This window comes from Pseudomonas sp. TE3910 (assembly GCF_056279025.1).
In genome coordinates this window covers 4,390,633-4,505,975 of sequence record NZ_JBWBQN010000001.1, presented here as the reverse complement: position 1 = coordinate 4,505,975, position 115,343 = coordinate 4,390,633, and the positions used below count along the sequence as shown (strand labels likewise).

Below are 115,343 nucleotides of genomic sequence, written 5' to 3'. Positions count from 1 at the left end.
GGAAGGTACAGATCGGCTGGTTCAGGCCGTTGAGGGTGGTGCCGACATGCACCAGCCCCTCGTGGACCTCCAACGCGCGAACATCGCGGTTGTTGAACATCGCGTCAGCGCGGATCTTGATGTAGTCGGCACCGGCCGCCGCGTCGGCGACGATACCGTCCGACTCGAATACACGGATGGTCTCTTCCGCCTCACCGAACACCTTGTTCAAGCGATGCTGGAGTATCTCCACCGCCTGCTTGGCGGTAAGGTTCTTCGGCTCGTCCTTCAGGTCACCCAGGCAATCGATATTGTTCAGGTAGTCGGAGAGCATCAGGCCCAGATCGGACAGGGTCGGGTCACCGGCATGAAAGGCATCGGATGCGGCGCCGTAGAGCTCCTGGGAGATCAGCCCGAAATCCTCGGTGCCGCGCGCCTCGAGCATGCGCACCACCATGCGGTACTCCTTGCACATGCGTCGCATGATCTGCCCGACCGGGTTGAACTGGCCAAGCTGGCGCGTAATATCACGCTCGATGTTCTGAAACTCAAGCTTCACCGCACTGGAGTCAAAGGACAGTGGTCGACCTTGATAGTACTCACGGTCCACCTTCGGCAACTCTTTGCCCTTGGCCTTGAGGAACCCCTGGCGGATGCTATCGTCCCACTTCACCGCATCGAGCACGCGGATCGGCGTCTGTGCCTGAACAATGCGATCAGACAGGCCGCGTATCGTCTGCTGGTACTCGTCCACACCACACTCCTTGCTTCGAATCGGTTATTTGCCTGCGCGCTGGAACCGCGCGACTTCGATGAACAGATCGGAGTTGGCAGGGTCATCCAGATAGGCGAAAACCTGTTGTGCAGGGCTGTCGATCAAGACACCCTCACCATTATCTTCCGGCACTTCATAGCGTTGACCGCTGAGTGCCTTCTGCTCCAACGCCTGGTTGATCCGTTCAACATCAAGGTTGTAGAGCACTAACTCGTTGTTACCGATCACGTCAAAACCGGCAATCAGGAAGTTCCCGCCGAGCTTTTTCGGCACGCCAGCCGAGAAATACCAGCGGTTACCGTGACGCGAGACCGTGAAGGTGTATTCCTGGCGTGGCTTGCCCTTGGCCGTGGCCACTGCCTTGTAGGCATTGCCCCCCGTGCGACTGATCAGCAGTTTCAAGGGTTCGCCCCAGGCATCCTTGCTGCTCCAGCTACCGAGCAACGCCTTGGGCGCCGGCTGATTCGCCGGAATGGGTTCATTGAAGGTCACCAGACAACCGCCAAGCAGTAAAAACGACAAGGCCAACAGCACACGCCAGGCTTTCATCAGGTTCTCCTTGAAATGGATCGTGCCTTAGACCGCAGCCAATACCAGATGCAGGTATCGCGTAAGAATAGCGAGCATCTGCGCTTCGGCGTGCGGTCGCTCAGCATCGAGCAGGCCCTGATATTCCATCTGCTCGATTATCGCCGTCAACACCAAGGCGTCCTGCTGAGGTTCACGAGAGCCCACGACCTGAAGCATCTGGCCCGCGCCGCGTAGCAAAATCTGCTCGTGCGACTTGACCAGTTCGGCCAATTTCGGACACAGCAGCGCCTCCTGGCGAAAGGCCTGCTCGGCCATCAGGAAGTTGCGGCGGTTATGCAGTTGGCGTTGCACATACTCGCTCATCATCTTCGCCACTTCGTCGGCCAGCCGCGCCCGAGATTGTGGACTGCCGTCGCCCTGAGACAACAACTGACGCAGCACCACTTCGGTGTGCTCCCAGAGCTTGGCCATGTACGCAGCGCTGCGCTCCACGTACTGGGCAAAGCTGTCGATCAGCAGGTCTTCGATATCCTTGAAGTAGTAGGTGGTGGCCGACAAGGGCACCCCTGCCTCGGCGGCTACCGCACGGTGCCGCACACCCCGCACACCATCACGGACAACGATGCGCATCGCCGCGTCGAGAATCTCCTGACGACGCTGCTCACTGCCACGACGGCTCGCCTTGCGCCCCTGGTACTGAACACTTTCCGCCACCGCTGTGGCCACGCCAGCAGCACCTTGTTGAGCCATTGCAGGAGTCACTACAGGTCTACCTCTATGAATTGCTGTCGATTCGATCAACTTATTGCGGGCAAGAAAAAGCCGCCCCGGAAGGCGGCTTGTTCAGTACGCTCAGGCCTGTGGGCGCATGTGCGGGAACAGGATCACGTCACGGATCGACGGCGAGTCAGTCAGCAGCATGACCAGGCGGTCGATACCAATGCCTTCACCGGCGGTAGGCGGCATGCCGTACTCCAGGGCACGTACGAAGTCGGCATCGTAGTGCATGGCTTCGTCGTCACCGGCATCCTTGTCGGCCACCTGCGCCATGAAGCGTTCGGCCTGGTCTTCGGCATCGTTGAGCTCGGAGTAGGCGTTGGCGATTTCACGGCCACCGATGAACAGCTCGAAACGGTCGGTGACGTTCGGGTTCTTGTTGTTGCGACGTGCCAATGGCGACACTTCGAACGGGTATTCGGTGATGAAGGTCGGCTGCTCGAGTTTATGCTCGACCAGTTCTTCGAAAATCATGGTCTGCAGCTTGCCCAGGCCCTCGAAACCTTTGACGTCGGCACCGGCCTTCTTGGCCAGGGCGCGCGCCTTGTCGATGTCCTGCAGGTCGTCAGCGGTGATTTCCGGGTTGTACTTGAGGATCGAATCGAACACAGAGATACGCTGGAACGGCTCGCCGAAATGGAACACCTTGCCCTGATACGGCACATCAGTGCTGCCCAGAACCAGTTGCGCCAGTTCGCGGAACAGTTCTTCGGTGAGGTCCATGTTGTCTTCGTAATCGGCGTACGCCTGGTAGAACTCCAGCATGGTGAACTCAGGGTTGTGACGCGTCGACACACCTTCGTTACGGAAGTTGCGGTTGATCTCGAACACACGCTCGAAACCACCGACCACCAGGCGCTTGAGGTACAGCTCCGGGGCAATACGCAGGAACATTGGCAGGTCCAGCGCGTTGTGGTGGGTTTCAAACGGCTTGGCCGCGGCACCGCCAGGGATGGTCTGCAGCATCGGCGTTTCGACTTCAAGGAAGTCGCGCTTGGCCAGGAAACTGCGGATGTGGCTGATGACCTGCGAACGAACGCGGAACGTCTGGCGGGTGTCTTCGTTGACGATCAGGTCAACGTAGCGCTGACGGTAGCGGGTTTCGGTATCGGTCAGGCCGTGGTGCTTGTCTGGCAGCGGGCGCAGCGACTTGGTCAGCAGGCGCACGTTGGTCATTTCCACGTACAGGTCGCCCTTGCCGGAACGCGCCAGGGTGCCTTCAGCGGCGATGATGTCGCCCAGATCCCAGGTCTTGACCGCAGCCAGGGTTTCTTCCGGCAAGGTCTTGCGGTTGACGTAGACCTGGATACGACCGGTCATGTCCTGAATCACCATGAACGAACCACGGTTGAGCATGATACGGCCGGCAACCTTGACCGGGATCGCTGCAGCTTCCAGCTCTTCCTTGGTCTTGTCGACATACTGTTTCTGCAGGTCGTTGCAGTAGCTGTCACGGCGGAAGTCGTTGGGGAAGGCCTGACCCTGTTCGCGCACAGCGGCAAGTTTTTCCTTGCGCAGGGCGATCAGGTTGTTTTCTTCCTGTTGCAGGTCTTGCGGATCGAGTTGTAGGTCGCTCATGTCTTCACATTTTCCATCACGGGTTCGTTGCCCTCGCCCGTCGGGCGAGGGACTTGTGGCAGGTCTCGGAGGGGTTATAGCCCCTGCTTGAGACTGGCCTCCAGGTATTCGTCGAGATCGCCGTCGAGCACCTTGTCGCAGTCGCTGCGTTCGATGCCGGTACGCAGGTCCTTGATCCGCGATGCATCAAGCACGTAGGAACGGATCTGATGCCCCCAGCCAATATCGGACTTGCTGTCTTCAAGGGCCTGGGAGGCGGCGTTACGCTTCTGCATTTCCTGCTCGTACAACTTGGCCCGCAGCATTTTCATGGCGGTGTCCTTGTTGGCGTGCTGGGAGCGTTCGTTCTGGCAGCTGACCACGGTGTTGGTCGGGACGTGGGTAATCCGCACCGCCGAGTCGGTGGTGTTAACGTGCTGACCACCGGCACCGGACGAACGATAGGTATCGATTCGCAGGTCGGACGGGTTGATATCGATTTCGACCTTGTCATCGATCTCGGGCGAGACGAACACCGCCGAGAACGAGGTATGACGGCGGTTGCCGGAGTCGAACGGGCTCTTGCGCACCAGGCGGTGAACACCGATCTCGGTGCGCAACCAGCCGAAGGCATACTCACCCTTGATATGCAGGGTGGCGCCCTTGATACCGGCCACTTCGCCTTCGGACAGCTCCATGATCGTGGTATCGAAGCCGCGCTTGTCGGCCCAGCGCAAGTACATGCGCAGCAGAATGTTGGCCCAATCCTGAGCCTCGGTACCGCCGGAACCGGCCTGGATGTCCAGGTAGGCGTTGTTCATGTCCATCTCGCCGCTGAACATGCGACGGAATTCGAGCTTCTCGAGCGCGACGCGCAGGCGGTCGAGTTCACTGACGACGTCCTCGACAGCGGCCTCGTCGTCTTCTTCAACGGCCATGTCCAGCAGGTCACGGCAATCGGCCAGGCCACCGGACATTTCGTCCAGGGTCTCGACGATCTGCGCCAGCATGGCGCGCTCACGGCCCAGTTCCTGGGCGTATTCGGGCTTGTTCCAGACGTTCGGGTCTTCAAGCTCGCGGTTGACTTCGATCAGGCGCTCATGCTTTTGATCGTAGTCAAAGATACCCCCGAATAGTCTCGGAGCGCTCGGTCAGGTCCTTGATGGTGTTCAGGATCGGGTTGATTTCCATGGGCGGGCAGCTCTCGTGCGTAATCTGTCAAAAGCCGGAGAGTATAACGCACTCAAATGCCTGCGGCAGCCCGCCCGACGGCCTGCCGCAAGAAAACTCGCCTCAGGCCACCCCGACCTGGTTGCGCCCGCCATTCTTGGCCAGGTACAAGCCTTTGTCCGCCGCCGAAATCAGCTGCCGGCAATGGCTACCAACCGCTGGGATGTGCGTCGCCAGGCCAATACTGACCGTCAGGCTTGAGCCGGCCTCTGGCAGGGTGTGCGCAATCTGCAGCGCTTCCACGGTCTGGCGCAATTTCTCGGCTACCAGGCGGGCGCCGCCCGGAGAGGTGTTGGGCAGCACCAGCGCGAACTCCTCACCGCCATAGCGCGCTGGCAAGTCGCTGGGCCGGCTGCAGGAACTGCGAATGGCCTCGGCGACCTTGCGCAAGGCCTCATCGCCGGCCAAGTGACCAAAGGTATCGTTGAACGCCTTGAAGTAGTCGACATCAATCATCAACAGCGACAATTGTGTCTGCTCGCGGATTGAACGGCGCCATTCCAGCTCAAGGTACTCGTCGAAGTGGCGGCGATTGGACAACCCGGTCAAGCCATCGGAGTGCATCAACCGCTGCAGCACCAGGTTGGTGTCGAGCAACTGTTGCTGGCTGACCCGCAAGGCCCGGTAGGCCTCGTCACGCTGCAGCAGGGTCAGGTACGAGCGCGAGTGGTAACGAATTCGCGCCACCAACTCGATGTTGTCCGGCAACTTGACCAGGTAATCGTTGGCACCGGCAGCAAACGCGGCGCTCTTGACCAGAGGGTCTTCCTTGGTGGAAAGGACGATGATCGGAATGTCCTGGGTGGCCGGATTGCTGCGGTATTCACGTACCAGCGTCAGGCCATCAAGACCGGGCATGATCAAATCCTGGAGGATCACGGTCGGCTTGATACGGATCGCCTGGGCCACTGCCTGATGAGGGTCGGCACAGAAATGAAAATCGATGTTCTCTTCCTGGGCCAGGCCGCGTCGCACCGCTTCACCGATCATGGCCTGATCATCTACCAGCAGAACCATCGCTGAATTCTCATTGGTGCTCGGAAAGCCACTGATCGGTAAATCATTCATGCGCTGTCACCTGGCCTCTGCCGGCCAAACGGCCCGCTTCAATAGATATTGTCATTTTGAAAAAATTTCCAGCAGTCGGGGGGCAATGCGTTCCAGCGAACGAACCTCCACCGCTGCATCAATGGCCGCAGCAGCCTTGGGCATACCGTAAACGGCGCTACTTTGCTGATCCTGGGCGATCGTCAGAAACCCCTGCTGGCGCATCAACTTCAACCCCTGGGCACCATCACGGCCCATACCGGTAAGCAACACACCGACCGCATCACCACGCCAGAACCGTGCCACGCTCTCGAAAAACACATCGATCGAGGGACGATAGATTTCATTCACCGGTTCAGCGGTATAACCAAGGGTGCCATTGCTCAATAACCGAATGTGGTGATTGGTTCCCGCCAGCAACACCTGGCCGGGCTGCGGCGGCTCGCCCTCAAGTGCCAGGCGTACGTTCAAGCCAGAAGCACTCGCCAGCCAGTCGGCCATGCCGGCGGCAAACACCTGATCGACGTGCTGGACCAGAACGATCGCGGCGGAAAAGTTGCGCGGCAGGCCCTTTAGCAACACTTCGAGTGCGGCCGGACCACCCGCCGAAGAGCCAATGGCAACCAGCCTCTGACGCTGCGCCGCATCCCGCAAGTGTGTGTTCAACGGCTGCAGCGCGGCATTGCGCTGGCCGATCAACCAACTGATGTTGAGGATCTTGCGCAACAGCGGGGCCGCGCCCTCTCTGGGGTCACCGCCGCCCAAGGCGGGCGTATCGACCACATCCAGGGCGCCATGCCCCATGGCCTCAAAGACCCGGTGCACATTCTGTTTACGGTCGACCGTGACGATGACGATGGCGCAGGGTGTTTCGGCCATAATCCGCCGGGTAGCCTCAACACCATCCATCACCGGCATGATCAGGTCCATCAGGATCAGGTCCGGGAGCAACTCGGTGCAACGCTGCACCGCCTCGGCACCGTTGCTCGCGACCCAGACCACCTGGTGCGCGGGCTCAAACGCCAAGGCTCGGCGCAAGGCCTCAACCGCCAAGGGCATATCGTTGACAATGGCGACTCTCATCCCTGTGCTCCCCCGATCAGTTCCACCACGGCATCGATCAAGGCATCATCGTGAAAACTGGCCTTCGCCAAATAGTAGTCGGCACCGGCATCAAGTCCACGTCGGCGATCCTCTTCACGGTCCTTATAGGAGACCACCATCACCGGCAGCGACTGCAATCGATTGTCACGACGCAGCAGGGTAACCAGTTCGATACCGTCCATGCGCGGCATGTCGATATCGGTGATGAGCAAATCAAAGTCTTCGCTGCGCAGGGCATTCCAGCCATCCATGCCATCAACCGCTACCGCGACGTCATAACCGCAATTGCTCAGCAGCTTGCGCTGCAGCTCACGCACGGTCAGCGAGTCATCGACCACCAGAATGCGCTTGCGTACGCTGTTGCTGGCAACGCCCCGACCACGCTCAATGCGCTCCAGGCTACCGGTACTGAGCAGCTTTTCAACCGAGCGCAGCAAGTCCTCCACATCAATGATCAGGACCACCGAACCGTCATCCAGCAACGCACCGGCAGAAATATCCTGGACCTTGCCCAAACGGGCGTCGAGCGGCATCACCACCAGCACCCGCTCACCGATCAGGCGCTCGACCGCAACCCCATAGAGTGTCTCGCGCTCACGGATCACCACCACCTTGATGCCTTGCCCATCAGAGGCGCTAGTCGGCCTGTTCAATAGCTGGCTAGCCGCGACCAGGCCGATATGCCGGCCTTCATGCCAGAAGTGCTGACGCCCGTCGATCTGCACGACCGCCTCAGCCGGCAACTCCAGCGTGCGTTCAATATGGGCCAGCGGGAAGGCATAGGCCTCTCCCCCCACCTCAACGACCAGGCTGCGCACCACTGACAAAGTCAGTGGAACTTCAAGGTGGAAACAGCTGCCCTGACCACTGACCTGGGTCAACTCGATTGACCCACGCAGTTGGCGGACCATGTGCTGCACAGCGTCAAGCCCAACACCACGGCCGGAGACTTCAGTCACGGTATCGCGCAAACTGAAACCGGGCAGGAACAGGAAGGTGAGCAGTTCGGACTCACTCATCTGCGCCACGGTTTCCGCAGGGGACAACTGGCGCTCGACAATGGCGTGACGTAAGTGCTCCAGATCAACCCCGGCACCGTCATCGCGCAGTTCCAACACCAACAATCCCGCCTGATGCGAGGCGCGAAGACGAATTCGTCCCTCCAGGGGCTTACCCGCCAATAGCCGCTGCTCAGGCGTTTCAATGCCGTGATCAACGGCGTTGCGCAACAGGTGCGTCAAAGGCGCTTCGAGCCGCTCAAGCACATCGCGGTCGACCTGCGTTTTTTCGCCTTCGATTTCCAGCCGCACCTGCTTGTTCAGCGAGCGACCGAGGTCGCGCACCATGCGGCTCTGTCCCGTCAGGACATCGGCGAAGGGACGCATCCGGCAGGCCAGCGCGGTATCGTAAAGCAGTTGCGCGCGCTGGCTGGCCTGCCAGCCAAACTCGTCAAGGTCGGCGGCCTGTTGCAGAAGGATCTGTTGCGTTTCACCCAACAGACGCTGTGCCAACGCCAGCGCTTCCTGCACTTCAGCGCTCTGACCGCTTGCTTCCAATTGATGCTTCAGGCCATCAAGGGCTCGAATGCTCTGGTTCTGCATGCGCTTGAGCCGCTGCAAGGTGGCCAGGTAAGGCTTGAGCCGCTGCGTCTCGACCAACGACTTGCTCGAGAGGTCCAGCAGGCTGTTCAAACGCTCGGCGGTCACCCGCAACACGCGCTCCGAGCCCTCACTGCTGCGCTTGCCACGGCGCCCGCTGACCGGCACGGCAACAACGGGCTCGTCTGGCGGCGCCAATGGCGCAGGCTCGGGCATCGACAGGTGCTCGGGCGCGCTGGACAGGAGTGCCGGCGGGCTGACAACTGGGGCGCTGGGGATGGGCGGCTCGGGAACGACCGCAGCAGTCGCCGCCGGATCCAGCAGCACCGCCATCTGCACCAGAAACGCCTGGATCGCCGCATCAATCGAAACATCGCCAGGGGTGGCGATGCGCATCAACAGGTCCGTGCCCTGCAGCAGGGCGTCGATATGTTCCGGGCGCAGAAACAACCGCCCCTCCTGCGCACCAACCAGGCAATCTTCCATGACGTGGGCAACGCTGACCCCGGCGTCAACCCCGACAATGCGCGCTGCGCCCTTGAGCGAGTGCGCCGCACGCATACAGGCTTCCAGTTGATCCGCCTGCCGCGGATTGCGCTCCAAGGCCAACAACCCGGCGCTCAGCACCTGGGTCTGCGCTTCGGCCTCAAGGCTGAACAGTTCGAGCAACGACGCATCACGCATTTGCTCTGGGGTCATGACAGGCTCCGGCTCACGGCAGACAGCAATTGTTTTTCATCCAGCACCCGCACCGTGCGCCCACGCCATTGCAAAACAGCCTCGGTAAAGCGCTCTTCGGGCGGGCTGTCCTGAGTCAGCCGGGACAGCTCAAGGGCATGAATGCCCTCTACTTCATCAACTGGTGCCACGACAGAGCCACCTTCGGCGGCCAGAATCAACATCCGTGGTACCACACGCGACACCGTCGAGGTTGACGCGCCCCCCTCAAGCCCAAGCAGGTACCCCAACGACAGGCATGGCACCAGCGCCCCCCGCACATTGGCAACCCCCTGCAGTACCCGGGAACGCTGATGCGGCAAGGAGTGCACCGATTGCAGCGGCGCGACTTCCACCAGGCAGCGCGACGCCAAGGCCAGCCACTCATCGCCTAATCGAAACAACAGCAAGGACCGTGTAGGGCCAATGTTCTGGACACTCTCCGCTTGCTGATGCGCATCCTGAGACAGGGCATAACGGTCAAGCAAAAGGGTTGCCGCAGCCGCATAAACAGCGCAGTTACGACAATGAACATGCTCGACCAACAACGCGCACTGCTTGTCGCCGTGAACACCGATGCGATTCCAGCAGTCGTCGATACTCGGCTGGTCGCTGGCAATCACACTCCATGCCTTGTGCTCGTTCATCGTTCAGACTCCCGTTCCAAGCGTCCCGCTCGCTCCTGCAATCGACGCGCACCGACCAGGTCACCCTGAGAGGCCAACAAGGCGGCCAGATGAACCAGCGCCTCAGGGTGCTGCGGCTCCAGATACAGGGCCTTGCGGTAGTACCGCACAGCGTCAGCACTGTCACCGGCTGTATCGGCAAGCAGCCCCAGCCAATAGAACACCTGGGCGCAAGGCTCATGCTCGCGCAAGTAACGCTCGCACACGGCACGTGCTTGCGCACTGCTGCCGCTATTGGCCAACTGGGCAATCTGTGCCAGCAATTGCACAGCGGTCTCAGTGCTGGCCTGTGGCTGTGGTTGCGGCTTGAGCTGAGGCGCGGTAAATGGCCGTCGCGCAGGTTCCAGCACCGGGCGGGGTACAACCACTGGTGCCGGTTTCAATACCGGCACAGGCTTGCTGACCGGCAGCTCCGCCGGCAGTTCCACCGGCGTCTGACGGACATAGGCAAATGATTGGGGAATACCCAAGGGACGCATACCCAGGCGCGCCAGCAGGCTGCCCTCGGCCGGGCCAATGAACAAGACCCCTTCTTCGTGGGTCAGGCCCTTCAGCACTTCAAAGACCCGTTGCTGAGTGGGCACGTCAAAATAGATCAGCAAATTGCGACAGAAGACGAAATCGTACGTCCCTTCACGCGTGCGCAGCATCGGGTCCAGGACATTACCAACCTGCAAGTTGACCTGTTGCTGCACGCGTTCATCCAGTCGATGCCCCTCGGCACACTCACTGAAATGCGTCTGGCGAAAGTGCTGCTGCTGACCACGAAACGAGTTTCGGCCATACACAGCCTGTTTCGCACGGGCTATAGAGCCGCCACTGATGTCGATACCATCCACACGAAACGCTTGAGCAGGGACGCCAGCATCCAGCAAGGCCATGGCAATCGAGTAGGGCTCTTCGCCGGTCGAACACGGCAGGCTGAGAATACGCAATGGCCTGCTACCCGCGATCACGGCCAGTCGCTTGAGGGCCAGGCTGGCCAACGCCGCGAACGACTCCGGGTAACGAAAGAACCAGGTTTCAGGGACAATGACCGCCTCGATCAGCGCCTGCTGCTCTTGGCTCGACTGCTGCATTTGCAGCCAATAGTCGTCCAGATCACGTGCCGAAACCGCAGCGCAGCGCTGATGCAAGGCGCGCTCGACCATTGGCTCACCCACCGAGGCGACATCCAGGCCAATACGTTCCTGAAGAAAGCGAAAGAAACGTTGCTGGCTGCTCATGTCTGCTGCTCCTGGCCCGCATCGGCTAAGGCCGGAAACAGCAACTGGCGCACCTCATCGCTCAACAGCGCCTGAACCCCAATCCACTGCAGCAGGCCTTGCGCATCTTCGCGCACCGGCCCCAGGTAAGGCGCCTGGCTGTTATCCAGGCCATAGGGGCGAAATTCATCAGGATCACAGCGCAAGGTGTTGCTGGCCTGCTCCAGAATCAGCCCCAGCAACAAATCTGGTCGTTCGGGATCGACACGGTAATGCACCAGTACCAGTCGGGTACTGGTACGCACAGGTGCCGGTTGGCCAAAGCTCAACGCGCCAACATCAATCACCGGCACCAGAGCGCCCCGGTGGGCCAGCACCCCGGCCACCCAATGTGGCGCCTGGGCAATAGGCTTGAGTGGCAAACGTGGCAACACCTCAACCACTTCATGGGTGTCGAGGGCAAAACGCTGATCACCAATGCGAAACAACAGGAAGAGTCTGCCCTTGTTGGTCGCATCCGCGCTGCCGTGTGCCGGGAGGTCGTTCATCGGCGTGTCAGACTTTGAACCGTGAAACGCCGCCACGCAGGCCACTCGCGACCTGGCTCAGCTCGTCGATGGCAAAGCTGGCCTGACGCAGCGACTCCACTGTCTGGCTGCTGGCATCGCCCAACTGAACCAACGCATGATTGATCTGCTCGGCGCCTGTGGCCTGGGCCTGCATGCCTTCATTGACCATCAATACACGCGGTGCAAGGGCTTGAACCTGCTGAATGATCTGGGAGAGCTGCTCGCCGACCTGCTGCACCTCAAACATGCCGCGGCGGACTTCCTCGGAGAACTTGTCCATGCCCATGACCCCTGCCGAAACCGCCGACTGAATCTCCCGCACCATCTGCTCGATATCGTAGGTCGCCACGGCGGTCTGATCGGCCAGACGGCGCACTTCCGTAGCCACCACCGAAAAGCCGCGACCATACTCGCCCGCCTTCTCAGCCTCAATCGCTGCATTGAGCGACAGCAGGTTGGTCTGGTCGGCCACCTTGACGATGGTCACGACCACCTGGTTGATATTGCCGGCCTTCTCATTGAGGATCGACAGTTTGTTGTTCACCAGGTCCGCAGCCCCCATGACCTGAAGCATGGTCTCTTCCATGCGTGCCAGGCCCTGCTGCCCGGAACCGGCCAGGATGGAGGCCTGATCGGCAGCGCTGGTCACCTCGGTCATGGTGCGCACCAGGTCGCGCGAGGTGGCGGCGATTTCCCGCGACGTAGCACCAATTTCAGTGGTCGTCGCTGCAGTTTCAGTCGCCGTAGCTTGCTGCTGCTTGGAGGTGGCGGCAATTTCAGTCACCGAGGTGGTCACCTGCACCGAAGAACGCTGGGCCTGGGATACCAGATTGGTCAACTCGACCATCATGTCGTTGAAACCGGTTTCCACTGCACCGAACTCATCCTTGCGGTGCAGGTCCAGACGCACACTGAGGTCACCACTGCGCAGCCCATCCAAAGCGCGAACAATCAGTTGCATAGGCGTACTGATCGCACGCATCAGCACCAGACCGCAGACGGTGGCTGCCACAATCGCCATCAACAACGAAATGATCATGCTGACCTTGGCGGTAGACACGGCGCTGACGATCGACGACGTCGCATCTTCGGCCATATGACGGCTACGCTCGATCACTGCAGTCAGGTTTTTACGGCCATTCATCCAGGCAGGCGTCAGCTCCTGCTCCAACAGACGCCGTGCCTCTGGGTAGTTTTTGCCGCGATAGGCATCAAGCACTTTGTCGAGGGTAGCCCGGTACGCTTGTTCAAGGCGCGCGAATTCCTCGAAATTGTTTTTTTCCTCAGCGTCCTCAATGGTTGCCTGGTAGCTGGCCATGTGTTGCTTCACGCGCTCGTCGAAGCTTTTGTAGAGCGCCATGTCAGCACTGGTGATTTCACGGTTGTCACTCAACCCAACCAACTGCTGGGTGGTCACGTAGCTATCGACCCAGGCGCCACGAATCATCGAACTGTAGTAGACACCCGGGATGCTGTTGGCACGCACATCCTCCTCACCGGACTCGATCGTCACCAGCCGTGAGTAGGCAGCAACCACCATCAGCGACATGATGGCGATGATCACGGCGAAGCTCGCCAGGATCCGTTGGCGCAATGTCCAATTATTCACAGTCAGCCCTCAAGTGTTCTACGCGAGCGGAAAAATGGGCGGATTATAGCCCGCCACTCGTCGCTTTTGCGGCTGACATAGCGCATTGAACTGGCTGAAAGTCATAAATAGTGGCAATCAGCCCATACTTTTTGACCTCAGGCCTCGCGAACCTGTGCCTCCAGTGCCTGCTTCAATGCCGGGTCGAGCCCCAGTTGCCTGGCCAGTTCATCGAGGTAGGCGCGCTCCATGAAATGCTCTTCATCCACCAGCATGACACTGGCGATGTACATTTCAGCGGCCATTTCCGGCGTACTGGCTGCACGGGCAACATCCGCCGGATCCAGGGGTTTGTTCAGCTCGGCATGCAACCAGTGGCGTAATGCCTGATCCGGCGTCAGTTTGACGAACTCACCTTCGATCAGTGCACGTTCGCGCTCATCGACATGCCCATCGGCCTTGGCTGCCGCCACTAGCGCCTTGAGGATCGCCTGGCTGTGCTGTTCGACCTGTGCAGGAGGCAAGCGATCAAGGGTCTGCGGTTCGCCCTTCGGTGCCGAGGCCTGACTGGCCTGCCAGTTGCCATACGCCTTGTAGGCCAGCACACCCAGGGCGGCCAAACCGCCATAGGTCAAAGCCTTGCCACCATACTTGCGCGCCTTCTTGTTACCCAGCAACAAACCCATGGCTCCGGCAGCCAGCGCGCCGCCTCCGGCGCCCGAGAGCAAGCTGCCAAGCCCGCCGCTCTTGGTTGCCTTTGCGGCAGTCACATTGCCAGCCTGGTTCTGCAACAGGTCCTTGCCGGATTTGAGTAGTTGGTCGAGCAAGCCACGGGTATCCATTCACAACCTCCAAGAGAGGGACGAAAAACTGCCGTCCAGATTAAGCCGATCAGCTTTCTTGCATACCGGTGTATTTGCTTCTGGATGTTGCACCCGAGGCAAAACACGCCTATTGATAAAAACGATATAGACTCACAAATCCCATAAAAACTCATAAAAGCCAACGCCATGATGACCTTGCGCCAGATCCGCCATTTCATCGCCGTCGCTGAGACCGGATCCATTTCCGCCGCCGCTCAAACCGCGTTCATTTCCCAATCAACCCTGACCCTGGCGATCCAGCAATTGGAGCAGGACATCGGCGTCAGCCTGTTCAGTCGGCACGCCAAGGGAATGACCCTGACCCATCAGGGCCATCAGTTCCTGCGTCAGGCCCACCTGATCCTCGCCACGGTCGACAATGCCAAGCGCAGCCTGCAGCAGAGTACCGATCAGGTTGCCGGACAGCTGACCATTGGCGTAACCAGCCTGGTCGCCGGTTACTACCTGGCCGACCTGCTGACGCGCTTCCAGCGGGCCTACCCGAATGTCGATATCCGCGTGACCGAGGATGAACGCCCCTACATCGAGCACCTATTGGTCAACGGTGAAATTGATGTCGGGGTACTGATCCTGTCCAACCTTGAAGACCGCCTGGCCCTGCAGACTGAAGTCCTTACCCACTCCCCCCACAGGCTCTGGCTGCCCGCGCGTCACCCTCTGCTCGAACACGACAGCATCAGCCTGGCCGACGTTGCCCGCGAACCGCTGATCCAGCTCAACGTCGATGAAATGGAGCGTAATGCCCAGCGCATCTGGGCGGGTGCCGGCCTGCAGGCCAACATCAGCCTTCGCACCGCCTCCACCGAAGCGGTGCGCAGCCTGGTCGCGGCCGGCCTGGGGGTTTCGATACAACCGGACATGACCTACCGCCCCTGGTCGCTGGAGGGCGACATTATCGAGGCCCGCCCCCTGGCAGACCTCAACCAGACCCTCGACGTCGGTCTGGCCTGGCGCCGAGGCACGGCAAGGCCGGCCTTGGTCGACCCCTTTCTCACCGTGGCCCGCGAACAACCCTCCGGGCGCAAGCCATCTATTTAATCGAACGCAGCCTTCAGTATTTAGAATTTGTAGACCTAGCTCATGGCCACTAGTCTCTCTGTGACGAGCACGCAAGGCCCCAGGCTTCCCGACGAAGCACTTGGCACCGACAGAACAAAAGAGAACTCGCACTATGGCTGGCACGCCCCCACTGCTCACCCATCTGCTGATTGACGGCGAACAGGTGGCCGGTCACGGTCGGGCCGAAGCAATCATCAATCCTGCGACCGGCGAGGTGCTGACCCAGGTTGCCGACGCCAGCACCGAGCAGGTCGAGCAGGCCATTCAGGCGGCTCAACGCGCATTTGCTGGCTGGGCCCGCACAACGCCACAGCAACGTTCCAGCGCCCTGCTCTCGATTGCCGATGCCATCGAAGCGCAGGCAGACCTGCTGGCGCGCCTTGACGCCTTGAACTGCGGAAAACCCCTGCATCTGGCACGCCAGGACGACCTGACGGCCGCCATCGACGTGTTCCGGTTCTTCGCCGGGGCCGTGCGCTGCCAGACCGGTCAACTGGCCGGTGAGTACCTGCCCGGCTACACCAGCATGGTGCGCCGTGATCCACTCGGTGTGGTCGCCTCGATTGCGCCATGGAACTACCCGATCATGATGGCCGCCTGGAAGATCGCGCCTGCGCTGGCCGCCGGCAACACCGTGGTGTTCAAACCTTCCGAGCACACACCACTGTCGATCCTGGCACTGGCCCCGGCGCTGGCAGAACGCCTGCCACGCGGGGTACTGAATATTGTCTGTGGCGGTGGCGAAGGGGTTGGCAGCCACTTGGTCAGCCACCCGGCGGTACGCATGGTGTCGTTGACCGGCGATATCGTCACCGGCCAGAAAATCCTCCAGAGCGCGGCCAAAACCCTGAAGCGCACGCACCTGGAACTGGGCGGCAAGGCACCGGTGATCGTCTGCAACGATGCCGACCTCAAGGCCGTCGTCGAGGCTGTACGCACCTACGGTTACTACAACGCCGGCCAGGACTGTACCGCGGCCTGTCGCATCTATGCTCAAGCCGGTATCCATGATCGGTTGGTCAGCGAGCTCGGCAGCGCCGTTTCCAGCGTACGCTTTGCCGGCAAGCGCGATGCCGACAACGAGATCGGCCCACTGATCAGTATCCGCCAGCGGGACCGGGTCGCAAGCTTCGTCGAGCGCGCCCTGAGCCAGCCCCACATTGAGCGCATCACTGGGGCTGCAGTGCATTCCGGGCCAGGTTTCTATTACCAGCCGACCCTGCTGGCCGGCTGCAAACAGACCGACGAAATTGTCCAGCGTGAGGTATTCGGCCCAGTGGTGACCGTAACCCGCTTCGACGAACTGTCCCAGGCCGTGGACTGGGCCAACGACTCCGAATACGGCCTGGCCTCATCGGTATGGACGCAGAACCTGGATAAGGCCCTGCAGGTTGCGGCTCGGCTGCAGTATGGCTGCACCTGGATCAACAGCCATTTCATGCTGGTCAGCGAAATGCCTCACGGCGGGCTCAAGCGCTCCGGGTACGGCAAGGACCTGTCCAGCGACTCGCTGCAGGACTACAGCGTGGTCCGGCACATCATGGCCCGCCAGGGCGAACCATGGGGTTAGACCCGCAGAACCGCACTACGCTTATAAGAAGTAGATCAGATAACGCCTTCACTACTGCCCCGACCATAATTTAAAGAAGAGGGATAACCATGTTCGTGAACAAGACTGCAGTGCTCAGTTCCTTGACTACCGCGCTGCTGGCCAGTGCCAGCCTGCAAGCGGCCGAACCACTCAAGGCTGTTGGTGCGGGTGAAGGCCAACTGGATATCGTCGCTTGGCCCGGCTACATCGAACGCGGCGAAAGTGACAAGAACTACGACTGGGTAACCGGTTTCGAGAAAGAGACCGGGTGCAAGGTCAGCGTGAAAACCGCCGCGACCTCCGACGAGATGGTCAGCCTGATGGCCAAAGGCGGTTACGACCTGGTCACCGCATCGGGCGATGCCTCCCTGCGCCTGATCGTTGGCAAACGCGTACAGCCTATCAATACCGCACTGATCCCCAACTGGAAGAACCTCGATCCGCGCCTGAAAGATGGCGCATGGTATGTGGTCAACAAGCAAGTCTATGGCACCCCGTACCAATGGGGCCCGAACGTGCTGATGTACAACACCAATGTGTTCAAGCAGGCCCCGACCAGTTGGAGCGTGGTGTTCGAGCCACAGAACCTGCCAGACGGCAAACCCAACAAGGGCCGGGTCCAGGCCTACGACGGCCCCATCTACATTGCCGACGCGGCGCTCTACCTGAAATCGGCCAAACCGGAACTGGGTATTCAGAACCCCTATGAACTCACCGAAACCCAGTACAAGGCCGTGCTTGACCTGCTGCGTCAGCAGCAACCGCTGATTCACCGCTATTGGCATGACGCAACCGTCCAGATGAGCGATGTGAAAAACGAAGGTGTGGTTGCCTCCAGCTCGTGGGGCTACATGGTCAACGGCCTGAAAGCCGAGAAACAGCCTGTGTCCTCGACCATTCCCAAGGAAGGCGCCACGGGCTGGGCGGACACCACCATGCTGCATGCCGAAGCCAAGCACCCCAACTGCGCGTACAAGTGGATGGACTGGTCATTGCAACCGAAGGTCCAGGGCGATGTAGCGGCCTGGTTCGGCTCGCTGCCCGCCGTCCCTGCAGCCTGCAAGGCCAGTGAACTGCTGGGCGTAGAAGGCTGTGCAACCAACGGTTTCGACCAGTTCGACAAGATCGCCTTCTGGAAGACCCCACAGGCCGAAGGTGGCAAGTTCGTGCCTTACAGCCGCTGGACTCAAGACTACATCGCGATCATGGGCGGTCGCTGACAGCTTCAAGTGCCGACCTTGCCGGTGCAGTAATAACCCTGCACCGGCAAGGTCAAAGCCTTGAGAGACACCTTACATCGATTTCAGCAGTCCAGGCTTTGGGCGCGCTGCGCGCCCTTACGCCTATCCGGAGCACCGCACCATGACGCTTGCAGTCCAGTTCACCCACGTTTCCCGTCTGTTCGGCGAAGTGAAGGCCGTAGACCGGGTTTCCATTGATATTCAGGACGGCGAGTTCTTCTCCATGCTGGGCCCGTCCGGCTCAGGCAAGACGACCTGCTTGCGACTGATCGCCGGTTTCGAACAACCCAGTGCCGGCTCGATTCGCATACACGGCGTGGAGGCTGCCGGCCTGCCGCCCTATCAGCGTGACGTCAACACGGTGTTTCAGGACTATGCCCTGTTCCCGCACATGAACGTTCTCGATAACGTCGCCTACGGCCTGAAGGTCAAAGGCGTCTCAAAAAACGAACGCCACGCCGCCGCCGAAGAAGCCTTGGCCATGGTCGCGCTGGGGGGCTACGGCGCGCGCAAACCGGCGCAACTGTCCGGTGGTCAACGCCAGCGTGTGGCCCTGGCCCGCGCCCTGGTCAACCGGCCGCGCGTACTGTTGCTCGACGAACCCTTGGGCGCCCTCGACCTGAAGCTGCGCGAGCAGATGCAGAGTGAGCTGAAGAAGCTCCAGCGTCAGTTAGGCATTACCTTCATCTTCGTCACCCACGATCAGACCGAAGCACTGTCGATGTCTGATCGCGTAGCCGTATTCAACCGAGGGCGCATCGAACAGGTCGATACCCCGCGCAATCTTTACATGCAGCCGGCCACCACGTTCGTCGCCGAGTTCGTCGGCACCTCCAACGTGGTCCGTGGCGAGCTGGCCCAACAGCTCAATGGCAGCAACCTGCCGTTCTCCATTCGCCCGGAACATATCCGCTTCGGCGAAGGCCCCTTGGCCAGCCATGAGGTGCAGGTCAGCGGGCTGCTTCATGACATTCAGTATCAGGGCAGCGCCACCCGCTACGAACTGACGCTGGACAGCGGCCAGACCCTGGCGGTAAGCCAGGCCAATAACCAGTGGCAAGCCCAGTCGCCGGTCTTTCAGCCTGGCCAACGCCTGACCGCGCGCTGGGCCCGCGAGGCCATGACCGCCCTGCAGGAAACCGCGTTGCACGAGGGCCAGTAAGATGAGCCTGACCCTGGATAAACAGGCGCCCGCACAACACGAGCCTGCGCTGCGACGCTTCTCCAACCTGCTCTACCGACGGCCGAACCTGTACCTGGCCTTGCTGCTGGTGCCGCCACTGATCTGGTTCGGAGCGATTTACCTGGGTTCACTGCTGACGTTGCTCTGGCAAGGGTTCTACACCTTCGACGACTTCACCATGGCGGTCACCCCCGAGCTGACCCTGGCGAACTTCACCGCCCTGTTCAACCCGTCAAACTTCGACATCATCCTGCGCACCCTGGGTATGGCCGTCGCGGTCTCCTTGGCCAGTGCAGTGGTGGCATTCCCGATTGCCTACTACATGGCGCGCTATACCAGTGGCAAGACCAAGGCCTTTTTCTACATTGCCGTGATGATGCCCATGTGGGCCAGCTACATCGTCAAGGCCTATGCCTGGACCCTGCTGCTGGCCAAGGGCGGGGTTGCCCAGTGGTTCATTCAGCAACTGAATCTGGAGCCGGTACTGCATGTCATCCTCGGTATTCCGGGCGTTGGCGGCAGCACCCTGTCGACCTCGCACCTGGGCCGTTTTCTGGTGTTTGTCTACATCTGGCTACCGTTCATGATCCTGCCGATCCAGGCATCGCTGGAACGCCTGCCGCCCTCATTGCTGCAAGCCTCGGCGGAACTTGGGCGCCAAACCCCGGCAAACCTTCATGCAGGTCATCCTGCCGCTGTCGATACCGGGCATTGCCGCCGGTTCGATCTTCACCTTCTCGCTGACCCTGGGCGATTTCATCGTGCCGCAACTGGTCGGCCCGCCCGGCTACTTCATTGGCAGCATGGTGTATGCCCAGCAAGGCGCTATCGGCAACATGCCGATGGCCGCAGCCTTTACCCTGGTGCCAATCGTGCTGATTGCCATCTACTTGTCCATCGTCAAACGACTGGGGGCCTTCGATGCACTCTGAAAAAGCGTCCCTGGGCCTGCGCCTGGCCGCCTGGGGCGGGCTAGTGTTCCTGCACTTCCCGATCCTGATCATCTTCCTCTACGCCTTCAACACTGAAGACGCCGCCTTCAGTTTTCCACCTAAGGGCTTCACCCTGAAGTGGATCAGCGTGGCGTTCTCGCGCCCCGACGTGCTGGAGTCGATCAAGCTCTCGTTGCAGGTCGCCTGCATGGCCACCCTGATTGCCCTGGTACTGGGAACCCTGGCCTCGGCGGCCCTGTACCGGCGCAGTTTCTTTGGCAAGGAAAGCATCTCGCTGATGCTGATCCTGCCGATTGCCCTGCCTGGCATCATCACCGGTATAGCCCTGCTCTCCGCGTTCAAGCGCCTGGGCATCGAACCGGGCATTTTCACCATCGTGGTTGGCCACGCCACCTTCTGCGTGGTGATCGTCTACAACAACGTCATCGCTCGCCTGCGCCGAACCTCGCAAAGCCTGATCGAGGCGTCCATGGACCTGGGTGCCGATGGCTGGCAGACCTTCCGCTTCATCGTTCTGCCCAACCTGGGTTCAGCCCTGTTGGCTGGCGGGATGCTGGCCTTTGCCCTGTCGTTCGATGAAATCATCGTCACCACCTTTACCGCCGGCCATGAGCGCACCCTGCCGATCTGGCTGCTCAATCAGCTCAGCCGGCCACGCGATGTACCTGTCACTAACGTCGTTGCAATGCTGGTGATGCTGGTGACCATGCTGCCGATCCTTGGCGCCTACTACCTGACCCGCGGCGGCGAAAGCGTTGCCGGCAGCGGCAAATAACTCCTGGAGGACTCGAACATGCAAACCAAACTGCTGATCAACGGCCAACTGGTTGCCGGCGAAGGTAGCGCCTACCCAGTGATCAACCCGGCACAGGGCAGCGTGCTGGTAGAAATCAATGAAGCCAGCGAAGCGCAGGTCGACAGCGCCGTCCGCGCGGCAGACCTGGCCTTTGAAAGCTGGTCGCAGACGACGCCGAAAGACCGCTCACACCTGTTGCTGCAACTGGCCGATGCCATCGAAGCGCATGGTGGCGAGCTGGCAAAACTGGAGTCGGACAACTGCGGCAAACCGTACCACGCGGCCCTGAATGACGAGATCCCGGCCATTGCTGATGTGTTCCGCTTCTTCGCCGGTGCCAGCCGTTGCCTGAGCGGCTCGGCGGCGGGCGAGTATTTGCCGGGGCATACCTCGATGATCCGTCGCGACCCGATCGGTGTTGTTGCCTCCATCGCTCCGTGGAACTACCCGCTGATGATGGTCGCCTGGAAGATCGCCCCCGCGCTGGCCGCCGGCAATACCGTGGTGCTCAAGCCCTCGGAGCAGACCCCTCTGACGGCCCTGCGCCTGGCCGAACTGGCCGCCCCGATCTTTCCGGCAGGGGTCCTCAACATCCTGTTTGGCCGTGGCCCGAGTGTCGGCACGCCGCTGGTGACTCACCCGAAAGTGCGCATGGTCTCGCTGACCGGCTCCATTGCCACCGGCGCCAACATCATTTCCAGCACGTCCGACAGCGTGAAACGCATGCACATGGAACTGGGCGGCAAGGCACCGGTCATCATCTTTGACGACGCTGACATCGATGCCGCCGTCGAAGGCATCCGCACGTTCGGCTTCTACAACGCAGGCCAGGACTGCACTGCCGCCTGCCGCATCTACGCCCAGAGCGGTATCTATGAACGTTTTGTCGAGAAACTCGGCAAGGCGGTGTCCACCATCAAGTACGGCAAGCAAGGCGACCCCAGTACCGAACTCGGCCCATTGATCACCGCCCAGCACCGTGAACGCGTTGCCGGCTTCGTCGAGCGCGCGATTGCCCAGCCACATATCCGTCTGATCACGGGCGGCAAATCAGTGCCTGGCCATGGTTTCTTCTTCGAGCCAACCGTACTGGCCGACGCCCAGCAGGACGATGAAATCGTCCGCCGTGAAGTGTTTGGCCCAGTGGTTTCCGTGACCCGGTTCGAGGATGAAACACAAGTAGTGGCCTGGGCCAACGACTCCGACTACGGCCTGGCCTCCTCACTCTGGACCGCCGACGTGGGCCGTGCACACCGTATCTCGGCACGCCTTCAGTACGGCTGCACCTGGGTGAACACCCACTTCATGCTGGTCAGTGAAATGCCGCACGGCGGGCAAAAGCTGTCCGGGTACGGCAAGGACATGTCGATGTACGGGCTAGAGGACTACACCTGCATTCGCCATGTGATGTTCAAGCACTGATCGCCCAATCGCAGGCAAGCCCAAATGGCAGCAGCGGGCTTGCCTGCGATGTTTTCCAGAGCATCGACGATGAAGGCTCGCCTTCAATCGCGCAAATCTGACTCGTGAATCGGCTGCTCGCGGCTGGTGGCGCGCTGGTATTGAGCAGGCCAGACCGCCTTGTTGCCGCCCAGGTCATCATCGGCATGCAGCGGCCAATAAGGATCGCGCAGCAGCTCTCGGGCCAGCAGGATAATGTCGGCCTGACCGGTGCGCAGGATATGTTCGGCCTGAGCCGGCTCGGTGATCATGCCCACTGTGCCTGTAGCGATTTCCGACTCCTTGCGTACCCGCTCGGCGAATCGGGTCTGGTAGCCTGGCCCGATCGGGATTTCGGCATGTACGGAGGTCCCGCCGGAGGACACATCAATCAAATCGACCCCCAGGGCTTTCAAGCGTCTGGCCAATTCGACGGTTTCATCCGGGTTCCAGCCATCCTCGACCCAATCAGTGGCCGACACCCTTACGAATACGGGCAGATCACGGGGCCAGACCTCACGGACAGCTTCGGTGACCTGCAGCGTCAAGCGAATTCGGTTTTCAAAGCTGCTGCCGTACTCATCACGGCGCTGATTGCTCAAGGGCGACAGGAACTGGTGCAGTAGATAACCATGGGCGGCATGCACCTCGACCACTTTGAAGCCGGCCGTCAACGCACGCTTGGCCGCACTGACGAAGGCCTGAATCACCTCGTGAATCTGCGCCACGCTCAATTCACTGGGGGCGGTGTGCTCAGGGTCGAAGGCAATTTTCGACGGCCCCACCGGTACCCAGCCACCGTCTTCGGGTTTGACGCTGCCACGCTTGCCAAGCCAGGGCCGATGGGTACTGGCCTTACGTCCGGCATGCGCCAGCTGAATGCCGGGTACCGCGCCTTGGGCCGTTATGAACCGGGTAATACGTTGCAATGGGCCGATCTGTGCATCGTTCCACAGGCCAAGGTCCTGAGCGGTGATCCGGCCTTCGGCGGTGATCGCAGTCGCTTCAGTAAAGACCAACCCGGCACCGCCGACCGCGCGGCTCCCCAGATGTACAAGATGCCAGTCATTGGCCAGCCCATCCGCGGCCGAATACTGGCACATGGGTGATACGGCGATTCGGTTGGGCAGGGTCAGTTGGCGCAGGGTGTAGGGCTCAAGCAGCAAGCTCATGGGGCACCTCTCAAATTAAGTGGTAAGGCTCCAGAGGCATTGATCGGCCGACCACAGAATCTTCCCCGCAGGCTCTTCGACCCGATCAACCCTTTTTAGAGCCTAGACCACTTTGCTCCCTGCAATCAGCGCGGCTCCATATGGACGATCATCAATTGCACGGTTTCCTGCCCTCGGAACTCGTTGAGGTCGAGTTTGTAGGCCAGTTCCACCCAACGCACGGTAGGGTTGGGCCAGATATCCCGATCAATGCCAAAGGCAATACCGTCGAGCTTGACCGAGCCACACTCACTCTTGAGCACCACTTTCAGGTGGCGCTCCCCCACCACCCGCTGCTCGACCAGTTGAAACACCCCGTGAAACAGCGGTTCAGGGAAGTGTTGCCCCCATGGGCCGGCATGACGCAACGCCCGCGCCAGCTCCAGGTGAAACTCCTCCGCCGAAAGGCTGCCGTCGGACAACAACCGACCGGTCAGGTCGTCTTCACGCAATTGCCGACGCACTTCCTCATCAAAGGCCTGAGCGAACGCCGGAAAGTGTTCTGCCGGTAATGACAGACCGGCCGCCATCGCGTGGCCGCCGAACTTGCTGATCAACTGTGGATGACGAGCAGCTACCGCGTCCAGTGCATCGCGGATATGGAACCCCGGCACCGAGCGGGCCGAGCCCTTGAGCATGCCCTCCCCGGCATCGGCAAAGGCGATGGTCGGGCGGTGGTAACGCTCCTTCAGTCGCGAGGCGAGAATACCGATGACGCCTTGGTGCCAGTCGGGCTCGAACAGGCACAGGCCGAACGGCATCGACTCCAGTGGCAAGTCCTTGAGCTGGGCCAGCGCCTCACGCTGCATGCCCTGCTCGATGGATTTGCGGTCCTGGTTCAACTCGTCGAGTTGGGTCGCCATTTCCTGCGCCTGGCCCGCATCCTCGCTGAGCAGGCATTCAATGCCCAGGCTCATGTCATCCAGACGCCCGGCCGCATTGAGCCGTGGCCCGAGAATGAACCCAAGGTCAGTCGAGGTAATACGCCGATGGTCACGTCGGGCCACTTCCAGAATGGCCTTGAGCCCAGGCCGGGCCCGCCCGGCGCGGATGCGCTCCAGGCCCTGATGCACCAGAATGCGGTTGTTCGCATCCAGCGGCACAACGTCAGCGACGCTGCCCAGGGCCACCAGATCAAGCAGTTCGCCGATGTTCGGCTGCGGCCGGTTGGCGTAATGCCCGAGGCTGCGCAGCCGCGCCCGCAGCGCCATCAGCACATAGAAGATCACCCCCACCCCGGCCAATGCCTTGCTCGGGAAGGTGCAGCCCGGCTGGTTCGGGTTGACGATGGCATCCGCTGCCGGCAGTTCGTTGCCGGGCAAATGGTGATCGGTCACCAGTACCTTGAGCCCGGCGGCCTTGGCTGCCGCCACGCCCTCGACACTGGAGATGCCGTTGTCCACGGTAATCAGCAACTGAGGCTGACGCTCCAGGGCTACTGCAACGATTTCCGGGGTCAGGCCGTAACCGAACTCGAAACGGTTGGGCACCAGGTAATCGACGTGGGCAGCCCCCAGCAAACGCAAACCGAGTATGCCCACCGTGCTGGCGGTCGCGCCGTCGGCATCGAAGTCACCGACAATCAGAATACGCTGGCGCTGCTCCAGGGCCTCGACCAGCAGGTCGACCGCCGCATCAATGCCCTTCATCTGCTGGTAAGGCAACAGGCGCGCCAGGCTTTTATCCAGCTCGGCCTCGGACTGCACGCCACGCGCAGCGTACAAACGGGTCAACAGGGGTGGCAGATCGCCAAGGAAAGGCAACGTGGTCGGCAAGGGCCGCGGTTCGATACGCATGGGGCTACAAGGGCTTCTCTGGCATTCGGGAAAACGAAGGGTGGGCTCAGACGCGCTCGCCGAGCAGCCACTCCAACTGAACTTCATGCTGACCGCGATCATCGGTGACGAAAATGGTCCCTTCACTGATCATCACGTCCCACTTGATTGCACGAGGCATGTCCGTGGCCAGCGTCTCCAACACGTCCTGGGGCACCGCTGCGATGTTGACGTTCTTCAGACCCTTGACCGCATCGACGACCTTGGTTTGCCAGACACGCAAGCTGCCATAGGCCAACAGGCTGGTGCGCTCTGTGCGTCGCGAGCACCAGGTCAGGCGATCGGCATCTGGCTGACCAACTTCAATCCAGTGCAGGACGCGATCATCCAGGCTCTTTTCCCAGAGTGCCGGCTCGTCGACGTCCGACAAGCCTCGGCCGAACGCCAACTGCTCGTTGTACCAGAAGGCATAAGCCAGCAGGCGTACGGCCATGCGCTCTTCGGTTTCCGAAGGATGGCGGGCGATGGTCTGCTTGACGCTTTCATACACACCGCGATCGAGGTCAGTAAGATTCAGTTCAAACTTGTAGGTAGTGGACGGCTGGGCCATGAACGGGCTTCTTGCGAAAAAAGAAAGTCGCCCAGTCTAACCGATCTCGACACCCAGTCCCTTACAAACCTGCGCCAGAGCAGTATCTGTCGTCGCACAGCTGTGATAAAAACAGTGCTCTGCCCAGTTGCAACGGATGCCTAATGTCTACGCCCAGCAAACCACTCGCCGGCTTGAAAGTCATCGAACTTGGCACCCTGATCGCTGGCCCCTTTGCCTCGCGTATCTGCGCCGAGTTCGGCGCCGAGGTGATCAAGGTCGAGTCCCCGGATGGCGGCGACCCGTTACGCAAATGGCGCAAGCTGTATGAAGGAACTTCGCTGTGGTGGTTCGTGCAGGCACGCAACAAGAAGTCGCTGACACTGAACCTGAAACACCCCGAAGGCCTGGGCATCCTCAAGCAGTTGCTCAGCGACGCAGACATCCTGATCGAGAACTTCCGCCCCGGCGTACTGGAAAAGCTCGGGCTGGGCTGGGACACCCTGCATGCACTAAACCCGAAACTGGTCATGGTGCGGCTTTCCGGCTTCGGTCAGACCGGCCCGATGAAAGACCAACCCGGCTTCGGTGCCGTCGGCGAGTCCATGGGCGGGCTGCGCTACATCACCGGTTTCGAGGACCGCCCGCCTGTACGCACCGGCATCTCCATCGGCGACTCCATCGCCGCCTTGTGGGGTGTGATTGGCGCACTGATGGCCCTGCGTCATCGCGAAGTCAATGGCGGCCAGGGCCAAGTGGTCGACGTTGCGCTGTATGAAGCCATCTTTGCCATGATGGAAAGCATGGTCCCGGAGTTCGACGTGTTCGGTTTCATTCGTGAACGCACCGGCAACATCATGCCCGGCATCACACCGTCATCGATCCATACCAGTGCCGACGGCAAGCACGTGCAGATCGGCGCCAATGGCGATGCGATCTTCAAGCGCTTCATGCACGCGATTGGGCGCGACGACCTGGCCGACGATCCGGCACTGGCCAGCAACGATGGCCGCGACCTGCGCCGTGACGAACTCTATGGGGTGATCGACCGCTGGGCCCAGAGCCTGCCACTGGACGCCCTGATGCAGACGCTGAACGACGCACAAGTGCCTGCCAGCCGCATCTACTCTGCCGAAGACATGTTCAGCGACCCTCAATTCCTCGCTCGCGAGATGTTCCTCCAGGCCAGGCTGCCCGATGGCAAGCCCTTCAAGATGCCTGGCATCGTGCCCAAACTGTCCGAAACGCCCGGCTCAAGCGATTGGGTGGGGCCCGAGCTGGGCGCCCATACCGATGCCCTGCTGAAGGACCTGGGCTATGACCCACAGGCGGTCGCCCGCCTGCGCGAGCAGGGCGCGGTCTGAACAGGGCGCGCAAACGGAGCATGCTCGGCGCTGTGCTGGGCATATTGCTCGGCATTGCCCTGCCGACTTCCGCCTCGGCCAAGGAAACGCTGACTTGGCTGCTGCGCGACCTTCCGCCACTGACAATCTTTGAAGGCCCGCAGAAAGGCCAGGGTGTGGTCGACCTGTTACTCAAAGAGCTGATCGCCAATATGCCCGAATACGATCACAGTATCGTCAGGGTGAACCGCGCACGTGCCCTGCAAATGCTGCAAGCGCCGAGCTTCACCTGCGATCCGACGTTGATCTGGACACCTGAACGCGACCGCTATGTGACTTATTCAATCCCGAACCTCGGCGCATTGAGTAACGGCCTGGTGGTGCGCAAACAGGACGCCTCGCTGATCACGCCGTTTCTCAAGGATGGCAAGGTCGACCTGGAAGCGCTGCTTGCCAGTCGCTTGCTCAAACTCGGCATCGTCGCCGAACGCAGCTACGGCCCGGTCATCGATGACATGTTGAAAGCCGCGCCTCAGGAGACCCTGAGCCGACACTATGGCAACGATGCCGTGACCAACCTGCTGCAGATGCAGCATCTAGGGCGCCTGCACCTGTTACTGGGCTACCTGCCGGAAATCCGCTACCTGAGCAAAGAGCAGCAACTGAACGCGGACCACCTGACGGTATACCCGCTCAAAGGCCTCCCACGCTATCAGTTCACCCACGTCGGCTGTTCAGATACCCCGCAAGGTAACGAGGCCATCAAGCACATTGATCAGTTGCTGCAGTCACTGCGTCAGGACCTGATGCCAACAGCCTACGCCCGCTGGCTGGATCCGGAGCTGCGCGACAGCTACCTGAATGACGCCCGGCACTTTTTCGATCAGCGGGCAGCAGACGCTGCGGCGCAGACGCCTTGAGTCGACATGAGCGACTGGGGCCGTGCGCTGGCACATGAATACCCTTCACGGTAGCGACGCAACTGCTGGTCCAGCGCCGGCACCGTAACAGGCCATGGCAGGCCACCCAACACCCATACCCCTTGCGCGCGCGCCCTGCTGCAGAGGCTGTTGGGTGACGTAGGATCTACCTCACCGACAACGAGCAGCGCCCTGACGCCCGAGTGATCGAGCAGGTACGCCAGCAATGCCTCACTCGCCTGCTCAGACATGGCGTCATCACAGATCAACAGGTCGACCTGCTTGCAACGCGTCAGTACGTCCATGGCTGATGCCAGGGTGTCAGCGGTGAGCACGTTGAACACCCCATTGGCGTTGAGCATTTGATGCAATGCCATCAGCTGAAAGGGCTGCTCTTGAAGCACCAGTACATTAAGGGTTTGCATGGCGGTTTTCCTGTTGCAGGCGTGATCGGTCGAACACGCGGGTACACTCTAGAAAACCCCTCACAGACATCCCATAGGACAATTCCGAAACACTGCCGGGATAAGTCCACAATCAACTCACCATAAACGCGAGCGAAAAAAAACCCGTCAAATGACGGGTTTTTCTCTTCTCGGATCAGCCGATTACAGCGGCTTGCCGCGATTGCCATGCTGGCTGACGAAAGCTTGTACAGCCTTCAGGTCATTCGCCAACACCGTGCATTTCTCTTCACGGCTGAACAGATCGGCCAGGTGAGCCGGCAGCTCAAGTGCCTTGCCAACACCCGCCTTCTCGACCGCTTCCGGGAACTTGACCGGGTGCGCTGTGCCCAGCACCACCATCGGAGTGTCCAGGCTACGACGGCACTCACGAGCGGCTTTGACGCCGATAGCGGTGTGCGGGTCGAGCACTTCACCGGTCTGGGCAAAGACGTCAGCGATGGTCTCGCAGGTTTGCGCGTCGTCGACCGCCAACGAGTCGAACAGCTTGCGTGCTTCGGTCCAGCGATCCTGCTCGACGCTGAAACCGCCGCCCTGCTTGAAGTTGTCCATCAACTCAGCGATGGCCGCACCGTTACGCCCATGCAGGTCGAACAGCAGACGCTCGAAGTTCGACGAGACCATGATGTCCATCGACGGCGACAGGGTCGCGTGCAGGGTTTCCTTGACGTACTGATTACCGCTCATGAAGCGGTGCAGGATGTCGTTGCGGTTGGTCGCGACGATCAGTTGGCTGATCGGCAGGCCCATGTTACGTGCCAGGTAGCCAGCGAAGATGTCACCGAAGTTACCGGTTGGCACCGAGAAGGCAACCGAACGCGCCGGGCCACCCAACTGCAGGGCAGCGTGGAAGTAGTAGACGATCTGGGCCATGATCCGCGCCCAGTTGATCGAGTTCACTGCCACCAGGCGCGTGCCCTTGAGGAAGCCCTGGTCAGCGAAGCTGGCCTTGACCATTTCCTGGCAGTCATCGAAGTTACCTTCGATGGCGATGTTGTGGATGTTCTCACCGAAGATGGTTGTCATCTGGCGGCGCTGAACCTCGGAAACACGCTGGTGCGGGTGCAGGATGAAGATATCGACGTTGTCGCAACGACGGCAACCCTCGATAGCGGCCGAGCCGGTGTCGCCGCTGGTAGCGCCGATAATCACCACGCGCTCGCCGCGCTTGACCAGAACGTGGTCAAGCAGGCGACCCAGCAGTTGCAGGGCGAAATCCTTGAATGCCAGGGTCGGGCCGTGGAAGAGTTCAAGCACCCACTCGTTGCTGTTCAGCTGACGCAGCGGAGCAACGGCTGCGTGGGCGAACTCACCGTAGGTTTCTTCGAGAATCTTCTTGAAATCGGCATCGGCAATGCTGCCGGTGACGAACGGGCGCATCACTCGGAATGCCAGTTCGTGGTACGGCAGACCAGCCCAGGAAGCGATCTCTTCCTGGGTGAAGCGTGGCAGGTTCTCAGGCACGTACAGGCCGCCATCGCTGGCGAGACCTGCCAGCAACACGTCTTCAAAATTCAGGGCCGGTGCCTGGCCGCGGGTACTGATGTAACGCATGACCTATTCCTCTAACGCAAAGACTGCTCAGTTCAGTTGTTCGACGCGAATACGCACCACGTTGCCCACGACATCCTGCAGGGCTTCCAGCGCGGTGATGGCGTCGTTCATACGCTGCTCGAGCACTCGGTGAGTCAGCAGGATCATCGGTACCAGGCCGTCGTGTTCCTCGACTTCCTTCTGCATGATCGATTCGATATTGATACCGCGCTCCGAAAGGATGCTCGCCACCTGGGCCAGCACGCCCGGATGATCCTTGGCCTGAATACGCAAGTAGTAAGCACTTTCGCAGGCTTCGATCGGCAGAATCGGGTGAGCAGACAGCGAGTCTGGCTGGAACGCCAGGTGCGGCACGCGGTTTTCCGGGTCCGAGGTCATGGCACGAACCACGTCCACCAGGTCGGCAATAACCGAAGAGGCGGTCGGTTCCATGCCGGCACCCGCGCCGTAGAACAAGGTCGAACCCGCCGCATCGCCATTGACCATCACAGCGTTCATCACGCCGTTGACATTGGCGATCAGGCGGTCCGACGGAATCAGGGTCGGATGGACGCGCAGCTCGATACCATTGGCAGTGCTGCGGGCCACGCCCAGGTGCTTGATGCGATAGCCCAGTGCCTCGGCGTAGTTGACGTCAGCCGTGGTCAACTTGGTGATGCCTTCGGTATAGGCCTTGTCGAACTGCAGCGGAATACCAAAGGCGATGGACGCCAGAATGGTCAACTTGTGCGCCGCGTCGATACCTTCGACGTCGAAGGTCGGATCGGCTTCGGCGTAGCCCAATGCCTGGGCTTCGGCCAGCACATCAGGGAATGCACGGCCTTTCTCGCGCATTTCGGTGAGGATGAAGTTGCCGGTGCCGTTGATGATCCCGGCAACCCAGTTGATGCGGTTGGCCGAGAGGCCTTCGCGAATCGCCTTGATCACCGGAATGCCGCCTGCAACGGCAGCTTCGAAGGCGACGATAACGCCCTTCTCGCGGGCCTTGGCGAAAATTTCGTTGCCATGCACTGCGATCAGCGCCTTGTTCGCGGTGACCACGTGCTTGCCATTCTCGATGGCCTTGAGCACCAGGTCGCGGGCGATGGTGTAACCGCCGATCAACTCGATGACGATATCAATCTCAGGGTTGCTCGCGACCTCGAACACGTCAGCGGTAATGGGGGTACCGGTAATCTGGCAATTCGGGTTTTGCGAACGCATGGCAATTTGTGCCACTTCGATTCCACGCCCGGCGCGGCGGGCAATCTCCTCGGCGTTACGCTGAAGTACATTGAAGGTACCGCCACCGACGGTCCCCAACCCACAGATGCCTACTTTGACCGGTTTCACTGTGAACTCCCCATTAAACGACCGGCATGAGGCCGGTCGTGAAAACAGCCACGACCTCAGGTCGCGGCTCGCGATTGAATTACTTGTCGGCCAACGCCAGCTTGGCCACTTGCGCAGCTGGTTGGTAACCTGGAATCACCTGACCGTTCTCCAGCACGATGGCTGGTGTGCCGTTGACGCCGATCGACTGACCCAGCTGGAACTGCTTGCTGACCGGGTTGGCACACTTGGCCGCCTTGATTTCCTTGCCGTCGATCATCTTGTCCAGTGCACCCTTGCGGTCGCTGGAACACCAGACCGCCTGCAACTGCTCATCGCCCGGTGAGCCAAGGCCCTGACGCGGGAAGGCGACATAACGCACTTCAATGCCGCGCTTGTTCAGCTCAGGCACTTCAGCGTGCAACTTGTGGCAGTACGGGCAGGTGGTGTCGGTAAAAACGGTAATGTGCGACTTGGCTTGGCCAACCGCAGGATAAACCACCATTTCTCCGGCTGGAATGCCGTTGATGGTCTTGGCGATTGCCTGGCGCTCGGCTTTCTCGGTCAGATTGACCGGCTTGCCATCCTGGATCTGAAACAGGTAGCCCTGCATGACAAACTGGCCATCGGCACTGGCATAAAGCACACGGCCGCCCTTGAGCTTGACCTCATACAGGCCATTGAGCGGGCTGGCCGCAACGCTCTCCACTGGCACATCCAGCTCAAGCGACTGCAGGGTCTTGCGAATGGTCTGCTCGGCCTCATCGGCAGCCGCGGCAAAGGTACTGACCAACGCCAGTGCGGCGGCGGCAAAAATCTGGGTCACGCGCATGGGAACTCCTGAAGGCGGACAAGGGCTCTGGACAGCCAGACCGTGCTGGAAACACGCGGGGCCATCGCCTGAAAAGCTAAACCGTCCAAGCCTACCACAGAAGCCGCGCCACTCCGACTGTGTACGACATATGCCCTCAACCCCGCGGGTGATGCTGTGCATGCAGTTCCTGCAAGCGTGCCCTGGCCACGTGGGTATAGATTTGCGTGGTCGACAGGTCGCTGTGCCCCAACAGCATCTGCACTACGCGCAGGTCTGCGCCGTGATTGAGCAAATGGGTGGCAAACGCATGGCGCAAGGTATGCGGTGACAATGCCTTGTCGATCCCGGCGACCAGCGCCTGGTGCTTGATCCGATGCCAGAACGTCTGACGAGTCATCTGCTCGCCGCGCTGACTCGGAAACAGCACATCGCTAGGACGTTCACCCAGCAGCTCATTGCGGCCGTTACGCAAAAACCGCTCGACCCACACCACCGCCTCCTCCCCCATCGGCACCAGGCGCTCCTTGCTGCCCTTGCCCATCACCCGCAATACCCCTTGGCGCAGGTTGACCTGGTCAAGGGTCAGGCTGACCAGCTCGGTCACCCGCAAACCACAGGCATACAGCACTTCGAGCATGGCACGGTCACGCTGGCCAATAGGCTGGCTGAGGTCGGGGGCCTTCAGCAGGGCTTCGACATCAGCTTCCGATAGCGACTTGGGCAACGGCCTGCCCAACTGTGGCATCTCCACCAACAATGTAGGGTCGGTAGCAATCAGCTTCTCCCGCAATAGGTAACGGTAGAAGCCACGCAAGCCCGATAGAAACCGCGCTGTCGAACGCGGCTTGTAAGCCTGATCGAGGCGCCAGGCCAAATGATCGAGAATCAACTCTCGGCCAGCATCAGGCAACGCAATGCCTTTTTCCTGAAGCCAGCCGTTAAACAAGGCCAGGTCGCTTCGATAGGACTCACGGGTATTGTCGGCCAGGCCCTTTTCCAACCACAGGGCATCGAGGAACTGGTCAATCAGCGGGTGTTCTAGAGCGGGCATGTGAACTCAATGGCAGGCAAACGAAACAACGTAATGCCGTTAGTCTTCCATAACACTGCCAGCCTGGGAAACCCGAATAAACAAACGCTGCACGCGTCAGCCTGCACCCCCAGGCTTCAGCTAGAACCCTGGCAGTACTGGAACCGGGCGTTTCTCCTCGTCTATCGCAACAAAGCTGAACAGGCCATGGATAGCCTTTTCACGCCCATCGCAGATCATGCTCTCGACAAAGACTTCAACTTCAACCTTGAGGCTGGTGTTACCCACCTTGACCACACGCCCCACCAACTCAACAATCGAACCCGCCGCGATCGGGTGCTTGAAATCGATACGGTCAGTGGAGACGGTAACCAGCGGCAACCGGCAAAAACGCGTGGCCGCGATGAACGACACTTCATCCATCCAGGCCAGCGCGGTGCCACCGAACAAGGTGTTGTGGTGGTTGGTGGTCGACGGGAATACCGCCTTGGTTACACGGGTCACCGACAATTCGGTACGACGCTCGATTTCCTGCTCTCTACTACTCATCAACATCACATCTTGGAAAAATTTCGGGCAACAAAAAAGCAGCCCGAAGGCTGCTTTTTTCGCATGGCGGCCGCAGCCGCCGGTCAAACTGGACTTAAGCCAGTTTTTCCTTGATGCGAGCGGCTTTACCGGACAGGTCGCGCAGGTAGTACAGCTTGGCTTTACGCACGTCACCACGACGTTTCACGGCCAGGCTGTCGATTTGCGGGCTGTAGGTCTGGAAAGTACGCTCAACGCCAACACCGTTGGAGATCTTGCGAACAGTGAAAGCACTGTTCAGACCACGGTTACGCTTGGCGATAACAACGCCTTCGAAAGCCTGCAGACGAGCGCGATCACCTTCCTTCACTTTCACCTGAACGACGATGGTGTCGCCCGGGGCAAAGGTCGGGATCTCTTTGGTCATCTGCTCAGCTTCGATCTGCTGAATGATTTTGTTGGTCATGCTGTGCTCCTAAGGTAAATCGTCGGATCTACCATCGATACGTTAACTATCGTCCCGCCCGCGGAGATACTCCTCGAGCAGCTTCTTCTCTTCTCCAGAAAGTGAGCGACTTTCCAGAAGATCGGCGCGTCGTTCATAGGTCCGCCCAAGGGACTGCTGTAAACGCCATCGCCGGATGTGTGCATGGTTGCCACTTAGCAACACGTCGGGAACACGCTGATCCGCATACACCTCCGGACGGGTGTAATGCGGGCAATCAAGCAGACCATCGGTGAAGGAGTCTTCCTCCGCCGAGTCCGCATGCCCTAAAGCTCCGGGCAGCAGCCGCGTAACCGCATCGATCAGTACCATCGCCGGCAGCTCGCCGCCAGACAGGACATAGTCACCAATCGACCACTCTTCATCGACATGAGCTTCAATAAAACGCTCGTCAATGCCTTCATAACGACCGGCAATCAGAATCAACGATTCAGACTTGGCCAGGTCTTTAACCGCCGACTGAGTCAGCCTACGGCCTTGTGGCGACAGGTAAATAACCTTCGCCGCCCCCCCGGTTGCCTGCCTGGCATTCACCAAGGCATCTTCCAGAGGCTTGATCTTCATTACCATCCCCGGACCACCGCCAAACGGCCGATCATCCACCGTATGGTGACGATCTGTGGTGTAGTCCCGCGGGTTCCAGCAGGTCAGTTGCAACAACCCCTGTTTCACCGCGCGGCTGGTAATGCCGTACTCACTGATGGCCGAGAACATCTCGGGGAACAACGTGATGACTTCTACGCGCAGGCTCGCCATTGCTTAGAAATCCGCGTCCCAATCCACCCTCATTTCACCTGCACCCAGGTCGATAGCCAGCACGCATTGCTCTGTATAGGGCAACAACCGCTCGCGATCATCCAGGCTGCCAGCACAGGGCTTGACCACCATTACATCGTTCGCGCCGGTCTCCAACAGGTGATCGATCTTCCCGAACAGTTGCCCGAGTTGGTCGATGACTTTCAGACCCACCAGCTGGTACCAGTAGTACTCGCCGTTGGTCAGGTTGGGCAAAAGGCTACGTGAGATGCAAATCTCATAACCGCTCAGAAGACGCGCTTCATCACGATCATCGAGCCCCTTGAGCTTCGCGACCAGGTCCTTTTGAGTGGAACGGCCACTGACCAGCTCTACCTGTTTTACCGAACCGTCACGACGAAGCGTCCAGTCACGGTACGACAACAGGTTTTCAATCGGATCGGTAAAGGAATAAACCTTCACCTCGCCGCGAACGCCGTGAACCGAAAAAATCTTGCCAACAACGATCAGGTCATCAGCACTTTCTGGCGTCGCGTTCATACTGCTCAGGCAGCAGCCTTAGCAGCGTCCTTCAGCAGCTGAGCAACACGCTCAGACGGCTGTGCACCTTGGCTCAGCCAGTAGGTGGCGCGCTCTTGGTTCACGGACAGACGAACTTCACCACCGGCAGCAACCGGGTTGAAGAAGCCAATACGCTCAACGAAACGACCGTCGCGCGCATTGCGGCTGTTGGTCACGGTGAGGTGGTAGAACGGGCGCTTTTTGGAGCCGCCACGGGCAAGACGGATGGTTACCATGTGAACATCATTCCTGTAGTCGGTGCTGCAAATCTGTAATGCACAGCGGGCACGGGTGCCCGAAAGGCCGCATATTCTCAAGGAATATACGGACTTTTGCAAATGCCTTTTTCCGGCGACCCCAGGGGCGCCTTGCAGATTTGCCAGTTGTGCCGCTGCTGACAGCGGCGTTTGTATCCGCCAATGGCGGAACCCAGTGCATCGGTACAGGCCCAACAGGCCCGACCGACGCCTTGAATTTGAGGTTACAGCTTCGGCATGCCGCCGCCTGGCATCATGCCGCCCAGGCCACGCATCATTTTCGCCATACCGCCTTTGGCGGAGAACTTCTTCATCATTTTCTGCATTTGCTTGTGCTGCTTGATCAAGCGACCGATGTCCTGCACCTGGGTACCGGAACCGATGGCGATGCGGCGCTTGCGCGAACCGCTGATCATCTCGGGGTCACGGCGCTCGGCCGGGGTCATCGAGTTGATGATCGCTTCCATCTGCTTGAACTGCTTCTCGGCCGCGCCCTGGGCACTGCCCATCTGCGCCAGGTTGACCCCACCGATGCTTGGCAGCTTGTCCATCAGGCCGCCGAGGCCGCCCATGTTCTTCATTTGCTGAAGCTGGTCACGGAAGTCTTCGAGGTCGAAGCCCTTGCCCTTCTTCAGCTTCTTGGCCAGCTTGTCGGCCTTTTCCTTGTCGAGGGTCTGCTCGGCCTGCTCGATCAGGCTGAGCACGTCACCCATACCCAGGATTCGCGAGGCGATACGGTCTGGGTGGAAGGGCTCGAGGGCTTCGGTCTTCTCGCCCATACCGATGAATTTGATCGGCTTGCCGGTAATCGCACGCACCGACAGTGCAGCACCACCACGGGCATCGCCGTCGACCTTGGTCAGCACCACACCGGTCAGGGGCAGCGCATCACCGAAGGCCTTGGCCGTGTTCGCCGCATCCTGACCGGTCATGGCATCAACCACGAACAGGGTCTCGATCGGCTTGACCGCGGCGTGCAGCTGCTTGATCTCGGCCATCATCTCGGCGTCGACGTGCAGGCGACCGGCGGTATCGACGATCACCACGTCGATGAACTTCAGCTTGGCTTCGCGAATTGCCGCTTCAGCGATAGCTACCGGCTTCTGGCTGATATCCGACGGAAAGAACGTCACGCCGATATCGTTGGCCAGGGTTTCCAGCTGCTTGATTGCCGCAGGACGGTAGACGTCGGCAGACACCACCATCACGGTCTTTTTCTTGCGCTCTTTAAGGAAGCGCGCCAGCTTGCCGGCGGTGGTGGTTTTACCCGCACCCTGCAAGCCGGCCATCAGGACTACGGCAGGTGGAGCGGCATTGAGCGCCAGGTCTTCGTTGGCCGCACCCATCAGGCCTTCAAGCTCGGCCTGGACGATCTTCACGAACGCCTGGCCTGGTGTCAGGCTGCGCGACACTTCAGTGCCGACCGCACGCTCCTTGACCTTGTTGACGAAATCCTTGACCACCGGCAGGGCGACGTCGGCCTCGAGCAACGCCATGCGCACTTCACGCAGGGTGTCTTTGATGTTGTCTTCGGTCAGTTTGGCTTTGCCGGTGACATGGCGCAGCGTCTGTGACAGACGGTCGGTCAAGTTTTCAAACATGGGGATCCTTTCAGGCTCTGTTGAACCGAGGTTTATCAGCTGCCTCTGGCGCGCTCGGCCAGCCTAGGGCGAAGGCAGGCCGACGATTATAACGAAGACTGAGCACTAAGCACACCAGGCCGTCGGCTTGCAGTCTTCCTTGGTGCACGCGTTCTATGCCAAACTCAGTTTCTTTCGGGCTTGCCTAACAGGACTTATGCTCCCCTTGTCACCCAGTCTGCTACCCAATCTGATCGCCGCCTGCCTCTACGCCGCCGCGACCCTCTATCACGGTACACGCCTCGCACAGGGCACCAAGGCCAACAAACGCCTGCTCAGCCTGCTAGGCTGCTTTGCCGTTGCCGCACAAGGCACCGCACTGTACTGCCAACTGCTGACGCCGCTGGGCTTGAGCCTGGACTTTTTCAGTGCCGCCAGCCTGATCGCGACGGCGGTGATCACCTTGACGCTGGTCGCCTGCCTGCGCATCCCGGTGGAAAACCTGCTGGTATTACTGTTCCCACTCGGGCTGGTCACCGCCTTGAGTGCGCAGTTCGCACCTGCCGGCACGCCGCCGCTGATCAATGAAGAACCAGGCATCCTTGCGCATATCCTGCTGTCGATCCTGGCCTACGGCATGTTCACCATCGCCGTATTCCAGGCACTGCTGCTACTGCTGCAGGACCACCAGCTCAAGCACAAGCACCCTTCTGGCCTGATCAAGAACTTCCCACCCCTCCAAACCATGGAAAGCCTGCTGTTTGGCTTTCTCTGGGCCGGCTGGGGGCTGCTGTCGCTCTCGCTGATCTCCGGCTGGCTGTTCGTCGAGAACCTCTTTGCCCAACACCTGGTGCATAAAACGCTACTGGCCTGCCTGGCCTGGATCGTGTTCAGCGTGCTGCTCTGGGGACGCAACCGCCTTGGCTGGCGCGGGCACAAGGCGATCCGCTGGACCCTGGCCGGTTTCTGCCTGCTGATGCTGGCCTATTTCGGCAGCAAGCTGGTACGCGAATTCATCCTGCATATCTGACAGGCCGCCACCTATGGACAACCTGCCACTAGGCCCTCTGCTCGGCGCACTGGCGCTGGCACTGATATGGTCGGCACTCTTCGCCACAGTGGACGCGGCCCGACAGCAGATGCTGCAGCGGCGCAACGGTCAGCAAGGCGAGCGACCCCTCCTGGAATTGCCCTTGTCCGCCCTGATCCTCTGCGCCAGCCTCGGCAAACTGCTGGTGTTTGCCCTGGCCGTGCAGCTTGGCCTGCGCTGCATGGGCGATACCGGCTTCTGGGCAGGCGCCGCAGCCGCAGCCGCAGCCCTGCTGGTGTTCGCCGAGTACATGCCTCGCCGGCTGGCGCGACGCTGCCCAGAGGCAATCGTTGGCCTCGGCAACAGCCTGCTCAAGTACCCACTGCACGCCATTCAACCACTGGCCTGCCTGTTCGATGGTATTGCCCGCCTGCTGATACGCCCCTTTGCCCTGAAGGCCAATACGGTCAGCCAGCACGACAACAGCGAGCAGGATACGCACAGCGAGCAGGACGCCGCACTGGACCACAGCCACCACAAAGCCCCGCTGCTCCATAGCCTGCAGACCCTGGACAAGGTGACGGTCAACGACATCCTGGTGCCGCGCAACGACGTGGACGGCATTAACCTGGATGATCCGATCGAAACCATCATCGAACAGCTGATCATCAGCCGCCACACGCGCCTGCCGGTGTTCCACAGCGACATCAACCAGGTCGAAGCAGTACTCAACACCCGGCAGATCAGCCACCTGCTCCCCAAGGGCGAACTGACCAAGGAAATCTTGCTGGCAACCTGCTACGAACCGTACTTCGTCCCCGAAAGCACGCCCCTGCAGTTGCAGTTGCTGAATTTCCACAAACAGCAGCGCCGCCTCGGCGTGGTGGTCGACGAATATGGTGAAGTGCTGGGCATCGTCACCCTGGAGGACATCCTCGAAGAGATCGTCGGCGAGTTTGAGGATGAACACAGCCTGGACAACCCGCATATCCATCCGCAGGCCGACGGCCGTTTTGTCATCGAAGGCGCTGCTTCGTTGCGCGAACTGAACCGCTGCCTCGGCTGGCACCTGCCCAGCGATGGGCCCAAAACGCTCAACGGGCTGGTTACCGAGGCCCTGGAAAGCATCCCCGAAAGCGCTGTATGCCTGAAAATAGGCCGATATCGCATGGAAATCCTCGAAACCGAGGACAATTGCGCCAGTCGCGTGCTGGTCTGGACAGTAACCCGTTAGCTATACTCGATGCACGCTTACCCAGCCCAGCCGTAACGCCCGCTACCCGCATCCGGCGAATCTCGGCCAGTCAGCCTGACTGAACATTGCGCGCTTTACCGGCAGCGGCTCAAACCCCGACCCACTGCTCGCGCCCGCCCCCATCCCCAGAGGGCGCATGTTCATTGGCACCTCAATAACGCATAACTAAAACAGCTTCGACGCCTGCGAGTACTCGCCTTGCATTGCGCACACTCGCCGGCCCATGGAGCACTTGACTGTCAGGGATCATTGAATGACAACCACCCACACCTACGACGGCACAACCGCAGCCGCCCCAGGCAACTCGCCCGCACGCGTCGCGACCGCGAGCTTTATCGGCACCGCCATCGAGTTCTACGATTTTTACGTCTATGCCACCGCCGCTGCATTGGTCATCGGCCCGGTATTCTTTCCCCAGACCTCCAGCACCGCGCAGATGCTTTCGGCCTTCCTGACGTTTGGTATCGCGTTTCTGGCACGCCCCCTGGGTTCGGCGCTGTTCGGCCACTTCGGTGACCGCATCGGGCGCAAGTCGACCCTGGTCGCCTCGTTACTGCTGATGGGCGTCTGCACCACACTGATCGGCGTACTGCCCGGCTACGACAGCATCGGAGCCTGGGCACCGGTCCTGCTCTGCGTGCTGCGCTTCGGCCAAGGCCTTGGCCTGGGCGGGGAATGGGGCGGGGCGGCATTGCTGGCCACCGAGAATGCGCCAAAGGGCAAACGCGCCTGGTTTGGCATGTTCCCTCAACTAGGACCATCGATAGGCTTCCTGGCGGCCAATGGCCTGTTCCTGACCCTGGCCTTGCTGCTGACCGATGAACAATTCCGTAGCTGGGGCTGGCGCATTCCGTTCCTGCTCAGCGCCGCACTGGTCATTGTCGGCCTCTACGTGCGCCTGCAACTGGAAGAAACCCCGGTATTCGCCAAGGCAGTCGCTCGCCACGAACGCGTCAAAATGCCCGTCATAGAGCTGTTCTCCCAGTATTGGGCGCCCATGCTGCTGGGTGCTGCGGCCATGGTGGTGTGCTATGCCCTGTTCTACATTTCCACCGTATTCTCACTGAGCTATGGCGTATCGACGCTTGGCTATAGCCGCGAGAGCTTCCTGGGCATGCTGTGCTTCGCCGTGCTGTTCATGGCCCTGGCCACGCCACTGTCGGCCTGGCTCAGCGACCGTTACGGCCGCAAGCCTGTGCTGATTGGCGGTGGCATTCTGGCCATCCTGTCGGGTTTCACCATGGAGCCCTTGCTGACTCAGGGTTCGACCACTGGTGTAGCCCTGTTCCTGGCTATCGAGCTGTTTCTGATGGGCGTGACATTTGCGCCGATGGGCGCGCTGCTACCAGAGCTGTTCCCGACCCATGTGCGCTACACCGGGGCTTCGGCAGCCTATAACCTAGGTGGCATCGTCGGCGCATCGGCAGCACCGTTCTTTGCCCAGAAACTGGTGAGCATGGGGGGCTTGAGCTGGGTGGGAGGCTATGTTTCGGCGGCGGCTCTGCTGAGCCTGATTGCCGTGCTGTGCCTGAAAGAAACGCGACATTCGGAGCTTTAAGCGCTGCACTGCAGCTCATCGCTAGCAAGCCTGCCTCCAGCAGGAGTCAGGCTTGCTAGCGAGGGTGCTTAAACCTTACAACTCAACCTTGACCGCTTGCGAAGCGCGGGTCGCCTTGGCCCGGGCGGCCTCGATCGACTCGTCACGCGCCAGACACACACCCATGCGGCGCTGACCATTCACCTCCGGTTTGCCAAACAGACGCAGCGCGGTATCCGGCTCGCTCAGCGCGGCGCCCAGATTGGCAAATGCGGTCTGCTGCGACTGCCCCTCAACCAGAATGACCGCCGACGCCGACGGGCCAAACTGACGAATCAACGGGATTGGCAGGCCAAGAATGGCACGCGCATGCAGGGCGAACTGCGACAGGTCCTGGGAAATCAGGGTAACCAGACCGGTATCATGCGGGCGCGGCGATACTTCGCTGAACCACACTTGATCGCCTTTGACGAACAGCTCGACACCGAACAGGCCACGCCCGCCCAGGGCCTCAGTGACGGCCTTGGCTACGCGCTCAGACTCAGCCAGCGCCACCGGGCTCATTGCCTGCGGCTGCCAGGACTCTTGATAATCGCCCTTTTCCTGACGATGGCCGACAGGTGCGCAGAACGTCGTACCGCCAATGTGTCGCACGGTCAGCAAGGTGATTTCGTAGTCGAAGTCAATGAAGCCCTCGATGATCACCCGCCCCTTGCCGGCACGACCGCCCTCTTGAGCATAGTCCCAGGCCTTCTGCAGGTCATCGGCGCTCTTGAGCAGGCTTTGACCCTTGCCCGAAGAGCTCATCACCGGCTTGACCACGCACGGGAAGCCCAGGTCTTCAACAGCCTTGCGATAGTCTTCGAAGGTGTCGGCAAAATGATACGGCGAGGTCGGCAGATCGAGCTCTTCAGCGGCCAGACGACGGATGCCTTCACGGTTCATGGTCAATTGCGCAGCACGGGCTGTCGGCACCACGGTAAAGCCTTCAGCTTCCAGCTCGACCAGGGTCGCGGTGGCAATGGCTTCAATTTCCGGAACGATGTAGTGCGGCTTCTCGGCCTCGATCACAGCGCGCAGGGCAACACCATCAAGCATGTTGATCACATGACTACGGTGCGCCACCTGCATGGCCGGCGCATCGGCGTAACGGTCCACGGCAATCACTTCAACACCCAGGCGTTGCAGCTCGATTACCACTTCCTTGCCCAGCTCACCGCAGCCACACAGCAGTACGCGGGTCGCGGTCGGCGACAATGGGGTTCCGATACGGGTCATCTCAGGTCCTCAAAAGGAAGGAGTCCAGGGCCGCCCCGCGCTCGGTGCAACCCGGTAATAGGGGGCACATTTTACATGAACCGGGCATCTAAGCCTCAGCTGGCGTAGGCGTTTTTCCGCGCGCGCCAGGCCATCGCCAGCCAGACCACCGTCACACCGGCAAATTTGGAGCCCAATGCAGTACCGACTACCGCAGGCGTCAGCGCACCGATCATGCCGAAGAAGATAAAGGTGTCCAGCGGAATGCTCAGCGCCGAGCTGAGCCAGAGGCGGTCATGCAAGGGCCGCTTGGTGATACTGAAGACCAGCCAGTCGATGCACTCGGAGACCGCAAAGGCCGTGGCGCTGGCCAGGGCGATGGCCGGTTCGGAGGTGAGGTAGGACAGTACCAGCGCTGCCAGCATGGCGATCAGTGCGCCATGCCCAAAGCGGGTTTGCACCATATCGCGCAGGATAAACACCAGACCACCCCAGGCAGACCAGATGATGTCCAGGTGCGGGGCGCTGGAAAAGGCGTAGTTGATCAGCACGACACTGCTGATGTAAGCAATCAGAAAGAACATAGGGGCAACCGAAGGGCAAGCCGCACAGAATACTTGACCGCCCCGGTAAGGCTCAAGCCGATGGCTGGGCCGTCGACAGTATCAAACCCGCAGCCAGTGCGCGCTCGTGGCACAACAGCAGCACCTCACGCCGCTCACTGTTGTCCATGCGCCCCCAGCGCGTGATTTCACTGGCGGTACGCTGACAACCGGTACAGATATCCTGCTCGTCCAGTGCGCACACGTTGACACAAGGTGACGCCACCGGGCGCTCCGGGCTGACCATCATGCCTCCTGCTCAGCCAGATCACGGGCATAACGCTGTGCGTTGTGAACGTAGTGGGCCGCGCTGGCTTCAAGCATTTTCATCTGTGCTTCTGTCAGCTCGCGCACGACCTTGCCCGGCGAGCCCATGACCAAGGAGCCATCGGGGATCTCCTTGCCTTCGGGAATCAGTGCATTGGCGCCGATAATACAGTGCTTGCCGATACGCACGCCGTTGAGGATTACTGCGTTGATGCCGATCAGGCTGTAGTCACCCACCGTGCAGCCATGGAGCATGGCATTGTGACCAATCGTCACGCCCTTGCCGATGGTCAGCGGCGAACCCATGTCGGTGTGCATCACCGTACCGTCCTGAACGTTGCTGTTCTCGCCAATGTCGATCAGCTCGTTGTCACCACGCAGTACCGCACCGAACCAGACACTGGCGCCCGCCTGCAGGCGCACCTTGCCAATCAGCGTGGCAGTGGGCGCAGCCCAGCTCTGCGGATGAGCTTCGACCCGCAGGTCGCCCAGACGGTATTTCATGCGTGGTTCCTCACGATTGGATCATGGCGGGTGAGCCCGCTCAGATTGGAATGAAACGCTCTGGCGGCTTGTGCAAGCAGATGCCGGCATCGTAAACCAGATTGACCAGCTCGACGATCATGATCGCCGACAACCCCCAGATCTTGTATTCGCCGAATCGGTAGCTGGGCACATACCAACTGCGCCCCTGATAGTCGATGCGGTGCGTATGGTCGCGCGGGTCCTGACGAAAGAACGCCAGCGGCACAGTAAACACAGCGGCAATTTCAGCATCGTTGGCGCGGTACTCGACATAGTCGGGAATCACCCCGACAAAGGGCGTGACGCGCAAGCCGTGCAGGGAAATCAGTGGGCTTAACGGGCCGATGACCTCCACCAGGCCCGGCGGCAGGCCAATCTCCTCCTCGGCCTCGCGCAAGGCGGTGAAGATCAGGTCGGGGTCTTCCGGGTCGCGTCGACCACCCGGGAAGGCTACTTCACCACCATGGGTGGAAAGCCCCTTGGCGCGCAAGGTGAGCACCAGCTCAGGCTCGTCGCTGCGCGTGATGGGCAATAACACGGCGGCCTCGGGAAAACGTCGATCCGTCTCCAGGGTACTCGGTGTATGACTACTCACTCGGCGAAGTAACTCGTCCAGCATGGTCTCTCTCAACTCAAGGACTCTCCTCATCATGCACCAAATGCACCGCCCTGCCCAACCCCCTGCGGCAAACCCGCTTGCGGGCCTGCCGACACTGGCGCGAAGATAGGCCTAACCATCAGGATAATCCGATCATGAATTTCTGCAGCGCCTGCGGCAAACCGGTCATTCAGTGCATCCCCGAAGGCGACAGCCGCCTGCGCTATGTGTGCGAGCATTGCCAGACCGTTCATTACCAGAACCCGAACATCGTCGCCGGCGTTCTGCCAATCTGGGGCAGCCAGATACTGCTGTGCCGCCGCGCCATCGAACCCCGACGCGGCTACTGGACCCTGCCGGCTGGTTTCATGGAGAACGGTGAGACCATCGAACAGGCCGCTCGCCGCGAGACCATCGAAGAGGCCTGCGCGCGACTTGGCCCAATGAGCCTGTACCAACTGTTCGACCTGCCGCACATCAACCAGGTACACGTGTTCTTCCGCGCCGAACTGAGCGATCTGAATTTCGCCATTGGCGAGGAAAGCCTGGAAGTACGGCTGTTTGAAAAAAGCGAAATACCTTGGGATGAGCTGGCTTTCCGCACCATCAGTCGTACCCTAGAATGCTATTATCGTGACCTCGTCGAGCAGCGCTTCCCGGTCGGTAACGAATGCCTACCCCCCCTGTTCGGCCCGTCATTCACGACTTAGATCTGGCTACTTATCAGGGATATTGTTTCATGCGTTGGTTGCTTGCCCTCTTCTGCCTCACAGTGGCCTCGGTATCTCAGGCGGCCTTCACCGAAACCATCGTGACCAAGCCGGTCTCACAGCAACGCACAGTCGACAAAGTGCTGGTCATCAAATCAGCCCGTCAACTGCAACTGATCAGCGCTGGCGAACCATTCAAGAGCTACCGCATCTCCCTGGGCAAGCAGCCCAACGGCCCGAAACAGCGCGAAGGTGACAAACGCACCCCGGAAGGCCTGTACTGGCTTGACTGGCGCAAGGTTAGCGATCGCTACAACCTGGCCATGCATGTCTCCTACCCGAACGTCAGCGATGCCGCCCGAGCGCGCCGCGAAGGTGTCGAGCCTGGCGGCATGATCATGATCCACGGTACCCCGCTCAATGACGAGTACCCGGAGTGGTACTTCCATACCCTGGACTGGACCGAAGGCTGTATCGCCATGAAGAACGCTGACATGCGCGAAGTCTGGAGCCTGGTCAAGGACGGCACCCTGATCGAGATCCGCCCCTGAGGCAGCAAGAGCAGTAAACTGAACCCATAAAAAAACGCCGCGATCGGTATCGATCGCGGCGTTTTTATTGAACCCCTCAAAAGTTGGCGAGCTGCCAGACTTCATAGGCTGGGGTTTCATACGGATGGCTCTGCTTCAGAGCAGTGACGACCGATTCAATCAACGCGTCGGCCACCACCAACTCTACCCGCCACTCTTCCACCTGCTCAACCACACCCGCCTGCCCAATGAACGGCTGGCTGCCGTCCAGTGGGCGAAACTGGCCCTGGCCAAGTACCTGCCAGGCGCAGCAGTCATAGTCACCGATTCGGCCGCCACCGGCGGCGAATACGGCAGCCTTGACCACCTCTAGATGGCTAGGCGGTACGAAGAAGGCGAGCTTGTACATCCGGCTTAGTTCACCCACACGCGCGCGTTGCGGAACATCCGCATCCACGCACCGTCTTCGCTCCACTCGTCCGGCTTCCAGGAGTTCTGTACGGCACGGAAGACCCGCTCAGGGTGCGGCATCATGATGGTGACGCGACCGTCGCGGCTGGTCAGGCCAGTGATACCGCGCGGCGAACCGTTAGGGTTGGCCGGGTAAGCTTCGGTAACCTTGCCATGGTTGTCGACAAAACGCAGCGCCACGCAGCCGGACAGGTCTGCTTCAAGCAGCGCCTCAGGGCTCTGGAACTCGGCATGACCTTCACCGTGAGCGATGGCGATCGGCATGCGCGAACCGGCCATGCCCTGCAGGAAGATCGAGTTCGACTCCTGAACCTGAACCATGGCCACACGGGCCTCGAACTGCTCGGAACGGTTACGCACGAAGTGCGGCCAGAGCTCGCTGCCCGGAATCAGCTCGTGCAGGTTGGAGAGCATCTGGCAACCGTTGCAGACACCCAGGGTGAAGCTGTCGATTCGCTCGAAGAAGCCTTGGAAGGCATCACGGGCACGGCTGTTGAACAGGGCCGACTTGGCCCAGCCTTCACCGGCACCCAGCACGTCACCATAAGAGAAGCCACCACAGGCGACCAGCCCCTTGAAGTCGTTCAGGTCAACGCGACCAGCGAGGATATCGCTCATGTGCACGTCGATGGCATTGAAGCCGGCGCGGTCGAACGCAGCGGCCATTTCCACCTGGCCGTTGACACCCTGCTCACGCAGTACAGCCACTTGCGGACGAATACCGGTCTTGATGTTAGGCGCCGCGACATCCTGGTTGACGTCAAAGCCCAGCTTGGCGTTCAAGCCTGGATTGTCTTCTTCCAGCAGGGCATTGAACTCCTGATCGGCACAGTCAGCGTTATCACGCAGACGCTGGATCCGGTAGCTGGTTTCCGCCCAGGTGCGCTGCAACACACTGCGCTCACCGTCGAACAGCACTTCGCCGTTCAGGCTGATCTGCACTTCGGCGCTGTTGATCGGTTGACCGATCACGGCAACACAGTCCTCACCAAGGCCTGCGGCGCTGAACTGTGCCAGTACCTCTGCCGTAGCGTCCTGACGCACCTGGATGACCGCACCCAACTCTTCGTTGAAAAGAATCGCCGCGACCTTCTCACGCTTGCTGGTCAGGGTGTCGAGCTCCAGGCTCAGGCCACAGTGACCGGCAAAGGCCATTTCCAGTGCGCTGACCAGCAGACCACCATCGGAACGGTCGTGGTAGGCCAACAGATGACCGTCAGCGTTCAGGCCCTGGATCACGGCGAAGAAGGCTTTCAGGTCTTCGGCATCGTCGACGTCCGGCGCCTGGCTACCCAGCTTGCCGTGGGTCTGTGCCAGGATCGAGGCACCCATGCGGTTCTGGCCACGGCCGAGGTCGATCAGGATCAGATCGGTCTCGCCCTTGTCCATGCGCAGCTCTGGGGTGAGGGTCTTGCGAATGTCAGTCACGGGCGCAAAACCGGTGACAACCAGCGACAGCGGCGAGGTAACGCTCTTCTCCTCGCCCTCTTCGCTCCAGCGGGTCTTCATGGACATGGAGTCCTTGCCCACCGGAATGGTCAGGCCCAGCTCTGGGCACAGCTCCATACCAACGGCCTTGACGGTGTCATACAGACGCGCATCTTCACCCGGGTGACCTGCGGCGGACATCCAGTTGGCCGACAGTTTGATGTCGGACAGCTTGCCGATCCGCGAGGCAGCCATGTTGGTCAGGGTCTCGCCAATCGCCATGCGACCGGACGCCGGGGCATCGAGCAGGGCCAGCGGGGTACGCTCACCCATGGCCATCGCTTCACCGGTGTAGACATCGAAACTGGTGGCGGTGACAGCGACATCGGCCACGGGCACTTGCCACGGGCCGACCATCTGGTCGCGAGCAACCAGCCCCGTGATGGTGCGGTCGCCGATGGTGATCAGGAAGCTCTTGCTGGCCACCGCAGGGTGACGCAATACGCGATCAATGGAGTCATCCAGCGCCAGTGCGCTTGGATCGAAATCATCGCCCAGTTCCGCTTCACGGGTCACCGAACGGTGCATTTTTGGCGGCTTGCCCAGCAGCACGTCCAGTGGCATATCCACCGGATTGTTGCCGAAATGGCTGTCGGTAACGGTCAGATGCGGTTCGGCAGTGGCCTCGCCAACCACCGCGAACGGGCAGCGCTCACGCTCACAGATAGCCTTGAAACGCTCGAAATCGGCCGCATCGACCGAGAGCACATAACGCTCTTGGGATTCGTTGCTCCAGATTTCCAGCGGTGCCATGCCTGGTTCGTCGTTCGGCACGTTGCGCAGTTCGAAACGACCGCCGCGACCGGCGTCGTTAACCAACTCAGGGAAAGCGTTGGACAGGCCGCCCGCACCGACGTCGTGAATGAACTTGATCGGGTTGTTGTCGCCCAGTTGCCAGCAGCGGTCGATCACTTCCTGGCAACGACGCTCCATTTCAGGGTTTTCGCGCTGAACGGAAGCGAAATCCAGGTCAGCCGAGCTGGAACCGGTCGCCATCGACGAAGCGGCACCACCACCCAGGCCGATCAGCATGGCCGGGCCACCCAGCACGATCAGTTTGCCGCCGACGCTGATTTCGCCCTTCTGCACGTGATCTTCACGGATGTTGCCCATACCACCGGCCAGCATGATCGGCTTGTGGTAGCCACGGACTTCATCACCGTGCGGGGTCGTGATCGACTGCTCGAAGGTACGGAAGTAGCCGGTCAGGGCTGGACGACCGAATTCGTTGTTGAACGCCGCACCACCCAGTGGGCCTTCAATCATGATGTCCAGCGCGTTGACGATGCGCTCAGGCTTGCCGTAAGGCTTTTCCCAAGGCTGTTCGAAACCGGGGATGCGCAGGTTGGAAACGGTGAAACCGGTCAGGCCCGCTTTCGGCTTGGCACCACGGCCGGTAGCGCCTTCGTCGCGAATCTCGCCACCGGAGCCGGTAGAAGCACCCGGGAACGGCGCAATAGCGGTCGGGTGGTTGTGGGTCTCGACCTTCATCAGGATGTGGACCGGCTCCTGCACCGCGCCGTACTGGCGGGTTTCAGGGTTCGGGAAGAAACGACCAGCCACGGAACCTACGATCACCGAGGCGTTGTCCTTGTAAGCAGACAACACGCCTTCGCTGTGCAGTTGGTAGGTGTTCTTGATCATGCCGAACAGGCTTTTTTCCTGGCTTTCGCCATCGATATCCCAGCTGGCATTGAAGATCTTGTGCCGGCAATGCTCGGAGTTGGCCTGGGCGAACATCATCAGTTCGATATCGTGTGGATTGCGCTTCAAGCCCAGGAAGGCATTGACCAGGTAATCGATCTCATCGTCAGCCAAGGCCAGACCCAACTCGACGTTGGCCTTTTCCAGTGCGGCGCGGCCACCGGCCAGTACATCGACCGCCGTCAACGGCTTGGGTTGTGCGTGACTGAACAGGCCCGCGGCATCTTCCAGCTTGCTCAGCACCAGCTGAGTCATGCGGTCGTGCAGCACGTCGGCAACAGCAACGACATCAGCCTCGCTCAGCTCACCGCTGACATAGAAGGCGATACCCCGCTCCAGGCGCTGGATATTAGTCAGGCCACAGTTGTGGGCGATGTCGCTGGCCTTGCTCGACCAGGGCGAAATGGTGCCGAAACGTGGCACTACCAGAAACAGGCGGCCAGTGGGCTCCTGAACCGGTACGCTAGGGCCGTACTTGAGCAGACGTGCAAGCACCTGCTGTTGATCGGCGGTCAGATCACCGTCAACCTCGGCGAAATGAGCGAATTCAGCATACAAACCACTAACAGCGGGGACTTTCTGGCTCAGTTGCTCGATTAACTTACCGTGGCGAAAGGCAGAAAGGGCAGGAGCGCCGCGCAGGATCAACATCGTCGGGACAGCCTCAGGAAGGGGGTGTGCTTAGAGGCCGTGCATTGTAGCCTAAACCGGCGCGTCAGGCACTCGAAACGCTGCATCCACCCCTGCCCGAATATCGGTATCTGCTGACGGCCTACAACAGCGCCACCTCTTAAATTGAAAAAGACGGTAAAAACCCTACGTTTTGCGCGTACATTTTTGCCCATCGCTAACAGACAAGCCACCCATTGTCGAGATATGGCTGGGCCTGACCTTTGCGTATACTGCACGTTATGTTTGCCCAGACTGCTTTGCGCCAGCGTTGCGCCAAATGGCTCATCGCAACCGGACTCTTACTGCTGCTCGGTGCCTGCGTTGAAAAACCCAGCACACTCGAGCGAGTCAAAGAGGATGGCGTGCTGCGCGTGGTTACCCGCAACAGCCCGGCCACCTACTTCCAGGACCGCAACGGCGAAACCGGCTTCGAGTACGAACTGGTCAAGCGCTTTGCCGACGATCTGGGGGTAGAGCTGAAGATCGAAACCGCTGACAACCTTGACGACCTGTTCGGACAACTGGGCAAACCACAAGGCCCGGTTCTGGCGGCCGCCGGCCTGGTCAGCAGCGAGCAGCGCAAACAACAGGTGCGCTTTTCCCACCCCTACCTGGAAGTCACGCCCCAGATCATTTATCGCAACGGCCGCTCACGCCCTACCGACGTCACCGACCTGGTCGGCAAGCGCATCATGGTGCTCAAGGGCAGCTCCCATGCCGAGCAGTTGGCGGAACTGAAGAAACAGTACCCCAAGCTCAGCTACGAAGAGTCCGAGGCGGTCGAAGTGGTCGACCTGCTGCGCATGGTCGACGAAGGCCAGATCGACCTGACCCTGGTCGACTCCAACGAATTGGCAATGAACCAGGTTTACTTCCCCAACGTACGGGTAGCGTTTGATCTGGGGGATGCCCGCGACCAGCGCTGGGCCGTCGCCGCTGGCGACGACAACAGCCTGCTCAACGAAATCAACACCTTCCTCGACAAGGCCCAAAAGAACGGCACCCTGCAACGCCTGAAAGACCGCTATTACGGCCATGTCGATGTACTTGGCTACGTCGGCGCGTATACCTTCGCCCAACACCTGCAGCAACGCTTGCCACGCTTCGAGAAGCATTTCCAGGCCACGGCCAAGAAAGAAAAGGTTGATTGGCGCCTGCTGGCGGCCATCGGCTACCAAGAGTCGATGTGGCAGGCAGAGGTCACCTCCAAGACCGGCGTTCGCGGACTGATGATGCTCACCCAACGCACGGCCCAGGCCATGGGCGTCTCCAATCGACTGGACCCCAAGCAGAGCATCAGCGGTGGCGCCAAGTACTTCATGCACGTCAAGAACGAGCTGGACGACAAGATCGAAGAGCCGGACCGTACCTGGTTCGCATTGGCGGCCTACAACGTGGGCAGCGGCCACCTGGACGACGCACGCAAACTGGCGGCCCGGGAAGGCCTGAACCCGAACAAGTGGCTGGATGTAAAGAAAATGCTGCCACGCCTGTCGCAAAAGCAGTGGTACAGCAAAACCCGGTATGGCTACGCCCGCGGCGGCGAACCCGTGCACTTCGTGGCCAACATCCGTCGCTACTACGACATCCTGACCTGGGTTACGCAGCCACAGCTTGAGGGCAATCAGGTGGCCGAAGGCAACCTGCATGTGCCGGGGGTCAACAAGACCAAACCACCTGAGCAGCCATCGTCCCTCTGAGCCCCGCTGTCAGTCATCGCGCACTTTCCAGCGGCATGCCCGCTCAGGATCGCGCACGCCGCGCCTTGAAGAACTCAGTGAGAATACTGCCGCATTCTTCGGCCAATACCCCGCCTTCAAACAGCACGCGGTGATTGAGAAAACCCTGGGTAAAAAACTGCCCCTGGCTCTGCACCACCCCGGCTTTAGGCTCCAGCGCCCCGTACACCACACGGGCAATACGCGAATGGACGATCAGCCCTGCGCACATGCTGCACGGCTCCAGCGTCACGTAGAGGGTGCTGCCCGGCAAGCGGTAGTTACTGGCAGCCTGCGCAGCCGCACGAATGGCGACCATCTCGGCATGCGCGCTGGGATCACTGCCACTGATCGGGCAATTGAACCCCCGACCAATGACCTCACCATGCTGCACCAGCACCGCACCCACCGGCACTTCACCCAAGGCCGCGCCTTGGGCCGCAAGGTCCAGGGCCATCTGCATGAAAACCTGATCGCGACTGCGATCAATGATCTGGGGCTGGCGCATCATGCCACCTCGATTGCAGCCATCAGGCCGGTTTCCATGTGATCGATGACATGACAGTGGAACATCCAGGTTCCCGGGTTATCGGCAACCAAGGCGACCTGGGCGCGTTCGTTCTTGCCCAACAGGTAGGTGTCGGTGAAGTACGGCTCGATTTTGCGTCGGTTCGACCCAATCACCTTGAAGGACATGCCATGCAGGTGAACAGGGTGCTGATACTGGGTCATGTTCTTCAGCTCGAAGATGTAGCTCTTGCCCTTCTTCAGCGTAGCAATCGGGCGATCAGAGCAGGTCTTGTCCGTGATGTCCCAGGCAACACCATTGATCTGCCACAGGCTTGGCGGTCGATTCTCGGTATTCACCGACACCGAACCTGCCCACTCAAAATTGAAGTGGAGCTTCTCGGCATTGGCCAGATCCGGCTCGGCCACCGGGTTGGCCGGCAGCGCTGGCGGCCAGTCACTCGGCGTGTCATTGCTGGCGACCGAGCGCAAGGTACCCAAGCGTACCGGGCCATCGCGCAGGGAGATTTCCTCACCCGCCGGCGGCACCTTGATCGCCAGACAAATACGCATACCCGGGCCCAACCAGTAGTCCTTGCCCAGCGGACGCGGCGTGATCGGGTTGCCATCCAGCGCATAAATACGCGCCTCGGCATTCCCGCGCAGGTTGATCCGGTAGGTCAGGGTGTTGTCCAGGTTGAGCAAGCGCACGCGGACAATCTGCCCAGCCGGCAGATCGACAACAGCATTGGGTTCACCATTGATGGTGAGCAAGCGCCCCGCCGTACCACCCCGGGCAGCTTCACGAGGCACGCTGAAGGCCACAAAGGCCCCTTGCTCGTCCACATGCCAGCTCTTCAGGCTCAGGGTGCGCTCGTGCTTGAACCCGGTGGGCTCGCGCTCCTCGACAATCAACGGCCCCACCAGCCCGCGTCCCAGCTCCTCACTACTGCTCACATGCGGGTGATACCAGTAGCTACCGGCATCCGGCACACGGAACTTGTAGTCGAAGTATTCGCCCGGCAATACCGGCAGTTGCGAAACGTAGGGTACGCCATCCATTTCCAGCGGCAGGCGAATGCCGTGCCAGTGGATAGTCGTGGGAACCGGCAGGTGATTGATGAAGCGTACACGCAGCCATTCGCCCTGACGTACGCGCAACTCGGTGCCCGGCGCCGAAGGCCCAAACGCCCACGCCGGTGTCTTGTAGCCCGATACCAGCTCCACATCCAGGGGTGCGGCAATCAGCTCGTAGTCATGGCCAGCATTCGGGTCGGTCCTGCCCAGCCAATAGCGCGCAGCGCCACCCGCCCCCAGGCCAACCGCCACCAAGCCAGTAAGGCCACCGAGAATTTGTCGCCGGGTAAAGGACATCGGAGCAAGCACCTCGTACTGCAGACTCAACAGGCTGGCGAACTGTGCCAGCGATGAAGGGCGAATACGATACACCTGCATTTGAGAAAGATTAAGTGAAGACTTTGTCGCACCCGCCTTGTGGCACCCACCCCATCTGCACCAGAATCCCCACGACCAGCCCCTGCCATTGAAAAACCTGGACTGTTGCTCACCTCATAAGGATATCCACGCATGATCGACTTCAACAACAAAGGCTTCTTCAAACTCAAGCAAAACGACGAATACGCCGAACGCGTAACCGCCCTGCTGCTAGACGGCGAACACGTCATCGACGCTTACAAATCCATGCGCGACGGCGTGGTGTTCACCAACAAGCGCATCATCGCGGTGAACGTGCAAGGCCTCACCGGCAGCAAAAAGGATTTCACCTCCCTGCCCTACAAAAATATCGTGGCCTACTCGGTTGAAACTTCCGGCACGTTCGACCTGGACTCGGAGTTGGAAATTTACTTTTCGTCGCTGGGCAAAGTGAAGTTCGAGTTCACCGGCAAGACCGCGATCGTCGAAATTTCCAAGCTTATCTCTGCACATATTTTTGCCTGACAGCACTGCGCGACGCGGGGTGTCAGCGAGCCTGCGGCGCCTGCATCGTTGGCAAGCCAACTCCCACAGGGGACCGCGCAGCACATGGGCGCTCCCTGTGGGATCCAGGCTTGCACTGGTAACGGTCAATGGCTTCTTCCAGCGTTTCGCCGGGCAACCATTAGAACAAATCGTGTAAACGCCTGCCGCAGGCGTTTACACGCCCGAGCGCGATCACATTATTCAGTAACGGCTTGAGCTTCAATCTCCAGGAGCCAGTCTGGGCTCGCCAACCCCGAGACCAAGATCCACGAGGAGGCTGGCAACTTGTCTCCAAATGAGTCATGCAGTGCTCTTGAGATATCGTTCTGAGAATCTGGATTACTCGCATCAGCTCGTATATAGATTCTGAGAATTGTTACATCACTCAAGCGCGCAGGGACTTCTGCCAACAACCTTTCAATGCATGTTAAGCATCGTATTGCTTGCTCGTACATGCCAACGCTGTGCAGAGACTGATCTGCATTGGCTGCAACTTGCCCTGATAAGAAAATGTGATTACTTCCTTTTGAAATAACAGCCTGGCTGAATCCGTATTGGGTGCTATCAAATAAAAAGCCTGGATTTATCCTCTTATGCATGAAAACACCAACCTGTAAAAATATTGATTCAAGAAGATCGAGTCATGAACACTGAAGCCACCCGTTCTAGCCCCAAGGTACGTCAACGTGAGCGATGCTTCTGTGCTGCCCGGCTTACCGCCGACGTTTGGCGGAAACCAAGATGCACGGCAGCAAAAAGGATTTCACCTCCCTGCCCTACAAAAATATCGTGACCTACTCGGTTGAAACTTCCGGCACGTTCGACCTGGACTCGGAGTTGGAAATTTACTTTTCGTCGCTGGGCAAAGTGAAGTTCAAGTTCACCGGCAAGACCGCGATCGTCGAGATTTCCAAGCTTATCTTTGCACATATTGTTGCCTGACAGCACTGCGCGAAGCGGAGTGTCAGCGGGCATGCGGCGCCGGCATCATTGGCAAGCCAACGCCGATAGGGATCAGCGCCAGAATCCACTCGGCTTAAAAAACAAACCCCCGCTAGAAAGCGGGGGTTTGTCAGTAGCCAATGCCGAACGCGGGATCATTCCCACTCGATGGTTGCCGGCGGCTTGCTCGACACGTCGTAGGTCACCCGCGAGATACCATCGATCTCGTTGATGATGCGACCACTGACAGTTTCCAGCAGCTCGTACGGCAGGTGCGCCCAACGGGCGGTCATGAAGTCGATGGTTTCCACGGCACGCAGGGCCACGACCCAGGCGTAACGACGGCCATCACCTACCACGCCAACGGATTTGACGGGCTGGAACACCACGAACGCCTGGCTGACCTTGTGGTACCAGTCGGCCTTGCGCAGCTCTTCGATGAAGATGTGGTCGGCACGACGCAGCAGGTCGGCGTACTCTTTCTTCACCTCACCGAGGATCCGGACACCTAGGCCTGGGCCCGGGAACGGGTGACGGTAGACCATGTCGTAAGGCAGGCCCAGTTCCAGACCGATACGGCGGACTTCGTCCTTGAACAGCTCGCGCAGCGGCTCGACCAGCTTTAGGTTCATTTCCTCTGGCAGGCCACCAACGTTGTGGTGCGACTTGATCACGTGAGCCTTGCCGCTCTTGGCACCGGCCGACTCGATCACGTCAGGGTAGATGGTACCCTGGGCCAGGAACTGGATGTTCTCCAGCTTGCTCGCCTCAGCATCGAACACGTCGATGAAGGTGCGACCGATGATCTTGCGCTTCTTCTCTGGGTCGGCTTCGCCGGCCAGATTGGACAGGAACTGTTCCTCGGCGTTGGCACGAATCACCTTGACGCCCATGTTCTCGGCGAACATGGCCATCACTTGCTCACCTTCGTGCAGACGCAGCAGGCCGTTGTCGACGAAGACGCAGGTCAGTTGATCGCCAATGGCACGGTGCAACAGCGCAGCCACCACCGAAGAGTCGACACCGCCAGACAGACCCAGCAGTACGTTTGCCGAACCCACCTGCTCACGCACCTGGGCAATGGCGTCTTCAACGATGTTCGACGCAGTCCACAGTGCTTCGCAGCCGCAGATGTCGAGGATGAAGCGCGACAGGATGCGACCGCCCTGCTTGGTGTGGGTCACTTCCGGGTGGAACTGCACGCCGTAGTAGCCACGGGTGTCGTCGGCCATACCGGCGATCGGGCAGCTCGGGGTGCTGGCCAGAATATGGAAGCCGGCTGGAATCTCGGTAACCTTGTCACCGTGGCTCATCCAGACATCGAGGCCGAATACGCCATCGTCGTCTACATGGTCTTCGATGCCGTCCAGCACGCGGCTCTTGCCGACGACATCGACACGGGCGTAACCAAATTCGCGCAGATCGGAACCTTCAACCTTGCCGCCCAATTGCTCGGCCATGGTCTGCATGCCGTAGCAGATGCCGAACACAGGTACACCCAGGTCCCAAACGGCTTGCGGGGCACGTGGGCTGTTGGCTTCGTGGACCGACTCGGGGCCGCCTGCGAGGATGATGCCGCGCGGGGCGAATTCGCGAATCGCTTCATCGTCCATGTCGAACGGATGCAGTTCGCAGTACACACCGATTTCGCGAACGCGACGAGCGATCAGTTGGGTGTACTGGGAACCGAAATCGAGGATCAGGATGCGGTGAGCGTGAATGTCGAGGGCCATGACTCAATCTCGTCAGTGGTAATCGGAAACGACACGGGGCTGTCGATAACAGCCCCGCTTGCTAGTACTGCCAGAAGCATCAACCTACGCGGTAGTTTGGCGCTTCTTTGGTGATCTGCACGTCATGCACGTGGGACTCGGCCATGCCGGCACCGGTGATGCGGACAAACTCAGGCTTGGTGCGCATCTCTTCGATGGTGGCACTGCCGGTGTAACCCATCGAGGAGCGCAGACCGCCCATCAATTGGTGAATGATTGCGGTCAGGGAGCCTTTGTACGGAACGCGACCTTCGATACCTTCCGGTACCAGCTTCTCGGCACCGGCCGAGGAGTCCTGGAAGTAGCGATCGGAAGAGCCCTGGGCCTGGGACATAGCACCCAGCGAACCCATGCCGCGGTACGCCTTGTAGGAGCGGCCCTGGAACAGCTCGATCTCACCTGGCGCTTCTTCGGTACCGGCGAACATCGAACCCATCATTACGCAGGAAGCGCCTGCAACGATGGCTTTGGACAGGTCACCGGAGAAACGGATACCGCCGTCAGCGATCAATGGCACACCGGTGCCTTCCAGTGCAGCAGAGACATTGGCGATGGCGCTGATTTGCGGCACGCCAACACCTGCAACGATACGGGTGGTGCAGATCGAGCCTGGGCCGATACCGACCTTGACCGCATCGGCGCCAGCTTCAACCAGTGCCTTGGCCGCAGCGCCAGTGGCGATGTTGCCGCCGATGACCTGCACTTCCGGGAAGTTTTCCTTGACCCAGCGAACGCGGTCGATAACGCCTTTGGAATGACCGTGAGCGGTGTCGACCACAACCACGTCAACGCCAGCAGCAACCAGTGCGGCAACGCGCTCGCCAGTGTCCTTGCCGGTGCCGACAGCGGCGCCGACGCGCAGACGACCCTGGTCGTCCTTGCTGGCCAGCGGGTAGGCCTTGGCCTTTTCGATGTCCTTGACGGTCATCATGCCCTTGAGGGCGAATTGCTCGTCGACGATCAGGACTTTTTCCAGACGGTGCTTGTGCAGCAGCTCGCGGACTTCGTTCTTGTCGGCGCCTTCGCGGACAGTGACCAGACGCTCTTTCGGCGTCATCACTTCACGCACGGTGGCGTCCAGACGGTTCTCGAAGCGCACGTCACGGGAGGTCACGATACCGACCAGGTCACCCTTGTGCAGTACCGGTACACCGGAGATATTGTTCAGGCGGGTCAATTCGAACAAGTCGCGCACGGTAGCGTCAGCGTCGATGGTGATCGGGTCTTTGACCACGCCAGCCTCGAACTTCTTGACCTTGCGCACTTCGGCAGCCTGCTGCTCGATGGTCATGTTCTTGTGGATGATGCCGATGCCACCTTCCTGTGCCATTGCAATGGCCAGGCGGGCTTCGGTCACGGTATCCATGGCGGCGGAAACCAACGGAATATTCAGCTCGATGCCACGGGTCAAACGGGTCTTGAGACTGACTTCATTGGGCAGTACCTCGGAATAACCAGGCACTAGGAGAATGTCGTCGAAGGTCAGGGCTTCTTGGCTGATACGCAGCATCGCGGGGGCTCCCGGGCGGGAAAAATGGAAGCGCGCCATTATACTCATACCCGGGCCTTCACTCAATGTATAGATGGCCCTTCGGTCAGTTGTCGTTCAATGTCACCTGCACCACGGCCACGGGCTGGTCCAGCCAATCGGCAAATGCTTCGATAAAAGAGGGTTTGAAACCAGCTTCGGCCCAGTTGTTGAAGATAAACCCCAGGTTGGAAAAACCACACGGCTGCAGGAACAGGAAGCCGTTGATATCGTCCTCATGGCCGCACTCGGGGCAGGTGAAGTTATCGGTCTGCCCAGGCATCCACTCTTCCAGGCTCTCGAACAGCGCCTCGCCAACCTCGCGACGGCATTCGGCACACCCGGCCTCCTCCAGAAACCCCTGCACCGGCGTATAGATGCAACGCTTGGTGACCACCTCAAGGCCATTGACCGGCTGATCGAACGGCAGCAGTTCCGGATGCAGCACCACCTTGCGTGCGCCCGGCGCGATGGCATACGCCATGCGATTGCCGGTACGCCCGCAGGTACTCAGCTGTTCTTCGACAATGTTTTCGCGCACTAGCCAACGCAGGATCGCCCGGGCTCTCGGCTCATGTACCGGAACCGTGGAAATTTTCGGGACGATGATGCACTGGGTATTCATAACGACGGCCAAACCAATTCAAAGTCGCCAGTTTAACCCGTGCTCAGGCACTCAGATAGCGACCGATCAGTGCAATACCACTGGCCAGCACCAGCCAGGTGACCATGCGCACAAACGCTTCGCGCGACATGTTCAGGGTCAGCCGTCGGCCCACCCACACGCCCAGCAGCATCATCGGCGCCAGGCACAGCGCCAGCAGCAACAACGGCAGGTCGGCATACACACCCGCCAGCAGGAACAGGCTCAGGCGCACCAGCGTACTGCAACTGATCAAGGCACTCTGGGTGGCACGCACCTGATCCTTGGAGAGCAACCGGGCATTGAGGTAGATCGCATAAAGAAAGCCGCCACTCCCGAACAGCGCCCCAAACAGGCCACCAACCGTACCCATAGGCACCACCCAGCCAGGCGCCAGGCGTGCAGGCTTGATGGTCACCGCCAGGCTGTAGACGGCATACGCCGTAATAAACAGCCCCATCAGCAGCAACAGCAGGTCGGACTTGAGGTTGAGCAGGAACATCACACCCAGAGTGCAGCCCAGCGCCATGCACGGCAGCAGACGCATCAGCTCGCTGCGTACCACAGCCTTGCGTGCCGGTAGCCAGTTACCAAACGCCGCCACGAAATCCAGCAGCACCAACAACGGGATAATCCGCGACAACGGCATGAACTGAATCATCACTGGCCCCGCGACCAGCGCTGTACCAAACCCGGCGACACCAAAGACAACATAGGCCGCACCGACACCCAGCATGATCAGCAGCCAGTCAATCGCCGAAAAGGGAAGTAGGGAAAACACCATTGCCACCGTCATAGCGAGCGACCTCTAAGGAAGACGCGGAAACTTTATCCACTCACCAGCCATGCCGACTAATATGCAATTTACGCAGAAGGTATCTTTAAAAGGCATAGCTCAATGATCTCCACGCGACAGCTGCGCTACTTCGTTGAAATCGCCGACAGCGGCAGCTTCAGCGCCGCCGCCGAGCGCCTGTTCATCGCCCAATCGGCCTTGAGCCGGCAGATCAAGGTGCTGGAAGACCTGCTCGACACGCCACTGTTCGAGCGCACCGCCCGCCAGCCGCGCCTGACAACGGCGGGCGAGGCGTTCCTGCCACGCGCACGCAGCCTGCTCAGCGAACTGGAAAAAGCCAGTCGCATGGCCCACGAAATCGGTAATGGCCTGCGCGGTAGCCTTCGCCTCAGTCACTCCAGCACCGTACCGCTGACAGGGCACTTGCTCGCCCGGCTCAGCCGCTACCTGCAGGACAACCCAAAGGTCTCCATGGAGATTGCCCAGCAGTCCTCCGAAGCGCAGCTCGAAGAACTTGTCGAAGGCCGGCTGGAGCTGGGCCTGCTGCGCCTCCCCGTCCTGCGCCAGCATGAAGCCTTGTGCATTGAGCCGCTGTTCGAGGAACCACTGCTGCTAGCGGTGGCCAGCGACCACCCCTTGGCCAGCGCGGCCACAGCCAACCTGGCGCAATTGCGGGAAGAAGCCTTTATCTCCATCCCCCATCGCCAACGAGGCGGCTTGAGCTACCTGTCTGCGCAGTTATGCATGCAGGCGGGATTCTTTCCCAAGGCTGCGCGAGTGGTGTCACGCAAGACCACACAACTGCAGCTGATTCAGGCCGGGTTTGGCGTGGCCCTACTACCGCGCTGCATGAAAGACATCGCGCCCAGCGGACTAACATTCGTGCCCTTGGCCGATGAGGGCTGTACCAGCACCGTGGCCGTCGCCTATCGGCGTGATGCCGGGCCGTTGGTGCAGCAGTTTGTTAAGCACCTGCGTGAACAGGGCTGACTCATCTGCCAACCGTTAATGGCTGCGATTGAACCTTCACTGGATCAAACCGGGCTGGAGGGTGTATCCAACGTGTCGGTCCTGTACTTGTTCAAGGTTACAAAATCTGGGGCTGACCAGTTCGGGCCTTTCATCGGCTGGCCTTTTTCGTTCGTGACAAACACCCCGTCATTGAAAAGCTGCTCATACACACTCATAAGCTCACCGCTGGCGACGACTTCAAATTTGAATCGAACGTACATATAGTCAATCATTGGGTATGAAGAGATAGGAATTAATGCCGTCAGCACGTCAGCGATGGACTCGTTGACTATGATTTTCTCCAGATAACTCATTGCTCACACCCCATTTCATTTTCCATCTGTCGCCGATATACGCTTCTTCCGCTTCTGCTGTGTAAAGCGGGTCCGCTTCTTCATCGCCCTTTAACCCTCAAGGGTTGCCGTATGAGCATCGTTCCATGCACGCCTATCTTCACTCCGAGCACTCAATTGTGCTCCGGCTCCTCATTTCTGCCCCGCCAGTAAAGGCCAGGAAAACTCCAATCACGTCAGCACAGGCCGCCCGACCTGTGCTGACGTGATCGGAACGTCCTTAATGGCTGCGATTGAACCTTCACTGGATCAAACCGGGCTGGAGGGTGTATCCAGCGTGTCGGCCCTGTACTTGTTCAAGGTTATAAAATCTGGGACTGACCAGTTCGGGCCTTTCATCGGCAGGCCTTTTTCGTTCGTGATAAACACCCCATCATTGAAAAGCTGTCTATACACCTTAATAAGCTCACCGTTGGCGATGACCTCAAACTTGAAATGGACATACAGACGATCAATCGTCTGATATGAAACTCCAGGAATGAATGCCGTCAGCACGTCAGCGATGGGCTCATTGATTATGACATCCTCTAGATAACTCATTTCAAACTCCCCAAAATGCATTGAGTATCGTGGTGAAAGGGCTGCCACCGTAAATTTCATTGGCTTATGCTGCGTGCGTTACGCGCTATTTTTCGTGACCGTCAGGTATTCAAGGGCTTACAGCCATCTTTGAGTTGTTTCCAGCGCAGAGGCATTGCCCAATACCCCGAGATTGGCCATTGCAGCATTAATGTCAGCCTACACTTGCTGCACATACCGCTGCTTTGCCTTGTGCCTGCATGACAGCTAATCAACTTTAGCTAGAGGGCGTATATCAGCCGATTCCAGAATTAATGCAGGACTTCTCCTAAGCGAACGGGTGAATGGCTCAACGTTTCCCTAAACAACCCTCACTGTTCGGCTGCAGCGCAGGTCATTGACCACACGCACGGAGCATTCGATTTAACCCACTTTCAAGCCAGCAGCGATGCAACGGCCCGACGCAACCAGCTGCATTCGAACCGCCGATAGCGCGCAATGCGCTCACAATCCTTTATGATGCGGCCCATGATCAGAGACCCTTTCGAACGACTCGGTCTGGACCGCGAAGTCCTGACCGTCAGCCAACTCAACGGCCGCGCCCGGGTGCTGCTTGAAGATGTTTTCAGCAGTATCTGGGTCGAGGGCGAGATATCCAACCTCGCCCGCCCGGCCTCCGGCCATATCTATTTCACCCTCAAGGACAGTGGTGCCCAGGTGCGCTGCGCGCTGTTTCGCAACAACGCCGCACGGGTGCGTCAAGCGTTGCGCGATGGCCTGGCGGTCAAGGTGCGCGGCAAGGTCTCTCTGTTTGAGGGGCGTGGCGACTACCAGCTGATTCTCGACACCGTGGAACCGGCCGGTGATGGCGCCTTGCGCCTGGCCTTCGAGGCGCTGAAGGAAAAGCTTGGCGCCGAAGGCCTGTTCAGCAGCGAGCGCAAGGTTGCCCTGCCCGCGCATCCGCAGCGCATAGGCATTATCAGCTCACCCACCGGCGCGGTGATCCGCGACATCATCAGTGTCTTTCGGCGCCGTGCGCCGCAGGTTGAGCTGACCCTGATCCCAACCGCCGTGCAGGGCCGTGAAGCCATTGGGCAAATTGTTCGCGCACTGCAACGGGCCGACAGCCTGGGTTTCGACGCGCTGATCCTGGCCCGTGGCGGCGGCTCGCTTGAAGACCTCTGGTGCTTCAACGAAGAGGATGTGGCCCGGGCCATCGCCGCCTGCGTAACACCGATCGTCAGCGCAGTCGGCCATGAAACCGACGTTTCGATCAGCGACTTCGTCGCCGACGTCCGCGCGCCTACCCCGTCGGCTGCAGCCGAACTGTTGGCGCCAGACAGCAGTGACCTGCAACGGCGCATCGACAGCCTGCAACGGCGCCTGCTGCTGCAGATGCAAAACCGTCTGGCCCATGCGCGCCTGCGTGTCGAAGGCCTGAGCCGACGCCTGCGCCACCCCGGCGAACGGCTGCGCCAGCAAGCACAGCGCCTGGATGACCTGGATATGCGCCTGCGCCGCGCATTCGAGCAACGCCTGAACCAACGCCGCGAGCGCCTGGCCCGGCTTGACACACGGCTGGCCGCGCAGCACCCCGGGCGCACACTGGCACTGCTCAAGCAACGCCTGGACAGCCTCTCCGAGCGCCTGCCACGCGCTATGCGTGAAGCCCTGAAGGATCGTCGCCAGCAGTTGCAGGCCACCGTCCAGACCCTGCAGGTGGTCAGCCCGCTGGCCACCCTGGGCCGCGGCTACAGCATCCTGCTGGATGAACGTGGCCAGGCCATTCGCAGCGCCAGCCAGACCCACAACGGCCAACGCCTGACTGCGCGCCTCGGCGAAGGTCAGCTACAGGTACGCGTCGAAGACAACCACCAGACCCCGGTCACGCTTTCTCTACTGGATTGATCCATGCCCCGTCTGCTCGCTTTTCTGCTTTGCCTGACACTGGCCGGCACCGCCCACGCCAGTTACATCACCCAGAAACTGAACAAGCCGGCGCCCGGCGGCGTCGCAGTCATTGACTTGGGCCCAGGCGCTCAGGCGCCCAATGCTCGCTTCGAGGGCAAACCAGTGCTGGTGGTAAAGGAACAGGACAAATGGCTGGCTATTGTCGGCGTGCCCCTGACTCAGAAACCCGGCCCGGCGACACTCAACCTCGGCACGCGCACGCTGGCTTTTACCGTCGGCAGCAAGCAATACCCAGAGCAGCACATCACCCTGAAGAACAAGCGCCAGGTCAATCCCAACCCGGCTGACCTGAAGCGCATCGACGCCGAACTGGCCGAACAGGTTCGCGCCTACCGCAGCTTCAGCCCAGGCTTGCCAAGCAACCTGCTACTCGACAAGCCGGTCAACGGCCCCCTGTCCAGCCGCTTTGGCGTACGTCGGTTCTTCAACGGCGAAGAGCGCAATCCCCATGCGGGCCTGGACTTCGCCGTACCGGCCGGCACGCCAATCAAGACGCCGGCCAATGGCAAGGTCATCCTGGTCGGTAACTACTTCTTCAATGGCAATACCGTTTTCGTCGACCACGGCCAAGGCTTTATCAGCATGTTCTGCCACATGTCGAAAATCGACGTGAAACCCGGGCAGACACTGAGTCGCGGCGCCGTCATCGGGCGGGTGGGTTCCACCGGGCGCGCCACTGGCCCGCACATGCACTGGAACGTCAGCCTGAACGATGCACGGGTCGATCCGGCCATTTTCATCGGCGCCTTCCAGCCCTGAGGCAGGTTTGCGCCATTTAAAAAGACCGCGCAATAGACGCGGTCTTTTGCGCTATGAAGCGCTATAAAATCTCGCAAAAAAGTACTTTTTAAGCATTTCTATCAATTTTTTTCGAGTGCTTGCCATCTTTCACCCCACTGGGTAGGGTTGAGCTCATGAAAACCTTCCAGAACCTCTTCCAGCTTCGCCAACACCGCAGCCTTTGCCTGGTCAGTGCCCGACTACCAAGCTGAATCGCGTCGCCTCGCCTTTTCATCTTTTTGTTTGCTCGGCGGGCCCCTTTCAAGGCCGCACATTAAAGGATTGCTTCCATGTCCATGCTCAAAGACCCTTCGAAAAAATACCGCGCGTTTCCGACCATCGACTTGCCGGATCGTACCTGGCCATCGAAGACCATCACCCAGGCGCCGATCTGGTGCAGCTCGGACTTGCGTGACGGTAACCAGTCGCTGATCGAACCAATGGACTCGGCGAAGAAGTTGCGTTTCTGGAAGACCCTGGTCAGCGTTGGCGTGAAAGAGATCGAGGCATCGTTCCCTTCCGCCTCGCAAACCGACTTCGATTTCGTTCGCACCCTGATCGAAGACGGCCACATTCCTGACGACACCACCATTCAAGTGTTGACCCAGGCTCGTGAAGACTTGATCGCCCGTACCTTCGAGTCGCTGCGCGGCGCGAAAAAGGCCATCGTCCACCTGTACAACGCCACCAGCCCATCGTTCCGTCGCATTGTCTTCAACCAGGACAAGCAAGGCGTGAAAGACATTGCGGTGAACGCAGCCAAGCTGTTCGTCAAATATGCCGCCCAGCAGCCGGACACCCACTGGACGTTCGAATACTCGCCAGAAACCTTCAGCGCCACCGAAATGGAGTTCGCCAAGGAAGTCTGCGATGCGGTGATCGAAGTCTGGAACCCGACCCCGGAACACAAGGTCATCCTCAACCTGCCGGCCACCGTTGAAGTATCGACGCCGAACGTCTACGCCGACCAGATCGAGTGGTTCTGCCGCAACATCTCGCGTCGTGACAGCGTGATCATCAGCCTGCACACCCACAACGACCGCGGTACCGGCGTTGCTGCCACCGAGTTGGGCTTGATGGCGGGCGCCGACCGTGCCGAAGGCTGCCTGTTCGGCAACGGCGAGCGTACCGGCAACGTCGACCTGGTGACCTTGGCGCTGAACCTCTACACCCAGGGTATCGACCCTGAACTGGACTTCTCCGACATCGACGGCGTGCGCAAGGTGGTCGAGGAGTGCAACCAACTGCCCGTGCACCCACGTCACCCATATGTTGGCGACCTGGTTCACACAGCGTTCTCCGGCTCCCACCAGGATGCCATCCGCAAGGGCTTTGCCCAGCAGAAAGACGACGCCCTCTGGGAAGTACCGTACCTGCCAATCGACCCGGCTGACATCGGCCGCAGCTACGAGGCAGTGATTCGCGTCAACAGCCAGTCCGGCAAGGGCGGTATCACCTACCTGCTCGAACAGGAATACGGCATCAGCCTGCCGCGTCGCATGCAGATCGAGTTCAGCCAGGTCGTACAGGGCGAAACCGACCGCCTGGGCCTGGAAATGAGCGCTCAGCAGATCTACAACTTGCTGCACCGTGAATACCTGCAGGCCAACTCGCCGTATGCGCTGGTTAGCCACCGCCTGCAGGAAGAGAACGGTCACAGCGCCGTGGAAGTGGAAGTCGCTGGCGAAGGCGAGACCACCCTGCACTGGCGCGGCAAGGGCAACGGCGCCCTGGAAGCACTGGTTGCCGGCTTGCCGGTTGCTGTCGAAATCATGGACTACAACGAGCATGCGATCGGTGCCGGGACCAACGCCAAGGCGGCGGCCTACATCGAACTGCGCGTAGCCGGTGGCCGCCCAGTGCATGGCGTCGGTATCGATGAAAACATCACCACCGCCAGCTTCAAGGCCTTGTTCAGTGCCCTGAACCGCTCGCTGAGCCAACAGGCCGCCAAAGCCGCGTAAACCGGCCTGGCACCCAGCCGTTGAAAATGCCCGTTTTGAAAGAGCCGGGCACAGGCTACTGAAGAACCCTCGCTTTTATTGCGGGGGTTCTTTTTTTAAGCCAAAGACCGCGCAACCTGTAGGAGCCGGGCTTGCCCGCGATGCAGGCACCGCGAACTCACTGGTACCCCGCCGAAGCCAGCGCAGGCAAGCCTGCTACAACGAAGCAGGTGCAGACTGGCTCCTGTGTTTCTGACAGGCAAAAAAAAAGGTGCGCCGACCAAGCGCACCTAAAGCCGTGTAGCACATAACGAATAGGGATCAGTCCAGCAGGGCCAAGGCCTCGGCGCTGCAGGCCTGGATACGCGCCCAGTCACGGTCCTTGACCCAGGCGCTGTTGAACATCCAGGTCCCGCCCACGCACATCACATTGGGCTGGGACATGTAGCTCTTCAGGTTACTTTCATTCACCCCGCCAGTCGGGCAGAAACGCACCTCACCAAACGGGCCACCAAAGGCTTTGATCGCTGCGACGCCACCACTGATTTCCGCTGGAAACAGCTTGAAGCGACGGTAGCCCAGGGCATAGCCCATCATGATTTCCGAAGCGCTGCTGATGCCCGGCAGCAATGGCAAGGCGCTTTCGACGCCCGCCTCAAGGATGTCCTGGGTACAGCCGGGGGTGACGATGAACTGGGCACCCGCCGCCTCAACCGCCTTCAGCATCGAGCGGTCGAGCACGGTGCCAGCACCAATGCACAACTCGGGGCGTTGCTCACGCAGCATACGAATGGCTTTCAGGCCATGTTCGGAGCGCAGGGTGATCTCCAGGGTCTTCAGACCACCTGCGGCCAGCGCATCGGCCAGCGGCAGAATGTCTTCCTCGCGGGCAATGGTAATCACCGGAAGGATGCGCGCCTCACCGCAGATACGGTCGATCTGCGCGATTTTGTCGGCCATGGAGATGCCCGGTTGCGAATGTTCATGCGTGGTCATAACGGCGGGTCCTTGGCTCATGGGCACCAGAAAATATCCAGGGAAGCGTGTAGAAAGGCGCGAATTGGCATTTCGGCAGGGTCATCCCCTGCCAGCGCGGCGCGCAGGGTAGCGAGTTTGCCTTGCCCTTGCACGGACAAGGCAGTGAATGCGGCAGTCCCCAGCAAGGCACGGGGCATGCTCAGGCGCTGATGCGGAACGCTCGGTGCCAGCATGGGCAGGCAACGTCGAGGGCTGTCGGCTGCCAGGCCTTGGGCAAGGTTCGGGCTGGCCGGAAACAGCGACGCTGTATGCCCGTCATCGCCCATACCCAGCACCAGCACATCAATCGGCGGCAACTCGGCCAAGGCCTGATCGGCGTCCAGGGCAGCCGCTTCAAGGCTGGCACTGGCACGATACAGGCCAATAAAACGAGCCTTGGCCGCCGCCCCGACCAACAGGTAGCGCTTGAGCAGCCCGGCATTACTGTCGACATGCTCCACTGGCACCCAGCGCTCATCCGCAAGGCTGACCACTACCTTTGACCAGTCCAGCGACCGGCGTGCCAGGCATTGGAAAAACATCACCGGGCTACGACCACCAGAGACGACCAGGGTGGCCTGCCCGTTGGCGGCAATGGCCGCACTCAGGCGCTCGGCTACATTCTTGGCCAGGTCTTCAGCCAGCAGCGCCGGGCTTGCATAGGTATGCGCCGCCACGTTAGCCGGCCATTGCAGTTCAGATATCGCCATACCACGACCTCCCATCACGGGTTATCAGCGCGATCGAGCTCATCGGCCCCCAGGACCCGGCGGCGTAGGGCTTGGGCGCTTCGCCCGAACTCTTCCAACCGGCAATCAACTGGTCGCACCACTTCCACGCGTATTCGATTTCATCCTTGCGCACAAACAGGTTCTGATTGCCGCGCATCACTTCCAACAACAACCGCTCGTAGGCATCGGGGATGCGTGTACTGCGGTAGGTGTCGGAGAAATTCAATTGCAACGGGCCGCTGCGTAACTGCATGCCCTTGTCCAGGCCCTGCTCCTTGGTCATCACCCGCAAAGAAATACCTTCGTCCGGCTGCAAACGAATGATCAGCTTGTTACCGATCTGTAAACGCTGCTCCGGCGCGAAGATGTAGTGCGGCGGTTCCTTGAAGTGGATGACGATCTGCGACAATTTCTGCGGCATCCGCTTGCCGGTACGCAGGTAGAACGGCACACCGGCCCAGCGCCAGTTGCGAATGTCGGCACGCAAGGCAACAAAGGTTTCGGTATTGCTTTGCGGGTTGGCGTTGTCTTCTTCCAGGTATCCCGGTACCGGGCGCCCCTCACTGTAACCGGCGATGTACTGGCCACGTACCACGCGGCTGCCGAGTCCTTCACCGGTGATCGGCGCCAGCGCCTTGAGCACCTTGACCTTCTCATCACGGATACTGTCGGCCGACAGGTCGCTGGGCGGGTCCATGGCGATCAGGCAAAGCAATTGCAGCAGGTGGTTCTGAATCATGTCCCGCAGTTGGCCGGCCTTGTCGAAGTAGCCCCAGCGCCCTTCGATACCCACCTTCTCCGCCACGGTGATCTCCACATGAGAGATCGAATTCTGGTTCCACTGGGTTTCGAACAGGCTGTTGGCGAAGCGCAGCGCAATCAGGTTCTGGACGGTTTCCTTGCCCAGGTAATGGTCGATACGGTAGACCCGGTTTTCCGGGAAAAACTGTGCCACGGCATCGTTGACCCGCCGTGACGACTCCAGGTCGTGGCCAATCGGTTTTTCCAGCACAACCCGGGTACGCGGGCCGAGGCCTGCCTTGTCGAGGTTTTCGCAGATGCCGCCATAAACCGCTGCAGGCGTTGCGAAGTAGGCGATCAGTGGTGCCTGGGGAGCGACCTTTTCGGCGAGCGCCTGGTAGTCATCCGCCTTGAGAAAGTCCACATGCAGGTAACTCAGGCGAGCCAGGAAGCGTTGCAGAGGGATGGCCTCTATCTGCCCGGCCTCGACGAATTCATGCAGGTGCGCTTCGATTCGCTGCAGGTGCTCCTCGACGCTGCCCGGCTCGCGGGCCAATGCCAACACCTGGGTGTCGGCATGCAACAGCCCGGCGCGATCCAGCTGATACAGCGCCGGAAACAGCTTGCGCAATGCCAGGTCGCCAAGGGCGCCAAACAGGGCAAACGTACAAGGCTCAACGGAGATCGAAGACATGATGTTGGTTCTTTTATCAAGTTGACGTACAAATACCCTGTTCAAGGGCAGTAATCAAGGGGATTATGTAGTAATAAACACAACATTTGACCCCTTGGACAGATTCAAGTGGTGAAGCAATCAGGCCATCAGTACGATAGGCCACCCCCAAAAAGCCCGCTGCTGCCCGCTATTGGCTGCATCCTCGACCCAAGGACATAAACCATGGACCGCGTGCGAAACCTCCTGGAACAGATCCAGGGCCGCCTTGAAGAGCTGAACAAGGCCGAGCGCAAAGTCGCCGAAGTCATCCTGCTCAACCCTCAGCAAGCGACGCGCTTCAGCATTGCCGCCCTGGCCCAGGCGGCCAAGGTCAGCGAACCGACCGTGAACCGCTTCTGCCGCTCGTTCGATGTCAGCGGCTACCCGGAACTCAAACTGCAACTGGCGCAGAGCCTGGCCAGTGGCGCCGCCTACGTCAGCCGCGCTGTCGAGGCCGACGATGATCCGGCCGCCTACACCCAGAAAATCTTCGGCAGTGCCATCGCCTCGCTGGACAGCGCCTGCCAGCAACTCGACCCGCAGTTGATCAGCCGCGCCGTCGACATGCTGATCCAGGCCCGACAGATCCACTTCTTCGGCCTCGGCGCCTCGGCCCCGGTGGCACTGGATGCCCAACACAAGTTCTTCCGTTTCAACCTTGCCGTGTCGGCCCATGCCGATGTCCTGATGCAGCGCATGCTGGCGTCGGTGGCGCACACCGGCGAACTGTTCGTGATCATTTCCTACACAGGGCGCACCCGCGAACTGGTCGAAGTCGCACGCCTTGCCCGTGAAAACGGTGCCTCGGTGCTCGGCCTGACCGCTGCCGGCTCACCACTGGCCAAGGCCAGCAGCCTTAGCCTGAACATCCCGCTGCCGGAAGACACCGACATCTACATGCCGATGACCTCGCGGATCATCCAGCTGACGGTACTCGATGTACTGGCAACCGGCATGACCCTGCGCCGTGGCGTGGACTTCCAGCCACACCTGCGCAAAATCAAGGAAAGCCTCAACGCCAGCCGCTACCCGATCGACGACGAACTCAATTGAACAGGTGCGCCTGCAGCCGCAGATGAGCCTGCTCGCCCGGTGCCAGGCTCAGGCTGTCGTTGTGGCCACTGGTCGCCTCGACGCAGACAAAGCCGAGGGTTTCGCTGCCACTGACGCCCATCAGCGGCCGACTACCGGGGTGCCAGACCACCGTGTCCTCGCTGTCGCCCATGTCAATGCACAGCTGGCGCTTCCAGGCAGGGTCGTGCAGTTGTAGCGTTGCCGCATTCTGGAACACCCGCTGACAGCCGCCCTGCACTTTCAGCTCACCTTTCTGCCGGCAGGTTTGACGACTCAATTGGTCGTAACCTTCCGCACCTTCGAGCCCAGACAGCGCTATCTTTGAGACGTCACTGATACGCCAGTAAGCCAGCAGCGCATGACTCAACTGGCAGGGCAAGCTGTCCTGATGCTCAGTACGCAACTGCAACTCCATGCCATCACCCAGCCGCGCCTGCAGGTCAACCTGCCAGTCACACAGCTGCAAACGCCAGGTCAGGCTGACCCCTTCGGCATCCTCTGAGCTGTCGATCAGCTTCCAGTCCAGCAGCCGTGCCCAACCATGAGAAGGCCAGAGGTCTTCGCTCGGGTGACGACCGTACCAGGGCCAGCACACGGGCACGCCGCCACGGATCGCCCCAACCTGTGGCCACTGTGCGGCACACCACAACCACGGACGCTGGCCCTGCGGCTGAAAATGCAGCAACTGGGCGCCCTGACGACTGAACACCGCCTGGCAGCGTGGGTGATCAATGATCAGCACGTCGCGCTGCTGATGGCGTTCCCACTCAAAGGTCGGACGCGGCCGGCGCGAGGTGAAAAAGCGCTGGAGCGGATGCTCTTGCATGGCTAGGAACTCTGATTGACTGACGGGCTTTATCGCCGGCTTGCTCAGCACCTACAGGCAGGTGCTGAGCAAGCCGGCAATCAGCTGCAACAAATGGCGTAAATTTACAACATATTAGGTCAGAACACCGACTGAATCTTCAAGCCGGCGACGACCGCGTTGTCCACCTCATCCACACCCCCTGGGCTGCGGACGTACTGCAGGTTCGGCCGTACGGTCAGCCAGTTGGTGACGTGAAAACCGTAGTACAGCTCGGCGTTGTATTCGGTCTTCTGGACAGGGACGAACGCCGGGTTGTCGTAGTCGTTGATACCACTGACGTCATTGAGCAACTCTGCACGTTTTTTCACATCGTCGTTCACGTGAATACGCGCCACGCCAAAGCCGATGTCGTCCTTGGGTCGCCCGTCAAAGGCACCTTTGTAGACCAGGCCAACCTGCTGGTAGTTATCGACCACGTTGGTGGCCTTGTCGTGAACAGTGAAGTTGGCGAAAAGGCTCAAGCCACGTGCGGCATCGCCGTTGTGCGCAGTGACCTGCTGCTGGGCGACAACCCACCAGCCATGCTTGCTGCTGTGCGATTTGAAGTCATTACCGGTTAGCGCCTGCGGTTGGCCATTGACGTCTTCAAAGACATCGTCGGCCTTGGCAGTGCTGTAGTAATAGCCAAGACGGTACTCACCCGGCAGGTCGTTGACCTTGGGCGACCAGACCATTTCCACCGGCAGGATCATGCCCTTGGTACCACTGCCACTGAGCTTGAAGCCGTTGCCGGTTTCCAGGTTGGACGGGTTCTGCTCAAACACGCCGACCTGAGCGAAGAACTCCGGGGTAATGTTGTACTTGACCCGCAACGCCCACTGGCTGACGGGCCAGTTGTACCAGATGCTGCCAACCCAGTTGCCAACCTGGGATCCACAGAACGCCAGGTTCTGGAAGTCGCAGGGGAAGCTGTTGAAGTCCTCACCCGGGCCGAAGCGGCCGACTTTGACATCCAGCGCCTGATCGAAATACTGCTGCTTGATCCACATCTGGGTCAGCCGCCAGGTCTGGCCGCGCCCCCAGACTTCCTGCACCGAACTGAACTGCCCGGCACGCGGATCACTGATGCGGTCGTTGGACAGGTTACGGCCACTGCGTTCCGTAACGGCCAGCTTGAACTCGGTATCCTGCCAACCGAGGATCTTTTCCAGGTCCAGCTTCACGCCCAAGGCAAACTGGTCGCTGTAGCGCGCCGTCTTGTCATCGTTGTAGCCACCGCTGAGGTTGCCAGCCACCTCGCCCACGTACTCCAGCGAGAAGTCGTAACCCTTCTCCAGCAACTCGGTACGCGTGCCGCCCCAATCTCCGGTCATCCATTTCGATTCCGGGTCGAAAGCACCGGCAGCGTGAGCACCACCGTTTACCCCGAACGCAGCCAGCAAGGTCAGCGGAGCCAGCGACCTGATACGTTTGTAATGAGCCATCCCTTGTTTCCTCGTCTTATTGTTATCGATGGATTTACACGTCCTGCAAACGGCTCAACGCCCCTTGAACTGCGCCACATTGTCCTTGGCTACATTGTCCTTGGGCGCATGCACTTGCGGGTTGCCGACCACACCCAATCGCTCACCCGTTACGGCGTCGAACAGCAACACCCGCGCCGGGTCGAACTGCAGGTTCAGGTTGTCCCCCACCTGCACCGGGCAGTCAGGCGCCAGGCGACAGCAGACTTTGGTGCCGTTGAGGCTGACGAACACCAGGGTGTCCGGGCCGGTAGGTTCGATCACCTGCACCTCGGCACGAATACTGGGCAGGCCATTGGGCTGTTCCGGTGCCAGGCAGACTTGTTCGGGGCGAATGCCCAGAATCACTTCACGCTCTTCCAGGCCCGCATCGTCGATGCCCATCGGCAACTCGCAGCGCGCCTGACCACTGTCGAGCAGCGCCAGCAGCCGGCTGTCCTTGCGCTGCAGACGCAAAGGAATGAAGTTCATCGGCGGTGAGCCAATGAAACTGGCGACAAACAGGTTGGCCGGGTCGTTATAGATCTGCTGCGGAGTTCCGAACTGCTGGATCAGCCCATCCTTCATCACAGCAACCTTGTCACCCAGGGTCATCGCTTCGATCTGGTCGTGGGTCACGTAGACCGTGGTGGTCTTCAAGCGTTGGTGCATCAGCTTGATCTCGGTGCGCATCTCCACCCGCAACTTGGCATCGAGGTTGGACAGTGGCTCATCGAACAGGTAGATCTTCGGCCGCCGCGCCAACGCCCGGCCCATCGCCACGCGCTGTTGTTGACCACCCGAGAGCTGACCGGGCTTGCGATTGAGCAGGTGCTCGATCTGCAGCAGCCTGGACACCCGCGCCACCTCTTCTTCGATGGCGGCGGCGGGCATCTTGCGGATCTTCAGGCCGAAGGCGATGTTCTCCCGCACGTTCATGGTCGGGTACAGCGCATAGGACTGAAAGACCATGGCAATGTCCCGGTCCTTCGGGCTCATGCCGCTGATATCAGCCTCATCCACCAGGATCGCCCCGCCGCTGATCTGCTCCAGCCCGGCGATGCAGTTCATCAAGGTCGACTTGCCGCAGCCCGAGGGGCCAACCAGAATCAGGAACTCGCCCGAGTCGATCTTCAGCTCGATGTTCTTCAAGGTGTCCGGCAGGCCACTGCCGTAGGTCTTGTTGACGTTGCGCAATTCAAGCGTTGCCATAATTCACCCCTTGACCGCGCCGGCAGTGAGCCCGCGCAGGAAATACTTGCCAGCCATCACATAGACCAACAGGGTCGGTAACCCGGCGATCATCGCCGCCGCCATGTCGACGTTGTATTCCTTGACCCCAGTGCTGGTGTTGACCAGGTTGTTCAGCGCCACCGTGATGGGCTGGGCATCGCCGCTGGCGAACACCACGCCGAAAAGAAAGTCGTTCCAGATCTGCGTGAACTGCCAGATCAGGCAGACCATGATGATCGGCACCGACATGGGCAGCAGGATCTTCCCGAAGATGGTGAAGAAGCCCGCACCATCGAGCCGTGCCGCCCGCACCAGGGCATCCGGGACACTGGTGTAGTAGTTGCGAAAGAACAGCGTGGTAAAGGCCAGGCCATAGACGATATGCACCAGCACAAGGCCCGTGGTGGTGCTGGCCAGGCCCAGCTTGCCGAGGGTGAACGAGGCCGGCAGCAGCACGGTCTGAAACGGCAGAAAGCAACCGAACAACAGCAAGCCGAAAAACAACTGCGAGCCACGGAAGCGCCACATCGACAGCACATACCCGTTAAGCGCCCCCAACAGCGTCGAAACCACCACCGCCGGTACGGTGATTTTCACCGAGTTCCAGAAGTAGCCACCCACGGTGTCCCAGGCCTTGATCCAGCCGATGCCCGTGATCACCTCGGGCCAGCTCAGCAAGTTGCCGGTGCGGATGTCCTCCGGTGATTTGAAGCTGGTCAGCAGCATCACGATCAGCGGGATCAGATAGACCGCGCAGGCCAGCAGCAAGGTGCCGTAGATGGCCAGGCGGCTGAGGCTGAAGCCACGCGCAGCAAGAGGCTTAGTCATGGCGCTTATTCCTCAATTCCGAGTACAGGTAAGGCACCAGGATGGACAGGATCGCCCCCAGCATCAGAATCGCGCTGGCCGAGCCCATGCCCATCTGCCCGCGGCTGAAGGTGAAGGCGTACATGAACATCGCCGGCAAGTCGGAGGCGTAGCCCGGGCCACCTGCAGTCATCGCGGCTACCAGGTCGAAACTCTTGATCGCAATGTGCGCCAGGATCATCAGTGCACTGAAAAACACCGGGCGCAGGCTCGGCAGGACAATGCGCAGGTAAATACTCGGCAGGCTTGCCCCATCGACCTGGGCGGCACGGATGATCGACTGATCGACACCCCGCAGGCCCGCCAGGAACAAGGCCATGACAAAGCCCGAGGCCTGCCACACCGCGGCAATCACCAGGCAGTAGACAACGCGGTCCGGATCGACCAGCCAGTCCAGGCGAAAGCCCTCCCAGCCCCAATCACGCAGCAGCTTGTCCAGGCCCAGGCCGGGGTTGAGCAACCACTTCCAAGCAGTACCGGTGACAATCATCGACAGCGCCATCGGGTACAGGTAGATGGTGCGGATAAAGCCTTCACGGCGGATGCGCTGATCGAGCAACACCGCCAGCAGCACGCCGACCACCAGGCTGATGCTGATGAACAGCCCACCGAACACCAGCAGGTTCTTGCTCGCCACCCACCAACGGTCGTTCTCCAGCAGCTTGGCGTACTGCGCCAGCCCTACCCATTTGTAGCTGGGCATGAAACTGGAGTTGGTGAACGACAGCAGGAAGGTCCAGAAGATGTAGCCATAGAACCCCACCAGGACGATCAGCATGCTTGGCGCCAGCACCAGTTTTGGCAGCCAGCGTTGCAATGCGTCGAGGGGCGAGGCCTTGTTGAGTGCAACAACAGTGCTCATCGTGGAAATCTCGAATGGAGGGCGGCGCGAAGCACCGCATCGCCGGCAAGGCCGGCTCCTACAGCGGGTAGAGCAGGCTCACAGCCTCACTTGGCCGACTTGATCGCCGAACTCAGTTGCTTGACCGCCTTGGCCGGATCGGCGCTCGGGTCATTGAGGAAGTTGGTGACCACATCGAAGATGGCCCCCTGCACGGCAAGCGACGTGGCCATGTTGTGCGCCATGCTCGGTTGCAGGCCGTCACCTTTTTCGGCGTCCTTGAAGTCCACCGACGACTTCTGCGTGCAGGCGTCGAACAGGCTCATGTCCATGTCCTGACGCACCGGCAGCGAGCCTTTGTTCCGGTTGAACACGGTCTGGAACTCAGGCTCCAGCGCGACCTTGGCCAGATCGTTCTGGGCCTTGATGTCGTTCGCGTTCTTGAGTTTGAACATCGCCAGCGAGTCGATGTTGTAGGTAAAACTGCCCTGGGTTCCGGGGAAGGCCACGCACAAGTAGTCCTTGCCGGCGACCTTGCCTGCAGCGGTCCACTCGCTCTTGGCCCAGTCGCCCATGATCTGCATGCCCGCCTTGCCGCTGATGACCTCGGCCGCCGCAATGTTCCAGTCACGCCCCGCGCGGTTCGGGTCCATGTAGGTGCCCAGGCGCTGCAAGGTCTTGAACACCTCGACCATTTTCTCGCCGGTCAGGGCCTGCTCATCAAGCTCGACGAAGGCCGCGTGATAGCCCTTGGTCCCCAGAATGCTCAGTGCCAGGTCTTCGAAAACCGTGCTGTCCTGCCATGGCTGACCGCCATGGGCGAGCGCAGTGAAGCCTGCAGCCTTGAGTTTGTCGGCAGCAGCAAAGAGCTCATCAAGGGTGGTCGGCACCTTGGCACCGGCTTTCTCGAACACCTGCGGGTTGATCCACAGCCAGTTGACCCGGTGGATATTCACCGGCACCGCAACGTAGTGGCCGTCGTACTTCATGATGTCGGCGACTTGTTTGGGCAGCAACGCATCCCAGTGGTTGGCCTTGGACACGTCATCCAGTTCGGTCAGCAGGCCGAGGGCGCCCCACTCCTGGATGTCCGGGCCCTTGATCTGGGCGGCGGCAGGGGGGTTACCGGAAATGGCCCGGGTTTTCAGTACGGTCATGGCGGCTGCGCCACCGCCGCCGGCAACGGCGTTGTCCTTCCAGACGAAACCGTCTTTCTTGACCTGTTCCTTCAGGGTTTCCACGGCCTTTGCTTCACCACCGGACGTCCACCAGTGCAGCACTTCCACTGTACCGGGATCGGCAGCGACGGCGCTCAGGGGGAACAAGGAGGCAAGAGAAATGACAGCGGCGAGGCGAGTAATCGCATTCATCGAAGGGAACCTTTTCTTGTTGTTATGCAGGTGCAAGTCGTGGTGCTTGCGCTGCATGGCAGTCTAACCAGAGGCCCGCCCGCTGGACGTAACGAAGGGATGCGCGAATGTCACCAAACAGTGACATTGTGCAAGCGCCGCCCTGTCCCGGCCGACCGCCAATTCAGTGAACTCAATCACCGGTTCGCGGCAGGCGCAGGGTGACCCGCAGCCCCCCTTCACGCAGGTTTTGCAGGGTCAGCTCGCCGCCATGACTGTGAGCAATATTGCGGGCGATCCCCAGGCCAAGGCCATAACCCTGCTGCTGCCCGGCCAGCCTGAAGTGTGGTTCGAACACCTGCTCCAGACGCTGCTCGGGCACGCCAGGGCCCTCGTCATCGACATGCAGCACGAACGCCTGATCGCTGTCCTCGATCCGCAGGTGCGCACGCTGGCCGTACTTGAGCGCATTGTCGATCAGGTTGCCCATGCACCGGCGCAGCGCCAGCGGCTTGCCGGGGTATGGCGCCAGCACCTGCCCCTCAAGGGTGACCTGACCGGTCCCCAAGTAGGGCTCGATCAGGCCATGCAGCGCCTGGGCCAGATCGATCGGTTCGATGTTCTCGTGGATGTCGGTATCTTTCACACACTGCAGCGCGCCCTTGACCAGCATCTCCAGCTCATCCAGGTCACGGCTGAACTTGTGCTGCACGTGCTCGTCATCCAACAGCTCGACCCGCAGCCGCAAACGGGTGATCGGGGTGCGTAAATCATGGGAAATCGCACTGAACAACTGGCTGCGCTCCGTCAAATAACGGCTGATGCGCTCGCGCATGGCATTGAAGGCACGGCCTACCTCGACCACTTCGCTGCCACCGCCTTCGACCACCGGCTCTACCTCGGCCGCCCCTAACGAAAGGTCCCGCGCCGCCCGCGCCAGGCGTTTCAACGGACGGCTCTGCCAATGCACCAGTACACCGATGAACAGCAACAGGAAGGTACTGGTCAGCACCATGAAACCGATCTGCTGACCCGGCACGCCCTCCTCTTCCAGGCTGGTGTACGGCTCAGGCAACAACGAGGCGATGTACAGCCACTCACCCGGCGCCAAACCGATTTGTGTCACCAGCACCGGCGGATCAAGTGGCGCCAGGGTCAGCGCATAATGCGCCCAGGATCGCGGCAGTTCGTCCAACTTCAGGCCGCTGTTGAACACCCGCAGTTCCTTTGGGCTGACGAACTCCACAGAGATACTCATCTGCTCACCCAGGCGTTGGCGCAACACCTGTTCCACGGCTTCGATCACTGCTTTTTTGCGCGGTGTGGCCGGCAACATCTGCATGTCCAATGGACGGTCGTTGAGCGACACTACGAAACGGGTACCGCCCATGCTACGCAACTGGTCCAGCACCATCGGCCGATAGGCCACAGGCAGCGAGCGAAAGTAGCTGACGCTGGCGGTCATCGAGTGAGCCAGGCTGCGCGCACTGGCCACCAAGCCCTCCAATTGGCTGGCCCGCAGCTGCGAGAGCCAGATCAGGCTGGCCAGCCCCTGGGCCAGCAACACCGCCAACAACGTCAACAGCAGCATGCGTCCGAGCAGCGAACGCGGCCACGGCAGGCGCCAGCGCCGCTCAGTGCGCAGGCGCGACATGGGCTGCCAGCAGATAACCGCTGCCGCGAACGGTACGAATCAAACGGGGTGGTTTGTCGGTGTCACGCAGACGCTGACGCAGGCGGCTGACCGCCATGTCGACAATCCGGTCCAGCGGCATCGGTTCCCGACCACGGGTCGCATTGCCGATGGTGTCGCGGTCGAGGATTTGTTGTGGATGATCGAGAAACAGCTTGAGCAAGGCGAAATCCGCCCCCGACAGAATCACCTCTTCACCGTCGCGGTGAAACAGCCGGTGGCTGACCGTGTCCAACCGCCACTCATCGAACGCCAGTACCTCGCCGCCGTTACGCTCCTGAGCAAATCCGGCTCGGCGCAACAGGGCTTTGATACGCGCCTGCAACTCGCGCGGGCTGAACGGCTTGCCCAGGTAATCGTCGGCCCCCAACTCCAGGCCAATCACCCGATCGGCCTCATCGGAGCTGGCCGTCAACATGATGATCGGCACCTGGGACTGGCGCGGATGTTGGCGAGTCCAGCGACACAAGCTGAAACCATCTTCATCTGGGAGCATCACGTCGAGGATCACCAGATCATGGCCACCCTCGTCCAATGCCTGACGAAACCCCTGACCGTTGGCCACCGCACACACAGCAAAGCCTGAACGGCTCAGGTAGGCTTGCAGCAGTTCACGAATGTCCTGGTCATCATCGACCAACAGGATCGACTTACCGGCAGTACTCAATGAATTGATCCTTGGCGGGTCTTGTTGCCCGCTGCACGCTTAAGCCCTCAGGCCTGTTTCTGCTGCAAGGCGACACCGGCGCCGAGCAGGCCGGAAAATTCGGCCGTCACCAGCCATACCGGTACGTCCTTGAAATAGCCGCTCATGCAGCCCTTGTCAGCAAAACACTCGGCAAAACCGCTGTTCAGGAACAGTTCGGCGAAGCGCGGAATCACGCCGCCAACGATGTACACACCACCGCGTGCGCCCAAGGTGAGTACATTGTTGCCCGCCACCCGCCCCAGGAAGCGACAGAACTGCTCAATTACCGAACACGCCAACGGCTCGCCAGCCAGAGCCGCCTCGGTGATCGCAGCCGGGGTATGCAGCACTGCACGATGGCCATCCAATACGCAGATCGCCTGGTACAAGCGCAGCAAACCGCCGCCACTGAGCACGGTTTCAGCGCTGACATGGCCGATTTCACGCTCGATCTGTTGGCGAATCGCCGCTTCACGGGCATTACCGACCGGCAGATCGACATGGCCGCCTTCGCCCGGCAAAGCCATCCAGCGCCCCTCGCCCAATGACAGCAGGGTACCGACGCCCAGGCCTGTGCCTGGGCCGATGACCACCGCCGGGCGCAACGCCTCGGCCTGCCCGGCACACACCTCGCGAAACTCGCCGGGCTGCAATCGGGTCATGCCCAGGGCCATGGCCGAGAAGTCGTTGATCAGCAGCAGCTCATCCACCTGCAGGGTCTTGCAGAATGCCTGCCGGCTGAGCCGCCAGTGGTTGTTGGTGAAACGAAACGCATCGCCGTCTACAGGCCCTGCGACGGCCAGGCACACAGCGCCCAAGGCGCCACGCGCCAGGCCATGGTCGCTCAGGTAAGCGTCGATGGCCTGTTCCGGGCTGGTGTAGTCGGCGGTCTGATAGACCTTTACCGAGTGCATCCGATCGTTTTCCCACAAGGCAAAACGGGCATTGGTGCCACCGATGTCGCCCACCAGCGCACGCTTCATTTCAGCGCCTCCAGTGACGCGGTGAAGGCACTGGCGCCGTGCTGCGCCGAACTCATCGCATGGCGCATGAAGCCAAACAGCTCGCGCCCACAGCCCAGGTCATTGCCGGTTGGGGCTTGCGCCAGCGGCCTTGCCGCCAGCTCGGCCTCATCGACACGCACCAGCAGCGTACCCGTATGACCATCGACACGAATGATGTCGCCATCGCGTACCCGCGCCAGCGGGCCGCCATCGAAGGCTTCCGGGCAAACGTGGATAGCCGCGGGGATCTTGCCCGAGGCGCCAGACATGCGCCCGTCGGTGACCAGCGCGACCTTGAAGCCACGGTCTTGCAACACACCGAGAAACGGCGTCATCTTGTGCAGTTCCGGCATGCCATTGCTGCGCGGCCCTTGAAAACGCATCACCGCGACAAAGTCGCGCTCCAGCTCGCCGGCCTTGAAGGCATCGGCCAATGCCTGCTGATCATGGAACACCCGCGCCGGGGCTTCGACCACCTGATGCTCCGGGGCCACCGCCGAGACTTTCATTACGCCCAGCCCCAGGTTGCCCTGCATGACCCGCAAACCGCCTTCAGGCGAGAACGGACGGGCCAGTGGTCGCAGGATGCTCTCGTCCAGGCTGGCCGCAGGGCCGTCACGCCAGACCAGTTTGCCCTCATCAAGGAACGGCTCCTGGGTGTAGCGGCGCAGCCCATGCCCCGCAACAGTGTTGACGTCCTCGTGCAACAGGCCGCCATCGAGCAGCTCGCGAATCAGGAACGCCATGCCGCCAGCGGCCTGGAAATGGTTAATGTCGGCCTTGCCGTTGGGGTAGACATGCGACAGCGTCGGCACGACTTCGGAGAGGTCGGCCATGTCCTGCCAGGTCAGCTGGATACCGGCCGCCTGCGCAATGGCGGGCATGTGCAGGGTATGGTTGGTCGAACCGCCAGTGGCGTGCAGCGCCACGATGGAGTTGACCAGCGCCTTCTCGTCGACGATTTCGCCCAAGGGCATGAAGTTGCCGCTGGCCCTGGTCATCCGCGTGACCTGTTGCGCCGCATAGGCGGTCAGGGCATCACGCAGTGGCGTGTAGGGGTTGACGAACGAAGCGCCCGGCAAGTGCAGCCCCATCACTTCCATCAGCAACTGGTTGGTGTTGGCAGTGCCATAGAAGGTGCAGGTGCCGGGGCTGTGGTAGGACTTCATCTCCGACTCCAGCAGCTCTTCGCGGCTGGCCTTGCCCTCAGCATAACGCTGGCGTACGTCGGCTTTTTCCTTGTTGGAGATCCCCGACGGCATCGGCCCACCCGGGACGAACATCGTCGGCAGGTGACCGAAACGCAGCGCACCCATCATCAATCCGGGAACGATCTTGTCACAGATCCCCAAGCACAGCGTTGCGTCAAACATGTTGTGCGAGAGCGCCACCGCGGTTGCCATGGCGATCACCTCGCGGCTGGCCAAGGCCAGTTCCATGCCAGGCTCACCTTGGGTAACACCATCGCACATTGCCGGCACACCGCCTGCGAACTGGCCGACTGATCCAACCTCGCGCAATGCCTGCTTGATCTGCTCCGGGAAGTGCTCGTAGGGCTGATGCGCCGAGAGCATGTCGTTATAGGCCGAGACAATGGCGACGTTGGCCGAGTTCATCAGGCGCAGGTTCTGCTTGTCCTGAGGGGCGCAGCCGGCCACACCGTGGGCAAAGTTGGCGCACTGCAGCTTGGCTCGCATCGGTCCGTCACTGGCGGCCCCGCGAATCAGTTGCAGGTAGCGCTCGCGGGTAGGACGACTGCGAGCGATCAACCGTTCGGTGACCTCAAGGATGCGCGGATGCATGTACTGGACTCCAGGCTAGCGGTGGTTGCGACCGGTGCAGCAGTTTCCCTTATCGCCAATCCCCGCCTAGGCTCTTGTACAGGGGATCGGTCGTATCAGGAGGACGACCTGCCAGGTCACTCGTTGTATATCGAACAAAATACTGCCATCAAAAAGGCTTGTTTTCTATTTTTTTAGGAATAATCTTGTTATTCCAACAACAAAATCAGATTCAGTGAAGTGTTCACTCGCATCTCGGGCTTCACCTGGTCTGCAAGAGGCAGCTCCATGACCCTACGAATTGCAATCAATGGCTTTGGCCGCATCGGCCGCAACATTCTTCGTGCACTCTATACCCAAGGCTACCGCCAGGACCTGCAGGTCGTCGCCATCAACGATTTGGGGGACAGCGCGATCAACGCTCACCTGCTCAAATACGACAGCGTCCATGGGATATTCGAGGCCAGCGTGGCGTCCGATCAGGAAAGCCTGACCGTCAACGGTGACCGCATTGCCGTCAGCGCCATTCGCAACCCTGCCGAGCTGCCCTGGAAGGCCGAGGCCATCGATGTGGTCTTTGAATGCACCGGGCTGTTCACCGACCGCGCCAAGGCGGCCGCCCATCTTACTGCCGGGGCACGCAAAGTCATTATCTCGGCACCGGCCAAGGGCGCTGACGCCACCATCGTCTATGGCGTCAACCACGACATTCTGCGCCAATCGCACCAGATCATCTCCAGCGCCTCCTGCACCACCAACTGCCTGGCACCGGTGGCCCAAGTGCTGCACCGCGAACTGGGCATCGAGCAAGGCCTGATGACCACGATCCACGCCTACACCAACGACCAGAGCCTTACCGACGTGTACCACAGCGACCCGTTCCGCGCCCGCGCGGCCACCCAATCGATGATCCCGAGCAAGACCGGTGCCGCCGAGGCGGTGGGCCTGGTGTTGCCGGAACTGGCCGGCAAGCTGACCGGGATGGCGGTGCGGGTACCCGTGATCAACGTGTCGCTGGTCGACCTGACGGTGAACCTCAAGCGCGAGGCGAGTGCCGAAGAGGTCAACGCCCTGCTCAAGGAAGCCAGCCAACACTCGAAGGTCCTCGGTTACAACAACCTGCCGCTGGTCTCCTGCGATTTCAATCACAACCCGTTGTCATCGATTTTCGACGCCAACCACACCAAGGCCAACGGCAAGCTGTTGAAGGTGCTGGCCTGGTACGACAATGAGTGGGGCTTCTCCAACCGCATGCTGGATAACTGCCTGGCGCTGTGCAACGCGCAATGAGTCGGTGCAGGCGATAACAACGCGAAGGGGAGCGCCTCCCTTTCGCGGCCCGCAGCCATACCCCTGCCGCACCTGCCCCCCCTGTAAGCACAAGCAGCCAAGCCAAGACGTGCTGGATCTTCATCGCCAAAGGCCGCAAACTGCGCGACGAAGCTCCCTTCAAGCCCGCTATCGCCACTGACGGCAACCGGGCCCTACCCGCACAGTCAAAGCGCCCATGCCTCGCCCACCCGCCTCCAAGTTGTCCCGCCTGATGTTCGGCCTACTGGCTTATACAAGCCTGACTATTGGCCTGATTGCCATTTTCGTTCCCGGCCTGCCGACCACCGAGTTCATTCTGCTCGCTGCCTGGGCCGCCACCCGCAGTTCCCCGCGCCTGAGCCACTGGCTGGAAAATCACCGCCTGTTCGGCCCCATGCTGCACAACTGGCACAACGGCAAGGTGATAACCCGCAAGACCAAGTTCAGCGCCTCCGTGAGCATGCTGCTGTGCAGCGCACTGATGCTGGTAATGCTCGAACATCGCTGGCCGCTGTTTTGCGCCCTCGCGGGCATGGCCCTGGTCAACCTGTGGATCTGGTCACGCCCGGAACAGGTTTCTGTGACAAACAGATGACCGCCCACCGCATACGACTAAAGTCTAACAAGGCCCTGCCGATACACCGATATCGCTGAACTCATCTGGCGAACAGCGCCGAGCAACTCGGCTTTTCAACGACCCGTTCATTTGCGAGTACGTTCATGTTCGACACGCTTTCGATTCGTCTGAAAATCGTTCTGCTTTCCGGCCTCTGCCTGCTGGGGGTCGTTGCCCTGGTCGTCAGCATCAACCTGTACCAGTCCCACGACAGCGATCAACTGGTCGATAAAGCCAGCAGCACCATGCTCACCCGCAACGTACAGGCGTTGCTGCAAGCGCGGGCGGGTGAAAAGGCCGAGCTGCTCAAACGCACCTTCAGCAACAAGCTGACCCTGGCCACTGGCGTCGGCGACCAGGCGCTGGACCTTCGCAAGCTGGGCCAGGCCCAGACGATGGACGCGGCCAGTGTACGCGCCGCCCTGAGCCAAAGCCTGGCGACCGCGTTCAATCGCAACACCGACATCCTCGGCCTCTGGCTGGTGTTCCAGCCCAATGCCCTGGACGGCCGCGACAGCGCGTTCGTCAATACACTGGCAAATGGCGGCAACGACAGCGGGCGCTTCGCCACCTATTGGAGCCGCGCCCAGGGCACCGCACTGAACACACTGATTGTCGAAGGCGACCTGGCCAAAACCGAGCTCAACCTCAGCGGTACCCCTTACAACAGCTGGTACACCTGCACTTTCAACAGCGCCCAGCCCTGCCTGCTGGAACCTTATGAAGATACCGTCGGCGGCAAAAAAGTGCTGATGACCAGCATCACCGTACCGCTGCTCAGCGACGGCAAGGTGATTGGTGTGGCCGGCGTCGACATGGCGCTGGACGATCTGCAAACCGCTGCCAGCGCCGCCCAGCGTGAACTGTTCGACGGTGCCGGCCACCTGCTGGTCGTTTCTTCAGGTGGCCTGCTCGCCGCCAACAGCAATGACGCCAGCAAAGTCGGCCGAGGTATTGAGCAGGCCCTTGGCCAGGAAGGTCGGCAGGCACTGGAAAGGCTTACCGACAAACGCCCTCACGTCATCGAGCAGGGGACAATGGTTCGCGCCCTGTACCCGGTCGAACCGATCCCGGGCAGCAAACCTTGGGGGGTGTTGATCGACCTGCCAAAAGACGTACTGTTAGCCGATGCCAGTGCACTGCAAAAGGTGCTGCAAGAGGCCCGTACCAGCGGCACCCTGAAGGTTCTGTTGCTCGCAGCCCTGGCCGGTCTTGGCGGCCTGCTGGTGATCTGGATGACCGCCACCGGCGTAACCCGACCACTGAACAGCGTGGCCGCGATGCTTGAAGACATCGCCAGCGGCGACGGCGACCTGACCCAACGCCTGCACTATGCCCGGCAGGACGAACTGGGACGACTGACCGGCGGCTTCAACCGCTTCCTAGACAAGCTGCAGCCGATCATCGCCCAGATCAAACAGAGCATCACTCAAGCACGCGCCACCGCCGACCAGTCCTCAGCCATCGCCCAACGTACCAGCGACGGCATGCAGGTGCAGTTCCGCGAAATCGACCAGGTGGCCACCGCCTCCAATGAAATGAGCGCCACCGCCCATGACGTCGCCAACAGTGCCGCAAGCGCTGCCAATGCCGCCCGTGGTGCCGATCAGTCCGCCAAGGACGGCAGTGCAATCATCGAGCGCAGCACCCGTGACATCGCCCTGCTGGCCGAGGATGTCAGCAAGGCGGTTGGCGAAGTCGAAACCCTGGCGGCCAACAGCGAACAGATCGGCTCTGTACTGGAAGTCATTCGCAGCATTGCCGAACAAACCAACCTGCTGGCCCTCAATGCCGCCATTGAGGCCGCACGTGCCGGTGAGAGTGGCCGTGGCTTCGCCGTGGTCGCCGATGAAGTGCGCAACCTGGCCAAGCGCACCCAGGAGTCCGTGGAAGAAATTCGCCAGGTGATCGAACGCCTCCAGAGCAATACCCGCAGCGTGGTCGCAACCATGCATGCAAGCCAAGGCAAGGCTCAGGAGAACGCCGGGCAGATTCATCAGGCCGTCGCAGCCCTTAACCGCATCAGCGAAGCGGTGACAGTCATCAGCGACATGAACCTTCAGATCGCCAGCGCCGCCGAACAGCAAAGCTCAGTGGCAGAAGAGGTCAACCGCAACGTCTCGGCAATTCGTGGTGTCACCGAAACCCTGACCGGCCAGGCGGCCGAGTCGGCGCAAATCAGCAATCGACTCAACACCCTCTCCTCGCAACAGATGGCCTTGATCGAGCAGTTCAAGGTTTGACCCTCTAGCCCATGCTGGCGTCCGCAGCATCGACCCCAGGTCGCATCTGCGCACGCCAGCAAAGCCCCGGCACCGGCAATACCTCCTCCCCGACATACAACCGATAGCGGTTGCCTTCCCCAGCGCCGAGCCTTCGGACATCCCGCCCTGTCCCGCATTTGTAACGTTGGCGATGCACCCTGAATTAACGGCATTTGTTCCGTGCGTGTTTATAGGTAATGACGCATTCAAACCAGAGCGCTAATAACTGGCGCATCTATACCAACGGCATTAAAACAATAGTTTTGAACAGCACTTGATCTCCATCAACTTAATAGGAATTTCTCCCGACAAAAATTTGCGAATCCCGAAAAAGGGGCTAGCGTCAAATCTCGAATCACCCTAGATAAAATGCTCTAAAAACCCATGAAAGCCCAGCCAGACGGGGGCTTCAGCACTTCAAAAACAGACAGGAATACACCGCCTAACTATTTGAACAACAATGGAATGCAGCCATGAACTGACCTGAATCAGTTCATCCAAAAGTCGCCGATTTTATGCTGGCCTCTCTCTTCTGCTGGAATGGAGTTATCCAATGTCAGACGCTCCTGGAAAACTAAAGCTCGGTGCGCTAGTCGCACTTGTGGTGGGCTCAATGATTGGCGGTGGTATCTTTTCACTGCCGCAAAACATGGCCGCCAGCGCTGATGTCGGTGCAATTCTGATCGGCTGGGCTATTACCGCAGTCGGCATGCTGACCCTGGCCTTCGTCTTCCAGACCCTGGCCAACCGCAAACCGGATCTGGACGGCGGGGTGTATGCCTATGCCAAGGCCGGCTTCGGCGACTACATGGGCTTCTCATCGGCCTGGGGTTACTGGATCAGCGCCTGGATAGGTAACGTCGGCTACTTCGTGCTGCTGTTCAGCACCCTGGGCTATTTCTTCCCGATCTTCGGCGAGGGCAACACGCCTGCCGCGATCGTCGGCTCGTCAATCCTGCTCTGGGCCGTACACTTCCTGGTGTTGCGCGGGATCAAGGAAGCGGCCTTCATCAACCTGATCACCACCGTCGCCAAGGTGGTGCCACTGGTGCTGTTTGTTCTGATCACCCTCTTTGCCTTCAAACTGGACATTTTCACCGCTGACATCTGGGGCCGCATGAACCCGGACCTGGGCAGCGTGATGAACCAGGTGCGCAACATGATGCTGGTCACCGTCTGGGTGTTCATCGGTATCGAAGGCGCGAGCATCTTCTCGGCGCGGGCAGAAAAACGCTCGGACGTGGGTAAGGCCACGGTCATCGGTTTCATTACCGTGCTGCTCTTCCTGGTGCTGGTCAACGTGCTGTCGCTGGGCATCATGACGCAGCCCGAACTGGCCAAGTTGCAAAACCCGTCGATGGCGGCGGTGCTTGAGCACGTGGTCGGTCACTGGGGCGCGGTGTTGATCAGTGTAGGCCTGGTCATCTCGCTGCTGGGCGCGCTGCTGTCCTGGGTGTTGCTGTGCGCCGAAATCATGTTCGCAGCGGCCAAGGACCACACCATGCCGGAATTCCTGCGCCGTGAGAACGCCAAGCAGGTACCGGCCAATGCCCTGTGGCTAACCAATGCCATGGTGCAGATTTTCCTGGTCATCACCCTGTTCTCTGCCAGCACCTACCTGAAGCTGATCTACCTCGCCACCTCGATGATCCTGGTGCCTTACCTGTGGTCGGCAGCCTATGCCGTGCTGCTGGCGGTACGCAATGAAACCTATGAACAAGCCTTGGCCGAGCGCAAGAAGGACCTGTTCATCGGTGCGATTGCCTTGATCTACGCGATCTGGCTGCTGTACGCCGGCGGCGTCAAGTACCTGCTGCTCTCGGCGTTGCTCTATGCCCCTGGCGTGATTCTGTTCGCCAAGGCCAAGCATGAAGTCGGCCAACCCATTTTTACAAACGTGGAGAAGTTGATTTTCGCCGCCGTGATCGTCGGCGCCCTGGTGGCAGCCTACGGCCTGTATGACGGCTTCCTGACCCTGTAACCCCCGTATTCGCAACTTGGAGGAAATAAGCCATGTCCACGGAAAAAGTTAAGTACGGCGTACATTCCGAAGCCGGCAAACTGCGCAAAGTGATGGTTTGCTCCCCCGGCCTGGCGCATCAGCGCCTGACGCCGAGCAACTGCGACGAGTTGCTGTTCGATGACGTCATCTGGGTCAACCAGGCCAAACGTGATCACTTCGACTTCGTCACCAAGATGCGTGAGCGCGGTGTTGAAGTGCTGGAAATGCACAACCTGTTGACCGAAACCATTCAAAACCCCGAAGCCCTGAAGTGGATTCTCGACCGCAAGATCACCCCGGACACCGTCGGCGTCGGCCTGACCAATGAAGTGCGCGGCTGGCTGGAAAGCCTGGAGCCCCGCAAGCTGGCCGAATTCCTGATCGGCGGCGTGGCCGGTGAAGACCTGCCAGAAAGTGAAGGCGCCAGCGTCATCAAGATGTACCGCGACTACCTCGGCCACTCCAGCTTCCTGCTGCCACCGCTGCCCAATACCCAGTTCACCCGGGACACCACCTGCTGGATCTACGGCGGCGTGACACTGAACCCGATGTACTGGCCGGCCCGACGCCAGGAAACCTTGCTGACCACCGCCATCTACAAGTTCCACCCGGAGTTTATCAACGCCGACTTTGAAATCTGGTACGGCGACCCGGACAAGGACCATGGCCAGGCAACGCTGGAAGGCGGCGATGTGATGCCGATCGGCAACGGCGTGGTTCTGATCGGCATGGGTGAGCGTACGTCGCGCCAAGCCATCGGCCAACTCGCGCAATCGCTGTTCGCCAAGGGCGCCGCAGAGAAAATCGTGGTCGCCGGCCTGCCTAAATCCCGTGCAGCGATGCACCTGGACACTGTGTTCAGCTTCTGCGACCGCGACCTGGTCACGGTCTTCCCGGAGGTGGTCAAGGAAATCATCCCGTTCATCATCCGTCCAGACAGCAAGAACAGCTACGGCCTGGACGTACGACGGGAGAACAAATCCTTCCTTGATGTCGTAGCCGAATCCTTGAACCTGAAAGCACTGCGCGTTGTGGAAACCGGTGGCAACAGCTTCGCTGCCGAGCGCGAACAGTGGGACGACGGCAACAACGTGGTGGCCCTGGAGCCTGGTGTGGTCATTGGCTATGACCGTAACACCTACACCAACACCCTGCTGCGCAAGGCCGGTGTCGAAGTCATCACCATCAGCGCTGGCGAATTGGGCCGTGGCCGTGGCGGCGGCCACTGCATGACCTGCCCAATCGTACGTGACCCGATCGATTACTAAACGACCATCACCCCGACCACGCCTACCCGGCGTTGGCCGGGCCGATCACCGAATCCAAGGAGAATCATCATGGCGTTCAACATCCACAACCGTAACCTGCTGAGCCTGGAACACCACACCACACGCGAGTTGCGTTACCTGCTTGACCTGTCACGCGACCTGAAGCGCGCCAAGTACACCGGCACCGAACAGCAGCACCTCAAAGGCAACAACATTGCGCTTATCTTCGAGAAAACCTCGACCCGCACGCGCTGCGCCTTTGAAGTGGCCGCCTACGACCAGGGCGCCAACGTGACCTACATCGACCCCAACTCCTCGCAGATCGGCCACAAGGAAAGCATGAAGGACACCGCCCGCGTGCTCGGGCGCATGTACGATGCCATCGAGTACCGTGGCTTCAAGCAGGAGATCGTCGAAGAACTGGCCAAGTACGCTGGCGTACCGGTGTTCAACGGCCTGACCGACGAGTATCACCCGACCCAGATGATCGCCGACGTACTGACCATGCGTGAGAACAGCGACAAACCGCTGCACGACATCAGCTACGCCTACCTGGGCGATGCCCGCAACAACATGGGCAACTCGCTGCTGTTGATCGGCGCCAAACTGGGCATGGATGTGCGCATTGCCGCGCCCAAAGCCCTGTGGCCACATGATGACCTGGTGGCTCGCTGCAAGAAATTCGCCGAAGAAAGTGGTGCACGTATCACCCTCACCGAAGACCCGAAAGCGGCCGTCAAGGGCGTCGACTTTGTCCATACCGACGTCTGGGTGTCCATGGGTGAGCCCGTCGAAGCCTGGGGCGAACGCATCCAGCAACTGCTGCCGTATCAGGTCAACGCCGAACTGATGAAAGCCACTGGCAACCCTCGGACCAAGTTCATGCATTGCCTGCCGGCTTTCCACAACGCCGACACCAAGGTCGGCAAGCAGATCGCCGAGCAGTACCCGCACCTGGCAAACGGCATCGAAGTGACCGACGACGTCTTCGAGTCGCCAGCCTGTATTGCCTTTGAGCAAGCGGAAAACCGTATGCACACCATCAAGGCAATCCTGGTGTCGACCCTGGCAGACCTGTAGGTCCTCGTCCTGAAGCACGTGTGGGAGCAGCGTTGCCTGCCCCCACACGTGACGGTTGCCAAACAGCCAACGTGCTTCCTCCCCTTTCGCTAAAAGGACATCACCATGCGTATCGTTATTGCATTGGGCGGTAACGCTCTGCTGCGCCGTGGCGAACCAATGACTGCGGACAACCAGCGCACCAATATCCGGATTGCCACCGAACAGATCGCCAAGGTTCACCCCGGCAACCAGTTGGTCATCGCTCACGGTAATGGCCCGCAAGTGGGCCTGCTGTCGCTGCAGGCGGCGGCTTACACGTCGGTTTCCCCCTACCCGCTGGATGTGCTCGGGGCCGAAACCGAGGGCATGATCGGTTACATGATCGAACAGGAACTGGGCAACCTGCTGGATTTCGAAGTGCCCTTCGCCACCTTGCTTACCCAGGTCGAAGTTGATGCCAATGACCCGGCGTTCAAGCATCCGAGCAAACCGATCGGCCCGGTCTACAGCAAGGAAGACGCCGAGCGCCTGGCCAAGGAGAAAGGCTGGGCCATCGCCCCGGACGGCGACAAGTACCGGCGCGTGGTCGCCAGCCCAAAACCCAAGCGCATCTTTGAAATTCGCCCGATCAAATGGCTGTTGGAAAAGAGCAGTATCGTGATCTGTGCCGGTGGAGGCGGCATCCCAACGATGTACGATGCCAACGGCAAGCTCCAGGGTATCGAGGCCGTGATCGACAAGGACCTGTGCTCGGCCCTGTTGGCTGAACAACTGGAAGCGGACCTGTTGGTGATTGCTACGGATGTGAGTGCGGCGTTCATCGACTACGGCAAGCCGACCCAGAAAGCCATCGCCCAGGCGCACCCGGACGAACTGGAAAAACTCGGTTTTGCCGCCGGCTCTATGGGACCAAAGGTGCAGGCAGCTTGCGATTTTGCACGCAACACCGGCAAAGTGGCGGTCATCGGATCGTTGGCCGACATTGAAGACATCGTCAAAGGTACTGCAGGCACTCGCGTCAGCACGGCCACAGCCGGTATCCGCTACCTTTGACCCGTGTGACGGGCGTGCGCGCCCGTCAGTTCTAACCCCAAAGGAGCACACCATGGCCAAGTTTGAACCCGGTCATTTGCATTTCGAGCGCCATGCGCTGAACAAGGATGACTACAGCTACAACCTGTGTCTTGACTATGAAGTCACGCACGACCCCAAGGAAGGTAAAGGCATGCTCTTTACCCTTCACGGCACAATCGAGGGCAATACCTTGAAGGAGCCGTTCTTCCTGCCCAAAGATCAGGCGTTCGATTTTGCCCGCCATGCAACACGCATCGCCCAACAATACGGCATGCCCAAAACCGCAGGCATCGGCTCAATGCACAGTTACTACGACCAGGTATTCGAAGACGTGCGCCGACAGCTCGACGTAAAACCCGGAGACCCGATCAAACCGGAACATCTCGCCTAGCCGTCAGGACCTCATCGCCAGCGTGGTAATGGGCACACACCTGCCAGCGATTCGACCGTATCGCAGGCGCAAGGCATACTAGCCTCCCCCGGCAGTACAGACCCGTTAACGCACCATGCGCATCCACGTCAGCTTCATCGACCGCGTCGGTATCACCCAGGAAGTCCTGGCCTTGCTCGGTGCCCGTCATCTGAACCTGGATGCCGTGGAAATGGTGCCGCCCAACGTCTACATCGATGCGCCGACCTTGAGCCCCGATGTACTCGAGGAGTTGCACGACGCCCTGCTCAATGTACGCGGCGTGCAAACGGTGAAGGTCGTCGACATCCTCCCCGGCCAGCGTCGGCACTTGCAACTGGATGCACTGCTGGCGGCAATGAGCGACCCGGTGCTGGCCCTGGACAGTGCAGGTACTGTCCTGCTGGCAAATCCGGCGCTGATTGCGCTCTGCGGCCAGGAGCCGGCGGGGCGCTCGGTGGGGGAGTTTTTCGGCGACCCCGGCCTGCTTGATACCTTGCTCGAAAACGGTTTTCGCTTGCCCATGCGTGAAATGGTCCTCAACGGCCAGAGCCTGCTACTCGACGCCACCCCGATCACCAATGCCGGTGCCTTGCTGACCCTGTACCAACCCAACCGCATCGGTGAGCGCCTGTCGGCCCTGCATCACGACCACGCCGAAGGCTTCGATGCGCTGCTCGGAGACTCACCGCCGATCCGTACGCTCAAGGCCCGCGCACTGCGGGTCGCCACCCTGGACGCACCGCTGCTGATCCATGGCGAAACCGGTACCGGCAAAGAGCTGGTGGCCCGCGCCTGCCATGCCATCAGCAGCCGACACACTGCACCGTTCCTGGCCCTGAACTGTGCTGCCCTGCCGGAGAACCTTGCCGAGAGCGAACTGTTCGGCTATGCCCCCGGGGCCTTTACAGGTGCGCAGCGTGGCGGCAAACCGGGGCTGATGGAACTGGCCAACCAGGGTACGGTGTTTCTCGACGAGATCGGCGAAATGTCACCCTACCTGCAGGCCAAACTGCTGCGGTTTCTCAACGATGGCAGCTTTCGCCGGGTGGGCGGCGACCGTGAGGTCAAGGTCAACGTGCGGATCCTCAGCGCCACCCACCGCAACCTGGAGAAAATGGTCGCCGAGGGTACCTTTCGCGAGGACCTGTTCTACCGCCTGAACGTGCTGAACCTGCAAGTACCGCCACTGCGCGAGCGCGGCCAGGACATCCTGTTGCTGGCCCGCTATTTCATGCAACAGGCCTGCACCCAGATCCAGCGTCCGCTCTGCCGTCTGGCCCCCGGAACGTACCCTGCCCTGCTCAGCAACCACTGGCCTGGCAACGTGCGGCAATTGCAGAACGTGATCTTCCGCGCCGCCGCGATCTGCGAAAGCAGCTTGGTGGACATCGGCGACCTAGACATCGCCGGCACGTCTGTGGCCCGCGAACAGGATGGCGAAGTGACCAGCCTGGAACAGGCCGTGGAAGACTTCGAACGCAGCCTGCTGGAAAAACTCTATGCCACCTACCCTTCCACCCGGCAGTTGGCCAACCGCCTGCAGACCTCGCACACGGCCATCGCCCATCGCCTGCGCAAGTACGGCATCCCCGGAAAGCACTGAAAGCGACATTCAGCGTACTGAAAACGCTACGGCGTAACGATTTCGATACAGTACGGTTTTTGCGCTACAACGCAAGGTTTTGATCCCTTTGAGCTTTTTTCTCGCACCCCGGCTGTAGCGATTTCGCTACAGCTGTGTCATCCCGTATTCATGAAAAATCATAAGTCATTGATTTAAAAGGAAATTATAGAAGTGGCCACAAAATTGCTAAGGAGTTACCAGTCCTAGGCCTGGTTGCGTAACCGGCCCGTCACCGTGTCCCCCGAGGAATTCCCATGAGCGAGTTGCGTTTTACCGAAGATCACGAATGGCTGCGTGTCGAAGCTGACGGCAGCGTCACGGTTGGCATCACCGCGTTCGCCCAGAACGCGCTGGGCGATGTGGTCTATGTGCAACTGCCGGAACTGCAGCACTACGAAAAAGGCGCCGAAGCGTCTACCGTCGAGTCGGTCAAGGCCGCCAGTGGTGTCTACATGCCACTCGACGGCGAAGTCGTTGCCGTCAACGACGGCCTGGAAGACAGCCCTGAGCTGGTCAACGAAGACCCACTGGGCGCAGGCTGGTTCTTCCGCTTCATCCCGGCCGATGCCAGCGCCGTCGAGCAACTGCTCGACCAGGACGCCTACGACCGCCTGATCAAAGCCAGCGCCGACGCCTGAGGAGCCGCCATGACTATCAACCTCGGCACTGCCAACGAATTCATCGCCCGGCACATCGGCCCACGCCAGAGCGACGAGCAGAGCATGCTTGCCACCCTGGGCTTTGATTCGCTGGACGCCATGAGCGCCAGCGTGATTCCCGACAGCATCAAGGGCACCAGCGTGCTCGATGCTGGCGCCGGCCAGAGCGAAGCAGACGCACTGGCAGCACTCAAGGCCATCGCCAGCAAGAACCAACTGTTCAAGACCTTTATTGGCCAGGGCTACTACAACTGCCATACCCCTGCGCCGATCCTGCGCAACCTGCTGGAAAACCCGGCCTGGTACACCGCCTACACCCCGTACCAACCCGAAATTTCCCAAGGCCGCCTGGAAGCCCTGCTGAACTTCCAGACCCTGATCAGCGACCTGACCGGCCTGCCGATTGCCAACGCCTCGTTGCTCGATGAAGCCACCGCTGCTGCCGAAGCCATGACCTTCTGCAAGCGCCTGAGCAAGAACAAAGGCAGCCATGCCTTCTTCGCCTCCGTGCATTGCCACCCACAAACCCTCGACGTACTGCGCACCCGCGCCGAACCGCTGGGTATCGACGTGGTGGTTGGCGACGAGCGCGAGCTCAGCGACGTCAGCGCGTTCTTCGGCGCCCTGCTGCAGTACCCGGCCAGCAACGGTGAGGTCTTCGACTACCGCGAGCTGACCGAACGCTTCCACGCCGCCAATGCCCTGGTCGCGGTCGCCGCTGACCTGCTGGCCCTGACCTTGCTGACGCCACCAGGCGAATTCGGTGCCGACGTGGCCATCGGCAGCGCCCAGCGCTTTGGTGTTCCGCTGGGCTTCGGCGGCCCGCACGCCGCCTACTTCTCCACCCGCGACGCCTTCAAGCGCGACATGCCAGGCCGCTTGGTCGGTGTGTCCATCGATCGCTTCGGCAAGACAGCACTGCGCCTGGCCATGCAAACCCGCGAGCAGCACATTCGCCGCGAGAAGGCCACCAGCAACATCTGCACTGCTCAGGTACTGCTGGCCAACATCGCCAGCATGTACGCGGTCTATCATGGCCCGCAAGGCCTGAAGCAGATCGCCGAGCGCACCCACCAGCTGACCGCCATCCTCGCTGCCGGCTTGCAGGCACTGGGCGTCACCGTCGAGCCACAGAGCTTCTTCGACACCCTCACCCTGGCCACCGGCAGCAACACCGCTGCGCTGCATGAGCGCGCCCGCGCCCAACAGCTGAACCTGCGCCAGATCGACGCCCAGCGCCTGGGCCTGTCGCTGGATGAAACCAGCCGTCAGGCCGATGTTGAAACACTCTGGGCGCTGTTTGCCAACGGCCAGGCACTGCCAGACTTCGCCGCACTGGCAGCCCGCGTCGAATCGCGCCTGCCAACAGCACTGCTGCGCCAGTCAGCGATCCTCGAGCACCCGGTGTTCAACCGCTACCACAGCGAAACCGAGCTGATGCGTTATCTGCGCAAGCTGGCCGACAAGGACCTGGCGCTGGACCGCACCATGATTCCGCTGGGCTCTTGCACCATGAAGCTCAACGCTGCCAGCGAAATGATTCCGATCACCTGGGCAGAGTTCGGCAACCTGCACCCCTTTGCCCCGGCCGAACAAAGCCAGGGTTACCAGCAACTGACTGACGAGCTGGAGGCCATGCTCTGCGCCGCCACCGGTTACGACGCAGTATCGCTGCAGCCTAACGCCGGCTCTCAGGGCGAGTACGCTGGCCTGTTGGCCATTCGCGCCTACCACCAGAGCCGTGGCGACGATCGTCGTGACATCTGCCTGATCCCGTCGTCGGCCCACGGTACCAACCCAGCCACTGCGCACATGGCCGGTATGCGCGTGGTCGTCACTGCCTGTGACGCCCGCGGCAACGTCGATATCGACGACCTGCGCGCCAAGGCCATCGAACACCGCGAACACCTCGCCGCGCTGATGATCACGTACCCGTCGACCCATGGCGTGTTCGAGGAAGCCATTGGCGAGATCTGCGCAATCATTCATGACAACGGCGGCCAGGTGTACATCGACGGCGCCAACATGAACGCGATGGTCGGCCTGTGCGCCCCTGGCAAGTTCGGTGGCGACGTGTCGCACCTGAACCTGCACAAGACCTTCTGCATCCCGCACGGCGGTGGCGGCCCGGGCGTTGGTCCGATTGGCGTCAAGGCCCACCTGGCACCGTTCCTGCCAGGCCACGGACACATGGCGCGCAAGGAAGGCGCGGTCTGCGCCGCACCGTTCGGCAGCGCGAGCATTTTGCCAATCACCTGGATGTACATTCGCATGATGGGTGGTGCCGGCCTCAAGCGCGCCTCGCAGATGGCGATCCTCAACGCCAACTACATCGCCCGTCGCCTGGAAGAGCACTATCCTGTGTTGTACACCGGCAGCAATGGCCTGGTTGCCCATGAATGCATCCTCGACCTGCGCCCACTCAAGGACAGCAGCGGTATCAGCGTTGACGATGTGGCCAAGCGCCTGATCGACTTCGGCTTCCACGCACCGACCATGTCCTTCCCGGTAGCCGGCACGTTGATGATCGAGCCTACCGAGAGTGAGTCCAAGGAAGAACTGGACCGCTTCTGCAACGCGATGATCTGCATCCGCGAAGAGATCCGCGCGGTAGAAAATGGCAGCCTGGACAAGGACGACAACCCGCTGAAGAACGCGCCACACACGGCAGCCGAACTGGTGGGTGAATGGGCACATGGCTACAGCCGCGAACAGGCGGTGTACCCACTGCCAACGCTGATCGAAGCCAAGTACTGGCCGCCGGTTGGCCGGGTCGACAACGTGTTCGGCGACCGTAACCTGGTCTGTGCTTGCCCGTCGATCGAGAGCTATCAGGACGCCTGATGCCTGAACGGCAGGAGCCGGCACAACCGGCTCCTGCAACCGTCCCACCCCTGAGGGCACGACCATGTCACTAAGCGTCTTCGACCTGTTCAAGATTGGCATCGGCCCCTCCAGTTCCCACACCGTCGGCCCGATGCGCGCCGCTGCGCGCTTCGCCGAAGGGTTACGCCGCGATCACCTGCTGGGCGCCACCGCCAGCGTCAAAGTCGAGCTGCACGGCTCGCTCGGTGCCACCGGCAAGGGCCACGGCAGCGACAAGGCGGTTTTGCTCGGCCTGGAAGGCGAGCATCCCGACAACGTCGATACCGAAACCATTCCTGCTCGCCTGCAGGCCATCCGCAGCAGCGGACAGCTGAAACTGCTGGGTGAACACAGCATCGCGTTCATTGAAAAGCAGCACCTGGCGATGATTCGCAAACCGCTGCCCTACCATCCCAACGGCATGATCTTCCGCGCCTTCGACGCTGCCGGGTTGCAAATTCGCAGCCGCGAGTACTACTCGGTCGGTGGCGGCTTTGTCGTGGACGACGATGCAGCCGGGGCCGACCGCATCGTCGAGGACCGCACGGTGCTGTCATTGCCGTTCAAGACCGCCAAGGAACTGCTCAGCCACTGCACCACGCAGAACCTCTCGATCAGCCAGGTCATGCTGGCCAACGAGGCCGCCTGGCGCCCGGAAAGCGAAACCCGCAGCGGCCTGCTGCGAATCTGGCAGGTGATGCAGGACTGCGTGGCCGCTGGCTGTCGCAATGAAGGCATCCTGCCGGGAGGGCTCAAGGTCAAGCGCCGGGCCGCCGCGCTGTACCGGCAACTGTGTCAGCACCCGGAAGCGAACCTGCGTGATGCGCTCTCGGTGCTCGACTGGGTCAACCTCTATGCACTGGCGGTCAACGAGGAAAACGCCTTTGGCGGGCGCGTGGTTACCGCACCGACCAACGGTGCCGCCGGCATAGTTCCGGCAGTGCTGCACTACTACATGCGCTTTATCCCGGGTGCCAACGAAGACGGCGTTGTGCGTTTTCTGCTCACCGCCGCAGCCATTGGCATTCTCTACAAGGAAAACGCGTCGATCTCCGGCGCCGAAGTCGGCTGCCAGGGCGAGGTCGGTGTGGCCTGCTCGATGGCCGCCGGTGCCCTCTGCGAAGTGATGGGCGGCAGTGTGCAGCAAGTCGAGAACGCCGCCGAAATCGGCATGGAACACAACCTCGGCCTGACCTGTGACCCCATCGGCGGGCTGGTTCAGGTGCCGTGTATCGAACGCAATGCCATGGGCTCGGTCAAGGCGATCAATGCGGTACGCATGGCCTTGCGTGGCGACGGGCAGCATTTCGTCTCGCTCGACAAAGTTATCCGCACCATGCGCCAGACCGGCGCCGACATGAAAAGCAAATACAAGGAGACCGCCCGCGGCGGTCTGGCCGTCAACATCATCGAATGCTGACACCCCTTCTCAAGTCCCAAGGAGTCATCAATGTCCACCGAAACACTGCACACCACCCCACTGCATGCCCTGCACCTGGAACTGGGCGCACGCATGGTGCCCTTCGCTGGCTACGACATGCCCGTGCAGTACCCAATGGGGGTGATGAAAGAGCACCTGCACAGCCGTGAACAGGCCGGGTTGTTCGATGTCTCGCACATGGGCCAGATCCGCCTGACGGGCAGTGAAGCCGCCAAGGCACTGGAAAGCCTGGTGCCGGTGGACATCATCGACTTGCCGGTAGGCATGCAGCGCTACGCCATGTTCACCAACGAACAGGGCGGTATCCTCGACGACCTGATGGTCGCCAACCTGGGCAACGACACCTTGTTCCTGGTGGTCAATGCGGCCTGCAAGGAGCAGGATCTGGCGCACCTGCGCCAGCACATCGGCAACCAGTGCGAAATCCAGCCCCTGTTTGAGGAACGCGCCCTGCTGGCCCTGCAGGGCCCGGCGGCAGTCAAGGTACTCGAGCGCCTGGCACCCGAAGTCGCGGGCATGACCTTCATGCAGTTCACAAGCGTGCAGTTGCTGGGTGTGGACTGCTACGTCAGCCGATCCGGCTATACCGGTGAAGACGGCTTTGAAATTTCCGTACCGGCGGCCAATGCCGACGCCCTGGCACGTCGCCTGCTGGCTGAGCCGGAAGTGGCGCCGATCGGCCTGGGTGCGCGCGACTCACTGCGCCTGGAAGCCGGCCTGTGCCTGTATGGCCACGACATGAACGCGCAAACCACCCCCATCGAGGCCAGCCTGCTCTGGGCCATCTCCAAAGTACGCCGTGCCGATGGCGCGCGTGCGGGCGGCTTCCCGGGTGCCGAGCGGATCTTCGCTCAGCAGCAAGACGGTGTTGCACGCAAGCGGGTCGGCCTGCTGCCCCAAGAGCGCACACCTGTCCGCGAGGACGCCGAGATTGTCGATGAAGCCGGCAGCGTCATTGGCCGTGTCTGCAGCGGTGGGTTCGGCCCGAGCCTGAGCGCCCCTGTAGCCATGGGCTACCTGGACACTGCACATGCCGCTCTGGATACCCCTGTGTGGGCCATCGTGCGTGGCAAACGCGTAGCGATGAAAGTCAGCAAGATGCCTTTTGTTGCCCAACGCTACTACCGCGGCTGATACCCGCCCAGAAGCGTGATGAAACGCGTTCGAGATTTTCGTAACCGAACGCGTTTCACAACATGTGAACACAGCCGAAAAACCGCTTGGAATGCACCAGAAAAAATCGCCCAAGCAGCGGCTAAAAAGGTCAAAATCCGGCGCTTTTCAGGGCTTGTTTTTGTCTTCAAAGTTAGCGTATTGTCTGTTCACTGTGTTTGCATGGGTCGCTATGGTTCGTGACCTGGGCAGTAGCTCTGAGATTTGCTACAACCCGTTCGACGTCTCTTACTTTCCTGCAACCCAGCCCAGTACTCTTTCATTTGAAAGAAGCTGTTACTAATTCTAAGTTCCAAAGGAAATAAGCTATGTCGACTCGTCAGAGCGGTACCGTCAAGTGGTTTAACGACGAAAAAGGTTTTGGTTTCATCACTCCAGAAAGCGGTCCGGATCTGTTCGTACACTTCCGCGCTATTCAGGGCAACGGCTTCAAGAGCCTGAAAGAAGGCCAGAAAGTTACCTTCATCGCCGTGCAGGGCCAAAAAGGCATGCAGGCTGACGAAGTTATCGCGGAAAATTGATTTCCCGATAAAAAGCCCCTGCTGGCAACAGCAGGGGCTTTTTTGTGCCTGTTATTCCGTAGAATGGGCGTTTTGCGCAAGGAGGGCTTCTTGTATGCCCAAGCACCTGTTGAAGCCTCAGGGCGATTTCCCAGCCGTCGGCCTGGGGCGTCGCCTTGCGGCAATGTTCTACGATTTCCTGCTGTGTACAGCGCTGCTGATGGTCACCACCCTGGTCTACAAGATGATCATGATGGCCTTCATCGGGGAGGCGCGGATGCGCGAACTGACCGATGCTGGCGCCCTGGACACCGACCCGCTGCTGTCGACCATTCTGGTGTTCATGCTGTTTGGCTTCTTCGCCAAATTCTGGACCCACGGTGGACAGACCTTGGGGATGCAGGTCTGGGGGATTCGCGTACAAAACGCAGATGGCAGCGCCATCGGCCTGTGGCAGGCACTGTTGCGCTTTGTTGTCTCCATCGCCTCCTGGCTGTGCCTGGGCCTGGGTTTCTTCTGGGTATTGATCGACAAACAAAAGCGCAGCTGGCATGACATGTATTCCGACAGTCAGCTGGTGCGCATCCCCAAGAAGGGCAAGGAAAAGGCCTGAGCGCTGAAACCGTGATCAGTCGCCCATGAAAAAGCCGACCCCAAGGTCGGCTTTTTCATACGCGTTACGGCTTAACCGGCCCTGCGCAACAGCCATACCCCTGTCAACGTGCAGATACCTGCCGGAATCAGCACCGCCAACAATGGCGGGAAACCGAACACCTGGCTGGACGGCCCCAGCAGGTCCTGGGCAATCCGGAAGGTGAACCCCACCAGCACGCCGGTAAACACCCGCTGCCCCAAGGTCACCGAACGCAATGGGCCAAAGATGAACGACACCGCCATGAGCACCAGCGCCGCCGTCACAATCGGCTGCATCACCTTGGTCCAGAACGCCAACCAGTAGCGAGCGTTGTTCAAGCCCTGGTCGGACAGGTAGTGAATGTAGTCCCACAACCCGGAAATAGAGAGCGAGTCCGGGGCAACGACCACCGTATTCAACAACTCAGGGGTAACCGCCACATCCCAACGCTCCTCGGGGCTCTTGAGCACTTCAGTGCTGTCGCCGCGGAAGTGCGTGGTGGTGACGCCACTGAGCAACCAGTGATCGTTCTGATACTGGGCCTTGCGCGCAAAGCTGGACGTCAGCATGCGGCGCTCGCTGTCGAAGCGGTAGCGCGTTACGCCATACAAAAGGCCGTTGGGCTGTACGCTGTTGATGTGGACAAACTCATCACCCTGACGATGCCACATACCGCGTTTGGAAGACTGCGCCTCACCACCGCCCTGCGCCAGGGAGCGCTCGGCCTGGGCCTTGTTTTCGGTGACCGGGGCCAGGTACTCACCAATCAGCACGCCGACCAGCATCAGCACCAGCATCGGCTTCATGACTGCCCAGACGATACGGCCAATAGACACGCCAGCCGCGCGCATGATGGTCAGCTCACTGCTGCTGGCCAAGCTGCCGAGACCGATCAGGCAACCGATCAGTGCTGCCATCGGCAGCATGTCGTAGAGCCGACGCGGCGCGGTCAACAGCACAAAACTAGCCGCATCCATCAGGGTATAGGTGTTGCTGATGTCGCTCATTTCATCAATGTAGGCAAACAGCGAGGCCAGGCCGAGAATGATCCCCAATACGGCAATAATTGCCAGGAACACACTCTTGCCGATGTAACGGTCGAGTTTAACCACGGGCCACCTCCGCACGGCGGGCAGCACGCTTGAGCTTCAACGGCTCCCAGTACATCAACCCAAGGCCGATGAGCAGGAACAAGCCATGCACCCACCAAAGCCCCAAGGCGATCGGCAGCTTGCCTTTTTCCAGGGCACCACGCGCAGCGATCAACATTGTCAGATACGCCATATACAAAAGAATCGCCGGCAGCAGCTTGAGGAAACGTCCTTGCCGCGGATTGACGCGCGACAGCGGCACGGCCAGCACGGTCACGACAAACACCAGCAATGGCAACGAAATCCGCCATTGCAACTCGGAGCGCTCGCGCAGGGTCTTGGCACCCAGCAACTTCGACGTCGGGATTGCTTCCCGATCAGTCACTTCCTCGCTGACTTCCGGCTTGGGCAACAGCACCCCGTAGGTGTCGTACTTGATGATGCGGTAATCGGCCTGCCCCGGATTACCGTCATAGCGGTAGCCGTTTTCCAGGATCAGGTAACGATTGCCATCCGCCTGCACTTCCTGACGCCCCTTCTCGGCCACCAGCACAGAAGGGCCGCGGTCCTTGCTCTTGTCCTGGGAGACGCGTTTCTCGGAAATGAACACCCCGCCCAGATTCTCACGGTTATCGGATAGCTGCTCGCTATAGGTAACACGTGAACCGTCACGCAGGGTCTGGAAGCGTCCCGGAACCAGGGTGTCGAACTCGGTCAAGGCGTCCTGTTCATTGATGATCTGTGCCACCCGCGCAACGCCCTGAGGCGCAAGGCCCAGGCTCAACCAGGCAACCAGCAAGGCCACCAGCAAGGCCGGTGCCATGGTCATCGCCAGCAGGCGCTGCTGGCTCATCCCGGTGGCGGCGAGCACGGTCATCTCGCTTTCCAGGTAGAGCCGGCCGTATGCCAGCAAAATGCCCAGAAACAGGCCAAGCGGCAGGATCAGTTGCAGGAAACCCGGCAAGCGGAACCCCATGATCATGAACAATACGCTCGGGTCGAGCAGGCCCTGTGCGGCCTGAGCCAGGTACTTGATGAAGCGCCCGCTCATGATGATAACCAGCAGCACGGCGCTGACGGCACTCAAGGTCAGCATGACCTCGCGAGACAGATAACGAAAGACGATCAAACCAGACACTCCTGGGTTGTCAGGCTCAAACAGCCGAACAAGGGAAACGTAGCAGTCGCACCGGATGCACGCTGCAGACGTGAAACCGGCAAAAAAGTTGGCGCATTATCCTGTGATTGGCCGTGCCTGTCACTTGGCGTACGCAAAGCGTCATCTCGGGGTTGTCAGGCTGGGCGCAGCAGGCTCAAACTGGCGGCTTTATCACTGGCACGCAGATGCGCCGCCAGGCCGCTCCAAGCGCCTGCACAGACAGCGCACAGACCGATCATTGGGGACCCTGACATGGAATTGGTTGTAAAAAGTGTAGCCGCAGCATCGTTGAAGACCGCCACCCTGGTACTGGCTGTCGGTGAAGGCCGCAAACTCGGCACCACCGCCAAAGGCATCGACGACGCGACCGACGGCGCCCTGAGCGCACTGCTCAAGCGCGGCGACCTGGCCGGCAAGGTGGGCCAGACGCTGCTGCTGCAAAGCCTGCCTGGCCTGAAGGCCGAGCGCCTGTTGCTGGTCGGCACCGGCAAAGACGCCGAACTGGGTGATCGCAGCTGGCGCAAAGTCGTTTCCAGCGTACTGAACGTGCTCAAGGGCCTGGGCGGCAGCGATGCCGTGCTGGCGCTGGACGATGTAGCGGTCACTGGCCGTGATGCCCCTTACGAAAAAACCCGCCTGCTGGCCGAAACCCTGCTCGACGGCGAATATGTCTTCGACCGCTTCAAGAGCAAGAAAGCCGAGCCTCGTGCACTGAAGAAAATCACCCTGCTCACCGACAAGGCCACCCAGGCCGAAACCGAGCGCGCGGTCAAGCACGCCAGTGCGATTGCCAGCGGCATGAGCTATACCCGTGACCTTGGCAACCTGCCACCCAACCTGTGCCACCCAAGCTTTCTGGCGGACGAAGCCAAGGCACTGGGCAAGGCTCACAAGAACCTCAAGGTCGAAATCCACGACGAGAAGAAGCTCAAGGAACTGGGCATGGGGGCCTTTGTCGCCGTTGGCCAAGGCAGCGACCAGCCACCGCGACTGATCGTGCTCAACTACCAGGGCGGCAAGAAAAGCGAGAAGCCGTTCGTACTGGTGGGCAAGGGCATTACCTTCGATACCGGTGGTATCAGCCTCAAGCCTGGCGCCGGCATGGATGAAATGAAGTACGACATGTGCGGTGCTGCCAGCGTCTTCGGCACCCTGCATGCCGTGCTCGAACTGCAACTGCCCATCAACCTGGTCTGCCTGCTGGCCTGCGCCGAGAACATGCCAAGCGGCGGCGCCACCCGTCCGGGCGACATTGTCACGACCATGAGCGGGCAAACCGTCGAGATCCTCAACACCGACGCCGAAGGCCGCCTGGTGCTGTGCGACACCCTGACCTACGCCGAGCGTTTCAAGCCGCAGGCAGTGATCGATATCGCCACCCTGACCGGCGCCTGCATCGTTGCCCTGGGTAGCCATACCTCGGGCCTGATGGGCAACAATGACGCCTTGGTCGCGCAACTGCTCGAAGCAGGCAAACGCGCCGACGACCGTGCCTGGCAGTTGCCACTGTTCGACGAGTACCAGGAACAGCTCGACAGCCCGTTCGCCGACATCGCCAACATTGGCGGACCAAAGGCCGGCACCATCACGGCGGGCTGCTTCCTGTCGCGCTTTGCCAAGGCCTATGAGTGGGCGCACCTGGACATCGCCGGTACCGCCTGGGTCAGTGGCGGCAAGGACAAGGGCGCTACAGGTCGCCCGGTTCCATTGCTGACCCAGTACCTGCTCGATCGCGCCAACGGCTGAGGCCGCCCTGCCCGGCTGCGCCGCATACGCGCAGCCGGCGGGCACTGCACACCATGAGCCAAGTCGATTTCTACATCCTCCCAAGCCCGGCCCTTTCGGCGCGGCTGGTGTTCGCCTGCAAATTGTGCGAGAAAGCCTGGCGCCTCGGCCACCAGGTCTACCTCAATTGCAGCGACAGCACCCAACGCGACGAGCTGGACGAACTGCTCTGGCGCTTCAAGGGCGAGGCATTCGTACCGCACAGCAATGCCGAAGACGACCCCGAGGCCACTGTGGTATTGGGCCTGGGCGACACGCCCGGCAGCCATCAGGACCTGCTGATCAACCTCGACCTGAAGGTGCCAGGCTTCGCTGACCGTTTTGCCCGCATCGCTGAAATCGTGGTCGAAGACCCTGCGATTCGCCAGGCGACACGGGAGAGTTTCCGTTTCTACCGACAACAGGGCTATGCTCTGCAAGATCACCGCTTACAGCGACTCTGACGACGATGGACAAACCCACGCCCCACTCCAAGTCCGCGCACTTGCTGGATGACCTTGAGTCGATCCGCCAACTGCTCGGCGACGATACCCTGCAACCACCCTTGCTGACCGAAACCGTGGACCACAACGAGCAGATTCCACTGCTGCTTGAAGAGGCCATCGAACCGGTTGTGCCAACGCCTGAAGCTGAAGTCCCAAGCGCTCAGCCACCGGCACAGGAAGCACCTGACCCTCAGGCCAGGAGACAGGATACCCTCCTGCACCTGGACGTTGAGTTACGTGCTGCCGCACAGCTGATCATGCAGGACGTGATCGATGACTTCGCCCCGCACATCGAAACCGAGATCAAGCGTCGGCTGGATGCGCGTCTTGAGCGTTTGCTGAACCAGTTGCCAGAGTAAATCCGCGGGCCGTTGGCCCGCATTGCTCTGCGATCGCCATACCGGTCGTGCCCGCAATGGGTGAAACGACGTTTTCTGCCTCCTGCCATCACCTCAGGCTACGCCCCAGCGCCTATTCCCCGTTATACTTCTCGGCTTTCCCGAATAAACGCCATAGGGTCCCGCCGCGCATGGATAAGACCTACCAGCCGCACGCTATTGAAACTTCCTGGTACCAGACCTGGGAGTCCGAGAATTACTTCGCCCCGCAAGGTGCGGGCGAGCCGTACACCATCATGATTCCGCCGCCGAATGTCACCGGCAGCCTGCACATGGGTCACGGCTTCAACAACGCGATCATGGACGCCCTGATCCGTTTCCGCCGCATGCAGGGCCGCGACACCCTGTGGCAGCCAGGCACCGACCATGCCGGTATCGCTACGCAGATGCTGGTGGAGCGTCAACTGGAAGCCAAGGGCCAGAGCCGCCACGACCTGGGCCGGGAAAAGTTCCTGGAAAAGGTCTGGGAATGGAAAGACCAGTCCGGTGGCAACATCAGCCGCCAGATCCGCCGCCTGGGCTCCTCGGTAGACTGGAGCCGCGAGCGCTTCACCATGGACGACGGCCTGTCCGAAGCGGTCAAGGAAGCCTTCGTGCGCCTGCACGAAGACGGCCTGATCTACCGCGGCAAGCGCCTGGTCAACTGGGACACCAAGCTGCACACCGCGATCTCCGACCTTGAAGTGGAAAACCACGACGAGAAAGGCCACCTGTGGAACCTGCGCTACCCGCTGGCCGACGGCGCGAAAACCGCTGAAGGCAAGGATTACCTGGTCGTTGCCACTACCCGTCCGGAAACCATGCTGGGCGACGCTGCCGTAGCCGTTAACCCGAACGATGAGCGCTACCAGGCCCTGATCGGCAAGTTCGTCGAGCTGCCACTGGTTGGCCGCCGCATTCCGATCATCGCCGATGACTACTGCGACCCGGAATTCGGCACCGGCTGTGTGAAGATCACCCCGGCCCACGACTTCAACGACTATGAAGTCGGCAAGCGTCACAACCTGCCACTGCTGAACATCTTCGACAAGAACGCCATGGTGCTGCCGGCAGCCCAGGTATTCAACCTCGACGGCAGCGTCAACGAATCCATCGATGCCACCCTGCCTGCCCGCTACGCCAACCTCGACCGTTTCGTCGCGCGCAAGCAGATCGTCGCCGATTTTGAAGCCGCAGGCCTGCTGGTCAGCGTTGACGACCACGCCCTGAAAGTACCGAAGGGCGACCGCTCCGGCACCGTCATCGAGCCGTGGCTGACCGACCAGTGGTACGTGTCGACCAAGCCCCTGGCCGAGCCGGCCATTGCCGCCGTCGAAGATGGCCGTATCCAGTTCGTACCGAAGCAGTACGAAAACATGTATTTCTCCTGGATGCGTGACATTCAGGACTGGTGCATCAGCCGCCAGCTGTGGTGGGGCCACCGCATTCCAGCCTGGTACGACGAAGCCGGCAAGGTCTATGTCGGGCGCAGCGAAGAGGAAGTGCGCAGCAAGCACAACCTGGGCGCCGAGGTTGTCCTGAACCAGGACAACGACGTACTCGACACCTGGTTCAGCTCGGGCCTGTGGACCTTCTCGACCCTCGGCTGGCCAGAGCAGACCGAATTCCTGAAGAAATTCCACTCCACCGACGTGCTGGTCACCGGTTTCGACATCATTTTCTTCTGGGTTGCCCGGATGATCATGCTGACCATGCACCTGGTGAAGAACGAGGATGGCACCCCGCAGGTACCGTTCAAGACCGTTTACGTCCACGGCCTGGTGCGCGATGGCCAGGGCCAGAAGATGTCCAAGTCCAAGGGCAACGTCCTTGACCCGCTGGACATCGTCGACGGCATCACCCTCGATGCCCTGCTGGAAAAACGCACCAGCGGCATGATGCAGCCAAAACTGGCCGAGAAGATCGCCAAGCAGACCCGTGCCGAGTTCCCGGAAGGTATTGCCAGCTACGGCACCGATGCCCTGCGCTTTACCTTCTGCTCGCTGGCGTCCACTGGCCGCGACATCAAGTTCGACATGGGCCGCGTCGAAGGCTACCGCAACTTCTGCAACAAGATCTGGAACGCCGCCCGCTACGTGCTGGACAAGGGCGAAGACTGCGGCCAGAACGGCGAAGCCTACGAACTGTCACTGGCTGATCGCTGGATCATCTCGCAGCTGCAGCGCACCGAAGCCGAAGTGACCCGTCAGTTGGAGCAGTTCCGTTTCGACCTGGCAGCTCAAGCGCTGTACGAGTTCATCTGGAACCAGTACTGCGACTGGTACCTGGAGTTGTCCAAGCCTGTGCTGTGGGACGAAAACGCGCCTGTCGAACGCGCGCGCGGCACCCGTCGCACCCTGGTACGGGTACTGGAAGTCGCGCTGCGCCTGGCTCACCCATTCATGCCATTCATCACCGAGGAAATCTGGCAGCGCCTGGCGCCGCTGGTCGGTGCTGAAGGCAAGACGATCATGCTGCAGCCTTGGCCAGTGGCCAACGACAGCCGCATCGATACGGCTGCCGAAGGCGACATCGAGTGGCTGAAGGAACTGATGCTCGGCGTGCGTAACATCCGTGGCGAAATGAACATCGGCCCGGGCAAACCACTGCAACTGTTCCTGAAGAACGCCAGCAGCGAAGACCAGCGCCGCCTGCAGGAAAACGAAGCGCTGCTCAAGAAGCTGGCGAAGATCGAATCCTTCACCGTGCTGGGCGAACAGGACGAGGCACCACTGAGCGCTACCGCACTGGTAGGCGATCTGCAGGTACTGGTTCCCATGGCCGGCCTGATCGACAAGGATGCCGAGCTGGCGCGCCTGAACAAGGAAATCCAGCGCCTGCAAGGCGAAGTCCAGCGCGTGGGCGGCAAGCTGTCCAACGCAGCGTTCGTTGACAAGGCGCCACCTGCCGTCATCGACAAGGAGCGCGCCAAGCTGGCTGAAGCCGAGCAGGCCTTGGCCAACTTCACCGAGCAGCATGCGCGGATTGCCAGCCTGTAACCGCTAGTACGCCGCCGTAACGCCATCGCGGGCAAGCCCGCTTCTACAGGTTGACAACCAACCGTGTGGGAGCGAGCTTGCCCGCGATGCGTTCCACAGGACACCCTCATGAGCACACCCAACAAACCGACCCTGCACCCGCGCAATCGCCATCAGGGCCGCTATGACTTTCCCCAACTGATCAAAAGCAGCCCCGAGCTGGGCCGTTTCCTGATCACTAACCCGTACGGCAAACCCAGCATTGATTTTGCCGACCCCGAGGCCGTAAGGGTCTTCAACCGGGCCCTGCTCAAGGCCCAGTACGGCATCCAGCACTGGGACATACCGGCAGACTACCTGTGCCCGCCCATCCCCGGACGTGCCGACTACCTGCACGCACTGGCCGACCTGTTGGCCGACGACAACGCCGGCGAAATTCCTCGCGGGGCGAAAATCCAGGCGCTGGACATCGGTGTGGGCGCCAACTGCATCTACCCGCTGCTCGGCTATAGCGATTACCGCTGGCGCTTCGTAGGCTCGGACATCGATGCCGTCGCACTGGCCTCGGCCAAGGCCATCGTCCAGGCCAATGGGCTGGGCAAGGCCATTGGCCTTCGCCTGCAGAGCAACCGCAAACACATCCTGCTCGGCCTGCTCAGCGCTGAAGACCGCTTTGACCTGACCTTGTGCAACCCGCCCTTCCATGCCTCGCGCGACGAAGCCACCCGTGGCAGCCAGCGCAAATGGCGGGCGCTGGGCAAGGCAGACCCCAAGCGCAAACTGCCTGTGCTCAACTTTGGCGGGCAAAACAATGAACTGTGGTGTGAGGGTGGCGAGATACGTTTCGTCAGCCAACTGGTGGCCGAAAGCGCGGCGATGGGTCAACAGGTGCTGTGGTTCACCAGCCTGGTCTCCAAAGCCTCCAACCTGCCTGGCATTCAGGCGGCCCTGAACAAGGCGGGTGCTCTCGAGCATCGCGTCGTCGAGATGGGGCAAGGGCAGAAGCAAAGCCGTCTGGTGGCCTGGACCTTCAAGGACGCAACCGCCCGGCAACAATGGCGCCAGCAACGCTGGGCCGAACGGCAGGCATGAAAAAGCCGCGCCAGACAAACATCAGGCGCGGCTTCAGGAACAGCTTACGACTTACTTGTTGACAGCGTCGGTCAGCACTTTGGCTGGAACGAACTTGACAACTTTCTTGGCCGCGATTTCGATGGCAGCGCCAGTCGATGGGTTACGGCCGGTACGGGCAGGACGCTCGGTGATTTTCAGTTTGCCAATACCTGGCAGAGTGATTTCGCTGCCATTTTCCAGTTGATCAGCAACGATCTGGCCCAGTTGCTCCAGAGCGTTACGCGCGGTGGTTTTTGGCGCGTCGATAGCTTCAGCGATATCGGCGATCAGTTGGTCTTTGGTCAATGCCATGGTGGTGTTCCTTCCCTATCAAATTCAGTTGGTTTGCAGAGTGCCGCGTCAGCTATCGGGCCAGGCCTGCAAATGCCCGGCGGCTCGGTGTTACAGCCACACCAATCGCGTATGTAGATACGCAAAATGACGTTTGGTTCGATGTGACACGAGCGGTCTGCCAGCGATGCGCCACATAGGGGGGCGCAAGACGGGGGCAAAGCTACCACAGAGGCGAATAAATATCCGCCTCAAGCAGGGCAAATGTTCAGGTTTTTCGGGGGTTTGCGCCAAAAAACGCAAAAAATCGAACAAAAAATGAACAAAGGCCATTTCACAATACATCCAGACACGGCGCAGCCCCAGGTCTGGGTTACACTGGGCGACTTTGCAATATGGCAGCGCCCTGCCCTTTTTCAAGCCGAGAATCCCATGCCGATCCGTCATTGCATCGTCCACCTGATCGACAAAAAGCCCGATGGCAGCCCAGCCGTGCTGCATGCCCGCGACTCTGAACTGAGCGAGTCGACCGCCATCGAAAACCTGCTGGCCGACCTCAACGACAGCTACAACGCCAAACAGGGCAAGGCCTGGGGTTTCTTCCATGCCGAATCCGGGGCGCACCCGTTCAGTGGCTGGCTCAAGGAGTACCTGGACAACGGTACGACCTTCACTGCCTTCAGCCGTGTCGCCGTCGAACACCTGCAGAAGCTGATGGAAGAGTCCAACCTCTCGGTGGGTGGCCATGTGCTGTTTGCCCACTACCAGCAAGGCATGACCGATTACCTGGCCATCGCCCTGTTGCACCACAGTGAAGGCGTGGCGGTTAACGCCGAGCTCGACGTCACCCCGTCGCGCCATCTGGACCTGGGTCAGCTTCACCTGGCTGCACGCATCAACATTTCCGAGTGGCAAAACAACCAGAACTCGAAACAGTACATTTCCTTCATCAAGGGCAAGAACGGCAAGAAAGTCTCGGAGTACTTCCGCGACTTCATTGGCTGTCAGGAAGGCGTGGACGGCCCCGGCGAAACCCGCACCTTGCTCAAGGCCTTCAGTGACTTCGTCGAAAGCGAAGACCTGCCCGAGGAAGCCGCTCGAGAGAAAACCCAGACCCTGGTCGATTACGCCACCAGCCAGACCAAAGCCGGTGAGCCGGTAACCCTGGAAGAACTCTCCAGCCTGATCGATGAGGACCGCCCAAAGGCCTTCTACGACCACATCCGCAACAAGGACTATGGCCTGTCGCCGGAAATTCCTGCCGACAAGCGCACCTTGAATCAGTTCCGCCGCTTCACCGGTCGAGCCGAAGGCTTGTCGATCAGCTTCGAAGCGCACTTGCTTGGCTCGAAGATCGAATATGACGAGGAAGCCGGAACACTGATCATCAAAGGCTTGCCGACACAGCTGACCGATCAGCTCAAGCGTCGCAAGGACTGACCGCGAGATAGGAGGCGACCAACGCCTCCTTGGCACTTTTGCGCAGCTTCTTCACCAGCCGCTCCTGGCGCAGGGCTTCAGCCTTGTCCGGCCACACCTCGACATACACCAGCGCGACCGCCGGGCTGGTGCTGAAATAGCGAGCGCCCCGTCCCTTCTGATGAGCCTCGAAACGTCGTTGCGGGTTATCACTGATACCGCAGTACAGTGAGCCGTTGGCGGCGCGCACCAGGTAGACGTACCAAGGTTTGCTGATGGGTTCACAGAGGCTATCGGTCACGGCATATTCGTAAAGAAGACGACAAGGCTCACAGCTTACCGCCTCAGCGGGCAGCCTGAAACGTCCGCAAGCCCTTCAACGCCTGCGCCCTCACCTTACCCTGCAGCCATGGCGTCCACCCCAGCAGCAAACCTTTCATGCCTAACGCCTGGCGCGCCCATTGCCACATTTCGAAACTGTCATGGTGCTCACAGATCTTGCCGTCGCGAAACACGAAGCGAGCCTGTATGTCGTTGATCACGACCCGGCCGGTCTGGTTGAACAGGTAGGTGGCCACCCAGTGAGCGCCACCGCTGCGCTCATCGGCGCGTACATTGTCGAACGTCAGGGAGAAATCCTTGGCGCGAGTCGTCAGCATGCGCCACATATCACCCGCATCCTTGCCCTGCAAAATGCCGAAGGCCGGGTCACTGAAAAGCACATCGTCGCTGTAGCAGGCCACCATGGCCTCGGCATCCAGCCGCTGAAAGGCCTGATAGAAGCGGGTGATCAGGGCACTGTGGGCATCGCTCATGGGCAGATCCATTACCGAGAAGAGAGTCTGGAACGATAGTCCGGGCCAAGGCCGAAAAGCTACGGACATTTGCACGGCGAATAGCGCGCACCACCTGAAATCAATCGCTGACCGCCAGCGCGGATCAGACCCGCTCGCTGGTCGCGTTCACATATAAGGCGCGCCCGGCCTTGAGGCCGAAGACTATGGCGCTGACACCGAGCACCGCGAAAATCCACCCCACAGCCTTCCACCCGCCCGTCAGGTCGTGCACCACACCCACGGCGAAAGGCCCAAGGGACGCCAGGGTGTAACCCACCCCTTGCGCCATGCTCGACAGGTTGGCCGCGACATGGGCATCCCGGGAGCGCAGCACGATCAGGGTCAATGCCAGCGCAAACGCTCCGCCCTGCCCCAAGCCCAAGACCACCGCCCAGCCCCAGAGGCCGTTCAGCGGCGCATAAAGACAACCGAACAACCCGGCCAACGTCATCAGCATGGCCAACACAATGGCCAAGCGCTGATCCTTGCCCCGGGTGGCCAGCCAAGGTGCAGTCAACGAGCTGAGCAGTTGAACAATGACCGAACCGGACAACACCAGGCCTGCCTCGGTCGGGCTGAGGCCGCGCCCGATCAGCACCGAAGGCAGCCAACCGAAGACGATGTAGGCCAACGACGACTGCAGCCCCATGTACAAGGTCACCTGCCAGGCCAGCGGATCACGCCACACGCCGCGCACCCGGTAGGCGACGCTATGGGCCGCATGGCCCTGACGTGCCTGAGGCAGCCAGAACAGCGCCGCAACGACCGCTGGCAGCAACCAGAAACCCAGCCCCATCGACCAGCTGTCATCAAAGTAACGGCCAAGCGGCACGGTGGCACCAGCAGCAACTGCAGCACCGAGGCACAGGGCCATGGTGTAGACGCCGGTGAGCGTACCGGCATGCTTGGCAAAATCACGCTTGACGATACCCGGCAACAAAACGCCGATCACGCCGATGCTGGCGCCGGCCAGTATGCTGCCGACAAACACCCCGAAACTGCCCAGGACGCTGCGCAGGAAAATACCGGCCGCCAGGCACAAGAGTACACCCAGCACGACCCGCTCACTGCCGAAACGCCGCGCCAGCACAGGCGCCAACGGTGCAAACAGGCCCAGGCACAGCACGGGCAAGGTGGTCAGCAAGCCCGCTTGGGAAGCACTCAGCCCAAGGCTCTCAGACACCTGCCCGAGCACCGGCGCCATGCTCGACAACGCCGGGCGCAGGTTCAGGGCCACCAACACCAGCCCCAGAAGCAGCAACCAAGGGCGTTGCAATACCACGGGCTGTTGTTGAACCTGCTCATCGTCAGCTTCAGCGTCGATCAGCAGTTCGTCGAGTTCCGCTCCACGCGCTTCGCGGTCACGGGCAGCAGCGTGTTCAGGGTTCATCCATCGGGCTCCAGCAAAGGGGTTAGACTGCGGTACAAATGCAATCGCCGGCCAGACCAGCTCCAGTGCAATACACATGCGCAAGAGCCAGCTTGGCCGGCGAGAGGGCCCAACCGATATCAGTTCAACGCGTCGAGCAACGCCTGATTCTGCTCCGGGGTACCGATGGTGATCCGCAGGAACTGCGCGATACGCGCTTGTTTGAAGTGCCGCACAATCACGCCCTGTTCACGCAGACGGGCAGCCAGGCCGGCAGCATCCTGCTCAGGATGACGGGCAAAGATAAAGTTCGCCGCCGACGGCAACACTTCAAAACCGCGCGCGGTGAGCTCGGCCACCAAATGTTCGCGGCTGTCGATGACCTTGCGGCAGGTCTCGTCAAAGTAAGCCTTGTCCTGGAACGCCGCAGCAGCCCCGACAATGGCCATACGGTCGAGCGGGTAGGAGTTGAAGCTGTTCTTGATCCGCTCCAGAGCCTCAATCAGGTCTGGATGACCGACCGCCAGGCCCACACGCAACCCGGCCAGCGAACGCGACTTGGACAGGGTCTGGGTAACCAAAAGGTTCGGATAACGGTCTACCAGGCTGATCGCCGTCTGCCCACCGAAGTCGATGTAAGCCTCGTCGACCACCACCACGGAATCCGGGTTGGC

The 115,343-nt window shown here is 60.4% G+C and carries 104 protein-coding genes and 3 pseudogenes (2 of these 107 only partly in view); 44 read left to right on the top strand and 63 right to left on the bottom strand.

Going from position 1 to position 115,343, the window contains the following annotated elements; all coding sequences use genetic code 11:
• The 13 genes from ACZ9H3_RS20580 to ACZ9H3_RS20520 all read right to left on the bottom strand — a co-directional run.
• Window positions 1-733: the 5' portion of a flavohemoglobin expression-modulating QEGLA motif protein gene (locus tag ACZ9H3_RS20580; protein ID WP_065761725.1), read on the bottom strand. It extends 545 nt beyond the left edge of the window; the window shows 733 of its 1,278 coding nt (coding positions 1-733); the start codon lies at window positions 731-733; the stop codon falls past the left edge of the window.
• Window positions 734-757: 24 nt separating this feature from the next.
• On the bottom strand, window positions 758-1,303 hold the full coding sequence (locus tag ACZ9H3_RS20575; RefSeq protein WP_102052890.1) for a hypothetical protein: 546 nt from the start codon (window positions 1,301-1,303) through the stop codon (window positions 758-760).
• A 27-nt stretch (window positions 1,304-1,330) separates the two neighbouring features.
• A complete protein-coding gene (locus ACZ9H3_RS20570) occupies window positions 1,331-2,035 on the bottom strand; it encodes a TetR/AcrR family transcriptional regulator (RefSeq protein WP_065761727.1) in 705 nt (234 codons plus the stop codon).
• A 102-nt stretch (window positions 2,036-2,137) separates the two neighbouring features.
• Window positions 2,138-3,640, bottom strand: a complete 1,503-nt coding sequence (gene lysS, locus ACZ9H3_RS20565) for a lysine--tRNA ligase (RefSeq protein WP_330522070.1) — start codon at window positions 3,638-3,640, stop codon at window positions 2,138-2,140.
• A 74-nt stretch (window positions 3,641-3,714) separates the two neighbouring features.
• Window positions 3,715-4,810 (bottom strand): peptide chain release factor 2 gene (prfB, locus tag ACZ9H3_RS20560; RefSeq protein ID WP_099773686.1). Its coding sequence is split into 2 segments (ribosomal slippage): window positions 3,715-4,737 and window positions 4,739-4,810, totalling 1,095 coding nucleotides; the frame shifts between segments, so codons are not numbered across the junction.
• Window positions 4,811-4,912: 102 nt separating this feature from the next.
• Window positions 4,913-5,917 (bottom strand): response regulator, encoded by a 1,005-nt coding sequence (locus ACZ9H3_RS20555; protein WP_065759936.1) that lies wholly within the window; start codon window positions 5,915-5,917, stop codon window positions 4,913-4,915.
• Between the two features lie 51 nt (window positions 5,918-5,968).
• Window positions 5,969-6,979: a chemotaxis-specific protein-glutamate methyltransferase CheB gene (gene cheB / locus ACZ9H3_RS20550; RefSeq protein ID WP_476222284.1), complete on the bottom strand. Its 1,011-nt coding sequence runs from the start codon at window positions 6,977-6,979 to the stop codon at window positions 5,969-5,971.
• Window positions 6,976-9,297, bottom strand: a complete 2,322-nt coding sequence (locus ACZ9H3_RS20545) for a response regulator (RefSeq protein WP_476222282.1) — start codon at window positions 9,295-9,297, stop codon at window positions 6,976-6,978. The genes cheB and ACZ9H3_RS20545 overlap by 4 nt, the downstream gene beginning before the upstream one ends.
• On the bottom strand, window positions 9,294-9,962 hold the full coding sequence (locus ACZ9H3_RS20540) for a chemotaxis protein CheW (RefSeq protein WP_102052894.1): 669 nt from the start codon (window positions 9,960-9,962) through the stop codon (window positions 9,294-9,296). The genes ACZ9H3_RS20545 and ACZ9H3_RS20540 overlap by 4 nt, the downstream gene beginning before the upstream one ends.
• Window positions 9,959-11,227, bottom strand: a complete 1,269-nt coding sequence (locus ACZ9H3_RS20535) for a CheR family methyltransferase (RefSeq protein ID WP_476222280.1) — start codon at window positions 11,225-11,227, stop codon at window positions 9,959-9,961. The genes ACZ9H3_RS20540 and ACZ9H3_RS20535 overlap by 4 nt, the downstream gene beginning before the upstream one ends.
• On the bottom strand, window positions 11,224-11,754 hold the full coding sequence (locus ACZ9H3_RS20530) for a chemotaxis protein CheW (protein ID WP_476222278.1): 531 nt from the start codon (window positions 11,752-11,754) through the stop codon (window positions 11,224-11,226). The genes ACZ9H3_RS20535 and ACZ9H3_RS20530 overlap by 4 nt, the downstream gene beginning before the upstream one ends.
• Before the next feature lie 7 nt (window positions 11,755-11,761).
• On the bottom strand, window positions 11,762-13,384 hold the full coding sequence (locus ACZ9H3_RS20525) for a methyl-accepting chemotaxis protein (RefSeq protein WP_476222276.1): 1,623 nt from the start codon (window positions 13,382-13,384) through the stop codon (window positions 11,762-11,764).
• 137 nt (window positions 13,385-13,521) lie between these two features.
• The gene (locus ACZ9H3_RS20520) at window positions 13,522-14,205 is read right to left on the bottom strand and encodes a tellurite resistance TerB family protein (protein WP_065759943.1); all 684 of its coding nucleotides are present in this window, start codon (window positions 14,203-14,205) and stop codon (window positions 13,522-13,524) included.
• Window positions 14,206-14,373: 168 nt separating this feature from the next.
• On the opposite strand from ACZ9H3_RS20520, the gene ACZ9H3_RS20515 reads away from it, so the two are divergent.
• From ACZ9H3_RS20515 to ACZ9H3_RS20485, 7 genes and pseudogenes are all read left to right on the top strand, one after another.
• Complete coding sequence (locus tag ACZ9H3_RS20515; protein ID WP_065759944.1) at window positions 14,374-15,285, top strand: LysR family transcriptional regulator; 912 nt, start codon at window positions 14,374-14,376, stop codon at window positions 15,283-15,285.
• A 133-nt stretch (window positions 15,286-15,418) separates the two neighbouring features.
• On the top strand, window positions 15,419-16,876 hold the full coding sequence (locus ACZ9H3_RS20510) for a gamma-aminobutyraldehyde dehydrogenase (RefSeq protein ID WP_476222274.1): 1,458 nt from the start codon (window positions 15,419-15,421) through the stop codon (window positions 16,874-16,876).
• An 89-nt stretch (window positions 16,877-16,965) separates the two neighbouring features.
• A complete protein-coding gene (gene ydcS, locus ACZ9H3_RS20505; protein WP_476222272.1) occupies window positions 16,966-18,117 on the top strand; it encodes a putative ABC transporter substrate-binding protein YdcS in 1,152 nt (383 codons plus the stop codon).
• Between the two features lie 142 nt (window positions 18,118-18,259).
• Complete coding sequence (locus ACZ9H3_RS20500; RefSeq protein ID WP_454240853.1) at window positions 18,260-19,300, top strand: ABC transporter ATP-binding protein; 1,041 nt, start codon at window positions 18,260-18,262, stop codon at window positions 19,298-19,300.
• 1 nt (window position 19,301) lies between these two features.
• Window positions 19,302-20,253 (top strand): annotated as a pseudogene (locus tag ACZ9H3_RS20495) (ABC transporter permease).
• Window positions 20,243-21,049: an ABC transporter permease gene (locus ACZ9H3_RS20490; protein WP_454240851.1), complete on the top strand. Its 807-nt coding sequence runs from the start codon at window positions 20,243-20,245 to the stop codon at window positions 21,047-21,049. The pseudogene ACZ9H3_RS20495 and the gene ACZ9H3_RS20490 overlap by 11 nt, the downstream one beginning before the upstream one ends.
• Before the next feature lie 18 nt (window positions 21,050-21,067).
• Complete coding sequence (locus tag ACZ9H3_RS20485) at window positions 21,068-22,492, top strand: gamma-aminobutyraldehyde dehydrogenase (RefSeq protein ID WP_454240850.1); 1,425 nt, start codon at window positions 21,068-21,070, stop codon at window positions 22,490-22,492.
• 83 nt (window positions 22,493-22,575) lie between these two features.
• Here the strand turns inward: ACZ9H3_RS20485 and ACZ9H3_RS20480 are convergent, their stop codons facing one another.
• From ACZ9H3_RS20480 to ACZ9H3_RS20470, 3 genes are all read right to left on the bottom strand, one after another.
• On the bottom strand, window positions 22,576-23,682 hold the full coding sequence (locus tag ACZ9H3_RS20480) for an NADH:flavin oxidoreductase/NADH oxidase (protein ID WP_454240849.1): 1,107 nt from the start codon (window positions 23,680-23,682) through the stop codon (window positions 22,576-22,578).
• A gap of 125 nt (window positions 23,683-23,807) precedes the next feature.
• Complete coding sequence (gene recJ / locus ACZ9H3_RS20475; RefSeq protein WP_454240848.1) at window positions 23,808-25,517, bottom strand: single-stranded-DNA-specific exonuclease RecJ; 1,710 nt, start codon at window positions 25,515-25,517, stop codon at window positions 23,808-23,810.
• 46 nt (window positions 25,518-25,563) lie between these two features.
• Complete coding sequence (locus ACZ9H3_RS20470) at window positions 25,564-26,106, bottom strand: YaeQ family protein (RefSeq protein ID WP_065759953.1); 543 nt, start codon at window positions 26,104-26,106, stop codon at window positions 25,564-25,566.
• A 143-nt stretch (window positions 26,107-26,249) separates the two neighbouring features.
• On the opposite strand from ACZ9H3_RS20470, the gene ACZ9H3_RS20465 reads away from it, so the two are divergent.
• Window positions 26,250-27,449, top strand: coding sequence for a CaiB/BaiF CoA transferase family protein (locus ACZ9H3_RS20465; RefSeq protein WP_476222268.1), 1,200 nt, complete (start codon window positions 26,250-26,252; stop codon window positions 27,447-27,449).
• Between the two features lie 20 nt (window positions 27,450-27,469).
• Window positions 27,470-28,348, top strand: coding sequence for a TIGR02285 family protein (locus tag ACZ9H3_RS20460; RefSeq protein ID WP_476222266.1), 879 nt, complete (start codon window positions 27,470-27,472; stop codon window positions 28,346-28,348).
• Here the strand turns inward: ACZ9H3_RS20460 and ACZ9H3_RS20455 are convergent.
• The 11 genes from ACZ9H3_RS20455 to ffh form a co-directional block, all read right to left on the bottom strand.
• Window positions 28,312-28,773, bottom strand: a complete 462-nt coding sequence (locus ACZ9H3_RS20455; RefSeq protein ID WP_476222264.1) for a response regulator — start codon at window positions 28,771-28,773, stop codon at window positions 28,312-28,314. The genes ACZ9H3_RS20460 and ACZ9H3_RS20455 overlap by 37 nt on opposite strands.
• A 183-nt stretch (window positions 28,774-28,956) precedes the next feature.
• A complete protein-coding gene (gene thrC, locus ACZ9H3_RS20450; RefSeq protein WP_065759957.1) occupies window positions 28,957-30,366 on the bottom strand; it encodes a threonine synthase in 1,410 nt (469 codons plus the stop codon).
• Between the two features lie 27 nt (window positions 30,367-30,393).
• Window positions 30,394-31,698, bottom strand: coding sequence for a homoserine dehydrogenase (locus ACZ9H3_RS20445; protein WP_102052906.1), 1,305 nt, complete (start codon window positions 31,696-31,698; stop codon window positions 30,394-30,396).
• 79 nt (window positions 31,699-31,777) lie between these two features.
• Complete coding sequence (locus ACZ9H3_RS20440; protein ID WP_065759959.1) at window positions 31,778-32,509, bottom strand: thioredoxin fold domain-containing protein; 732 nt, start codon at window positions 32,507-32,509, stop codon at window positions 31,778-31,780.
• 136 nt (window positions 32,510-32,645) lie between these two features.
• Window positions 32,646-33,542, bottom strand: coding sequence for a site-specific tyrosine recombinase XerD (gene xerD, locus ACZ9H3_RS20435; protein WP_065759960.1), 897 nt, complete (start codon window positions 33,540-33,542; stop codon window positions 32,646-32,648).
• Between the two features lie 120 nt (window positions 33,543-33,662).
• Window positions 33,663-34,070, bottom strand: coding sequence for an acyl-CoA thioesterase (locus ACZ9H3_RS20430; RefSeq protein ID WP_476222260.1), 408 nt, complete (start codon window positions 34,068-34,070; stop codon window positions 33,663-33,665).
• A gap of 94 nt (window positions 34,071-34,164) precedes the next feature.
• Entirely contained in the window at window positions 34,165-34,515 is a 351-nt protein-coding gene (rplS, locus tag ACZ9H3_RS20425) for a 50S ribosomal protein L19 (protein ID WP_065759961.1), read from the bottom strand.
• Window positions 34,516-34,557: 42 nt separating this feature from the next.
• Window positions 34,558-35,310 (bottom strand): tRNA (guanosine(37)-N1)-methyltransferase TrmD, encoded by a 753-nt coding sequence (trmD, locus tag ACZ9H3_RS20420; protein WP_065759962.1) that lies wholly within the window; start codon window positions 35,308-35,310, stop codon window positions 34,558-34,560.
• 3 nt (window positions 35,311-35,313) lie between these two features.
• Complete coding sequence (rimM, locus tag ACZ9H3_RS20415) at window positions 35,314-35,850, bottom strand: ribosome maturation factor RimM (protein WP_476222257.1); 537 nt, start codon at window positions 35,848-35,850, stop codon at window positions 35,314-35,316.
• Between the two features lie 5 nt (window positions 35,851-35,855).
• Window positions 35,856-36,107: a 30S ribosomal protein S16 gene (rpsP, locus tag ACZ9H3_RS20410; RefSeq protein ID WP_065759964.1), complete on the bottom strand. Its 252-nt coding sequence runs from the start codon at window positions 36,105-36,107 to the stop codon at window positions 35,856-35,858.
• Window positions 36,108-36,352: 245 nt separating this feature from the next.
• Complete coding sequence (gene ffh / locus ACZ9H3_RS20405) at window positions 36,353-37,729, bottom strand: signal recognition particle protein (RefSeq protein WP_065759965.1); 1,377 nt, start codon at window positions 37,727-37,729, stop codon at window positions 36,353-36,355.
• 196 nt (window positions 37,730-37,925) lie between these two features.
• On the opposite strand from ffh, the gene ACZ9H3_RS20400 reads away from it, so the two are divergent.
• From ACZ9H3_RS20400 to ACZ9H3_RS20390, 3 genes are all read left to right on the top strand, one after another.
• The gene (locus ACZ9H3_RS20400) at window positions 37,926-38,738 is read left to right on the top strand and encodes a cytochrome C assembly family protein (RefSeq protein WP_065759966.1); all 813 of its coding nucleotides are present in this window, start codon (window positions 37,926-37,928) and stop codon (window positions 38,736-38,738) included.
• Window positions 38,739-38,751: 13 nt separating this feature from the next.
• Window positions 38,752-39,972, top strand: coding sequence for a transporter associated domain-containing protein (locus ACZ9H3_RS20395; RefSeq protein ID WP_476222254.1), 1,221 nt, complete (start codon window positions 38,752-38,754; stop codon window positions 39,970-39,972).
• A gap of 274 nt (window positions 39,973-40,246) precedes the next feature.
• Window positions 40,247-41,551: an MFS transporter gene (locus ACZ9H3_RS20390; RefSeq protein ID WP_099773674.1), complete on the top strand. Its 1,305-nt coding sequence runs from the start codon at window positions 40,247-40,249 to the stop codon at window positions 41,549-41,551.
• 75 nt (window positions 41,552-41,626) lie between these two features.
• On the opposite strand, the gene purT is transcribed toward ACZ9H3_RS20390, so the two are convergent.
• The 5 genes from purT to ACZ9H3_RS20365 all read right to left on the bottom strand — a co-directional run bounded on the left by purT (window position 41,627) and on the right by ACZ9H3_RS20365 (window position 44,800).
• Window positions 41,627-42,808 (bottom strand): formate-dependent phosphoribosylglycinamide formyltransferase, encoded by a 1,182-nt coding sequence (gene purT, locus ACZ9H3_RS20385; RefSeq protein WP_065759968.1) that lies wholly within the window; start codon window positions 42,806-42,808, stop codon window positions 41,627-41,629.
• Between the two features lie 95 nt (window positions 42,809-42,903).
• Window positions 42,904-43,371, bottom strand: a complete 468-nt coding sequence (locus ACZ9H3_RS20380) for a VUT family protein (RefSeq protein ID WP_065759969.1) — start codon at window positions 43,369-43,371, stop codon at window positions 42,904-42,906.
• A 52-nt stretch (window positions 43,372-43,423) separates the two neighbouring features.
• Complete coding sequence (locus tag ACZ9H3_RS20375) at window positions 43,424-43,636, bottom strand: DUF1289 domain-containing protein (protein ID WP_454242168.1); 213 nt, start codon at window positions 43,634-43,636, stop codon at window positions 43,424-43,426.
• A complete protein-coding gene (locus tag ACZ9H3_RS20370; protein ID WP_065759971.1) occupies window positions 43,636-44,160 on the bottom strand; it encodes a gamma carbonic anhydrase family protein in 525 nt (174 codons plus the stop codon). Before ACZ9H3_RS20370 ends, ACZ9H3_RS20375 begins: the two co-directional genes overlap by 1 nt.
• A gap of 40 nt (window positions 44,161-44,200) precedes the next feature.
• Window positions 44,201-44,800 (bottom strand): CoA pyrophosphatase, encoded by a 600-nt coding sequence (locus tag ACZ9H3_RS20365; RefSeq protein WP_065759972.1) that lies wholly within the window; start codon window positions 44,798-44,800, stop codon window positions 44,201-44,203.
• A gap of 134 nt (window positions 44,801-44,934) precedes the next feature.
• On the opposite strand from ACZ9H3_RS20365, the gene ACZ9H3_RS20360 reads away from it, so the two are divergent.
• Together ACZ9H3_RS20360 and ACZ9H3_RS20355 are read left to right on the top strand one after the other, a co-directional pair.
• Window positions 44,935-45,489 (top strand): NUDIX hydrolase, encoded by a 555-nt coding sequence (locus ACZ9H3_RS20360; protein ID WP_476222251.1) that lies wholly within the window; start codon window positions 44,935-44,937, stop codon window positions 45,487-45,489.
• Between the two features lie 29 nt (window positions 45,490-45,518).
• Window positions 45,519-46,040, top strand: a complete 522-nt coding sequence (locus tag ACZ9H3_RS20355; protein ID WP_476222249.1) for a L,D-transpeptidase family protein — start codon at window positions 45,519-45,521, stop codon at window positions 46,038-46,040.
• 76 nt (window positions 46,041-46,116) lie between these two features.
• Here the strand turns inward: ACZ9H3_RS20355 and ACZ9H3_RS20350 are convergent, their stop codons facing one another.
• Together ACZ9H3_RS20350 and purL are read right to left on the bottom strand one after the other, a co-directional pair.
• Window positions 46,117-46,428, bottom strand: a complete 312-nt coding sequence (locus ACZ9H3_RS20350) for a YqfO family protein (RefSeq protein ID WP_099773673.1) — start codon at window positions 46,426-46,428, stop codon at window positions 46,117-46,119.
• Window positions 46,429-46,433: 5 nt separating this feature from the next.
• Entirely contained in the window at window positions 46,434-50,333 is a 3,900-nt protein-coding gene (gene purL, locus ACZ9H3_RS20345) for a phosphoribosylformylglycinamidine synthase (RefSeq protein WP_476222247.1), read from the bottom strand.
• Window positions 50,334-50,593: 260 nt separating this feature from the next.
• Here purL and mltF point away from each other — a divergent pair, with 260 nt between their 5' ends.
• The gene (gene mltF / locus ACZ9H3_RS20340; RefSeq protein ID WP_065761800.1) at window positions 50,594-52,054 is read left to right on the top strand and encodes a membrane-bound lytic murein transglycosylase MltF; all 1,461 of its coding nucleotides are present in this window, start codon (window positions 50,594-50,596) and stop codon (window positions 52,052-52,054) included.
• A gap of 43 nt (window positions 52,055-52,097) precedes the next feature.
• Here mltF and tadA read toward each other — a convergent pair whose 3' ends face one another.
• Window positions 52,098-52,580, bottom strand: coding sequence for a tRNA adenosine(34) deaminase TadA (gene tadA / locus ACZ9H3_RS20335; protein WP_099776550.1), 483 nt, complete (start codon window positions 52,578-52,580; stop codon window positions 52,098-52,100).
• Window positions 52,580-53,953: a multicopper oxidase family protein gene (locus tag ACZ9H3_RS20330; protein WP_099776548.1), complete on the bottom strand. Its 1,374-nt coding sequence runs from the start codon at window positions 53,951-53,953 to the stop codon at window positions 52,580-52,582. The genes tadA and ACZ9H3_RS20330 overlap by 1 nt, the downstream gene beginning before the upstream one ends.
• A 213-nt stretch (window positions 53,954-54,166) precedes the next feature.
• Here ACZ9H3_RS20330 and ACZ9H3_RS20325 point away from each other — a divergent pair, with 213 nt between their 5' ends.
• Window positions 54,167-54,538, top strand: coding sequence for a PH domain-containing protein (locus ACZ9H3_RS20325; protein ID WP_099773671.1), 372 nt, complete (start codon window positions 54,167-54,169; stop codon window positions 54,536-54,538).
• 218 nt (window positions 54,539-54,756) lie between these two features.
• Here the strand turns inward: ACZ9H3_RS20325 and ACZ9H3_RS20320 are convergent, their stop codons facing one another.
• Window positions 54,757-55,158 carry a Rid family hydrolase gene (locus ACZ9H3_RS20320; protein ID WP_476222244.1) on the bottom strand — a complete coding sequence of 134 codons (402 nt, stop codon included), beginning with the start codon at window positions 55,156-55,158 and terminating at the stop codon, window positions 54,757-54,759.
• A gap of 148 nt (window positions 55,159-55,306) precedes the next feature.
• Here ACZ9H3_RS20320 and ACZ9H3_RS20315 point away from each other — a divergent pair.
• A pseudogene (locus ACZ9H3_RS20315) lies at window positions 55,307-55,501 on the top strand (PH domain-containing protein); the annotation flags it as partial.
• A 155-nt stretch (window positions 55,502-55,656) separates the two neighbouring features.
• On the opposite strand, the gene guaA reads toward ACZ9H3_RS20315, so the two are convergent.
• From guaA to ACZ9H3_RS20295, 4 genes are all read right to left on the bottom strand, one after another.
• Window positions 55,657-57,234, bottom strand: a complete 1,578-nt coding sequence (guaA, locus tag ACZ9H3_RS20310) for a glutamine-hydrolyzing GMP synthase (protein ID WP_065761731.1) — start codon at window positions 57,232-57,234, stop codon at window positions 55,657-55,659.
• 79 nt (window positions 57,235-57,313) lie between these two features.
• Window positions 57,314-58,783 (bottom strand): IMP dehydrogenase, encoded by a 1,470-nt coding sequence (gene guaB / locus ACZ9H3_RS20305; RefSeq protein ID WP_099773668.1) that lies wholly within the window; start codon window positions 58,781-58,783, stop codon window positions 57,314-57,316.
• 85 nt (window positions 58,784-58,868) lie between these two features.
• Window positions 58,869-59,426, bottom strand: coding sequence for a sugar ABC transporter ATPase (locus ACZ9H3_RS20300; RefSeq protein ID WP_065761733.1), 558 nt, complete (start codon window positions 59,424-59,426; stop codon window positions 58,869-58,871).
• A 43-nt stretch (window positions 59,427-59,469) separates the two neighbouring features.
• Window positions 59,470-60,240, bottom strand: coding sequence for a TSUP family transporter (locus tag ACZ9H3_RS20295; RefSeq protein ID WP_476222241.1), 771 nt, complete (start codon window positions 60,238-60,240; stop codon window positions 59,470-59,472).
• Between the two features lie 102 nt (window positions 60,241-60,342).
• Between ACZ9H3_RS20295 and ACZ9H3_RS20290 the strand changes: the two genes are divergently transcribed.
• On the top strand, window positions 60,343-61,230 hold the full coding sequence (locus ACZ9H3_RS20290; protein ID WP_476222239.1) for a LysR family transcriptional regulator: 888 nt from the start codon (window positions 60,343-60,345) through the stop codon (window positions 61,228-61,230).
• Between the two features lie 44 nt (window positions 61,231-61,274).
• On the opposite strand, the gene ACZ9H3_RS20285 is transcribed toward ACZ9H3_RS20290, so the two are convergent.
• Together ACZ9H3_RS20285 and ACZ9H3_RS20280 are read right to left on the bottom strand one after the other, a co-directional pair.
• Complete coding sequence (locus ACZ9H3_RS20285; protein ID WP_476222237.1) at window positions 61,275-61,565, bottom strand: immunity protein; 291 nt, start codon at window positions 61,563-61,565, stop codon at window positions 61,275-61,277.
• 288 nt (window positions 61,566-61,853) lie between these two features.
• A complete protein-coding gene (locus ACZ9H3_RS20280) occupies window positions 61,854-62,144 on the bottom strand; it encodes an immunity protein (RefSeq protein ID WP_476222235.1) in 291 nt (96 codons plus the stop codon).
• 507 nt (window positions 62,145-62,651) lie between these two features.
• Here ACZ9H3_RS20280 and xseA point away from each other — a divergent pair.
• The 3 genes from xseA (at window position 62,652) to leuA (ending at window position 66,838) form a co-directional block, all read left to right on the top strand.
• A complete protein-coding gene (gene xseA / locus ACZ9H3_RS20275) occupies window positions 62,652-64,031 on the top strand; it encodes an exodeoxyribonuclease VII large subunit (RefSeq protein WP_476222233.1) in 1,380 nt (459 codons plus the stop codon).
• A 3-nt stretch (window positions 64,032-64,034) separates the two neighbouring features.
• Window positions 64,035-64,853, top strand: coding sequence for a peptidoglycan DD-metalloendopeptidase family protein (locus tag ACZ9H3_RS20270; protein WP_476222231.1), 819 nt, complete (start codon window positions 64,035-64,037; stop codon window positions 64,851-64,853).
• Between the two features lie 311 nt (window positions 64,854-65,164).
• Window positions 65,165-66,838, top strand: coding sequence for a 2-isopropylmalate synthase (leuA, locus tag ACZ9H3_RS20265; RefSeq protein WP_065761910.1), 1,674 nt, complete (start codon window positions 65,165-65,167; stop codon window positions 66,836-66,838).
• A 300-nt stretch (window positions 66,839-67,138) separates the two neighbouring features.
• On the opposite strand, the gene ACZ9H3_RS20260 is transcribed toward leuA, so the two are convergent.
• Genes ACZ9H3_RS20260 through zwf form a run of 3 tightly spaced genes read right to left on the bottom strand, consistent with a single transcriptional unit; the run spans window position 67,139 to window position 70,000 of the window.
• Window positions 67,139-67,813 carry a bifunctional 4-hydroxy-2-oxoglutarate aldolase/2-dehydro-3-deoxy-phosphogluconate aldolase gene (locus tag ACZ9H3_RS20260; RefSeq protein ID WP_065760142.1) on the bottom strand — a complete coding sequence of 225 codons (675 nt, stop codon included), beginning with the start codon at window positions 67,811-67,813 and terminating at the stop codon, window positions 67,139-67,141.
• Between the two features lie 17 nt (window positions 67,814-67,830).
• Window positions 67,831-68,544, bottom strand: coding sequence for a 6-phosphogluconolactonase (gene pgl, locus ACZ9H3_RS20255; protein WP_476222228.1), 714 nt, complete (start codon window positions 68,542-68,544; stop codon window positions 67,831-67,833).
• Entirely contained in the window at window positions 68,531-70,000 is a 1,470-nt protein-coding gene (gene zwf, locus ACZ9H3_RS20250; RefSeq protein ID WP_102052836.1) for a glucose-6-phosphate dehydrogenase, read from the bottom strand. The genes pgl and zwf overlap by 14 nt, the downstream gene beginning before the upstream one ends.
• Before the next feature lie 213 nt (window positions 70,001-70,213).
• Between zwf and hexR the strand changes: the two genes are divergently transcribed.
• Window positions 70,214-71,074: a MurR/RpiR family transcriptional regulator gene (gene hexR / locus ACZ9H3_RS20245; RefSeq protein WP_218060847.1), complete on the top strand. Its 861-nt coding sequence runs from the start codon at window positions 70,214-70,216 to the stop codon at window positions 71,072-71,074.
• On the opposite strand, the gene ACZ9H3_RS20240 is transcribed toward hexR, so the two are convergent.
• The 10 genes from ACZ9H3_RS20240 to edd all read right to left on the bottom strand — a co-directional run bounded on the left by ACZ9H3_RS20240 (window position 71,067) and on the right by edd (window position 82,882).
• Window positions 71,067-71,921 (bottom strand): D-hexose-6-phosphate mutarotase, encoded by an 855-nt coding sequence (locus ACZ9H3_RS20240; RefSeq protein ID WP_102052837.1) that lies wholly within the window; start codon window positions 71,919-71,921, stop codon window positions 71,067-71,069. The genes hexR and ACZ9H3_RS20240 overlap by 8 nt on opposite strands.
• Before the next feature lie 119 nt (window positions 71,922-72,040).
• A complete protein-coding gene (locus ACZ9H3_RS20235) occupies window positions 72,041-73,387 on the bottom strand; it encodes a carbohydrate porin (RefSeq protein ID WP_476222225.1) in 1,347 nt (448 codons plus the stop codon).
• 54 nt (window positions 73,388-73,441) lie between these two features.
• A complete protein-coding gene (locus ACZ9H3_RS20230; protein WP_099773657.1) occupies window positions 73,442-74,617 on the bottom strand; it encodes an ABC transporter ATP-binding protein in 1,176 nt (391 codons plus the stop codon).
• Window positions 74,618-74,620: 3 nt separating this feature from the next.
• Window positions 74,621-75,466, bottom strand: a complete 846-nt coding sequence (locus ACZ9H3_RS20225) for a carbohydrate ABC transporter permease (RefSeq protein WP_409276584.1) — start codon at window positions 75,464-75,466, stop codon at window positions 74,621-74,623.
• Window positions 75,459-76,367 (bottom strand): carbohydrate ABC transporter permease, encoded by a 909-nt coding sequence (locus tag ACZ9H3_RS20220; RefSeq protein ID WP_065760150.1) that lies wholly within the window; start codon window positions 76,365-76,367, stop codon window positions 75,459-75,461. The genes ACZ9H3_RS20225 and ACZ9H3_RS20220 overlap by 8 nt, the downstream gene beginning before the upstream one ends.
• Window positions 76,368-76,453: 86 nt before the next feature.
• Window positions 76,454-77,716: an ABC transporter substrate-binding protein gene (locus ACZ9H3_RS20215; protein WP_102052859.1), complete on the bottom strand. Its 1,263-nt coding sequence runs from the start codon at window positions 77,714-77,716 to the stop codon at window positions 76,454-76,456.
• 172 nt (window positions 77,717-77,888) lie between these two features.
• Window positions 77,889-79,349, bottom strand: coding sequence for an ATP-binding protein (locus ACZ9H3_RS20210; protein ID WP_476222221.1), 1,461 nt, complete (start codon window positions 79,347-79,349; stop codon window positions 77,889-77,891).
• A complete protein-coding gene (locus tag ACZ9H3_RS20205) occupies window positions 79,330-80,055 on the bottom strand; it encodes a response regulator (protein ID WP_065760153.1) in 726 nt (241 codons plus the stop codon). Before ACZ9H3_RS20205 ends, ACZ9H3_RS20210 begins: the two co-directional genes overlap by 20 nt.
• A 47-nt stretch (window positions 80,056-80,102) precedes the next feature.
• Entirely contained in the window at window positions 80,103-81,059 is a 957-nt protein-coding gene (locus tag ACZ9H3_RS20200; RefSeq protein ID WP_454240830.1) for a glucokinase, read from the bottom strand.
• A complete protein-coding gene (edd, locus tag ACZ9H3_RS20195) occupies window positions 81,056-82,882 on the bottom strand; it encodes a phosphogluconate dehydratase (protein WP_476222219.1) in 1,827 nt (608 codons plus the stop codon). The genes ACZ9H3_RS20200 and edd overlap by 4 nt, the downstream gene beginning before the upstream one ends.
• Before the next feature lie 267 nt (window positions 82,883-83,149).
• On the opposite strand from edd, the gene gap reads away from it, so the two are divergent.
• The 16 genes and pseudogenes from gap to ACZ9H3_RS20115 all read left to right on the top strand — a co-directional run bounded on the left by gap (window position 83,150) and on the right by ACZ9H3_RS20115 (window position 101,745).
• Window positions 83,150-84,151 (top strand): type I glyceraldehyde-3-phosphate dehydrogenase, encoded by a 1,002-nt coding sequence (gene gap / locus ACZ9H3_RS20190; protein ID WP_099773652.1) that lies wholly within the window; start codon window positions 83,150-83,152, stop codon window positions 84,149-84,151.
• A 217-nt stretch (window positions 84,152-84,368) separates the two neighbouring features.
• A complete protein-coding gene (locus ACZ9H3_RS20185; RefSeq protein ID WP_065760158.1) occupies window positions 84,369-84,767 on the top strand; it encodes a YbaN family protein in 399 nt (132 codons plus the stop codon).
• A gap of 125 nt (window positions 84,768-84,892) precedes the next feature.
• Window positions 84,893-86,173: pseudogene (locus ACZ9H3_RS20180) on the top strand (methyl-accepting chemotaxis protein); the annotation flags it as partial.
• Window positions 86,174-86,275: 102 nt separating this feature from the next.
• Window positions 86,276-87,031 (top strand): methyl-accepting chemotaxis protein, encoded by a 756-nt coding sequence (locus ACZ9H3_RS20175; RefSeq protein ID WP_371917225.1) that lies wholly within the window; start codon window positions 86,276-86,278, stop codon window positions 87,029-87,031.
• A gap of 574 nt (window positions 87,032-87,605) precedes the next feature.
• Window positions 87,606-89,033, top strand: a complete 1,428-nt coding sequence (arcD, locus tag ACZ9H3_RS20170) for an arginine-ornithine antiporter (protein ID WP_454240827.1) — start codon at window positions 87,606-87,608, stop codon at window positions 89,031-89,033.
• A 32-nt stretch (window positions 89,034-89,065) separates the two neighbouring features.
• Window positions 89,066-90,322, top strand: a complete 1,257-nt coding sequence (arcA, locus tag ACZ9H3_RS20165) for an arginine deiminase (RefSeq protein WP_065760161.1) — start codon at window positions 89,066-89,068, stop codon at window positions 90,320-90,322.
• Window positions 90,323-90,391: 69 nt separating this feature from the next.
• Window positions 90,392-91,402: an ornithine carbamoyltransferase gene (locus ACZ9H3_RS20160; protein WP_065760162.1), complete on the top strand. Its 1,011-nt coding sequence runs from the start codon at window positions 90,392-90,394 to the stop codon at window positions 91,400-91,402.
• A gap of 105 nt (window positions 91,403-91,507) precedes the next feature.
• Window positions 91,508-92,437 (top strand): carbamate kinase, encoded by a 930-nt coding sequence (gene arcC / locus ACZ9H3_RS20155; protein ID WP_065760163.1) that lies wholly within the window; start codon window positions 91,508-91,510, stop codon window positions 92,435-92,437.
• A 52-nt stretch (window positions 92,438-92,489) separates the two neighbouring features.
• Window positions 92,490-92,849, top strand: a complete 360-nt coding sequence (locus tag ACZ9H3_RS20150; protein ID WP_476222214.1) for a DUF5064 family protein — start codon at window positions 92,490-92,492, stop codon at window positions 92,847-92,849.
• A 115-nt stretch (window positions 92,850-92,964) separates the two neighbouring features.
• Window positions 92,965-94,473, top strand: coding sequence for a sigma-54-dependent transcriptional regulator (locus ACZ9H3_RS20145; protein WP_099773651.1), 1,509 nt, complete (start codon window positions 92,965-92,967; stop codon window positions 94,471-94,473).
• Between the two features lie 275 nt (window positions 94,474-94,748).
• The gene (gene gcvH, locus ACZ9H3_RS20140) at window positions 94,749-95,132 is read left to right on the top strand and encodes a glycine cleavage system protein GcvH (RefSeq protein ID WP_330522038.1); all 384 of its coding nucleotides are present in this window, start codon (window positions 94,749-94,751) and stop codon (window positions 95,130-95,132) included.
• A 9-nt stretch (window positions 95,133-95,141) separates the two neighbouring features.
• Complete coding sequence (gene gcvP, locus ACZ9H3_RS20135; RefSeq protein ID WP_065760167.1) at window positions 95,142-97,997, top strand: aminomethyl-transferring glycine dehydrogenase; 2,856 nt, start codon at window positions 95,142-95,144, stop codon at window positions 97,995-97,997.
• A gap of 64 nt (window positions 97,998-98,061) precedes the next feature.
• Window positions 98,062-99,438, top strand: coding sequence for an L-serine ammonia-lyase (locus ACZ9H3_RS20130; RefSeq protein ID WP_476222211.1), 1,377 nt, complete (start codon window positions 98,062-98,064; stop codon window positions 99,436-99,438).
• Between the two features lie 30 nt (window positions 99,439-99,468).
• Complete coding sequence (gcvT, locus tag ACZ9H3_RS20125) at window positions 99,469-100,593, top strand: glycine cleavage system aminomethyltransferase GcvT (protein ID WP_065760169.1); 1,125 nt, start codon at window positions 99,469-99,471, stop codon at window positions 100,591-100,593.
• A 347-nt stretch (window positions 100,594-100,940) separates the two neighbouring features.
• Window positions 100,941-101,153 carry a cold-shock protein gene (locus tag ACZ9H3_RS20120; protein ID WP_065760170.1) on the top strand — a complete coding sequence of 71 codons (213 nt, stop codon included), beginning with the start codon at window positions 100,941-100,943 and terminating at the stop codon, window positions 101,151-101,153.
• 94 nt (window positions 101,154-101,247) lie between these two features.
• Window positions 101,248-101,745 carry an RDD family protein gene (locus tag ACZ9H3_RS20115; RefSeq protein ID WP_065760171.1) on the top strand — a complete coding sequence of 166 codons (498 nt, stop codon included), beginning with the start codon at window positions 101,248-101,250 and terminating at the stop codon, window positions 101,743-101,745.
• Between the two features lie 71 nt (window positions 101,746-101,816).
• On the opposite strand, the gene lptG is transcribed toward ACZ9H3_RS20115, so the two are convergent.
• Window positions 101,817-102,878, bottom strand: a complete 1,062-nt coding sequence (lptG, locus tag ACZ9H3_RS20110) for an LPS export ABC transporter permease LptG (protein WP_065760172.1) — start codon at window positions 102,876-102,878, stop codon at window positions 101,817-101,819.
• Window positions 102,871-103,986, bottom strand: coding sequence for an LPS export ABC transporter permease LptF (gene lptF / locus ACZ9H3_RS20105; protein WP_330522034.1), 1,116 nt, complete (start codon window positions 103,984-103,986; stop codon window positions 102,871-102,873). Before lptF ends, lptG begins: the two co-directional genes overlap by 8 nt.
• Before the next feature lie 282 nt (window positions 103,987-104,268).
• Between lptF and ACZ9H3_RS20100 the strand changes: the two genes are divergently transcribed.
• From ACZ9H3_RS20100 to rlmF, 5 genes are all read left to right on the top strand, one after another.
• A complete protein-coding gene (locus tag ACZ9H3_RS20100; RefSeq protein WP_330522033.1) occupies window positions 104,269-105,762 on the top strand; it encodes a leucyl aminopeptidase in 1,494 nt (497 codons plus the stop codon).
• Between the two features lie 53 nt (window positions 105,763-105,815).
• Entirely contained in the window at window positions 105,816-106,244 is a 429-nt protein-coding gene (locus ACZ9H3_RS20095; protein WP_065760909.1) for a DNA polymerase III subunit chi, read from the top strand.
• Window positions 106,245-106,249: 5 nt separating this feature from the next.
• Window positions 106,250-106,645, top strand: coding sequence for a DNA polymerase III subunit chi (locus tag ACZ9H3_RS20090; protein WP_476222207.1), 396 nt, complete (start codon window positions 106,250-106,252; stop codon window positions 106,643-106,645).
• A 170-nt stretch (window positions 106,646-106,815) separates the two neighbouring features.
• Complete coding sequence (locus tag ACZ9H3_RS20085) at window positions 106,816-109,662, top strand: valine--tRNA ligase (protein ID WP_065760911.1); 2,847 nt, start codon at window positions 106,816-106,818, stop codon at window positions 109,660-109,662.
• A 108-nt stretch (window positions 109,663-109,770) separates the two neighbouring features.
• The gene (gene rlmF / locus ACZ9H3_RS20080; RefSeq protein ID WP_476222206.1) at window positions 109,771-110,733 is read left to right on the top strand and encodes a 23S rRNA (adenine(1618)-N(6))-methyltransferase RlmF; all 963 of its coding nucleotides are present in this window, start codon (window positions 109,771-109,773) and stop codon (window positions 110,731-110,733) included.
• 51 nt (window positions 110,734-110,784) lie between these two features.
• Here the strand turns inward: rlmF and ACZ9H3_RS20075 are convergent, their stop codons facing one another.
• Window positions 110,785-111,066, bottom strand: coding sequence for an HU family DNA-binding protein (locus tag ACZ9H3_RS20075; protein ID WP_009398256.1), 282 nt, complete (start codon window positions 111,064-111,066; stop codon window positions 110,785-110,787).
• Window positions 111,067-111,477: 411 nt separating this feature from the next.
• On the opposite strand from ACZ9H3_RS20075, the gene yejK reads away from it, so the two are divergent.
• A complete protein-coding gene (gene yejK / locus ACZ9H3_RS20070) occupies window positions 111,478-112,485 on the top strand; it encodes a nucleoid-associated protein YejK (RefSeq protein WP_065760913.1) in 1,008 nt (335 codons plus the stop codon).
• On the opposite strand, the gene ACZ9H3_RS20065 is transcribed toward yejK, so the two are convergent.
• The 4 genes from ACZ9H3_RS20065 to hisC form a co-directional block, all read right to left on the bottom strand.
• Complete coding sequence (locus ACZ9H3_RS20065; protein ID WP_409276607.1) at window positions 112,466-112,765, bottom strand: GIY-YIG nuclease family protein; 300 nt, start codon at window positions 112,763-112,765, stop codon at window positions 112,466-112,468. The two genes, yejK and ACZ9H3_RS20065, sit on opposite strands and share 20 nt — an antisense overlap.
• A 43-nt stretch (window positions 112,766-112,808) precedes the next feature.
• On the bottom strand, window positions 112,809-113,279 hold the full coding sequence (locus ACZ9H3_RS20060; protein ID WP_065760915.1) for a nuclear transport factor 2 family protein: 471 nt from the start codon (window positions 113,277-113,279) through the stop codon (window positions 112,809-112,811).
• Between the two features lie 124 nt (window positions 113,280-113,403).
• The gene (locus tag ACZ9H3_RS20055; RefSeq protein WP_099773642.1) at window positions 113,404-114,690 is read right to left on the bottom strand and encodes a CynX/NimT family MFS transporter; all 1,287 of its coding nucleotides are present in this window, start codon (window positions 114,688-114,690) and stop codon (window positions 113,404-113,406) included.
• A 119-nt stretch (window positions 114,691-114,809) separates the two neighbouring features.
• Window positions 114,810-115,343 carry the 3' portion of a histidinol-phosphate transaminase gene (gene hisC, locus ACZ9H3_RS20050; protein WP_065760917.1) on the bottom strand. 513 nt of this gene lie beyond the right edge of the window, so only the last 534 of its 1,047 coding nucleotides appear in the window; its start codon lies beyond the right edge, outside the window; its stop codon occupies window positions 114,810-114,812.

Coding starts and splice junctions, on each gene's coding strand:
- ACZ9H3_RS20575 (WP_102052890.1), bottom strand. CDS start 1,303: ATGAAAGCCTGGCGTGTGCTGTTGGCCTTGTCGTTTTTACTGCTTGGC.
- ACZ9H3_RS20570 (WP_065761727.1), bottom strand. CDS start 2,035: ATGGCTCAACAAGGTGCTGCTGGCGTGGCCACAGCGGTGGCGGAAAGT.
- lysS (WP_330522070.1), bottom strand. CDS start 3,640: ATGAGCGACCTACAACTCGATCCGCAAGACCTGCAACAGGAAGAAAAC.
- ACZ9H3_RS20555 (WP_065759936.1), bottom strand. CDS start 5,917: ATGAATGATTTACCGATCAGTGGCTTTCCGAGCACCAATGAGAATTCA.
- cheB (WP_476222284.1), bottom strand. CDS start 6,979: ATGAGAGTCGCCATTGTCAACGATATGCCCTTGGCGGTTGAGGCCTTG.
- ACZ9H3_RS20545 (WP_476222282.1), bottom strand. CDS start 9,297: ATGACCCCAGAGCAAATGCGTGATGCGTCGTTGCTCGAACTGTTCAGC.
- ACZ9H3_RS20540 (WP_102052894.1), bottom strand. CDS start 9,962: ATGAACGAGCACAAGGCATGGAGTGTGATTGCCAGCGACCAGCCGAGT.
- ACZ9H3_RS20535 (WP_476222280.1), bottom strand. CDS start 11,227: ATGAGCAGCCAGCAACGTTTCTTTCGCTTTCTTCAGGAACGTATTGGC.
- ACZ9H3_RS20530 (WP_476222278.1), bottom strand. CDS start 11,754: ATGAACGACCTCCCGGCACACGGCAGCGCGGATGCGACCAACAAGGGC.
- ACZ9H3_RS20520 (WP_065759943.1), bottom strand. CDS start 14,205: ATGGATACCCGTGGCTTGCTCGACCAACTACTCAAATCCGGCAAGGAC.
- ACZ9H3_RS20515 (WP_065759944.1), top strand. CDS start 14,374: ATGATGACCTTGCGCCAGATCCGCCATTTCATCGCCGTCGCTGAGACC.
- ACZ9H3_RS20510 (WP_476222274.1), top strand. CDS start 15,419: ATGGCTGGCACGCCCCCACTGCTCACCCATCTGCTGATTGACGGCGAA.
- ydcS (WP_476222272.1), top strand. CDS start 16,966: ATGTTCGTGAACAAGACTGCAGTGCTCAGTTCCTTGACTACCGCGCTG.
- ACZ9H3_RS20500 (WP_454240853.1), top strand. CDS start 18,260: ATGACGCTTGCAGTCCAGTTCACCCACGTTTCCCGTCTGTTCGGCGAA.
- ACZ9H3_RS20490 (WP_454240851.1), top strand. CDS start 20,243: ATGCACTCTGAAAAAGCGTCCCTGGGCCTGCGCCTGGCCGCCTGGGGC.
- ACZ9H3_RS20485 (WP_454240850.1), top strand. CDS start 21,068: ATGCAAACCAAACTGCTGATCAACGGCCAACTGGTTGCCGGCGAAGGT.
- ACZ9H3_RS20480 (WP_454240849.1), bottom strand. CDS start 23,682: ATGAGCTTGCTGCTTGAGCCCTACACCCTGCGCCAACTGACCCTGCCC.
- recJ (WP_454240848.1), bottom strand. CDS start 25,517: ATGCGTATCGAACCGCGGCCCTTGCCGACCACGTTGCCTTTCCTTGGC.
- ACZ9H3_RS20470 (WP_065759953.1), bottom strand. CDS start 26,106: ATGGCCCAGCCGTCCACTACCTACAAGTTTGAACTGAATCTTACTGAC.
- ACZ9H3_RS20465 (WP_476222268.1), top strand. CDS start 26,250: ATGTCTACGCCCAGCAAACCACTCGCCGGCTTGAAAGTCATCGAACTT.
- ACZ9H3_RS20460 (WP_476222266.1), top strand. CDS start 27,470: ATGCTCGGCGCTGTGCTGGGCATATTGCTCGGCATTGCCCTGCCGACT.
- ACZ9H3_RS20455 (WP_476222264.1), bottom strand. CDS start 28,773: ATGCAAACCCTTAATGTACTGGTGCTTCAAGAGCAGCCCTTTCAGCTG.
- thrC (WP_065759957.1), bottom strand. CDS start 30,366: ATGCGTTACATCAGTACCCGCGGCCAGGCACCGGCCCTGAATTTTGAA.
- ACZ9H3_RS20440 (WP_065759959.1), bottom strand. CDS start 32,509: ATGCGCGTGACCCAGATTTTTGCCGCCGCCGCACTGGCGTTGGTCAGT.
- xerD (WP_065759960.1), bottom strand. CDS start 33,542: ATGCCCGCTCTAGAACACCCGCTGATTGACCAGTTCCTCGATGCCCTG.
- ACZ9H3_RS20430 (WP_476222260.1), bottom strand. CDS start 34,070: ATGAGTAGTAGAGAGCAGGAAATCGAGCGTCGTACCGAATTGTCGGTG.
- rplS (WP_065759961.1), bottom strand. CDS start 34,515: ATGACCAACAAAATCATTCAGCAGATCGAAGCTGAGCAGATGACCAAA.
- trmD (WP_065759962.1), bottom strand. CDS start 35,310: ATGGCGAGCCTGCGCGTAGAAGTCATCACGTTGTTCCCCGAGATGTTC.
- rimM (WP_476222257.1), bottom strand. CDS start 35,850: ATGAACGCGACGCCAGAAAGTGCTGATGACCTGATCGTTGTTGGCAAG.
- rpsP (WP_065759964.1), bottom strand. CDS start 36,107: ATGGTAACCATCCGTCTTGCCCGTGGCGGCTCCAAAAAGCGCCCGTTC.
- ffh (WP_065759965.1), bottom strand. CDS start 37,729: ATGTTTGAAAACTTGACCGACCGTCTGTCACAGACGCTGCGCCATGTC.
- ACZ9H3_RS20400 (WP_065759966.1), top strand. CDS start 37,926: ATGCTCCCCTTGTCACCCAGTCTGCTACCCAATCTGATCGCCGCCTGC.
- ACZ9H3_RS20395 (WP_476222254.1), top strand. CDS start 38,752: ATGGACAACCTGCCACTAGGCCCTCTGCTCGGCGCACTGGCGCTGGCA.
- ACZ9H3_RS20390 (WP_099773674.1), top strand. CDS start 40,247: ATGACAACCACCCACACCTACGACGGCACAACCGCAGCCGCCCCAGGC.
- purT (WP_065759968.1), bottom strand. CDS start 42,808: ATGACCCGTATCGGAACCCCATTGTCGCCGACCGCGACCCGCGTACTG.
- ACZ9H3_RS20380 (WP_065759969.1), bottom strand. CDS start 43,371: ATGTTCTTTCTGATTGCTTACATCAGCAGTGTCGTGCTGATCAACTAC.
- ACZ9H3_RS20375 (WP_454242168.1), bottom strand. CDS start 43,636: ATGGTCAGCCCGGAGCGCCCGGTGGCGTCACCTTGTGTCAACGTGTGC.
- ACZ9H3_RS20370 (WP_065759971.1), bottom strand. CDS start 44,160: ATGAAATACCGTCTGGGCGACCTGCGGGTCGAAGCTCATCCGCAGAGC.
- ACZ9H3_RS20365 (WP_065759972.1), bottom strand. CDS start 44,800: ATGCTGGACGAGTTACTTCGCCGAGTGAGTAGTCATACACCGAGTACC.
- ACZ9H3_RS20360 (WP_476222251.1), top strand. CDS start 44,935: ATGAATTTCTGCAGCGCCTGCGGCAAACCGGTCATTCAGTGCATCCCC.
- ACZ9H3_RS20355 (WP_476222249.1), top strand. CDS start 45,519: ATGCGTTGGTTGCTTGCCCTCTTCTGCCTCACAGTGGCCTCGGTATCT.
- ACZ9H3_RS20350 (WP_099773673.1), bottom strand. CDS start 46,428: ATGTACAAGCTCGCCTTCTTCGTACCGCCTAGCCATCTAGAGGTGGTC.
- purL (WP_476222247.1), bottom strand. CDS start 50,333: ATGTTGATCCTGCGCGGCGCTCCTGCCCTTTCTGCCTTTCGCCACGGT.
- mltF (WP_065761800.1), top strand. CDS start 50,594: ATGTTTGCCCAGACTGCTTTGCGCCAGCGTTGCGCCAAATGGCTCATC.
- tadA (WP_099776550.1), bottom strand. CDS start 52,580: ATGCGCCAGCCCCAGATCATTGATCGCAGTCGCGATCAGGTTTTCATG.
- ACZ9H3_RS20330 (WP_099776548.1), bottom strand. CDS start 53,953: ATGTCCTTTACCCGGCGACAAATTCTCGGTGGCCTTACTGGCTTGGTG.
- ACZ9H3_RS20325 (WP_099773671.1), top strand. CDS start 54,167: ATGATCGACTTCAACAACAAAGGCTTCTTCAAACTCAAGCAAAACGAC.
- ACZ9H3_RS20320 (WP_476222244.1), bottom strand. CDS start 55,158: ATGCATAAGAGGATAAATCCAGGCTTTTTATTTGATAGCACCCAATAC.
- guaA (WP_065761731.1), bottom strand. CDS start 57,234: ATGGCCCTCGACATTCACGCTCACCGCATCCTGATCCTCGATTTCGGT.
- guaB (WP_099773668.1), bottom strand. CDS start 58,783: ATGCTGCGTATCAGCCAAGAAGCCCTGACCTTCGACGACATTCTCCTA.
- ACZ9H3_RS20300 (WP_065761733.1), bottom strand. CDS start 59,426: ATGAATACCCAGTGCATCATCGTCCCGAAAATTTCCACGGTTCCGGTA.
- ACZ9H3_RS20295 (WP_476222241.1), bottom strand. CDS start 60,240: ATGACGGTGGCAATGGTGTTTTCCCTACTTCCCTTTTCGGCGATTGAC.
- ACZ9H3_RS20290 (WP_476222239.1), top strand. CDS start 60,343: ATGATCTCCACGCGACAGCTGCGCTACTTCGTTGAAATCGCCGACAGC.
- ACZ9H3_RS20285 (WP_476222237.1), bottom strand. CDS start 61,565: ATGAGTTATCTGGAGAAAATCATAGTCAACGAGTCCATCGCTGACGTG.
- ACZ9H3_RS20280 (WP_476222235.1), bottom strand. CDS start 62,144: ATGAGTTATCTAGAGGATGTCATAATCAATGAGCCCATCGCTGACGTG.
- xseA (WP_476222233.1), top strand. CDS start 62,652: ATGATCAGAGACCCTTTCGAACGACTCGGTCTGGACCGCGAAGTCCTG.
- ACZ9H3_RS20270 (WP_476222231.1), top strand. CDS start 64,035: ATGCCCCGTCTGCTCGCTTTTCTGCTTTGCCTGACACTGGCCGGCACC.
- leuA (WP_065761910.1), top strand. CDS start 65,165: ATGTCCATGCTCAAAGACCCTTCGAAAAAATACCGCGCGTTTCCGACC.
- ACZ9H3_RS20260 (WP_065760142.1), bottom strand. CDS start 67,813: ATGACCACGCATGAACATTCGCAACCGGGCATCTCCATGGCCGACAAA.
- pgl (WP_476222228.1), bottom strand. CDS start 68,544: ATGGCGATATCTGAACTGCAATGGCCGGCTAACGTGGCGGCGCATACC.
- zwf (WP_102052836.1), bottom strand. CDS start 70,000: ATGTCTTCGATCTCCGTTGAGCCTTGTACGTTTGCCCTGTTTGGCGCC.
- ACZ9H3_RS20240 (WP_102052837.1), bottom strand. CDS start 71,921: ATGCAAGAGCATCCGCTCCAGCGCTTTTTCACCTCGCGCCGGCCGCGT.
- ACZ9H3_RS20235 (WP_476222225.1), bottom strand. CDS start 73,387: ATGGCTCATTACAAACGTATCAGGTCGCTGGCTCCGCTGACCTTGCTG.
- ACZ9H3_RS20230 (WP_099773657.1), bottom strand. CDS start 74,617: ATGGCAACGCTTGAATTGCGCAACGTCAACAAGACCTACGGCAGTGGC.
- ACZ9H3_RS20225 (WP_409276584.1), bottom strand. CDS start 75,466: ATGACTAAGCCTCTTGCTGCGCGTGGCTTCAGCCTCAGCCGCCTGGCC.
- ACZ9H3_RS20220 (WP_065760150.1), bottom strand. CDS start 76,367: ATGAGCACTGTTGTTGCACTCAACAAGGCCTCGCCCCTCGACGCATTG.
- ACZ9H3_RS20215 (WP_102052859.1), bottom strand. CDS start 77,716: ATGAATGCGATTACTCGCCTCGCCGCTGTCATTTCTCTTGCCTCCTTG.
- ACZ9H3_RS20210 (WP_476222221.1), bottom strand. CDS start 79,349: ATGTCGCGCCTGCGCACTGAGCGGCGCTGGCGCCTGCCGTGGCCGCGT.
- ACZ9H3_RS20200 (WP_454240830.1), bottom strand. CDS start 81,059: ATGAAGCGTGCGCTGGTGGGCGACATCGGTGGCACCAATGCCCGTTTT.
- edd (WP_476222219.1), bottom strand. CDS start 82,882: ATGCATCCGCGCATCCTTGAGGTCACCGAACGGTTGATCGCTCGCAGT.
- gap (WP_099773652.1), top strand. CDS start 83,150: ATGACCCTACGAATTGCAATCAATGGCTTTGGCCGCATCGGCCGCAAC.
- ACZ9H3_RS20185 (WP_065760158.1), top strand. CDS start 84,369: ATGCCTCGCCCACCCGCCTCCAAGTTGTCCCGCCTGATGTTCGGCCTA.
- ACZ9H3_RS20175 (WP_371917225.1), top strand. CDS start 86,276: ATGCAGGTGCAGTTCCGCGAAATCGACCAGGTGGCCACCGCCTCCAAT.
- arcD (WP_454240827.1), top strand. CDS start 87,606: ATGTCAGACGCTCCTGGAAAACTAAAGCTCGGTGCGCTAGTCGCACTT.
- arcA (WP_065760161.1), top strand. CDS start 89,066: ATGTCCACGGAAAAAGTTAAGTACGGCGTACATTCCGAAGCCGGCAAA.
- ACZ9H3_RS20160 (WP_065760162.1), top strand. CDS start 90,392: ATGGCGTTCAACATCCACAACCGTAACCTGCTGAGCCTGGAACACCAC.
- arcC (WP_065760163.1), top strand. CDS start 91,508: ATGCGTATCGTTATTGCATTGGGCGGTAACGCTCTGCTGCGCCGTGGC.
- ACZ9H3_RS20150 (WP_476222214.1), top strand. CDS start 92,490: ATGGCCAAGTTTGAACCCGGTCATTTGCATTTCGAGCGCCATGCGCTG.
- ACZ9H3_RS20145 (WP_099773651.1), top strand. CDS start 92,965: ATGCGCATCCACGTCAGCTTCATCGACCGCGTCGGTATCACCCAGGAA.
- gcvH (WP_330522038.1), top strand. CDS start 94,749: ATGAGCGAGTTGCGTTTTACCGAAGATCACGAATGGCTGCGTGTCGAA.
- gcvP (WP_065760167.1), top strand. CDS start 95,142: ATGACTATCAACCTCGGCACTGCCAACGAATTCATCGCCCGGCACATC.
- ACZ9H3_RS20130 (WP_476222211.1), top strand. CDS start 98,062: ATGTCACTAAGCGTCTTCGACCTGTTCAAGATTGGCATCGGCCCCTCC.
- gcvT (WP_065760169.1), top strand. CDS start 99,469: ATGTCCACCGAAACACTGCACACCACCCCACTGCATGCCCTGCACCTG.
- ACZ9H3_RS20120 (WP_065760170.1), top strand. CDS start 100,941: ATGTCGACTCGTCAGAGCGGTACCGTCAAGTGGTTTAACGACGAAAAA.
- ACZ9H3_RS20115 (WP_065760171.1), top strand. CDS start 101,248: ATGCCCAAGCACCTGTTGAAGCCTCAGGGCGATTTCCCAGCCGTCGGC.
- ACZ9H3_RS20100 (WP_330522033.1), top strand. CDS start 104,269: ATGGAATTGGTTGTAAAAAGTGTAGCCGCAGCATCGTTGAAGACCGCC.
- ACZ9H3_RS20095 (WP_065760909.1), top strand. CDS start 105,816: ATGAGCCAAGTCGATTTCTACATCCTCCCAAGCCCGGCCCTTTCGGCG.
- ACZ9H3_RS20090 (WP_476222207.1), top strand. CDS start 106,250: ATGGACAAACCCACGCCCCACTCCAAGTCCGCGCACTTGCTGGATGAC.
- ACZ9H3_RS20085 (WP_065760911.1), top strand. CDS start 106,816: ATGGATAAGACCTACCAGCCGCACGCTATTGAAACTTCCTGGTACCAG.
- rlmF (WP_476222206.1), top strand. CDS start 109,771: ATGAGCACACCCAACAAACCGACCCTGCACCCGCGCAATCGCCATCAG.
- ACZ9H3_RS20075 (WP_009398256.1), bottom strand. CDS start 111,066: ATGGCATTGACCAAAGACCAACTGATCGCCGATATCGCTGAAGCTATC.
- yejK (WP_065760913.1), top strand. CDS start 111,478: ATGCCGATCCGTCATTGCATCGTCCACCTGATCGACAAAAAGCCCGAT.
- ACZ9H3_RS20060 (WP_065760915.1), bottom strand. CDS start 113,279: ATGAGCGATGCCCACAGTGCCCTGATCACCCGCTTCTATCAGGCCTTT.
- ACZ9H3_RS20055 (WP_099773642.1), bottom strand. CDS start 114,690: ATGAACCCTGAACACGCTGCTGCCCGTGACCGCGAAGCGCGTGGAGCG.